The sequence below is a fragment of the Alteromonas sp. 4NS20-0143 genome, from assembly GCF_057542855.1.
Genome location: NZ_BAAJLR010000003.1, coordinates 230687 through 346029 on the forward strand (window position 1 = coordinate 230687; position 115343 = coordinate 346029).

95 protein-coding genes (1 of these 95 cut by a window edge) are annotated in these 115343 nt (G+C 43.6%); 33 read left to right on the top strand and 62 right to left on the bottom strand.

Annotation, left to right across the window (positions count from 1 at the left end; genetic code table 11):
- A protein-coding gene (locus AC27HD_RS08285; RefSeq protein ID WP_487104998.1) for a GIY-YIG nuclease family protein crosses the window boundary here: on the top strand, nt 1–358 show its 3' portion. The gene continues 77 nt to the left of window position 1, outside the view; only the last 358 of its 435 coding nucleotides appear in the window; its start codon lies off the left edge, out of view; its stop codon occupies nt 356–358.
- On the opposite strand, the gene AC27HD_RS08290 is transcribed toward AC27HD_RS08285, so the two are convergent.
- The gene (locus AC27HD_RS08290) at nt 347–1252 is read right to left on the bottom strand and encodes a DUF350 domain-containing protein (RefSeq protein WP_487105000.1); all 906 of its coding nucleotides are present in this window, start codon (nt 1250–1252) and stop codon (nt 347–349) included. The genes AC27HD_RS08285 and AC27HD_RS08290 overlap by 12 nt on opposite strands.
- Before the next feature lie 163 nt (nt 1253–1415).
- On the opposite strand from AC27HD_RS08290, the gene glnE reads away from it, so the two are divergent.
- Together glnE and AC27HD_RS08300 are read left to right on the top strand one after the other, a co-directional pair.
- The gene (gene glnE, locus AC27HD_RS08295) at nt 1416–4478 is read left to right on the top strand and encodes a bifunctional [glutamate--ammonia ligase]-adenylyl-L-tyrosine phosphorylase/[glutamate--ammonia-ligase] adenylyltransferase (protein ID WP_487105002.1); all 3063 of its coding nucleotides are present in this window, start codon (nt 1416–1418) and stop codon (nt 4476–4478) included.
- 277 nt (nt 4479–4755) lie between these two features.
- The gene (locus tag AC27HD_RS08300; protein WP_487105004.1) at nt 4756–5940 is read left to right on the top strand and encodes a GGDEF domain-containing protein; all 1185 of its coding nucleotides are present in this window, start codon (nt 4756–4758) and stop codon (nt 5938–5940) included.
- Between the two features lie 109 nt (nt 5941–6049).
- Here AC27HD_RS08300 and AC27HD_RS08305 read toward each other — a convergent pair whose 3' ends face one another.
- The 7 genes from AC27HD_RS08305 to AC27HD_RS08335 all read right to left on the bottom strand — a co-directional run bounded on the left by AC27HD_RS08305 (nt 6050) and on the right by AC27HD_RS08335 (nt 13004).
- Nucleotides 6050–6664 carry a TcpQ domain-containing protein gene (locus AC27HD_RS08305; protein ID WP_487105006.1) on the bottom strand — a complete coding sequence of 205 codons (615 nt, stop codon included), beginning with the start codon at nt 6662–6664 and terminating at the stop codon, nt 6050–6052.
- Between the two features lie 87 nt (nt 6665–6751).
- A complete protein-coding gene (gene lpxL / locus AC27HD_RS08310; protein WP_487105008.1) occupies nt 6752–7678 on the bottom strand; it encodes an LpxL/LpxP family Kdo(2)-lipid IV(A) lauroyl/palmitoleoyl acyltransferase in 927 nt (308 codons plus the stop codon).
- Between the two features lie 180 nt (nt 7679–7858).
- Nucleotides 7859–8116 carry a DUF3081 domain-containing protein gene (locus tag AC27HD_RS08315; RefSeq protein ID WP_032097183.1) on the bottom strand — a complete coding sequence of 86 codons (258 nt, stop codon included), beginning with the start codon at nt 8114–8116 and terminating at the stop codon, nt 7859–7861.
- Between the two features lie 71 nt (nt 8117–8187).
- On the bottom strand, nt 8188–8727 hold the full coding sequence (locus AC27HD_RS08320; protein ID WP_487105010.1) for an outer membrane beta-barrel protein: 540 nt from the start codon (nt 8725–8727) through the stop codon (nt 8188–8190).
- 7 nt (nt 8728–8734) lie between these two features.
- Nucleotides 8735–9919 carry a hypothetical protein gene (locus tag AC27HD_RS08325; protein ID WP_487105012.1) on the bottom strand — a complete coding sequence of 395 codons (1185 nt, stop codon included), beginning with the start codon at nt 9917–9919 and terminating at the stop codon, nt 8735–8737.
- Entirely contained in the window at nt 9916–10710 is a 795-nt protein-coding gene (locus AC27HD_RS08330; RefSeq protein WP_487105014.1) for an outer membrane lipoprotein-sorting protein, read from the bottom strand. The genes AC27HD_RS08325 and AC27HD_RS08330 overlap by 4 nt, the downstream gene beginning before the upstream one ends.
- Complete coding sequence (locus tag AC27HD_RS08335) at nt 10707–13004, bottom strand: efflux RND transporter permease subunit (RefSeq protein ID WP_487105016.1); 2298 nt, start codon at nt 13002–13004, stop codon at nt 10707–10709. The genes AC27HD_RS08330 and AC27HD_RS08335 overlap by 4 nt, the downstream gene beginning before the upstream one ends.
- A 261-nt stretch (nt 13005–13265) precedes the next feature.
- On the opposite strand from AC27HD_RS08335, the gene AC27HD_RS08340 reads away from it, so the two are divergent.
- Both AC27HD_RS08340 and AC27HD_RS08345 read left to right on the top strand, forming a co-directional pair.
- Complete coding sequence (locus AC27HD_RS08340) at nt 13266–15515, top strand: acyl-CoA dehydrogenase (protein WP_487105018.1); 2250 nt, start codon at nt 13266–13268, stop codon at nt 15513–15515.
- Between the two features lie 170 nt (nt 15516–15685).
- Entirely contained in the window at nt 15686–16396 is a 711-nt protein-coding gene (locus tag AC27HD_RS08345) for a hypothetical protein (RefSeq protein WP_487105020.1), read from the top strand.
- A gap of 89 nt (nt 16397–16485) precedes the next feature.
- Here the strand turns inward: AC27HD_RS08345 and AC27HD_RS08350 are convergent, their stop codons facing one another.
- Nucleotides 16486–18996 carry a TonB-dependent receptor domain-containing protein gene (locus AC27HD_RS08350; protein ID WP_032097187.1) on the bottom strand — a complete coding sequence of 837 codons (2511 nt, stop codon included), beginning with the start codon at nt 18994–18996 and terminating at the stop codon, nt 16486–16488.
- Between the two features lie 878 nt (nt 18997–19874).
- On the opposite strand from AC27HD_RS08350, the gene AC27HD_RS08355 reads away from it, so the two are divergent.
- Nucleotides 19875–21890 (top strand): putative bifunctional diguanylate cyclase/phosphodiesterase, encoded by a 2016-nt coding sequence (locus AC27HD_RS08355; protein ID WP_487105021.1) that lies wholly within the window; start codon nt 19875–19877, stop codon nt 21888–21890.
- Nucleotides 21891–21895: 5 nt separating this feature from the next.
- Nucleotides 21896–22477: a thymidine kinase gene (locus AC27HD_RS08360; protein WP_032097189.1), complete on the top strand. Its 582-nt coding sequence runs from the start codon at nt 21896–21898 to the stop codon at nt 22475–22477.
- A gap of 172 nt (nt 22478–22649) precedes the next feature.
- On the opposite strand, the gene AC27HD_RS08365 is transcribed toward AC27HD_RS08360, so the two are convergent.
- The 9 genes from AC27HD_RS08365 to AC27HD_RS08405 all read right to left on the bottom strand — a co-directional run bounded on the left by AC27HD_RS08365 (nt 22650) and on the right by AC27HD_RS08405 (nt 31912).
- Nucleotides 22650–23681 carry a LacI family DNA-binding transcriptional regulator gene (locus tag AC27HD_RS08365; RefSeq protein WP_487105024.1) on the bottom strand — a complete coding sequence of 344 codons (1032 nt, stop codon included), beginning with the start codon at nt 23679–23681 and terminating at the stop codon, nt 22650–22652.
- A 190-nt stretch (nt 23682–23871) separates the two neighbouring features.
- Complete coding sequence (gene upp, locus AC27HD_RS08370) at nt 23872–24501, bottom strand: uracil phosphoribosyltransferase (protein ID WP_032097191.1); 630 nt, start codon at nt 24499–24501, stop codon at nt 23872–23874.
- Nucleotides 24502–24567: 66 nt separating this feature from the next.
- Complete coding sequence (locus AC27HD_RS08375; protein WP_032097192.1) at nt 24568–24789, bottom strand: helix-turn-helix domain-containing protein; 222 nt, start codon at nt 24787–24789, stop codon at nt 24568–24570.
- Nucleotides 24790–25234: 445 nt separating this feature from the next.
- A complete protein-coding gene (locus tag AC27HD_RS08380; RefSeq protein WP_487105027.1) occupies nt 25235–25720 on the bottom strand; it encodes a WbuC family cupin fold metalloprotein in 486 nt (161 codons plus the stop codon).
- Between the two features lie 206 nt (nt 25721–25926).
- Entirely contained in the window at nt 25927–26466 is a 540-nt protein-coding gene (locus tag AC27HD_RS08385; protein WP_032097194.1) for a DUF2780 domain-containing protein, read from the bottom strand.
- Nucleotides 26467–26608: 142 nt separating this feature from the next.
- A complete protein-coding gene (locus AC27HD_RS08390; RefSeq protein WP_487105029.1) occupies nt 26609–27541 on the bottom strand; it encodes a hypothetical protein in 933 nt (310 codons plus the stop codon).
- Between the two features lie 9 nt (nt 27542–27550).
- The gene (locus AC27HD_RS08395) at nt 27551–29824 is read right to left on the bottom strand and encodes a galactose oxidase early set domain-containing protein (RefSeq protein WP_487105031.1); all 2274 of its coding nucleotides are present in this window, start codon (nt 29822–29824) and stop codon (nt 27551–27553) included.
- Between the two features lie 150 nt (nt 29825–29974).
- Complete coding sequence (gene ylqF, locus AC27HD_RS08400) at nt 29975–30976, bottom strand: ribosome biogenesis GTPase YlqF (protein WP_032097196.1); 1002 nt, start codon at nt 30974–30976, stop codon at nt 29975–29977.
- 111 nt (nt 30977–31087) lie between these two features.
- The gene (locus AC27HD_RS08405; protein WP_487105033.1) at nt 31088–31912 is read right to left on the bottom strand and encodes a TrmH family RNA methyltransferase; all 825 of its coding nucleotides are present in this window, start codon (nt 31910–31912) and stop codon (nt 31088–31090) included.
- A 379-nt stretch (nt 31913–32291) separates the two neighbouring features.
- Here AC27HD_RS08405 and AC27HD_RS08410 point away from each other — a divergent pair, with 379 nt between their 5' ends.
- The 3 genes from AC27HD_RS08410 to AC27HD_RS08420 all read left to right on the top strand — a co-directional run bounded on the left by AC27HD_RS08410 (nt 32292) and on the right by AC27HD_RS08420 (nt 33675).
- A complete protein-coding gene (locus tag AC27HD_RS08410) occupies nt 32292–32684 on the top strand; it encodes a hypothetical protein (protein WP_487105035.1) in 393 nt (130 codons plus the stop codon).
- A 67-nt stretch (nt 32685–32751) separates the two neighbouring features.
- On the top strand, nt 32752–32943 hold the full coding sequence (locus tag AC27HD_RS08415; RefSeq protein WP_487105037.1) for a hypothetical protein: 192 nt from the start codon (nt 32752–32754) through the stop codon (nt 32941–32943).
- Nucleotides 32944–33018: 75 nt separating this feature from the next.
- The gene (locus AC27HD_RS08420; RefSeq protein WP_487105039.1) at nt 33019–33675 is read left to right on the top strand and encodes a crotonase/enoyl-CoA hydratase family protein; all 657 of its coding nucleotides are present in this window, start codon (nt 33019–33021) and stop codon (nt 33673–33675) included.
- A 24-nt stretch (nt 33676–33699) separates the two neighbouring features.
- Here the strand turns inward: AC27HD_RS08420 and AC27HD_RS08425 are convergent, their stop codons facing one another.
- The 3 genes from AC27HD_RS08425 to AC27HD_RS08435 all read right to left on the bottom strand — a co-directional run bounded on the left by AC27HD_RS08425 (nt 33700) and on the right by AC27HD_RS08435 (nt 39053).
- Entirely contained in the window at nt 33700–36879 is a 3180-nt protein-coding gene (locus AC27HD_RS08425; RefSeq protein WP_487105041.1) for a ligand-binding sensor domain-containing diguanylate cyclase, read from the bottom strand.
- A gap of 328 nt (nt 36880–37207) precedes the next feature.
- Complete coding sequence (gene rlmF / locus AC27HD_RS08430) at nt 37208–38209, bottom strand: 23S rRNA (adenine(1618)-N(6))-methyltransferase RlmF (protein ID WP_487105043.1); 1002 nt, start codon at nt 38207–38209, stop codon at nt 37208–37210.
- A gap of 52 nt (nt 38210–38261) precedes the next feature.
- Nucleotides 38262–39053 carry a substrate-binding periplasmic protein gene (locus AC27HD_RS08435; RefSeq protein WP_032097202.1) on the bottom strand — a complete coding sequence of 264 codons (792 nt, stop codon included), beginning with the start codon at nt 39051–39053 and terminating at the stop codon, nt 38262–38264.
- A gap of 352 nt (nt 39054–39405) precedes the next feature.
- Here AC27HD_RS08435 and AC27HD_RS08440 point away from each other — a divergent pair, with 352 nt between their 5' ends.
- Nucleotides 39406–40746 (top strand): M24 family metallopeptidase, encoded by a 1341-nt coding sequence (locus tag AC27HD_RS08440; RefSeq protein WP_032097203.1) that lies wholly within the window; start codon nt 39406–39408, stop codon nt 40744–40746.
- Nucleotides 40747–40948: 202 nt separating this feature from the next.
- Here the strand turns inward: AC27HD_RS08440 and AC27HD_RS08445 are convergent, their stop codons facing one another.
- The 3 genes from AC27HD_RS08445 to AC27HD_RS08455 form a co-directional block, all read right to left on the bottom strand.
- Nucleotides 40949–41416 (bottom strand): DUF3718 domain-containing protein, encoded by a 468-nt coding sequence (locus AC27HD_RS08445; RefSeq protein ID WP_487105046.1) that lies wholly within the window; start codon nt 41414–41416, stop codon nt 40949–40951.
- Between the two features lie 361 nt (nt 41417–41777).
- Nucleotides 41778–42890 (bottom strand): hypothetical protein, encoded by a 1113-nt coding sequence (locus AC27HD_RS08450; protein ID WP_487105048.1) that lies wholly within the window; start codon nt 42888–42890, stop codon nt 41778–41780.
- Between the two features lie 240 nt (nt 42891–43130).
- Nucleotides 43131–43940 carry a PaaX family transcriptional regulator C-terminal domain-containing protein gene (locus AC27HD_RS08455; protein ID WP_487105050.1) on the bottom strand — a complete coding sequence of 270 codons (810 nt, stop codon included), beginning with the start codon at nt 43938–43940 and terminating at the stop codon, nt 43131–43133.
- A 510-nt stretch (nt 43941–44450) separates the two neighbouring features.
- Between AC27HD_RS08455 and AC27HD_RS08460 the strand changes: the two genes are divergently transcribed.
- A complete protein-coding gene (locus tag AC27HD_RS08460) occupies nt 44451–46112 on the top strand; it encodes an acyl-CoA dehydrogenase family protein (RefSeq protein WP_487105052.1) in 1662 nt (553 codons plus the stop codon).
- Here AC27HD_RS08460 and AC27HD_RS08465 read toward each other — a convergent pair.
- On the bottom strand, nt 46109–46864 hold the full coding sequence (locus AC27HD_RS08465; RefSeq protein WP_487105053.1) for a hypothetical protein: 756 nt from the start codon (nt 46862–46864) through the stop codon (nt 46109–46111). The two genes, AC27HD_RS08460 and AC27HD_RS08465, sit on opposite strands and share 4 nt — an antisense overlap.
- Nucleotides 46865–47197: 333 nt before the next feature.
- Here AC27HD_RS08465 and AC27HD_RS08470 point away from each other — a divergent pair, with 333 nt between their 5' ends.
- The 4 genes from AC27HD_RS08470 to AC27HD_RS08485 all read left to right on the top strand — a co-directional run bounded on the left by AC27HD_RS08470 (nt 47198) and on the right by AC27HD_RS08485 (nt 51588).
- Nucleotides 47198–47758, top strand: coding sequence for a DUF4136 domain-containing protein (locus tag AC27HD_RS08470; RefSeq protein WP_487105055.1), 561 nt, complete (start codon nt 47198–47200; stop codon nt 47756–47758).
- 88 nt (nt 47759–47846) lie between these two features.
- The gene (locus tag AC27HD_RS08475; protein ID WP_487105057.1) at nt 47847–49832 is read left to right on the top strand and encodes a class I adenylate cyclase; all 1986 of its coding nucleotides are present in this window, start codon (nt 47847–47849) and stop codon (nt 49830–49832) included.
- A gap of 195 nt (nt 49833–50027) precedes the next feature.
- Nucleotides 50028–50408, top strand: a complete 381-nt coding sequence (locus AC27HD_RS08480; RefSeq protein WP_487105059.1) for a BlaI/MecI/CopY family transcriptional regulator — start codon at nt 50028–50030, stop codon at nt 50406–50408.
- Nucleotides 50401–51588 carry a M56 family metallopeptidase gene (locus AC27HD_RS08485; RefSeq protein WP_487105061.1) on the top strand — a complete coding sequence of 396 codons (1188 nt, stop codon included), beginning with the start codon at nt 50401–50403 and terminating at the stop codon, nt 51586–51588. The genes AC27HD_RS08480 and AC27HD_RS08485 overlap by 8 nt, the downstream gene beginning before the upstream one ends.
- 100 nt (nt 51589–51688) lie before the next feature.
- Here AC27HD_RS08485 and gloA read toward each other — a convergent pair whose 3' ends face one another.
- The 3 genes from gloA to AC27HD_RS08500 form a co-directional block, all read right to left on the bottom strand.
- Nucleotides 51689–52261, bottom strand: a complete 573-nt coding sequence (gene gloA, locus AC27HD_RS08490) for a lactoylglutathione lyase (RefSeq protein ID WP_487105063.1) — start codon at nt 52259–52261, stop codon at nt 51689–51691.
- A 142-nt stretch (nt 52262–52403) separates the two neighbouring features.
- Nucleotides 52404–53081 (bottom strand): YehS family protein, encoded by a 678-nt coding sequence (locus AC27HD_RS08495; protein ID WP_052010298.1) that lies wholly within the window; start codon nt 53079–53081, stop codon nt 52404–52406.
- A gap of 395 nt (nt 53082–53476) precedes the next feature.
- Nucleotides 53477–54379: a dienelactone hydrolase family protein gene (locus AC27HD_RS08500; protein ID WP_487105064.1), complete on the bottom strand. Its 903-nt coding sequence runs from the start codon at nt 54377–54379 to the stop codon at nt 53477–53479.
- A gap of 320 nt (nt 54380–54699) precedes the next feature.
- Here AC27HD_RS08500 and AC27HD_RS08505 point away from each other — a divergent pair, with 320 nt between their 5' ends.
- Complete coding sequence (locus tag AC27HD_RS08505) at nt 54700–54969, top strand: hypothetical protein (RefSeq protein WP_487105065.1); 270 nt, start codon at nt 54700–54702, stop codon at nt 54967–54969.
- Between the two features lie 68 nt (nt 54970–55037).
- Here AC27HD_RS08505 and AC27HD_RS08510 read toward each other — a convergent pair whose 3' ends face one another.
- Nucleotides 55038–55727 (bottom strand): SDR family oxidoreductase, encoded by a 690-nt coding sequence (locus AC27HD_RS08510; protein WP_487105067.1) that lies wholly within the window; start codon nt 55725–55727, stop codon nt 55038–55040.
- Between the two features lie 386 nt (nt 55728–56113).
- On the opposite strand from AC27HD_RS08510, the gene AC27HD_RS08515 reads away from it, so the two are divergent.
- Both AC27HD_RS08515 and AC27HD_RS08520 read left to right on the top strand, forming a co-directional pair.
- Complete coding sequence (locus tag AC27HD_RS08515; RefSeq protein ID WP_032097217.1) at nt 56114–56731, top strand: LysE family translocator; 618 nt, start codon at nt 56114–56116, stop codon at nt 56729–56731.
- A 112-nt stretch (nt 56732–56843) separates the two neighbouring features.
- A complete protein-coding gene (locus AC27HD_RS08520; RefSeq protein ID WP_487105069.1) occupies nt 56844–57404 on the top strand; it encodes a PepSY domain-containing protein in 561 nt (186 codons plus the stop codon).
- A gap of 159 nt (nt 57405–57563) precedes the next feature.
- Here the strand turns inward: AC27HD_RS08520 and AC27HD_RS08525 are convergent, their stop codons facing one another.
- Nucleotides 57564–59717, bottom strand: coding sequence for a TonB-dependent receptor plug domain-containing protein (locus tag AC27HD_RS08525; RefSeq protein ID WP_487105071.1), 2154 nt, complete (start codon nt 59715–59717; stop codon nt 57564–57566).
- 108 nt (nt 59718–59825) lie between these two features.
- Nucleotides 59826–63098, bottom strand: coding sequence for a WD40/YVTN/BNR-like repeat-containing protein (locus AC27HD_RS08530; protein ID WP_487105073.1), 3273 nt, complete (start codon nt 63096–63098; stop codon nt 59826–59828).
- Nucleotides 63099–63395: 297 nt separating this feature from the next.
- Here AC27HD_RS08530 and AC27HD_RS08535 point away from each other — a divergent pair, with 297 nt between their 5' ends.
- Nucleotides 63396–63578, top strand: coding sequence for a hypothetical protein (locus AC27HD_RS08535; protein WP_487105075.1), 183 nt, complete (start codon nt 63396–63398; stop codon nt 63576–63578).
- Between the two features lie 163 nt (nt 63579–63741).
- On the top strand, nt 63742–66285 hold the full coding sequence (locus tag AC27HD_RS08540) for an EAL domain-containing protein (RefSeq protein ID WP_487105077.1): 2544 nt from the start codon (nt 63742–63744) through the stop codon (nt 66283–66285).
- A gap of 39 nt (nt 66286–66324) precedes the next feature.
- Here AC27HD_RS08540 and AC27HD_RS08545 read toward each other — a convergent pair whose 3' ends face one another.
- Nucleotides 66325–67212, bottom strand: a complete 888-nt coding sequence (locus AC27HD_RS08545) for an SDR family NAD(P)-dependent oxidoreductase (protein ID WP_032097220.1) — start codon at nt 67210–67212, stop codon at nt 66325–66327.
- 383 nt (nt 67213–67595) lie between these two features.
- Between AC27HD_RS08545 and AC27HD_RS08550 the strand changes: the two genes are divergently transcribed.
- Nucleotides 67596–68231, top strand: coding sequence for a hypothetical protein (locus AC27HD_RS08550; RefSeq protein WP_487105079.1), 636 nt, complete (start codon nt 67596–67598; stop codon nt 68229–68231).
- A gap of 116 nt (nt 68232–68347) precedes the next feature.
- Here the strand turns inward: AC27HD_RS08550 and AC27HD_RS08555 are convergent, their stop codons facing one another.
- The 7 genes from AC27HD_RS08555 to AC27HD_RS08585 all read right to left on the bottom strand — a co-directional run bounded on the left by AC27HD_RS08555 (nt 68348) and on the right by AC27HD_RS08585 (nt 78308).
- The gene (locus AC27HD_RS08555) at nt 68348–69376 is read right to left on the bottom strand and encodes a YncE family protein (RefSeq protein ID WP_487105081.1); all 1029 of its coding nucleotides are present in this window, start codon (nt 69374–69376) and stop codon (nt 68348–68350) included.
- 48 nt (nt 69377–69424) lie between these two features.
- A complete protein-coding gene (locus tag AC27HD_RS08560) occupies nt 69425–70546 on the bottom strand; it encodes a PepSY domain-containing protein (protein ID WP_487105083.1) in 1122 nt (373 codons plus the stop codon).
- A 29-nt stretch (nt 70547–70575) separates the two neighbouring features.
- Nucleotides 70576–71244, bottom strand: a complete 669-nt coding sequence (locus tag AC27HD_RS08565; protein WP_235207727.1) for a PepSY domain-containing protein — start codon at nt 71242–71244, stop codon at nt 70576–70578.
- A 64-nt stretch (nt 71245–71308) separates the two neighbouring features.
- Nucleotides 71309–74485, bottom strand: coding sequence for an efflux RND transporter permease subunit (locus tag AC27HD_RS08570; RefSeq protein ID WP_487105084.1), 3177 nt, complete (start codon nt 74483–74485; stop codon nt 71309–71311).
- Nucleotides 74478–76214, bottom strand: a complete 1737-nt coding sequence (locus AC27HD_RS08575) for an efflux RND transporter periplasmic adaptor subunit (protein WP_487105086.1) — start codon at nt 76212–76214, stop codon at nt 74478–74480. The genes AC27HD_RS08570 and AC27HD_RS08575 overlap by 8 nt, the downstream gene beginning before the upstream one ends.
- Nucleotides 76214–77620: a TolC family protein gene (locus tag AC27HD_RS08580; protein WP_487105088.1), complete on the bottom strand. Its 1407-nt coding sequence runs from the start codon at nt 77618–77620 to the stop codon at nt 76214–76216. The genes AC27HD_RS08575 and AC27HD_RS08580 overlap by 1 nt, the downstream gene beginning before the upstream one ends.
- Nucleotides 77621–77855: 235 nt before the next feature.
- A complete protein-coding gene (locus tag AC27HD_RS08585; protein ID WP_487105090.1) occupies nt 77856–78308 on the bottom strand; it encodes a hypothetical protein in 453 nt (150 codons plus the stop codon).
- A gap of 843 nt (nt 78309–79151) precedes the next feature.
- On the opposite strand from AC27HD_RS08585, the gene AC27HD_RS08590 reads away from it, so the two are divergent.
- Nucleotides 79152–79898: a glucosaminidase domain-containing protein gene (locus AC27HD_RS08590; protein WP_487105092.1), complete on the top strand. Its 747-nt coding sequence runs from the start codon at nt 79152–79154 to the stop codon at nt 79896–79898.
- A 587-nt stretch (nt 79899–80485) separates the two neighbouring features.
- Here AC27HD_RS08590 and AC27HD_RS08595 read toward each other — a convergent pair.
- The 8 genes from AC27HD_RS08595 to AC27HD_RS08630 all read right to left on the bottom strand — a co-directional run bounded on the left by AC27HD_RS08595 (nt 80486) and on the right by AC27HD_RS08630 (nt 88783).
- Complete coding sequence (locus AC27HD_RS08595) at nt 80486–81034, bottom strand: YaeQ family protein (protein ID WP_487105094.1); 549 nt, start codon at nt 81032–81034, stop codon at nt 80486–80488.
- Between the two features lie 82 nt (nt 81035–81116).
- Nucleotides 81117–82163 carry a mechanosensitive ion channel family protein gene (locus tag AC27HD_RS08600; protein ID WP_487105096.1) on the bottom strand — a complete coding sequence of 349 codons (1047 nt, stop codon included), beginning with the start codon at nt 82161–82163 and terminating at the stop codon, nt 81117–81119.
- 305 nt (nt 82164–82468) lie between these two features.
- Nucleotides 82469–84442, bottom strand: a complete 1974-nt coding sequence (locus AC27HD_RS08605; protein ID WP_487105098.1) for a RecQ family ATP-dependent DNA helicase — start codon at nt 84440–84442, stop codon at nt 82469–82471.
- A 97-nt stretch (nt 84443–84539) separates the two neighbouring features.
- Nucleotides 84540–85496: a YihY/virulence factor BrkB family protein gene (locus AC27HD_RS08610; protein WP_487105100.1), complete on the bottom strand. Its 957-nt coding sequence runs from the start codon at nt 85494–85496 to the stop codon at nt 84540–84542.
- A 191-nt stretch (nt 85497–85687) separates the two neighbouring features.
- Nucleotides 85688–86659: a S41 family peptidase gene (locus AC27HD_RS08615; RefSeq protein ID WP_152561600.1), complete on the bottom strand. Its 972-nt coding sequence runs from the start codon at nt 86657–86659 to the stop codon at nt 85688–85690.
- Between the two features lie 211 nt (nt 86660–86870).
- Entirely contained in the window at nt 86871–87872 is a 1002-nt protein-coding gene (locus AC27HD_RS08620) for a hypothetical protein (protein WP_487105102.1), read from the bottom strand.
- A gap of 219 nt (nt 87873–88091) precedes the next feature.
- Nucleotides 88092–88301, bottom strand: coding sequence for a helix-turn-helix transcriptional regulator (locus AC27HD_RS08625; RefSeq protein WP_487105104.1), 210 nt, complete (start codon nt 88299–88301; stop codon nt 88092–88094).
- 5 nt (nt 88302–88306) lie between these two features.
- On the bottom strand, nt 88307–88783 hold the full coding sequence (locus AC27HD_RS08630; protein WP_052010305.1) for a hypothetical protein: 477 nt from the start codon (nt 88781–88783) through the stop codon (nt 88307–88309).
- A gap of 281 nt (nt 88784–89064) precedes the next feature.
- Here AC27HD_RS08630 and AC27HD_RS08635 point away from each other — a divergent pair, with 281 nt between their 5' ends.
- From AC27HD_RS08635 to AC27HD_RS08650, 4 genes are all read left to right on the top strand, one after another.
- On the top strand, nt 89065–89265 hold the full coding sequence (locus AC27HD_RS08635; protein WP_032097231.1) for a hypothetical protein: 201 nt from the start codon (nt 89065–89067) through the stop codon (nt 89263–89265).
- Entirely contained in the window at nt 89262–92582 is a 3321-nt protein-coding gene (locus AC27HD_RS08640) for a tetratricopeptide repeat-containing hybrid sensor histidine kinase/response regulator (protein ID WP_487105106.1), read from the top strand. Before AC27HD_RS08635 ends, AC27HD_RS08640 begins: the two co-directional genes overlap by 4 nt.
- 111 nt (nt 92583–92693) lie before the next feature.
- Nucleotides 92694–93599: a sensor domain-containing diguanylate cyclase gene (locus AC27HD_RS08645; RefSeq protein ID WP_487105108.1), complete on the top strand. Its 906-nt coding sequence runs from the start codon at nt 92694–92696 to the stop codon at nt 93597–93599.
- A 286-nt stretch (nt 93600–93885) separates the two neighbouring features.
- Nucleotides 93886–94743, top strand: coding sequence for a PA4780 family RIO1-like protein kinase (locus tag AC27HD_RS08650; protein WP_032097545.1), 858 nt, complete (start codon nt 93886–93888; stop codon nt 94741–94743).
- Nucleotides 94744–94858: 115 nt separating this feature from the next.
- On the opposite strand, the gene AC27HD_RS08655 is transcribed toward AC27HD_RS08650, so the two are convergent.
- From AC27HD_RS08655 to AC27HD_RS08685, 7 genes are all read right to left on the bottom strand, one after another.
- The gene (locus AC27HD_RS08655; protein ID WP_487105111.1) at nt 94859–95305 is read right to left on the bottom strand and encodes a DUF3015 family protein; all 447 of its coding nucleotides are present in this window, start codon (nt 95303–95305) and stop codon (nt 94859–94861) included.
- 44 nt (nt 95306–95349) lie between these two features.
- Nucleotides 95350–97179, bottom strand: a complete 1830-nt coding sequence (locus AC27HD_RS08660) for an Lnb N-terminal periplasmic domain-containing protein (RefSeq protein WP_487105113.1) — start codon at nt 97177–97179, stop codon at nt 95350–95352.
- Between the two features lie 233 nt (nt 97180–97412).
- Nucleotides 97413–97652: a hypothetical protein gene (locus tag AC27HD_RS08665; RefSeq protein ID WP_487105115.1), complete on the bottom strand. Its 240-nt coding sequence runs from the start codon at nt 97650–97652 to the stop codon at nt 97413–97415.
- Nucleotides 97653–97863: 211 nt separating this feature from the next.
- On the bottom strand, nt 97864–98346 hold the full coding sequence (locus AC27HD_RS08670) for a GNAT family N-acetyltransferase (protein WP_487105117.1): 483 nt from the start codon (nt 98344–98346) through the stop codon (nt 97864–97866).
- Between the two features lie 25 nt (nt 98347–98371).
- The gene (locus AC27HD_RS08675) at nt 98372–98932 is read right to left on the bottom strand and encodes a manganese efflux pump MntP (RefSeq protein WP_487105119.1); all 561 of its coding nucleotides are present in this window, start codon (nt 98930–98932) and stop codon (nt 98372–98374) included.
- A 279-nt stretch (nt 98933–99211) separates the two neighbouring features.
- Nucleotides 99212–100417, bottom strand: a complete 1206-nt coding sequence (locus tag AC27HD_RS08680; protein ID WP_487105121.1) for a PQQ-dependent sugar dehydrogenase — start codon at nt 100415–100417, stop codon at nt 99212–99214.
- Nucleotides 100418–100776: 359 nt separating this feature from the next.
- A complete protein-coding gene (locus tag AC27HD_RS08685; RefSeq protein WP_487105122.1) occupies nt 100777–101166 on the bottom strand; it encodes a PilZ domain-containing protein in 390 nt (129 codons plus the stop codon).
- A gap of 213 nt (nt 101167–101379) precedes the next feature.
- On the opposite strand from AC27HD_RS08685, the gene AC27HD_RS08690 reads away from it, so the two are divergent.
- Entirely contained in the window at nt 101380–102627 is a 1248-nt protein-coding gene (locus AC27HD_RS08690; protein WP_487105548.1) for a DEAD/DEAH box helicase, read from the top strand.
- 238 nt (nt 102628–102865) lie between these two features.
- Entirely contained in the window at nt 102866–103630 is a 765-nt protein-coding gene (locus AC27HD_RS08695; protein WP_487105124.1) for a DUF6174 domain-containing protein, read from the top strand.
- A gap of 35 nt (nt 103631–103665) precedes the next feature.
- Here the strand turns inward: AC27HD_RS08695 and AC27HD_RS08700 are convergent, their stop codons facing one another.
- From AC27HD_RS08700 to AC27HD_RS08715, 4 genes are all read right to left on the bottom strand, one after another.
- On the bottom strand, nt 103666–103998 hold the full coding sequence (locus tag AC27HD_RS08700; protein WP_487105126.1) for a hypothetical protein: 333 nt from the start codon (nt 103996–103998) through the stop codon (nt 103666–103668).
- Nucleotides 103999–104062: 64 nt separating this feature from the next.
- Nucleotides 104063–105838 carry a putative bifunctional diguanylate cyclase/phosphodiesterase gene (locus AC27HD_RS08705; RefSeq protein ID WP_487105128.1) on the bottom strand — a complete coding sequence of 592 codons (1776 nt, stop codon included), beginning with the start codon at nt 105836–105838 and terminating at the stop codon, nt 104063–104065.
- Between the two features lie 69 nt (nt 105839–105907).
- The gene (locus AC27HD_RS08710; protein ID WP_487105130.1) at nt 105908–106288 is read right to left on the bottom strand and encodes a hypothetical protein; all 381 of its coding nucleotides are present in this window, start codon (nt 106286–106288) and stop codon (nt 105908–105910) included.
- Nucleotides 106289–106325: 37 nt separating this feature from the next.
- Nucleotides 106326–106799 carry a type II secretion system protein gene (locus tag AC27HD_RS08715; RefSeq protein WP_487105132.1) on the bottom strand — a complete coding sequence of 158 codons (474 nt, stop codon included), beginning with the start codon at nt 106797–106799 and terminating at the stop codon, nt 106326–106328.
- A gap of 321 nt (nt 106800–107120) precedes the next feature.
- On the opposite strand from AC27HD_RS08715, the gene AC27HD_RS08720 reads away from it, so the two are divergent.
- Both AC27HD_RS08720 and AC27HD_RS08725 read left to right on the top strand, forming a co-directional pair.
- Nucleotides 107121–107339 carry a hypervirulence associated TUDOR domain-containing protein gene (locus tag AC27HD_RS08720; protein WP_032097538.1) on the top strand — a complete coding sequence of 73 codons (219 nt, stop codon included), beginning with the start codon at nt 107121–107123 and terminating at the stop codon, nt 107337–107339.
- A gap of 364 nt (nt 107340–107703) precedes the next feature.
- Nucleotides 107704–108255, top strand: a complete 552-nt coding sequence (locus AC27HD_RS08725; RefSeq protein ID WP_487105134.1) for a type 1 glutamine amidotransferase domain-containing protein — start codon at nt 107704–107706, stop codon at nt 108253–108255.
- A gap of 194 nt (nt 108256–108449) precedes the next feature.
- Here the strand turns inward: AC27HD_RS08725 and AC27HD_RS08730 are convergent, their stop codons facing one another.
- Nucleotides 108450–112007 carry an ABC transporter permease/M1 family aminopeptidase gene (locus tag AC27HD_RS08730; protein ID WP_487105136.1) on the bottom strand — a complete coding sequence of 1186 codons (3558 nt, stop codon included), beginning with the start codon at nt 112005–112007 and terminating at the stop codon, nt 108450–108452.
- Nucleotides 112008–112018: 11 nt separating this feature from the next.
- On the bottom strand, nt 112019–112900 hold the full coding sequence (locus AC27HD_RS08735) for an ABC transporter ATP-binding protein (protein ID WP_487105138.1): 882 nt from the start codon (nt 112898–112900) through the stop codon (nt 112019–112021).
- Between the two features lie 372 nt (nt 112901–113272).
- On the opposite strand from AC27HD_RS08735, the gene AC27HD_RS08740 reads away from it, so the two are divergent.
- Together AC27HD_RS08740 and AC27HD_RS08745 are read left to right on the top strand one after the other, a co-directional pair.
- Nucleotides 113273–113437: a DUF1328 domain-containing protein gene (locus AC27HD_RS08740; protein ID WP_032097534.1), complete on the top strand. Its 165-nt coding sequence runs from the start codon at nt 113273–113275 to the stop codon at nt 113435–113437.
- Nucleotides 113438–113572: 135 nt separating this feature from the next.
- A complete protein-coding gene (locus tag AC27HD_RS08745; RefSeq protein WP_487105140.1) occupies nt 113573–113815 on the top strand; it encodes a DUF4235 domain-containing protein in 243 nt (80 codons plus the stop codon).
- A gap of 19 nt (nt 113816–113834) precedes the next feature.
- Here the strand turns inward: AC27HD_RS08745 and AC27HD_RS08750 are convergent, their stop codons facing one another.
- Nucleotides 113835–114539, bottom strand: coding sequence for a DUF2490 domain-containing protein (locus AC27HD_RS08750; RefSeq protein ID WP_487105142.1), 705 nt, complete (start codon nt 114537–114539; stop codon nt 113835–113837).
- Between the two features lie 85 nt (nt 114540–114624).
- Nucleotides 114625–115269: a phosphoribosyl-AMP cyclohydrolase gene (locus AC27HD_RS08755; RefSeq protein WP_487105144.1), complete on the bottom strand. Its 645-nt coding sequence runs from the start codon at nt 115267–115269 to the stop codon at nt 114625–114627.
- Nucleotides 115270–115343: the final 74 nt, after the last annotated feature.

Here is a 115343-nt window from a genome sequence, read left to right on the forward strand (position 1 = left end):
AAAAGATCTCTGTGAAGCGAAAAACCCTCCTGCCTGGTACTTGTATTTGATAGAGAACAGACTGGGTCAGCTCTACACAGGTATTACTACCGATCCCAAAAGGCGGATAGCTCAGCATAGGGGAGAAAAAGTGGGCGGAGCAAAAGCACTGAAAGGTAAGAGCCCTCTAACCTTTCGTGCTATTTTTCAACTATCAAATAAGTCTGAAGCTGCCGTGCTTGAGTGTAAGGTTAAAAAGTTAACACGAACGCAGAAAAACAACATTATTCAGTCAGGCAAACTCGAATTTACAAATAGGGGCGGCACACTCACACTTAATTGCATAAAGGCCGAATTTGTAGACTCACTACCCACCTAAAACCGCATTGATAATCATGGCATTACCAATACTCAACGTGAAACCCAAAGCGGCCACACCGATGTTGTGCTGCTGATCTACTTCTTGACGAAAGTTCATACCAAAAAGAATTATCTTTTTATTTGCCAGCACCAACAAATGCAATGCGATTGTTAAGCCCACACTCACCAATAACCATCCGGTCACGTTACTGACATAACCCGTAGGCTCATAAATAAGTAAGTTCTTCGCTGCAGACACTATCATTGCAGTGCCTAACAAGTTTCCGGCATGCTCTATAGCCAACGCTATTTGACCGCCCTCTAGCGCACCTTGAAAAGAGTCATTCTGATTGTCCTTGGCATATCGAAACTCAAGTATGCGGGTCATCACTAACAGCATGGTTAACACCACCGCAAAACCCGTCACAATGGCGATAACCGCATTCATGTCGCTTCCGTTCACCCACAGCATAATATTGCGAAGTACAATCGCGCTTGCAACTAAGCTGGCCGCGTCCACTAGGGCAACACTTACACTGCGCTCTGCAATCATTTCAGGGGTATCGACTTTATTGAGCACAAGTTTGTCATGAGCAAAGCGCCCAAACTTTACCAATATTATGCCTACAATACCGAAGGTTAGCATGGCAACGGCAGCATCTTTATAGCCCATACCCACATGCCGCCCAACTACCGAACTCAGCACAATACACAGCGACAACATACCCCCGGCAATGCTTATACCAAAAGCGAAATTATCTTTTACACCAAGCTCATCGGTAACGGATGTTCGTCTAAAGGCCCCTGTTAACCACTTCATCACCATTAAAAGTGCGAGTGCTATGCCCACGTCCATGGCAAGGTAAATCAATAATTCTTCGGTAAGGGGTACTAGTTTTACTAAAGCTTCCACGCTATCTTTGCTCCTTGCACTTTACCGACTAAATAAACAATCTGTATATCGACCAGCGAAACCGTCATTTTTTATCTGGCTTATTTTTCATTCACTGGCATACATTGCTACTACACATCGTAAAGTGATTATTTTTATAAGACTTGAGGTTAATGCGAGTATTATGCCAATAGAAAAGGAAAATAGCATGGCTAACGTTGAACTAGCTGAACAGTATTGGCAAAAATTAGTGTCAGTTTATGAAGACGGGAGCATGAAAAGCGGCACAGCAAAGTGCCCGAACGAAGACCATCAAGAGGGAATAGAAAACTCTAGCCAAGAGTTATTAGCGCATAATTTGGCGCACAGTTTGACTCATAACAAAGCAGATATTCTCACTGCATTTTCTCGCTCAGCGTTTTTAGCAGAGCACCTTATTCAGTATCCCCACACGTTAGAGAGGGTGCTTACTCTGCCTCCTTCCGATAATCCTTGTAGTAATTCTTCTAGTAACCCAAACGATACTGTTGATAAAGCTTCTAAAGGCAGCGCTTTAATTTATTATCGCGCCGAGGTTTCAAAACGCTTAGAAGGCGTCAAAACTGAAGATGAGCTGTTGTCAGCGTTACGGGAGTGCAGAAATACTGAGATGGCCCGCATAGCCTATGCTGACGTGCTAAATAAACAAGCTATTTTAACCTCTCTCGCTCAAGTCTCCGCCCTCGCCGATACACTAATAGTTGCCGCCTATAACTGGCTATATAAAGATGCAGCAGCGCGATACGGCACACCCGTATCAGCGCACAGCACAGGACATAAATCAGAGAAATGCCCCGCACATATGTACATTTTAGGTATGGGCAAACTAGGTGGTAGAGAGCTGAACTTTTCTTCCGACATCGACCTTATTTTTGCCTACCCTGAAAAAGGCGAAACTCAAGGGGGTCGAAAAAGTATTGAAAACCAGCAATTTTTCACCAAGCTAGCGCAAAAGCTTATTCAATCACTCAATAAAATAACAACCGATGGACAGGTGTACCGCGTAGATATGCGACTACGTCCCTTCGGCGACTCTGGGCCGTTGGTTATGCACTTTGCTGCTATGGAAGATTATTATCAAGACCAAGGCCGCCATTGGGAAAGATTTGCAATGGTAAAAGCCCGCATTATCAATGATGATAGTTCTGACGATGCACAGGCTTTGAAAGACATCCTCAAACCCTTTACCTTTCGCCGTTACCTCGACTTCACTACTCTTGATGCCTTGCGCAACATGAAAAAGTTAATAGCCACAGAGATCAGGCGTAGAAAGCTGAGCAATAATATTAAGCTGGGGGCCGGCGGCATTCGCGAAGTTGAGTTTTTCGCTCAAAGTTTTCAACTCATCCATGGTGGCAGAGAGCCAAGCCTTCAAAGTAAGTCACTACTTACTACGCTTACCGCGCTTTCAGATATGGACATTGTTGAACAAGATGTCACGCAAGAATTAAGAGACAGCTATCTGTTTCTTCGCAAAGTAGAGCATACGTTGCAACAGTGTCGCGACAGACAAACCCAAACACTGCCAGACTCCGATTGGGAGCAAGAGGCTCTCATAGCGGTTATGGGCTTTGAGACATACGAGGGTTTTTTAGACGTACTAAGTACTACTATGAAAACCATCCATGGGCATTTTAATGAGCTAGTGGAAGAATCTCATGAAACTCATTCTGATGAGGATGCACTGTTCAGTGCGTGCCAAGACGCATGGCAACTGACGTTAAAAAGCGATGAATTTATAGACGCTTTTAGCGATCATCTTTCAAGCCGTGAGGCCATGGGTATTTTCAACACGCTGATAGAGTTTAAAGATACTCAGCGCAATTACCGAATTGGACAGCGTGGAGAAGATACCCTCACAAAACTACTGCCTGAAATTCTTTATGTGCTGGTTGTTCAGCACCCGACAAACTCTGTTCAGGTTTTATCTCGATTACTAGGCGTGATTGAGGCTATAACGGGTCGCACAACCTACCTTGATTTGTTGCTCGAAAACCCTGATGTGCTGAAGCAATTGGTAAAGCTATGTGAGAGAAGTGGCTGGGTTGCACAAGAAATTAAACGCTTTCCGCTGCTATTAGACGAGCTCCTCACCCCGTTGTATTTGGGCCAGCAAAACACAGATATTGCCACCAGCAAACGGGAATACGAGCAAGACCTCAGACAGTCTATGCTTCGCATTGAGCAAGATGATGTGGAGCTGCTTATGGATGCATGGCGCCAGTTTAAGTTGTGTCAGCAGCTTCGAATTGCCGCTAGCGATATCAGTGACTCACTTCCCATCGCCAATGTAAGCGACAAATTGACTGTATTAGCTGAAGTGATACTGGAAAATATTGTCAGCGCCGCGTGGATGCAAATGAGTGAACGCTACGGCACGCCTTCCCACTTAGAAGGCACTGATAAGGGGTTTGGCGTTGTAGGTTACGGAAAGTTAGGAGGCTATGAACTAGGATATGGCTCTGATTTAGACTTAGTATTTCTGCATAATGCGCCTAGCGGTATAACTACAAACGGTAAAAAGCAAATAGAAGCTCAGCAGTTTTATATAAAACTAGCCCAGCGAATTATGCATTTGTTAAACACCAAAACGTTATTCGGACAGCTTTACGAGACTGATTTGCGCTTGCGTCCCTCTGGCAATGCTGGCCTGCTGTGCTGCCATGTAAATGGTTTTGAAAAATACCAAAATGAGGAAGCATGGACCTGGGAACATCAGGCGTTAGTAAGAGCAAGAGCCATATGCGGAGATAACAATGTACTTGAAGCATTCAAAGCCGTGCGTAAGCGCGTGCTGACGAAACAACGAGAGCCATCAAGCCTTGCTGAAGATGTGTGTAAAATGCGGATAAAAATGCGTGAGCATTTGTTGTCTAAAACCGAGCAAAAAGTAGATTTAAAACAGTGCGTAGGGGGTATTACCGATATTGAATTTATGACCCAATACTGGGTACTCGCGAATTCTCATAACATTGAATCAATGACGCAGTTTACCGATAACCTACGCATTTTAGAAAATGCTGTTGAAAATAAAGTTATCGAAGCAAACACCGCCAAAGGCCTGCAAAAAGCGTATCTAAAACTAAGAGAACAATATCATCATTTAACGCTGGCAGATTCAAAATTTGCGGATCAAACTGAAGAGCTCGACGAAATACGTGAGAATGTTAGAAAACACTGGGACATTTTATTTAATAGACACAATTAATTCGGTGCTGCGTTGCTCTCTGTCTTCTTAACGTTAAACTCTCAACATTAAGTAGAAAGCTAGATGTACAGTTAAATTGAAAGTTAAATAAAAAATTAATGTTTAAAATAAAGACTAAAAATGCGTCAGCCGCTATATTGGAATAGCATTTACGCAGTAATCTAATCAGATGGCTCTTAAATGCTAGGCGTTTAAAAAATACGGCTATCGGAAATGTAGTGGCATAAGCAAAACGCTGGAATTAGATAAAGCACCATAACTCAAATGGAATTGAAAAATGGATATGACGACACTGATTATCTGCACGCTGTTAGTAAGCTTGGTGATGACACTTACTATGGCCGCGATGTATTTTGTAAGCCGAGAAGAACGTTATCTTCTTGACTGGATGGCATCTGGAACGTTCTTTCTTCTATCTAATATTATCGCTATCCTCATTACCTTTTATCAAATCCCTATTCAACTCTCCCTAGCACTAGGCAATGCATTTTATATCGCCGGCCATGCGACGATATTTAGCGGTGTTTATCGTTGTGTTTATAAACGCTCGATTTGGCGTTTAGTGTTTGGCGCGCTTATAGCAGTCATTTTACTCCACTTCGTTCCTGGTATGACGGAATCAGTTACTACCCGAATTATCACGTTTTATCCTATAATCATTGCGTTTAACGTATCAGCACTCATCGCCCTTTTTAAACATAGGCCTGCGGATATTGGAAGAGCGTATTGGGGCTTAATGACTGTTTTGTTTTTATTTGTTGTGCAACTTACCGTTCGAGGCGGAATAACGTTATTTGGCTCTGAAGACCTCACACTCATTGGCGATCAGTTTATGCAAACCTCAGGGACCCTTGCTGTCATTACTTTCCTATTCTTATTAACCATTTGCTTCACCTTCATCATAGCGTGGAAAAAGGAACTCAAACTTCGCAGGGCATCGGTAACCGACTACTTAACAGGTTGGCTTAATCGCAAAGCGTTAGACTCAATTGCTACTCGTGAATTTGAGAGAAGCGCAAGAGAGAAAACACACCTAGGTTTTGTCGTTATTGACATAGACCACTTTAAGCGCATCAATGATAAGTTCGGCCATTGTGCTGGCGATGCTGCACTAAAAAAAGTTACTCAGCTAGCGAAAGAAGTCATTCGAGGTTACGACAATAACTTTAGATTAGGTGGGGAAGAATTTGCAGTACTCATAAGCGATACGGATGAACAAGAGATACTTGAAATTGCAGAAAGAATACGATTGAGAATACTTCAATCAAAAATAAATATTGATACGTCGCAAATAACGCTTACTGTGAGCGTGGGAATTGCTTTATCAACTCCACTCGACTCAAGCTGGCACGATACGCTCGAAAGAGCAGACCAAGCGCTTTATGAAGCAAAACGCCAAGGGAGAAATCGTATCAGCAGCGCAGCACAAATGAGCATAGAAACCCAAGCTCAGTTTACGTAGTTTAGTATGCAAATACGACAAGCGGAGTGTATTAGACACTCTAGGCAGTATTTGATATGACAGTATTTTGAAAAGCCACAACGTGTTGTTCACCCGTGGGCAAAAAAGCCTAATTCACACGCTCACATTGGTTTTTAAGTAGCTTAGTTTCTTCTGCTGTAACTACTAAAGAACGCTGGTCTGCGCATAAATACGCTTTCACCTCGCCCTCAAAACTGCTGTCTATTGCACTCGCTATACTCGCTAACGACCCCGATACAGTATTGTCTAACTGAAACTGATGCTTTATCACAAAATCTTGCTCTAAGTTCCATATTAGCTGCATTCCCTCGTCCTGAGCGTACTGTGAAATAGCCTCACGTAGCGTATTCCCTTCTTGGAACGTGCGGAATTTATGTTCACCAGTCCAATTCGACTCTACTGGACGGGTTTTGCTCGCCATTTTTTCCAGTTTGCTATCAAGGTTAGGATCCACCCCAGCGATATCTAGCACAAAATCCCCCTGCTCTTCTTTCAGAGGATCGGTAGCAGACATTCTAAACTCACGATAAAACTCACTGAGGCCTTTTGAAACTGACTTTTCTTCCTTTTGACTTTCGGGCACAGGAGCCGCCTCTTTAACCTCAAGAAAATAGATGAGTACGCCAGCGGCGACAACTAGCACTACTGCCAATATGATTTGTTTCGCCCAAAAAGATGTACTTGAGTAGCTTTGTTGCCCCATGAAACTTAATACCTAACTGTTGTTCTTTAAGTGAAAGCCGCTATATAAAACCGGCTCAACGTAATGTTCTTACCTTGGACTTTTTTATTAATAGAGCGATGGAGACGTTTTAGACGGCCTCGTCTTAAATCTCTTGTGCATCCATAAGTAACTTTCAGGCTGCTCTTTTACCGCTTTATCAATATGCTCATTGAGCAATGTTAATGCTGCATGATCTTCCATTTCACCAAGGCCGAGTAACGGTGGGAAGACTTTAATTTTATATCCACGCTTTGTATATTGCGAAGTAATTAGCATGGGGACGCTTTCAGAGCGACGAATAAACATCAAGGTTGCAGTTGTTGTAGCCGTGTCTTTAACACCACCAAATGGGACAAAAATACTTTGCTTCGGCCCATAGTCTTGATCCGGTAAGTAAAGGCAAAGCTCTTTGTCGTCCATTGCAGCCAGCAACGCTTTCGCATTGCGCTTATCAATCATGTATTTGTTCGACTGATTGCGACCATGATATTGAAGATAGTCTATGAGAGGGTTGTTGTGTTTACGGTAAAAAGCCACGCTAGGATATGAATAGCCAATACCACGACACGCAAACTCTACATTCATATTATGCAGAGCCATACCAAATACGCCCTTACCTTGGGCTTTAGCCGCTTCTATATGTTCGGCACCTTCTATTTCGAATGCTCGTTGCACCCGCCAAGTAGGCCACCACCAGCCCATGGCTGTTTCAAACAGTGCCATGCCCGTGCGGCGAATATTTTCATGGTATAAGCGGTCTACTTCATCGCTCGATAAAGCGGGGTTCCAAAGCTCGATGTTTCGCCTGGCTACTTTTGCACGCTTAGGCACGATAAGCGCTATTAGCTTACCGGCACCCGCTCCAATCGCCCGTATGACAGGCAGCGGAAGCCAAGTGATGATATACAGCAAACCTACAGCAAGCCATATCAACCAATAGCGTGGACCAAGAAAAGAAATGGTGAATTTAGGAGCTTTTATTGCCGCAGCCAAGGTCTGTTTCCAATATGTGAGAAAACATATATTGTATCAGAACGAATTATTGTGGGCTATGGGGTGCGGGATTCACAAAGCATACTAAAGCGCGCGTAGGTATACTGATAATAGTTAAGCTTGAAATAGTTTAACTAAAGGTAGTCAGAACAGCGCGCTTTAAAGCGTAGTGGACCGTGCTTAGTACGTTTTATCTATCTGCTTAAGCTTTTTCTCGAAGGAATCATAGTGATCACTGGAGTCGTAATCAAAATGGTATTGGTTATGAAAACCGAATCGCAGCTTCACATTAACGTCTTCGATATACAGCGTATACCCATCGTGATCGGTAAACGCTGTAATGCCCATCAACTTGTATTCATCGCCCTCTTTCGAGCCATGCTGGCGAATTTTGTCGAACACTTGAAGTAAAAACTTGCTGTCTAATTCGTTTTTCATTGTAAGTACCTTTCTTAACTTAATAAAATTAGTACTCTTTCACGGGATCTTTGGATTGGTCGCAAAACCAATCAATTAAAGTTGTAGCGGAATCCTAAGCTGAGCATATTGGTTGAAAAGCTATCTTCACCGCCGATGTAAGTATATTCAAAGCGTACCATCGAATTTTGTGAAACATAATAATCAAAGCCAAGCCCAATAAGACCAGCAGCGATGCCATCGTCATAACTGCAAGACGCAGATCCTGTTTCGGTACCGCAGGGAATAGTCGCTGCCACATCCACTCGGGCAACGCCCAACTTATAAAACAATTCGCCAGTGGTGCTACTTGCCTTACCTAGCACAGCTAAATAAAGTGCTTCACCTTCGGCCTCTGCACCGTCGTCAGAATAATCGAAAAGGTTTAAGTAGCCGGCTTCTGCATACCACTGTCTATGAATTTTATGACCATATGCAACACTGTAAGCTACTTCACGATCGCTGCCGCCGTCGAATTCAAAGTCCGTATACCCTACAGATACTAACCCGTAGTTTTCAGGTGCTGCTTCTGCTTTCGAGCACACTAATGCTCCCGCTACTAATGCACCTGCTATCCATAAATACTGCTTCATCTAAACCTCAAAAATAATACTCTAGTGAAAATTGAACATGATCGTCTCTTCGCAAGAAATAAAACGGATCTTCCGTGTCGTCAGAGGAGAAGAAATATCCATTTAATTTCCAACTCCAATTCGCGGTTAAGCGGCTAGATGCCTCAACAAAGCCGGAATATGTTGACGACTCATCTAAATCTTGCACAAAGCCAAATAATACCTCAGTTCCAGCGATATCATTTACGATAACCCTTAAACCTGCCATCAGGTCGTTTTGACCAATCGCAAAAAAATTACTGTCTCGTTCATCATATTGATATTCGGCTAAAACGCCTAAACCGTAGCGCGAGCCCCAAATACCTTGTTTAGTATATTCAAAACCCGTGACAACCGCTGCAAAATCTTCTGACTGCCCGCTTCGGTAAATAGACTCTAACTTTAAAAGCCACGCGCCCGATACTTTTAACACATCAATCCCGAATTGATCTATTTGCGCATAAAAAGGAAAAATAACGGGTTCGCCATCTTGATTTAGCGTAGTAAAAAGTTCAGGTTCTCTAGAGGTTCCTGAAAATGCGGACAGGCCAACCTCCCAGTCAGCGATAGACGATTGCCACCTTATTGCTATGTCGAGATTTCGTTCTTCATCATCAGATTCATAAAATGCGTCACCTATCGCAATGGGCGGCCTTAGGCGACCACTGTTTCCCTGGAATGTCCGCTCTCTAAAGTATGGTAATGCATAAATCGAAAACATACCGTAATCAGAGAAATAGTTAAAATTTACCATAGGCTGGCCAAGTTTGACCTCACCATCTACGCTTTCTACTGAATCAGTTTGATTGATAATATCTACAAGATGAAGAGACTCAGTTTGCCCCCAAAACACCTTACCAATACCAACTCGTGTTTCCCAAGAATCCGCATAATGTGCCCACTGAAATTCTCTTATATCCCCGTGGGTTCTTTCGTCATCATGCTCATCAATGCGATAGAACGGCTTAAACACCAACGTATCGGCTCCGTCGTTCCACTGCGTGTAAACCTCAGGCATCAAAAATGCCGAACTGTACGTGCGTTCCTGATTTTCATAAAGTGCATCTTGAAGAAAGTAACGTTGCTCAAATCCTGCGGATCCAGTGAGCTCTACCTCTGCATAACTATTATTGGCAAGTGCTAGCACTCCACATAAGGTGAAAGCTCTGATCATCGTGCTCTTTTCAACCTGTTTTTATCAAAATCACTTTCTGACAGTTCGGTGTCAAAGTTGATATCTTCGGTTATTAAATATGTCGATTTACGCGTTTGTACGTTTCGCATCTCACTTCGCATAGGCCGCCAAAACTTGTCTTTATATAATTTATAATCTTGAGGTGTCAGTACCTTTAACAAGGCATTCTTTTTATCATAGAACTCAATTTTCTGGACTCGATAGTGGGATTTATCTATCCACACCTTCTGTGAGGTATAGCCTGAGTAGTCATAATTGGGCGTTTGTTTCAGTACAAAACAGACCTCGCCATTGACCTCTTCTTCGCCAAGATATTCATAAGAAAATTTTTCTACTTCATAAGATGTCATATCTTCAAAAGCAAACTCACTGCCAACAAATGGGCCACTTTTATTTCTCGAAGATATTCGTTTAACTCTCTTCAATGCAGGTAAGTAAATCCACTGCTCGTCAGGTTCTAGCGCATGAGAGAAGCTCAGAAATGCGGTTCCTTTGACGTCACGCGGAGAATTAAAAACCGTGAGAGCCTTATCACCATCATCAGAAACTTCCAACGATTTAACGTTGAGTTCACGCTGCGCTTCCTGCCCCTGACTATTACGTAAAACCATAGTCACGTTTGCTTCTGTGGTACCCCAGCCAATATCCCTTTGTTTCCTTTCTTTAGCGATAGTCAGTGCTGTCGCGTTATCGGTTTCAGACGCAACAACATGTGTTGCCCCAATTAAAAGTACAGTAAACAGCGAAACGGTTTTACGTATTGATATCATGTATAACTCTCTCTTTTTGACTGCCTGTCGTCCCCAATCCAAGCTAATAAAGCGGGGAGGAAAATGAAGTCCACGATTAATGCGGCAACAATGATAATAATCGTTAAAATTCCCATGTGTGCATTTAGCATGAAACTAGATGAGGCTAACACCGCAAACCCTAAGGTTAGAACAATGGTAGTCGTCGTCAATGCCATTCCCACTGAGCTGAAAGCAAAAATAACACTTTCGTGGGCACTTTTATTCTCTTTTCGGGCGGTTTGATACTTTGATAAAAAGTGAACGGTATCATCAACAATAATCCCCATGGTCATACTGATGACTACGGACAGCGCCATATTAATTTCACCCGACACCATGCCCCAAACACCAAATCCAATGGCAGCAGGAAGCAAGTTAGTTACCAGGCTAGCTGCTCCTAATTTTATCGACCTAAGGGCAAATAATATGAGCCCAGAAATTAACGCCAGCGCTATAACACTCCCCCATACCATGTTCTTCATATTCCGCTCACCTATATGAGCAAACATCAATGGTGGACTTGCAGCCTCAATCCTGTACTTATTATCTAAAGAATTGAAAAAGGCTTTTGCGTCTTTTTCTAGTTGAGTAATTTCGTTACTGCCCAAATTTTCGATCACCGCAATAACTCTCAAGGCCGACTTATCAATATCTAATTGATTACCCAAGTCTAAGCCAAAAGGCAGAGACATTTCATAAAGTAGTAAATACTGTGATGCCAATTCAGAGTCGCCAGGAATAACGTGGAATGCTTCGTCATCCCCATTCATATTCTTATTCAAACGTTTCAACGTATCTGTGAAAGTAAGAACGTGGTTGACTTCTTCACGTTTAGTCAACCATTCAGAGAACAACGCCACATCACTTAGGAAGTCGTTCTTGGTAATGCCATACGGAGTATCGGTATACAGCACGAAGTCAATGTTAGACATACCGCCAAATATTTTCTCATTCACATCCACTGCCTGTCGAAACGTACTTCGTTCGTCAAAATATTTGACTGCTACATCATTGAGCCTGTTATTCATGGCAAATGCACTAATAAAGACAATGGTACTCATCGAAAAGATGAGGAGTACTTTGTGATTCTTAACAACAAACTCTCCCCAGCGAACAAATAATGTATTGTTAATAGAGCTGCCGCTACTTAGTGGTTTTAAAACAAGCATTGAAGGAAGCACGGTTAACGAAAATACGCAGGCGAGCATCACGCCCAACGCAGTCATATTTCCTAAATGCGCTAAAACAGGTACGGCAGAGAAGTTGAGCATAAGAAATCCAATTGCCGTTGTTATGCTTGTGATAAAAATAGGCTTTTTATTTACCTTCACGCTTTGTTCGATAGCGTTATGTGCCGAAAACCCCTTACTCAAAAAATATTTAACACCAACGATAATATGGATACAGTCAGCAACAGCAAGCGTCGTAATCATTGTGGGTGCATTAACCGTGGCGGTGCTTAAATAAATGCCAACCCAGCCAGTTAAGCCAACGGTAATGGCTATTGATGCAATAACAACGGCCATAGTGAAAACAGCCGACCAAACAGAGCGCACAATAATAGCTATAGAGACAAAAATGAGTAGAAACATAGCGGGGATCAATGTTTCAGCGTCACTCTGCGCTGCTACGGCAAATGCGTCGTTCATTATGACCATTCCCGTAAGATATATTTCATGGTCAGGATACCGCTCGAGCATTTCTGCCTTAATTGCTTTAGCCGCTGTTGCAATTTCGATAACTGCCTTTGTTTGATCCCCCTCAGGAAGCTGTATTGTCGTGTCTACGACCAATGCTTCTTTATTTTTTGAGACCAGCCTACCGAGAATCTCAGGGGTTGAGTCCACCACTTTTTCAATTTGAGCTAATTCTTCACTATTTTGCAGTTTCTCAAATAGTAAGTCCTCGACTATTAAGTCTCCATCAAGGTCATAGGTATGCTGATAATTTGATATCGACTCGACTCTTGTCGATAGAGGAAGTTGCCATGCAGCTTCGGTTATATCGTAAGCGAGGTTAAGCGTATCTTGATTGAAGACATCATTACTCTTTGGCAAAATCATAAACGCAACGTTTTCAGTCTTATTGAAAACATTTTGCATCTCTTCAAACGCCATTCTCTGCGGGTCGCTTTCCTCAAAGAACACCTTATAATCACCACGGAAATAGAGATTTTGAGCTCCAATTAACGCTACAGCCATCACCAATAAGGTGAAAACTAAAGACGCCTTAGGAAAAGCTAAATAGAAGGGCTTTTTTGACTTGTGAGACATCACAACATCCTGAGTTCTAATTCTGCAATAAGTGTATCGCTTAAACGTGAATTAACATAACCCGTGAGCAGTTTTTTGTACTTCAGCACGACTTTTTTCACATATTTCGCCCGACCACTAAAAAAACTCGTAAAACTTAACTATCTGTTTTCTTTGCACATTACAGGATTTTAACTTCTTCATCGACGATTTTTTTTGATCTTTTGTAAATTTGTTGTAGTATCTATACCAACAACTGGTCAGATGAGCGGATGAGTAAATATGAGTATTAGAACTAGCTTAAAGAAAGTGCTACCCCCAATTTCAATCACAGAACAAGAAGCCCTAGATGCGGGTGACGTGTGGATTGAATCTTCAATTTATCAGGGTAAACCTGATATGCAGGCACTTCGCGATATCCCTCAGGCAAAACTGAGTGCGGATGAGCAAACATTTTTAGATGGTCCAGTAGCAGAACTATTGGGCATGATTGACGACTTCGAGCTTGGAAATGAAAAGCATATCCCACAAGAAATTATCGATTTCTTGGGTAAAAACCGTTTCTTCTCAATGATTATCCCTAAGAAGTTTGGCGGTTTGGAGTTTAGTCCATACGCCAACTCTACGATTGTTGCCACCATTGCTGCAAAAAGCGGCGCGATTGCGGTGACAGTAATGGTACCTAACTCGTTAGGCCCGGGTGAGTTGCTGATGCACTACGGTACTACAGCACAACAAGACTACTGGTTGCCTAGATTGTCTGACGGTCGTGACATTCCATGTTTCGCCCTTACCAGCCCAGAAGCAGGTTCAGACGCGGGTGCGATACCAGACGCGGCAATTGTGACAAAAGGCGAATACAACGGTGAAGAAGTTCTTGGTCTTCGCTTAAGTTGGGACAAGCGTTATATTACACTTGCACCAATCGCAACAGTTCTTGGCCTTGCATTTAAAGTATTCGATCCAGACCAACTACTTGGCGATAAGTTTGAGCACGGAATTACCTGTGCCCTACTTCCAAAGTCACACCCTGGTGTAGAACTTGGAAACCGTCACGACCCTATGGGCGTTCGTTTTTATAACGGTACAACTCGTGGTCAAGATGTGTTCATCCCAATGGATTTCGTTATTGGTGGTCAAAAGAACATCGGTCGCGGTTGGCAGATGTTGGTGAGCTGTTTAGGTGCAGGTCGCGGTATTTCACTACCAGCGATGGGCGTTGCAACTGCTCAATCAGCGTTTAAAGGCACCGTAGAGTATTCTTTTGTACGTGAACAGTTTGGTTTACCTATCGGTCGTTTTGAAGGTATTCAAGAGAAGATGGCAGACATCGCAGGTAAAACATTCCTGCTAGAGTCTATGCGTGTGCTTACCACTGAAGGTCTAGGCCTAGGTGTTAAACCTTCTGTAGTGACTGCTATTGCTAAATACCACATGACCGAGCTAGGTCGTGATGTATTAAACTCAGCAATGGACGTGCAGGCAGGTAAGGCCATTCAACGTGGTCCTCAAAACACGTTGGCAGGCGGCTATTCAGCGCTACCTATTGCCATTACAGTTGAGGGTGCAAACATCCTTACACGTAACCTAATGATTTTCGGTCAAGGTGCAATGCGTTGTCACCCACACCTTAAAGATATGGTTGACCTAATTCACAGCAACGAAAGTTCTGCTGATGCAGAATTTAATAAAGTACTTCGCAAAACTATCGGATTTAGCGTTAAAAATGCGTTCCGCAGTTTAGGTAAAGGTTACTTACCTTTCTTACGCGAATCTGAGTCAGCGTTGCCAGAAGTACGTCAGTATGAAAAGCGCGTAAACAGCATTGCTGCGAAACTAGCGCCACTTGCTGATTTGTCACTTGCTGTACTTGGCGGCGACCTTAAGAAAGCAGAGCTATTGTCTGCTCGCTTAGGCGACGTAATGAGCTACTTATACGGAGCAATGGCGGCAATTCGCTTCTACGAGCAACGTATTGAAGATAGAAAGCTAGCACTACCGTACTTTGAGTACGCGATGCAGTGGTCTCTACAGCAGGCTGATCAGGCGATTGTTAACTTTATCAACAATTTCCCGAACACAGCGACTCGCGGCCTAATGCGTTTGTTAACTAACACTTACACAAACAGCGTTAAGGGTATTAGCGACGACCTAGTACGTGAATTGTCACTTGCTTCTATGCAAGACAACAGCGTGAAAGATCAGTTAACTCACCTAGTACGTGTTATTCCAGGTGACGGTAACGACATTAACGAGCAAGCGTTTAAAGCGAAACACGCCGTTGCTCACTTGCTTAGCAAAGTGCAAAAAGCGCTTCGCAAAGAGCCAGTGGTTCCGTTTATCTCGTTTGAGCATGCGCTTAATAAGCTTCAAGAGAAAGGCGTTGTTAACGCTGAAGAAGCAGCAAAACTGCATGACTACAATGAGAAGCGCAAGCTAGCGGTACGTGTTGATGAGTACACGTTCGACTTGGAGTTACTTCCAGCATCGCAGACATTAACTGCGGTAGACGGTGGAAAGAACGCTGCCTAAGCGCTGACTTCTACAAATAATTTGAAAGCCCCAGCATCCGCTGGGGCTTTTTTTTGGCTTTATATTTTGATAATTAACTGTTTATATAAATGGCGGTTCACACAGTTGGCTATTTACTGCGTTGTTTTCTATCCTTAGACGTATTGGATCTGCAATCGTGAGGAAAGGATATGCCCACAGTCACTTCCACAGGCTTTGTGGCTTTCGCTTTGGCTCTGTCCATCAACCTAACTGCATCAACAGCTTATGCCGACCATGACGACGGTCATTTTATTATTGGTTACATAAACCATCCCCGTGTGAACGACTTCTATAAACCGGTAATAAAACGCGCTTATGAACAAATAGGTATTGCCGTCACTTTTGAAAAAGTGGGAGGCAAAAGAGGATTAAAGCTCTTAAATGAAGGTATGACCGATGCAGACGTTATCCGATACGACGTAGTAACGAAAGATAACCCCAACGTGATTGCCATTGAACCGCAGTTATCAAGAGGGGCATCGTTTTTACTGTGCGTTAAAAGCGTTGAGTGTCATGTCGATATCATCAACGACCCTACTGCTGGTATCGCAGTCACTACTCGTTTTTTTAAGAACGTTGAGCAGCAACGGAGCAAATTTGAAGCCAATTTTTATGAGTTTGACGACTTCTATCACGTTGTCGAATTAATAAAGACTGGACGTTTTGACTACGCTATTGCCCCTAGCGACTTTTCTGAATTAAACATTTTTGATGAATACGGTTTTACCCATATTCCCCTTGTAGAGCACAAGTTAGTGCACGTTATCAATAAAAAGCATTTACACCTTAAAGATAAGCTGTCTGAAGCAATAGCGATACAGCTTAAAATACACCAAACAAGGCAACCTAACGAAATGTAGGTGAACTAAACCTCAGAATAATTAAGCCGCAGACACAAACAAAAATGCCCGCATATAGCGGGCATTTCTTTAGCTAAACAAACTTGATGTTAGTCGAACATGTACTTAAGAGATAATACGGTTGTACGACCGTTTAGAGGGCGTGCACGTACGTAGCTACCTACCGCAGCAGAACCTTCTTCAGACTCTGTGATGATAAATTCATCGGTTGCGTTGTTAACGTTAAGCGCTACTGAGAACTGGTCATTCACCCAATAAGTAGCAAACAAGTTAACCAGTGTGTAACCTTCTTGCTTAAGGTCGTTGTTGTCTTGCACATAGTATTCAGTTGAACCCTGAAGTGATGCACCAACAGACCAGGTGTCAGTGACGTACTCAGGCGTAATTGTCCAAATCCAGTCTGCTTGACGACGTGGCGTATTGCCTACAATTGCAGCGTTATTTACATCATCGCTAATTTCAGCGTCTGTCCACGTTACGTTACCTGACATAACGAAGTTTTCAGTTGCATTCCAGCGACCTTCAAATTCAAGACCCATGGCTTCATATTCACGCATGAACGTAAGACCGCTTGTAACTTCTGCTTGCGTATCTTCTGTTACTGTGTCGAACAACGTAGCGTTAAGCATTAGGTCTGATGTACCGTACTTATAACCCACTTCAAGTTGCTTAGTTGTATCGAAACCAGATGTAGTGCTAGTTAGGCTGCCGTCTTGGTTAAGTGTACCGCCAATTTGTAGTAAACGGTCAGCTATCGCACGGCCACCTTTTGAGTAACGAGCAAAGAATGTCTGACTATCGCTAAGTAGGTACGAACCACCCACTGAGTAAGAGGTGTTAGTTGCGTCGTAATCTACGATTTGCGAGGCTGCACCTGCGCGATTAAGGTTAATAACACCACCGCTGATGAACCCAGCGTTAACGGCTGATGCATCTTCGATTTGCTCAATAACGCCGTTGCCGTTGATATCAAAGTCAGTGTTACCACCACAACATGAGTTGATTAACTCACCAGATGCTTCAACTGTGTCATAACGAACTGACGCATCAATAAGAATGTTGTCAGACAGTTCGAAGCCAACGTTCATGTAAGGTGCCGTAGTTTGGTAGTTTAGGTCCCATTCCCAAGAAAGGAAGCTTGGAGACAATAAACCATCAGATACTAGCTCAACGCCATCACCATTAGTGATATTTAGCATTTGAGAGTTAGAGCCATCCAGTGTCTGGATAAACGTCTGCCAGCTAGACCAGCTAGTAGCAATCTCTTGATTTGAGTAGTAGTAACCTACCGTTAGGTCTATGCCATTATCGAACTCTTTACGAAGGCTGAAATCGTTGATCATATTGCCAAGATCGTTGATTCGAGTATCAAACTGTAAGTTAGTAAATGCTTGACCAGAGTATGCGTTACCCGCACCTGGACCATTTGCCAATGTGACTGTGGTAGTGTCACAGTTAAGCGCATTTCCGTCACCGTCAGTTGCGCCTGCACATAATGCTGAAGCGAAGTTAGATACATCGCCAGGGCCTGTAGGGAAACCATCTACGAATGGTGCAATAAATCCACCAGAGATATCCGACGTACGGAATTTGTTAAGAAGGAACAGGTTCTCAGCAACTTCTAAGTCAACTTCAATACCAAACGAGCTAACCTTAGACTCGATGCCATCTCGTACATCACGGTTTTCTGGGTTGCCAAAGCTATCGAATGTAGAAATGTTCGTATTGAACGCAGAGTTCAACGCTTGTGAGCTTGCGTCATAGTTTGGCACTGGACCGTACTCGCCGTCACCCTTTACAAGTACTGGCGAAGGTAAGTAAGTAGACACTTTATCATCAAGATTTTTGTAGTAGAAACGGATGTGACCGTTATCTAACATCTTGGTGATGTTGAACTTGATTTGACCACCTTGGTCGCCGTTATAACCGGTATCGCGCGGGCCTTCACCGCCACGGGCAAAACCAGCAATGTGGTAATACATGTCGTCACTGATTTCGCCACCGTAGCGGAAATCTAAACGAAACTCATCGTAATCAACACCAAATGAAGTACCAATAGCGCCGCCGCCAACTTCACCAGTATTACTGATCATGTTGATAACACCACCTGGCGAGTTACTTGCGAATGTTGATGCAGAACCACCACGAATCGCTTCTACGTTAGCAACAGACCAATCGTAACGGATAAAGTTATCAGCGTTACCGAAGTTTATATCGCCGTACTCTAGTACCGGAAGACCATCTTCGTGAAGCTGTAAGAACTTTGAACCACCCGTTGCTAAAGGAATACCACGGATAGTGATGTTTGCGTTACCGCCACCGCCAGAAGATTCAGCACGGATACCAGGAAGTGCACGGAACACTTCGGCCGTTGAACGAGGCGCAAGCTTGATAATGTCGTTCTCATCAAATGAACTTACTGAAACACTCGCTTCCTGCATAGTTGCGCCACCAGGCGCGGCAGTAACTACGATTTGTTCATACTTTTCTTTGTTCTTTGCTTCAGCGTCTGACGGTGCTGCTTCTTGTGCGAAGGCAGTTCCAGAAAGTGCTGCGCAAACAGCGAGTGTCAATGCGTTTAGTGTGTGTGTGTTTTTCATGTCATCTCCGGCGGTGTGTTAGAGCCTTGATATCCAAAATGCTTACTTAATATGACACAGCGATTGCACCCGCTGCTTAATCGATTAAGAATGTATACCAAGATTTTCATCTTGTAAAGATTCTGTGAAGAAAATTTTCAAAAATAAGCATAACAATTAGTCTAATAAACAATTAATTTACAGTATTCAGGGTGACTTAACAGACAAACGTTCAGTACAAACGAAAAATTTAAACGTTTAAGAAAGAATGCAAAAGCCTTGTTTAATGCGGGCTTTCGCCACGCGCTTTACTCTTACAACAGGTTAAAGCATAGTACATCGCGTCTAAAAGGCTACAAATTGACTCTGCGGTTCAGTTTCTATAAATAAATTTTAAAAATCATTTGTTGAAAGTGTTAACAAGTGATGAACGTGTTATCTGAATTCGGTCTTCTAATTGTTATAAACAAGTAATTGTAGAGAGGAAGCGGAAAACCCGTGAGAATGGGTTATATTAAGGGCGTGTTGATCTTTGCTGTACATTTTTGCAGCGGTCTGTGAGCTATTTAAACAAGGCGAATGGTTGAAGGTCTAGCAGGCTAAATCGAAACCATTCAACGCAGAGTAAATAGCTCACAGGCGCTGCCCGAAGGGGGCGTTATGGAAGCATTTTACTCTTTGGCACAGCCCTTTGACTTAGCCCACTAGGCCCACAGGACTGTTTCGCGATTAAAATGCTTCCATTTAGCCCAAAACTTGTACAGCAAAGATCAACACGCCCTAGTCACAAGCGTAGATAATTTCCACACAGCCAAATACGGCAAAAAATACAGTAAGAATTTGAATTGTAGCTATTCTTTATGGTAGCTATACGGTAGCAATGAAAAGAGGCGCCTACTTTGCATCTTTACGATGATGATATACCTAAAGAGAGCGTAGACAGGGATACAGTGAACATGCTCATGGAAAACTCTGCCGTTGGCCTAGTTATGACAGCGTTGTTGTTTTCCGGGCTTATATTCTTTTTCCAGCCCACCGACTCATCTGTTTCACAAATTAAACTTTCGCTGTTGTTAGCAATGGCCGTAACACTTTTTGCTCGATGGGTAGATTCCTTCTATTGGCGCAAAAGACTTCGAGGCACCGAATTTAAACCAACACCAGCGCTACTGCGCTTTTCTGTAGGTTTAATTGCAACAGGCACTATTTGGGCCCTTTATACTACCCTTCTCTACGACTCAATGGGAATGATTGAGCTCGCCGTTACCATGGTGGTCATTGCCAATATGGCAGCTGGAGGAAGTACGTTTCTAGCACCCAGTAAGATATTGGTGGCTTTTTACGGGACTGTATTAATACTCCCTATATCTGTATGCGCACTGTTTAATAATGATGAGTTCTTTGTTCTTGGCGTTTTCGGCATCGTGTTTTGGGCTGGCCTTTTTGCGAGTGCGTTTAGGTACAACAATTTTTTTATTAAAACGGTACAACTCAAAGCTAAGAACGTGATGCTAGTAGAGCAAATGAAGCGAGAACGTCAACAAACTGATAGGGTGAATCAGCTTTTGCGCAACACGAATCAGCGACTCGATGACGTTAACGGCAGTTTAGAAGTAAAGGTACAAAAGCGTACCGAAGATCTTTTTCGTTTATCTAATCACGACCCACTGACAAGCCTTCTCAATAGAAACGGTTTGCTAAAACACATGAATCCACTGCTTGAGAAAACAAATGCAGTGGACGGCACCTTTGCCGTTTTGTTTGTCGATTTAGATGGTTTTAAGCAAGTAAATGATAGCTTAGGTCATAAAATAGGTGACATCGTACTAACTGAAATAGCGCATCGCCTCAGCAAATATTGTGAAACCAACCACCTTGCAAGATGGGGTGGCGATGAGTTTGTTGCGCTTTTGCCTTATGTGACTGTGGATATCGCGAAAACGGTTGCCCACGCAATGCGAAGTGGTATTGCCATTCCGGTTACGGCTAATAAAAATCAGATTACTCTAGATGCCACCATTGGTATCGCAATGTTTCCCGAACATGGTCTCAATGCCATGGATTTAATTCAGCATGCAGATCTCACCATGTACGACCAAAAGCGCAGGCAAAGAGGGTCTGTAGGTGTATTTAATGAAGCGTTGCATGACGAGGTAAAGCGAGAGCAGCGCTTGTGCGAACGGTTGCGTAACGCCATAGATAACGACGAGTTATGTGTGCACTATCAACCAATTATCAATGTTAACACTAACGCACTGTCTTCGGTGGAAGCGCTGTTGCGCTGGTCCTGCGATGGAGAAAATATTACACCGGATGTATTTATTCCCCTTGCGGAGCGCTCAGGAATGATGCCAGAAATAGGCGCATGGGTGCTTAACCGTGCGTTAATCGACTTATCCCATTGGTCAGCATCCGACGCCATGTGCCTATCTGTGAATGTTTCTATTGCACAATTGTTAGACGATGAATTTATTAAAATTTTAGACAGTGCTTTGCAAACCACCCAAGTGGCGCCACAGCGTTTATCGTTAGAGGTGACAGAGAGTGTTTTTGCCAACGATGAGGAACTAGTCACACAGCGACTGCAAGGGTTGGTAACCCGTGGAGTGAAGATATCTATCGATGATTTTGGTACGGGGTACTCGTCACTATTTCGACTGCAAACCATGCCTTTCAACTTTATTAAGATAGACAGATCTTTTGTAAAGAATACATCTGAAGAGAGTGATACCATAATACGAGCAACGCTGTTAATGGCGAAAGAATTTGGCTGTGAGACCATAGCTGAAGGCATTGAAACAGAGCAGCAATTTAAACACTTAGCAATGCTGGGCACAGACTATCTGCAAGGTTTCTATTTCGCTAAACCCATGAAGCTTGAAGATTTGAAAAACTGGTATAACGAAAAAAATTAATCACCATGGCACAACTTTATTTTTATTATTCTGCGATGAATGCAGGAAAATCCACTTCTCTTCTCCAATCTGCATATAACTACCGTGAGCGCGGTATGCACTCAATTATTTATACTGCAGGCCTTGATGATCGTTACGGTATTGGAAAAGTCACTTCTCGAATCGGTTTGCAGGCTGATGCAAAACTCTATAGCAAAGACGATGATTTGTTCGCCTCAATTAAGCAAGATGAACAAGAACGTCACCTCGATTGTATTTTTATTGATGAAGCACAATTTCTCACTAAAGAGCAGGTTCGCCAATTGGTCGAAGTGGTTGATGAGCTTGATGTGCCAGTGCTGGCTTACGGTTTGCGCACAGATTTCTTGGGTGAAACCTTTGAGGGCAGTCATTATCTTCTTGCGTGGGCCGATAAACTGTTCGAGCTAAAAACCGTTTGTCATTGCGGTCGAAAAGCGAATTTTGTGGTACGACTGGATGAACAAGGCAACGCTGTTACAGGTGGAGACCAAGTTCAAATAGGTGGAAACGACACCTACGAGTCTATGTGCCGTAAGCACTTCAAAGCACTGGTGTGGAACGCTTAATCTTTTTGAGAAGCTTTTCTTAAGAAGCCTGGTAAGTTTCCCAAGGCTGGGCTTTCGATGCACTGTAGATTGCTTGAGCGTGCAGAAACCGAGAGCTAATTACAATGAGCTTAAATTAGCTACGGTTTATTATATTTAACCTGAATCATGTTTAAGCAGTGGTGCAGGTTATTTAGCTACGAATGGTTTCGCCCAGTTTTAAATCAAAGGGCAGTATTTGCTTGCGTGACTCACCAGAGAGTAACGCATTAGCGGCGGCCTCGCCCTTAGCTACGCTAGACTGACAAACCGTTGTTAAATGCGGCCTAGCTCTATCCGCTTCCTCAATGCCATCAAAACCTGTAATTTTGAGTTCGTTTGGCACATCAATGCCCATCGCTAGCGCGCTGTGCAGCAACTCTAATGCAATGATATCACTCATACATAGCACCGTATTAGGTCGCGGAGAGCTCATAAGCACTTCTTTCGCTGCTTGTCGGGCGTAGCTTCTGTCACTCTCGGGAAGGTGCCAAATCCATTCGTTGTTTATCTCAATGCCTTGCTCTTTCGCAGCTCGTACGTAACCGTCTAAACGACGATGTGAGATTGAGCTATTCACATCAATCAAGGGGCTATCGTAAATTCTGCAGGTGGTAGGTGAGTCAATTAAACGCAAACCAAGTATGGCGACAATGTCATTTTCATCGATTGCAGCTTTGGCAACTTCATACGCCGCGTTTTCGTTATCAATGTTGATTGAAGGCACATCATCAATATCAAAGTCCACAGTAATGGCTGGCTTAGACTGGGCTGCAATTTCTTGCGCTAGTTTATAATTTCGCGGTGCGCCATAGCAGATAAACCCATCCACAAAGTCCACTACATCTAAAATACTGTTTGAATCACCTGCGTAGAGAAGAAGGTGCTTGCCCTGTTGCTGTAATGTCGTCGATACGCCTTTTATAAACGTACTGGCTACCGGGTCACTCACCATATAGGCAATGCTGTCTGCAAGTACAAGTGCAACAATGTTTGACGTACCCTTGCGCAAGATTTGTGCGGCCTTGTTCGGCCCTGAATAGCCTATGCGTTCGCACTGCGCGAGTATTTCTTCTCGTTTCCCTTTTGATAATTGATCGGGACGATTGAAGGCATTTGAAATAGTAGCGGTTGATACGCCAAGTTGTTGTGCGACATCTTTAAGCGTTAACTTGATCTTTTTCATTGTAAGTCACTCACTGTGCGAATCTTAATCGATAACTGCTATGGCGTTGGTATATCACCTTATCGAGCAGGGCTTCGCACAATAATAACATTAACTTAATCGTTTAACCCAAGAAACTTAACGACTTTCTAACGAAAACTTAAATCATCGAGCTAAAACTTAAACAAAAGTAGAAAATGTCAGATGAGTACTATCGCGTACCAAATATTTTGTCTCCAGCATCGCCTAAGCCTGGCAATATATAACCATTCTCATCAAGGCGCTCATCGATAGCTGCAGTAAAAATGTCAACATCGGGGTGCTTATCTACTACGCTTTTTATTCCCTCTGGAGCTGCAACGAGAAATAATCCCATTATGTTTTTACAGCCTTTTTCTTTGAGCAAATCGATGGTAGATATCAAGGTGCCGCCAGTGGCCAGCATGGGGTCGACAATAAGTGCCGTCCGCTCATCAATATTTTTTACCACCTTATCGAAGTACGCAACCGGTTGAAGAGTTTCTTCGTCTCGATACAGTCCTACCACACTTATTTTGGCATTAGGGATAAGCTCTAATACCCCTTCTAGCATACCTAAGCCGGCGCGTAAAATTGGTACCACAGTAATTTTTTTGCCTTTGATCTGCTTTACTTCAACTTGGTCGCCAGACCAGCTTTCTATAGTCGCGCGTTCTGTAGGTAGCGTTCGCGTTGCCTCGTAAGTTAATAGGTTACCTACTTCTGACGCCAATTCGCGAAAATCTTTACTGCTAACATTAGCGTTTCGCATTAGCCCCAATTTATGAGCAATAAGGGGGTGCGTAATTTCATGAACAGCCATAACGAGTTCCTAAATAGATAATTAACATCATACTATAGTAAATGTTATCGCATGCTCTGTCGCGGTTTACGCAACATCCAGTGTTCCGCCATCGGGTAAAGTCACCTCTATGGTTAAACTTCCGCCAACGGCAGCTAAATACGCAGCCGCTCGTTGCAAAGACACATCTTGAATGCGCTTAGATTCAAGTTTACTGACCCCCGATGCAGTCACCGATAGCGCCATGGCCACCACTTCTTGTTTAACACGATGCTGTTTTCTGATGTCGCCTAATGTAAGTTCTTTCATTTTTTTACCGAAAAATTGAGGGCATTAAAAAAGCCCAGTTGGTTCACACCTTCTGGGCTTTTGCAAAACGCTCTTACCTATGCCCAGAAGCGAATACTTGCCCCTGAACAACACGCGTCAGGTGCGGTCAGTAGATAAAATTATAAAAATAAGATAGTGAAACGTTTTGCATGATAATTCTCTTATATCTTTGGGTTTGGGTTTGGCTTTAAAAAACTATTTTCTGGCTACTCACTTAGCGAGTACTTTTTTGCCACTCAACGTGTTTGTGCCGGCTCGATAAGTCTGGGTGTAATCAGCAGCTTATTTTCCTATTCGCCCAAGCGTGTTAGCGGCTTAATTAACACTTATAGTTAAACATACCATCACTGCTGGCAATAACAACTGCTTTCCTAAAAGGAAAGTGGATAACATCGTATTTGGGCAGCTGCGGTTTTTCTGGCACTTAAAATGCTGTACCAATATCAGCGCTTTTTAGCTTAGTTAAAAATGCAGGAACCTCTGCACTGCCCTCTTCGGGTGACCAAGGTGCAAACCCCTTATCTTCGGTGAGATCAAAAGGGCCTTGCTTTACTTCCATAAATACCACAGGCTCGAAACATACCGTAGCATGCCAGGTGTGCGGCGGAATCTCTAACCCTGAACATTCCCCACCTGCTTCCAATGAAACACGATTGGTCACTATGCCGTGCTCATCAAAAAATAATAGGTCTAAGGCCCCCTCAACCACCATAAAGAACTCCCACTTATGGCGTTGAATATGCTGGTGAGGCCTCACATAAGAATCGGGAAGCATAGCAATGAATAAGCGCTGCACAACATCGTCGTAAGACCGATGTACATTCAGGTTTGCCCGTTTACGCGGGCTCTTTGCAGCCTCATTTTTCAATGTGGCGAAAGCGGCGCGGTCAAATAGTTGCACATTATTCATTGCATTCCCTCGTCGTTGATAGGTCAAAAGAGATAGCTATTGAATTAGCTACTGTATTCGTTGCTCAATGCTACAGTTTGTCATTGTTATAACTTGTCTTACAAAAATAAAAAAACGAGCATTACGCTCGTTCTTTTTTAAACATACTAGAGCACGCATAGCTTTGCACGCGTTAGAATGTGCTTACCTTTGCGAGCGCTAGCTTATTATGCTTTAAACGATGATAACCCATCCATTAGCACGGTCTTGAGCTCTTGCCCTTCTTCCGTATCAAGATAAGTCTTAACGCTTTCAACGATTTTCGTAATTTGCTGGGTATCGAGACCTAGTGAGTCGAATTGCTTTTTCAATTCGTTCATATTAGAAAAAGATTCGCTGTATCCAGCCGCCTTATCCAGTAAACCACCAAGGGAGCCTTTACTGCTCATCTCACTCACATCGGGTGCCGCCGCAAGTAGGCTGTCTAAATTAGGCAGGTTCGATTTAAGCGTGTTGATTTGCTCTGCTGAGATATTTTTTTCAGCGTAGCTAAATAACGCCGCTAAACTCCCCTTCACCTGCTCAGAAGTCATACCCGTTGCATCTTCGACTGAGGCCATCATTCCTTCAATTGTTGGGCCCGTCACTTTTTCGCCTTCAGCGGCCAATCCTAAAAAGTCTTTGATTGAATCTAGCCAACCTTCTGCCTGTACCTGTGGTGCAACAACTAGCATTGATGCTAAAGCAAGCGCGTATACACGTTTCATAATTTTTCCCTGATAATTAATATTGCCGATAGGGTAAAACAAAACGCGTAAACACACTATTAGCTTTACGTATGATTTACGTTTAACTTTCTATACGTAACCTCATGGCTTCTTTTTGCACGATTGAGTGCATTTACTAATGCTACCGTTGAGCCACTTCTAACCAACCACCTTCTATATTTTTTACGACTTTATCCGAGTGACAAAAAACGGGAATGGCCCAGCTATCGCCCGTTTCATCAGACTGAATGCGGCTGTCTGGCCACGTGTATGCCGAGTGGGACGACAGTAAAACCCAGCTATTTTTCGTAACAGAAGCCTCTGTATTGTTAGTTTCCATATCATTAACCGCTGCACCATAGGGCTTTCTTCCCAATGCTTTCCAACCTGTGCTAGCGGTATTAGCTTCAACACCTTTTGGGCTAAATCGAAGCATAGGCTCATCCTGCTTGTCGAGAACCACCATATGATGGTCTCCGGTATAACTCACTCTAATTGCACTATCGACTCCAGGTATGATCATTGCGCTGAGGTTGGCAATAGGCGCAGCACTGTTATCTAACGTTACTAGCGTGCGCGTTTCTGGTGGGTTCAGCGATTTGAAATAGCCATCAATCATCTGGCGCTCGCCATCTACTGCTATGCCTATTTGCCACTCATCAACGTGTTCATCACTTTTAACAAGCCGTTGATCGTACCAGCCATAATAGTTATTTTTACTCACTTGAGTCCATTTTGCCTCTATGTTCCCATCTTTCACCCACTCGGGCAGAGGTCTTGGACCTGCAGTTTGAACTTTGAACCACATAGGATGATCCCAATTTGCAAACACTCCCTGCTGAGTGATGCGAATAAACGGGGTATTGTCCTCTGCGAGAACCTCTAGCCTCCCCTCGCCTGAGTAAGCAATAAGAATTTCGTTGCCCAGTGGTGAGCTTTGTATTTGCGTTACCACATGACTGTTTTTACTTGTTTTTAGCACTGGTTGCCATTCTCCATCCACCTGGCTGCTGCCGTGTGCAGAGATAGTCTGAGAAAAAACAATGAGCAATAAACTTATTAGACGTAGTTTCATAATTCCCCCTTATCGACATACGTTAGATAGTGAGCCGGTAACGCTAATGGTCTTTGATTCAGACGGAACCAAGTTACCTTCATCATCTCGTGCGTTGACAAACAGCATATAATCACCAGGTGGAACAACGGCTTGTTCTTTTGGCATCTGCACTACAATTCTGCCGCTTCTATGACGCACAATGGGTAATTCCACGCTTCGTTGGTCACCGTCTATGAGGTGTGTAATATTCGTGCGGCGCACTAGCACAACAGACTCGATACGTTGGTTCATGGAAGTGGTGGCAGCGTCAGTGTTTTTAAGTCCAATTCTGAACCGCTCGCCTATATGTACAGACTTACTTCTTTTCCCAATTGAGGGGCGATCGCCAAACATGTAGGGCGGCTTATAGATTTCAAAAGAAGGGTCACGTCCGTCATTAGGCGAGAAGCCTGGCAAGGTAACGCTATAAGCATAGGCGGTATTAATGGGTGCATGACCGCCAATTAACACACTTCCATCAGGCAATAACGCTGCTGAGTTATGATAAGTACGCGGGCGGTTTTGTTTTGCAACCTTTCTAAACGTTTCGGTTTCAGGGTCGAATATTTCAGCCTCTAAAATTGGCACGCCAGAACCAGGAAGTACCACCTCGTCTCTGTCTGCACCCGATACCACTAATACTTCACCGGTAGGCAGCAACACGCCGGTGCCATACCAGCGTCCTTGTGACAAACTCCCGGTCGAGCGAGAGTCATACAGCATGGTTTCTCCCTCTATAGTTACTGAGTCGATTCGCGCTAGGTTTGTGCCTAAATAGAGCCCAGGGCTTGTGGCTGCAACGCCGGTTAATACGCCACCCGCGGTTAAAAACTCTGCCTTACTGTACTTGCCATTTTCATCGGGCTTAAGTGGCATCATCATAGAAAATGTGGAGCCTCTGAAACCTGCGCCCAATATAGACTGCACGTCTGCTAGCTTGTATGGGTCGTCAATAATCGGTGCTAACGCGTCAAAAGGATTGGCAATAAACTCTTCAGTTAAGCCGCTAAGCAGCCCGCTAAGTGATTTATCTGCTTCGGTATTGGTAATGTTAAGTAGACTGGTTAAATCACTCACGCCCGCTTCGCTTAAATGCAAAGGTAGACCAGCAAACCCTAAGTCGGCCCAGGTTTGCGACTTAGGATCGTAGGCCGCTACAATATTCCAAAGCGCTTGATCGTAGCCTTGCCCGAAGGGATTAAATGCTTGCCCGCCACCGTTGTAAAAAACATGTCCATTGGGCAAAAGATGTAAGCGTGGGTATAGAGGCAATGAACGCTCAGCTAAGGCCCCATTGTCGGTCCACTCTCCACATGAGGTATCGTAGGTTTCAGTTACCGTTACGTTTCTACCCGATGTTTCAGGGCGAGTTAAATACACTGGCTTTACAAGCTTGGTAACACCGCTGGCTACAAGTACGTTACCGTTTGCCAGTGACACCGCGCTTGGATACCAGCGTCCAAAATTCATATCGCCGGTTTTGCGCCAGCTGTTGTCATCAGGATTGAAGATTCGACTATTTTTGAGCCCTTCCAGCTCAGATAAGCCAAAATTAATTGGCTGGCCTAAAAGCTCGGTATTCACTCCAGGCTCATGGTAATAATCCGTGCCGCCAACTGCCATCAGTTCGCCATTTGGCAAGCCCACTAAATCGGCACAAAAGAGCGCGCCATCATTGTTGGTTCTATCGTCGTCCGTGCCCAAATCGATATCAATAGGATTGCCGAGAAAGCCCGAAATATCGCCAATAAGGGTTTCAGAGTCGTTGCCATCAGGGTTGGCACCTGCATCAACAGGAGAAGGAGCAATCCAGCTCGCGCTACCGTTTTTCATGGTCAGCACGCGGGTTTGATCGTTTACAATTGCTGAGCCAATTTCAAGAAGCGCGTTGTATTCAACGTTTTCCGTACCCTCAAGGGCATTAAAATATAAAATTCGGCCATCATTAAGAAGTGCCAAACTTCCCGCCGCTGGTTTACATTTTAATACCCCTTCATCATTCTCTTCGCATTTACCATTGTCGGGATAGTTATTAAGAGGGTTTTTAATGTTGGTATTGTTTTGATCGGCAAACTCACCAGTCACTAGCGGCTCTTCGAATGGATTAGTAAATACCCCTTTTTGTTTACATATTTGTTCGCTTGCGCATTCGGGGGTGACAATGGGAACCTTTCCTTTATTGCGATCTGCTAGTGCAAAATGGGAGGTAATACTTAAAGAGAGTAGTGTTAATGCGGGTAGGAGTGATGGACGTGTTTTCATTTTTGGCATCCTGTTATTTTAGGTTTACATGCTGTCAAACAACGGCAAAACTCGCCCAGATTGTTAACAGCATGTAAACCAAACGACTCACGTTTCAGGTTGGATGCAAAAAAATAAAAGTTTTTAAAAACGCATTAAAAACAGCTTTGGCTATTTAGACTTTTTCATGCGGCGGCTTTGCTCTTCACGCTTCTCTTCGCGCTTCTCTTTGCGGTCTTTTTTGTCGGGTGTTAAAGAGCCCGTTTTGAATTTCTGCTTACGCTTGGCCTTTGCTTCTGCTTTTTTCTTAGCCGCTTCTTCTATTTCTATTTGTTCTGCCACAAGCATTTCAGGCGTTTCAAGGGTAATGCGACCTAATTTGCCAGACTGAAGTTCTTTTAACAGTATTTCACAAATTTTATGAAGGTTTACGCGCCCACCGGCCATGATGGCACCGCGACTTTTTGCTGCTGCTTCTAAAAACTCAATCTCGGTATCTGGCAGTTCATCAAGCTTATACCGCTCTTTTAAAACGTCAGGGTAAGCCTTTATTAAGTAATCGGCGGCAAAAAAGCCAACATCATCGTATTCCATGGCCGTATTTTTTACTGCACCAGAGGAGGCTAGACGATAGATAGAATGTGGGTTTTCAAGTTTCGGCCACAGCACCCCTGGAGTATCGAACAAAATAATACCGCTTCCTAGATTTATGCGCTGCTGACTTTTCGTGACGGCAGGCTCGTTACCTGTTTTTGCGATAATTCGATCGGCAAGAATGTTAATAAGCGTAGACTTTCCAACATTGGGTATACCGGTGATCATCGCTTTAATCACTTTAGCCTGACCATCTTTATGAGAGCATATGCTGCGGATAAGCTGCATAAGTTGCTTACTGTTTCCAGGGTTATCGCTCGATGTGGTAATGGTTTTAACGCCGCGCTCTTTTTCTAAGCTTTCTTGCCAACGGGCCGTTATCTCTGGGTCGGCTAAGTCATACTTATTCAAGATTTTAATACAGGGTTTATCGCCGCGTATCTTGGCAATTTCAGGGTTTTCACTTGAAAAAGGAATTCGTGCATCAAGCACTTCGATAAGTATGTCTACCTGGCTGAGCGACTCTTTTATTTCTTTGAGCGCTTTGTGCATATGACCGGGAAACCACTGAAGAGCCATGCGTTAATCCTATGTGTTTATTGGGGGCTGAAAAAATATAAGTAACAGTGAATACAAACAAATCGCTGCAAGCAGCTTAATCAAAAATCGCGGTTGTGCTTTGGCGTTTAGTTAACATGATAGCTCGTAAGCACAAATATTCACCGCACTCGCAAGGTTCAACGAATCAATTTTACCACTGCCCGGTATTGTAAATGCAGTAGCGTTTAGACGCTTTACATCCTCAGTAGGTACACCACGAGCTTCATTGCCAAAAAGGTAACATTCGAAGTGACCAAAGCTCTTGGATTTTACCTCTTCCCCGCGCATGTCTAAATAAGCGAACTGAGAAAATCGTGATGTTAAGCTTTCCAGTGGAACATTAAGCTCCATATCAGCGTGAAAGATTGCCCCCATACTCGACCTCACCACTTTAGAGTTAAATGGGTCCACACTGTTAGGGCTTAGCAACAACTTAAACTGACCAAACCATGCTAGCGTACGCAATATTGTACCAAGGTTGCCGGGGTCTTGTACCTCATAAAGATAAATACAGCGCTTTGAATCTGCGCTGCTTACCGACTTTTGCATCTGCTCGTCAGCGGGTGCATTCTGCCGCGGCGCTTCTTCAGATAGCGAATTAGTTACTGAATTAGTTACCGAAGGAAGCGGCACCCTAGCGATAATCCCCTGAGGTGATTTTGTATCGCTTATTTGCTGCATTTGCACAGAGGTTACTGTTTGAACCTGGATGACATCATCGCTAAGTAATGGCGCATATTCTGCATTAGCTTTGTCAAGCCAAGCTTCATACTCTGAAGTAACGTATACCGCCACCGTGTTTTTAGGCGCCGACTTCAATAACTCTAAGATCAGATGTTCACCTTCCACCAAATAATAACCGAACTGAGTTCGATACTTTTTTTGGTGTAGCTTTTTTACATCGCTTAGCTTCATTGACTCATGCTCCAGAGTTAATAATAGACACACCGTGTTAAAAGGTGCGCCGCTTGTGGGCGCAAGTTTAAGTTATGTGGGTAAAAACTCAAGGTGAGAATGAGGGCACGTTTAAATTTATCTCTCACTTCGCTTCTAAATCCGTTTTTGGTATTCACCTTCTTCATTTTCGTTAAGCCTTACACAAATGTAACCCTACAAGATGCCTCTTTTTTGTATGCTTCAAACTTATAGCCCTATCACTTATAACCAAAGCGCTTATAACTACATCGCTTATAACTACAGCGCTCATAACTACAGCGCTCATAACTACAATGCGTATAACTACAATGCTTATAGTTTCAATGTTAAATAATTCTGTAAAAAGTAAACGCCCGCAATGACTGTTAAAACACACTTCCATGCATCGACATCGGAGTCGGTAACTGCTGCCATTAACACAAAAGATGAAAATTCTGAGCGCGCAATGGCGATAGCCTCATATTTGGAATTCACCACAACCCTATTGCCAACTGTGGCTAAGACGGCAAACAAGCCCAATACATGGCCCATACATAACGATCACTGCTTTCAAAGGGTGGTGCTAGACACGATTTGCCAAACCCCGTGGTATGACGTTATTCCATCTCCGGCTTATAAAAACCTGTCTTTAGAGCAAGCGCGAGCAGCAAAAGCACTTTGCGAAAAGATTGCGAATAACCAAGTGTGCCTAACCACCTTAAATAATAAATCGAAGGCATGGAGAAACAAGCAAGCTAAGTTCGATTTTTAGGCGCTGAATTAATACCAGTCCGCCTAGATAATTATCTAGGCGGACTGGTATTGACTAAGGGGAAGCTATGCCGCAACGAACATCACCAAAAGATGCATCAAAAATCCATCGCGCAGAAGACTTGGAAGACGTCGTAGTCGACAAACGTGCTCATTGGAGAGCCAATGGTGCAAAGGCGCGACGAAGACAGCGTCGGTACAAGAAGAAAGTGGTTACGTCTTTGGTACAAGACATTTATGAAAATGAAGCATTTGATTAGCAACTCGATGCAACGTATGCTCAATGCAGGTTCTGGTAATACCAGTTTACGTAATTTGTAAAGGGCATAAAACTTATGGCTTTCGATTTTAACATTGAGAACGACATTGCAGTAATCACCTTTGATGACGGCAAAGTGAATGCGGTGGGCTTTGATTTAATAGAGAAATTTAATACTGCACTTGATGAAGCAGAAAAGAGTGCAAACGCTGTGGTATTTCATGGTGGAGAGGGAAAGTTCTGCGGCGGTTTCGACCTTTCGGTAATGAAAGGCGATGACAAAGCCGAGCAGCATAGGCTTGTTCAAGCTGGGGCAGACCTCATAGTTCGCTTGTACGGTTTTCCACTGCCAGTGATCGTTGCGGCAGAGGGCCACAGTATAGCGTTAGGCGCTATCATGCTAATGGCAGCAGACTTGCGTATAGGTAAAGACGGCGGCACAAAATATGGGCTAAACGAAACGGCTATTGGCATGGTGCTGCCCGCTTTTGGTATGGAGCTCGCCAAAGCAAGGTTGGCACTCACATCACAAACCGAAGCGTTACTTTTTTCACGTATATTTGAAGGTAAAGACGCGGTAAAAGCGGGCTTTTTAGACGCTGCTGTACCTCAAGATCAAGTGCTTCGCACTGCCCTTGGTTATGCTGAAAAGCTTAAAATGCTTCCTCGCGCTGCATTTGCCGAATCAAAAATACAGCTTAGAAAAGACACTATTGCTAAGATGAAAGGCTAGCTAGAACATTAAGCAGTGATAACGCTAAATACGCTCTATTGTTATCACTGCCTGCTTCTCTGCTTTTTCAATGCCTTCTTTTGACCAATTAAGCCAATCACTTAGCCCTTTGGTTGTGTGAACAAAAGCTGTGCCATTGCGACCGGTTTCTTTTACTCTATACAACGCCAAATCGGTTAACAGCATGGAGTGCTCCCACTGATGGAAATCGGTTTGCGAGTTTTCCCACGGAAGCCAAACCGCACCTATGGACATAGTTAACGGCAAAGGCAGGCCAAGCTTATAATGCAAGTTGGTGAGCGCATCATGAAGCCTGTCGTTAAGCGCTTTAAAGCTTTGCTTTTTGATGGTAGGAACAATGAGTAAGAATTCTTCCCCGCCCCAACGCAACAGACAATCCTCCGGTCGACTAACACTCTCTATGGCATCGGCAACGTACGTCAGCACGCTGTCGCCTTTGTCGTGGCCAAACTCATCATTGATGCGTTTAAAATTATCTAAATCTATAAGAAATAACGCGCAAATATCTTCAGATGCTTCTTTCCCTGTATGTTTGCCATCAGCGTTTCTATAACCAATTTGCCGTGCATTAATAGCGTCGAAGAGCTTGGGTAGATACTCTTTTATCGCTCTTCTATTGCTAAGTCCCGTTAACGGATCGGTATTGGCCACCTGCCTAAGCGCATCATTTTTTTGCTCTAGCTCTTTGTTCACTCTTTCGTAAGCCAGGGTGCGCTCTTCAACCATTTTTTCTAGCATGTCGTTTCTTTTCATCAGTGCTCGCGTACGCACCGAAAACAACAGCCAACCAATCAAGAGAATGACAATTACCGCGATGCCTCGCGCCCACCAGGTTTCCCACCAGTAAGGCGCAACGTTAATTGATAGTGTGGTGGGCGGTAACCACTCATCACTGCCTAGTTTCGCAGATACCTCAAAAACGAATTTCCCCGACGGTAGGTTGGTAAAATAGGCCAGCTCTCGTTGTCCTGCATACACCCAACTGCTGTCGCCCTTGGTAAGCCTATATCGATATTGTGGCACCTCTTCTGCAGCAAATATTGGCTTGGTGTACGCCACTTCTAAGTTACGTTCATTAGTAATTTCGATAACGGAAGAGGCGGAGGTGAAGCGTTCACCATTTTGATATATACCGGATATAACCACTGGTGAAATCATGGGCTGGCGCGTGGTGGTGTCAACCGACAGCACGCCTGCTAATGTGGGATAATAAAGGTGGTCGTCAAAAACTACGCCTCGGTTATTTCCCGCGCCATTACAACACCGAATGTCTTTTCTTGACGTAAACGTGCCGTCGTCTCTTAGTACGATATGCCGTCGTATTTGCTGTTTATAAAGACCCGATAAGTCCACAGAAAATATACCGCTGGCACCAGAGACCCAAAGTTGATTTGCAGCAATACTTATATTGAACAGATTTTGAAATGGCAGCCCATTTTTAATGGTGTATTGGGTCCACTTCCCTTTTTTATTTTTCTGAAACAGGCCATCGCCGTAGGTAGCAAAAAAGAGGTGACCATTAGGCGACTCAGTAATATTCGATACAAAGGCACTGCTTATGCCAGCCATACTAACTCTTTGCCATTGAGGGCTGCCATTACTATCAACATTGGTACTATTATCAACATTGGCACTGTGTAACCCTGACTCTGTGCCTACCCACAGTGAACCGTTTTTTGCGCGATGAATACTGCGAACAGACTGAGAGGCAAAATAAGTAACCTCAATAAAACTGTCGTCTTGTTGTTTAAATAGCCCGTTATTTGTCCCTAACCAAAGGGTATTCCCGTCTTTATATAGGGTATTTATTTGATAACCTTCAAAACCGCTTACCGACATGACCGCTGATGTTTCAGTATTTACACGGTATAAGCCGTTGCGTGTGCCTACCCACATTTTCCCGTTATCAATCTGTAAACTGTATGTATCGTTTCCATTCAACGCGCTTTGGGGAATAACCACCTGCCACTGCTCATCATCAATGCGCTTATATACCCCCATATTTGAAGCAGCGTACACACTATCGTCAACAAAGAATGACCATGCCCTTGCCTTTGCAAATGACTGACCCGCCGCTTGTCGAGTGATAGCCGATGGCCAAAGCAGTACAAGGCCGTTAGCCTTTGTACCAAGCAATGTAAGCTCATCACTTTGATGCAGCGTGAGCACGTCTTTCACCAAAGACGGCGTCACTACTTGATTCCAAGACATCTCAAGAATGCCCTTAACTGGGCTAACCTCATATGCCTTACCGTCCATTCCAAGTAAAAGTGGATAACCGCTGTTATTTAACGTTAATTTGTGTATTTCGTAAGAGGTAACTTGGGGAGTCTCGGTGAGAGAGCAATTGTTTGCTGAGTGCATAAATGTGCGAAGACGTTTGTCTTCAAGAATATAAACACGCTGATTTGCTGCCTGAAGCTGAGAGTATTCTCGCTCACGTGTTAGGGGATATTCACAGGTGGCGTTTGTCGCAGCATCAAAATAAACGAGTGTTTTATCGACGTTTAAAAGCCATATGCTATTACCATCTACGCTAGCAGCACTGAGCTTTGCTTGCTGCTGTAGCCGCTGTTCTGGGTGATTTTGCTGTTCTGGAAGCAGCTCGTTTTGCTCTGGGTGCTCACCTTGCTCTAAAGCACTCGAAGCAACTAACTGATTATTCTCTAGTGACCACAGTGACGTCCCGAAAAACCATAATTGCCCGTCTGAAGACTGATCAATATAGGTTATCCTGTCTTGAGATTGCTGAAATCCAACTGCCTTAAACGCGCCCTTAGCATAACTCACTACGCCGCTTGCGGTCGCTATCCATACCTTTCCTGTATTATCTACAAAGAGATACTCAATCCAATTTGAAGGAAGCGAAGGCTCATTGATGGTATTTAAAATTTCAAACTTTCTGCCATCAAACCGAGCCAATCCATTTTCAGTGCCTAACCAAAAAAAACCATCGGTATCTTGGGCAATAGCATGCACTGATATTTGGGGGAGACCATCGGTGACAATGCGCTGTCCTTTTTCCAATGCTTGTGCATTTGATACTTGCCAGCGCTCACTGCGATAATCTTCTGATGCCAACGCATTGATTGATTTTGTGCAAAGCAGAATCACTATCAGCAATAAAAAGGTAACACTATGAAGGTGTATTGAGCGTAAAAGCCCATTTAAACGAGAGAACATCTGGCCCCACTGTAGGCTAACTATCGTAAACGCTAAATAAATAAAAAAAGAGTTATGCAAAATTTACTAACTCATATTCTTTGCTAAATGAACCATGTGCTAAATAAAACGTGTGCTGAGTAAAACGTGTGCTGAATAAACCGTGTGCTAATAAACGAATAATTGTTCACCAGCCTCAGGTTGTCAATCGTAAACGCAGTAAGTGCTCTATTTAATTTTCCACTTGCCCGACGTTTTAAGTCTCATGTGTCAAATCTCATATCTCATATCTCAAACCTCGAAAAACGATGCTTCAAACCGATAGCTACTAGTAACGACTAAATAGCGGCTATGCAAAGCGCCAGGCAACAAACCGACTTTGTTTATTGCCCTGCCCCATGTTCACTACTCTTACCTGTGTGGCACGGTAATACGCTAGGCTTTTTTCGATAGGCTTTATGTGCTCAGACTTAGACACTAAACACGTAAACCAGGTGACGTTTTGCTTAAATTCAACGCTTTCCTTTATCATTCGTTGAATAAACGCTAATTCACCTCCCTCACACCACAGCTCGTTTGCCTGACCTGCAAAGTTCAAACTCGTCTTAGCATGTGATTTTTTTCCAGCCTCGGCACGGGTATTTTTGCCCGAACGCTTTGTTCTGTTCGCGGCTAAATTTCTATTTTTACGGGCACTACCGGCAAGCGCATCTTGTGCAGATTTATGAAACGGGGGGTTGCACATGGTGAACGTAAAATGGTCATCGTCACCAATTATTCCGGCGAATATGTTGTCAGTTTGCAGCTGTCTTCTTATCTCAATACGCGACTGCAGCGGGCTATTATTTCTCACTATTGCCGACGCATTATCAAAAGCGACTTCATCAATATCGCTTCCTACAAACGACCAATCATAAACTTGCGATCCAATAATGGGATAGATAGCGTTAGCGCCTACACCTATATCAAGCCCTCTCACCTTATTGCCAAGCAGCGCTTTTATGTTATTCACGTTTTTTGATGAACTTACATTTGTTTGATTGTCGCTCGCATCTCTTTTCAATGGCTCTGGCATCTTTTGAGAATCGACGAGAAGGTCGGCTATACCATGAACATAATCTGCACGTCCCGGTATAGGCGGACAAAGGTAGCCTTTTGGCAGCTGCCACTGATTAACATTGTAATAGTGCGCCAGTAACGCTGCGTTTAATGCAATAACAGCCTCAGGATTAGCAAAATCAATACTTTTTTGGCCACTTTTAGCGAGGATAATATGGGGTTTTAATGGAGAAAATGACGCGCAAAGTGCTGCCATGGGGTATCCATCGTTGTGATAACTGCGAGGATGCATTGTGTTGCTCTTCTAAATAAAGTGCTGATTTGAGGTTTATGGCGCGTTGATATTATTCTTTGACGGGCAGTTCTAAATTGTACTTTTCATACATCGATTGCAAAACGCCATTGCTTCGTAATATTTCAATTTGGTCATCAAAGTGCCGCTTCAACCGCTTTCCTTGTTCATTATAAACAAAAGACCAATACAGCTTGTATCGCCCAATTGTTCTTACTTTCACCAACGAGCCCTGGTCTGTTTGTTCTTTATCCATCAGCGGGATGATAATGCTGCGCAAATCGACGAAGTAATCTACCTTGCCCTTTTTTAGAAGCGCTAATGCTTGCTCTGCACTTTCAACCGAAACGCCTTTCGCACTTTTCGGCAATGCTGCATAAAAAACATCGTCCTCATAACCCGCTCTGTAAGCACCTACGTTAGAGGATAGATAGCCGCTGTTGATGGCTTCATCATTAAGTGAAACAACATTGATGTCTTCGTTAATGACGGGCCACTTAGACTGGTAAAAGGAAGCTGATTTGGGAAGCGAACCGGTAAGGTCTATTTCACCCGTTGCCAGATTTTTGAGTGTTCGTTGCCAGGGAAAATATTCTACACGTAAAGAATACTCAGGCTCTGAGTATATCGCAGACAAAAGCTCGTGATAAAAGCCTGTTCCGTCTCTATCGGTATAATTGGGCCAGACATCAGTTCCCCACTTTACTACTGTCGGTTCTGTTTGTGTTGGCGTTTGTTTTGCCTGTGTATACACATTTTGAGACAGCAATGCTGCCTTTGCCGCCTCTTTTGCTAATGCATAGGCCGGAATAAGTAGGAGAAAAACTAAAACTATCTGTTTCATCTGCAATCACTGTCTAAAACGTGCAATTCAATTCGCTGATGCCGTTTTATGTTAATAGTGTACGGTTAATACTGTGTGTATCCATACTGTGTTTCAATGCTATGTATCAAAGCTATGTATCAATAGTGGGGCTGTTATCACTAATAGCGCTTTTCTAGATGCACTCTTATTACAACCAGAACCCGTTAGAGTTTATCTGTGTAAGGTTAGCACTTATTTAGCCAAATAAATGTTTGTTGTATTAGCAGCCAAATCGGCGCATACCCTTTCATCTTTGACGCAAAAAATACCGCATGCCGATGTAACACAGACTATGCTAAGGTCGTAAATCGTACCACAAAAAAGGAAATTTATGAGAGCGTTATTAATAGGTGTTGTGTTCTTGTCTGCGCTATTTTCGTGCCCATTCGCGTGGTCTCAAGACATATTGTCCATGAAGGAGCGAAGTGATGTCATTGATAACATCATCGCTCAACGTTTTGACACTGTTTTACCTCACATCATGCGACGAGAAAATATCGACATGTGGGTAATTATGTCTCGAGAATACAACGAAGATCCGGTGTTAAAAACAATGCTCCCGTCAACTTGGCTGTCGGCCAGACGACATACTATGTTAGTCATCTATGACCAAGGCGAGGGACAACCCTTAGAGCGATTAGCCGTAGCACGCTATGCGGTTGCTAATAGTTTTGAAAAAGCCTGGGATAAAGAAGAGCAGCCCAATCAATTCAAAGCACTCGCCAACATTATCAAGCAGCGAAACCCTAGCAAGATAGCCATCAATACTTCAGGCGCTTTTGCCCTCGCCGACGGCATGACCTCTACCGAAAAAACCCTATTTATGTCGGCGTTACCGAAAGCCTACAGAAACCGTGTGGTATCTGGCGAGAAGCTATCGATTGGGTGGCTAGAAACACGCAGTGATATGGAAATGGAGTTCTATCCCATACTGACGCAAATCGGCCATAAACTTATTGCCACTGCATTTTCCAATACTGTGATCACACCTGGCGTTACCACCACTGATGATGTTGTGTGGTGGTTGAGAGACCGAACCAACGAGCTAGGTCTTAAAAATTGGTTTCATCCAACCGTGTCAATTCAACGGGCAGACAGCGAAGCTTTTGATCAGATAAAGGCCTTCAGCAAGCGACCAGAGCAAAATATTATTCAACCTGGCGACCTTATTCACGTTGATTTTGGCATTACCTATTTGCGCTTAAATACCGACCAACAGCAGCATGCCTACATTTTAAAACCTGGTGAAACGGATGCGCCTGAGTATCTAAAAGACGCACTTACAAAGGGCAATAGGTTGCAAGATATCTTAACCACTAATTTTCAGAAAGGTCGTTCAGGCAATGAAATTTTAAAGCGCTCTCGAAGCCAAGCCATAGAAGAGAATATAAAGCCCACTATTTATACCCACCCGCTTGGATTACACGGGCATGCAGCAGGACCAACCATTGGTATGTGGGATGCGCAAGAAGGAGTACCCATAAAAGGCGACTATCCTATGTATGAAAATACCGTATATTCGATTGAGCTTAATGCCGCTGTGATGATTGAAGATTGGGGTAAAGAAGTCAGGATTATGCTAGAGGAAGATGCGTTTTTTGACGGTAGTTCGGTGTCTTACTTAGACGGGAGACAAACAGAGTTTCATTTAATTTCTTCTGAAGCTAAGTAAGTACTAAAACGCAACGTTAGCGACTGAGCGTTAATACAACAAGGAAGTAAAACGAGTCAGTAAAACGAAGCCATACGGGCTTGGAGAAGTTAGCCATTCAGGCTTAGAGAAGTAAGTAAAGTGACGGGCCTTTTGCTCTGTAAGCAAAGGGCCCCGAAACTGATATTGCTAATAGCTTTTGTTCGTAACGCTACCCTAACGGTTATTCGTCAGCAGTGCGAACTTCTACATTTTGCGATTTATAGGTACGAACAAAATCAGCGATGTCTTTGCGATTACAAATCACGCTCTCACCTTTCAAACCATATTTAGTTAACGCTTCGTCTTTACCGATGGTGAGTGCTTCTAAACAAGCCTGTGATGCGGCATTGTCATTTTTAGCCACTAGAGCAACTTTCTTGGCATTTTCAGATACCTGATTATTTCTGTACATGAAAGCAAACGTTCTTAATGACTCTCCATTACAACGAACTGATGCACTGAATTCGTCAGAGTCAAAACCATTCGCGCGCACTAAGCGAAGCGCTGGCTGATAGCCTTCATTTGCGGCAGTTAAACACGCTTTTGTTTCGATGTTTTCATCCACAGGCTGTAAGCGAACGTCTTTAGCAAAAGACTGAGTAGCAGCAACAGAGAAAAGAAGTGAGATAGCAAATATAGACAGTTTCATATGTATTCCTATTTTTGTAACTTAATTAGATATTGCGAAAGCAATGACTACATTATGACCAGTAAAATGGATAAATAAAGCATTTAATGTAATTAAATTACACAAATAAGTATAAAAACATTCAAATTACGTTGATACTGAAAGTAATTTACATAAAAGCATCACGTTTATCGTTTTGTTTACAATTACAGAGGATGGTATTAGGGCGTGTTTTTAGACAAGAAGCTTCGAAACTGAGGCTTGTGCAATTGAGGCTTTTATAGCGAAGATTTTAGGCGCGCCTGCTCTACTGGGAACAAACGCACTTTTTTACGGATAGACTCTTTAATAAAAGGGACGCCTTCAACAGGTTATGTTGAATTTAGCTAATAAGGTCGTGCATCCAGTTCAACGATGGGAGTGGGTTTTCAGGTTGATAGAAAAGACGGTTAAGTCTGCCTAACAAATTTACAGAGTGATTAGGATCTTTATGCTTCATTCTGTGTGTGCTTTCTGTTTGCAAAAATTCCCAAGGTTGTAGATTCAAATGGTCAATCTCTTCTTGGGTAACTCCTAGAGAAGTGAGCGTTGACAAAATCCGCTCGGTCTTGCTTTCTGCAATCGGTATCAACGTATTACTGTACATGTCTACCAACGGCGCATTAACCGCTTCGAGAGTGTGTTGAATGGCGCTCCACACCATATCATGATCAAACTGCCACCCTCGTGGTGCATAATAACCCTCTACTTCCCACTCTAGCTCAGCATTGCTCACAGCAATTGAACTATCGGCCTCAGGCGAAAAAGATAAGTCAGGTTTTGCACCAATGTTGTAAGCATCTACGCTCATGGCAATACAAATGATAAGGTCGCCACAGTGTATTTTATCGGTATAAAGCGCCTCAAATGCAGCTCGCTTTACTCCCATCCAACCGTGCACTTTTGAGGGTTGCTCTACAAAATGACGAACGTCATTAGGCAAATCTTCGCCATAGCGCTCTATGAGTAATGGCAACGGGTTTTGCTCAGGTGCCTCGTCGGGCATCCACACTTCGTATTCTTGGCGATTGTCAGCTTTTCCTCGACTTTTAATACCGTAAGATAGATTCACTGGACGACAAATACTGCGATCCTCATCTACCTTGTGAAAATACTCTGAACGCATTCGCTTAATAAAAGGGGCATCTAAGTTTGCAAGGGCCGCAGTGGGATAACGATACCCAATTTCGCTGTTCTCTACCATTTTGAAAGACGGTATGTGTTTTTCTAGCTTTGCTCTAACACCGCTTAGCATTTTCACATTTGGCAACACAATGCTGCGCTCAGGCTCAATGGTCAGCCTTTGCCCATCCTCGGTGATGAACTTTGGCACTTTGTGAAATTCGTAATTCGCAAATCCGAGGGAATCTAACGCGGTATCGCGATACTGAGATAACTCAGTAAATAACGATGTGTGATTTCGAATATGTTTAAACAATGGACGAGATGTGGACATATTTACTCCTTGTAATACGACAACTTATGCAACGGCGACTCGGGAATGCAATGAATAAAACCTAACAAACAAGTAAACAATAGGCGATTGGTGCTCGGTGCTCTTTGTCTCTACTTAAGCGTTAGTTAAGCATTAGATAAGCAGAAGTCATACCATTATTTGTATATCTTAAGCGTTTCCTTTCCTAGCGCTTTCGCGCTGGTTCTTTTGCTATTTTAGCCAAGCAAAGATCAACACGCCCTAGGTATTATCTAATGATAAAAACTGATGCCAAATCTGCGCACCAATATCGTCGTAGTGTTTAACTAGTTCTGCGAACTCTCTTCGCAGCGACTCATTTATCAATGGTGAGGGCAACAGTGGGTCGAACACTAACTGATGAAGTGCATTGTCCCCAATTTCAAACGATTCTTTTGTGGCGTCTTCTAATGACAGCGTTGGCAGGCGATTTAACGATTGTTTTAGTTCAGTAACGCCCTGCTGATAGCGCTGCTCTAACTCTGCGGTATTCCACAATTTACGTGTTCGCAGATGTAGCTTTGAATCTAAATCGAATGCGCAAAACACCACTGCCTGTTGACTTAATCCTAGTACCTGCAGCTTTTCTCTAACCACACCGGCACCACCTTGAATGTTTGCAGGTCTGATGTACATATCAGGAAGCAGCTTTTTCAACCCAAGAATTTTTAATGCACGGTCATTCTGTCTAGCCTGTTTCTTATCACTTTTAGCTAGCATATGCGTGTGCACCACTATCCAATCGCCATTCCAGCTAGGTAGCAATGAAGTTTCCGCATTTCGCCAGCTATTGATCTCTCGCGCAAAATCCACGCCCTCTTTCCCAAGTTGGTAGTAGCCCCTATCGACAAGCGATAACACGCCAGCACTGTGTAAACGATTAATAGTGACTCTGATATTATTTTCAGAGATAGCAAAAAGGCGACCTACACGCACGGCACTTGACGCTGTCATTTTCACCTTTGCTCTAGAGCCTAAAAGCTTGAGCAGCAATTTTCTTGCAGCTGGCTTTTTTGTTTCCGCTTTATTCAAACTGTTTTCCCTTCACTTGCATCTTTCCTTCATATCTTTTACACATCTCTCTCAAACATGCCTCTTGCCAACATCTCATTTAAATCGCTTACCTATACCCAAACTACATCCCAAGTACGTCCACCACAGGTTTTTTCATACCGCTTTTAATACTTAACATCATGTTTTTAAGAAAAAGAATCCCACATTATTATCCTCTTTTTCTGCGTCAAAACAGTTATCTGATAAAGAGCTAGCCATCGGCTCTCCCGTTTTACTGCTGTCCATTTAAAGACTGTCCATTTAACGGTTGCCTGCTTTACGACTGCCCTTTTAACGATAGCTCACTGAACAGCTATCCACTTTGCCGCTTCCCCATTTAACGACAAATTACCGAAGGAAACCCAATAATAAACATTACGCATTTTGACTTATTTTATCGTTTTGTGTAATTTCTTTATTTAACTTCTTTGCTAATTAACTTCTTAGCTAGTTTCTTATTAAAGCGATAGCAACTGACGGGCCAGTAACATGATAGCAACAAACAAATTTCATACCCATGAGGTAGAAAATCAACCTTATGCGCTCTCTGCTTACAACCTTTGGCTCGCTGACCCGCTACTACAAAGTATGGTGAGACAGCACCACCATGCGTCTGTTCCCACACTGCTTGAACAGTTCGGCCAATACAGCGGTCACGTGCAGTTTGAACATGGTGAACTTGCCAACAAAAACAAGCCCGTTTTACACGCGTTTGACCGATATGGACGCAGAACCGACAAAGTAGAATTTCATCCAAGCTATCATGCTCTGATGGGCTCGGCCATGGAGCATCAGGTTCACTCGTATTCGTGGCAAAACAGCTCAGCAAGTGGAGCTCATGTTATTCGCGCGGCCCTGCTTTATATGCATAGCCAGACTGATGCAGGTACTACCTGCCCGCTAACAATGACCCATGCAGCCGTACCTGCTATGAAGTACTCCGAACATCTTCCAAAATATTGGCTCGATAAACTGATAAACGGTGCGTACGACCCGCGAGAACTCCCCGCACTTGAAAAGAACGGCATTACTGTGGGTATGGGCATGACGGAAAAACAAGGAGGCTCCGATGTAAGGCGCAATACTACCAAAGCTGTGCAACACGCTGACGGCAGCTACGCCATTACCGGACATAAATTCTTTTATTCTGCGCCAATGTGTGATGCCCACCTCGTATTGGCTCAGGCAGAAGGCGGACTAAGCTGCTTTCTTCTCCCTAGGATACTTGAAAGTGGAGAACTAAATCATGTACGTATTCAGCGCCTTAAAGACAAGCTGGGGGATTGGAGCAACGCATCATCCGAAGTAGAATTTCAAGAGGCGACGGCTTATTTACTTGGTGAGGAAGGTCGCGGCGTATCTGTGATCATCGATATGGTATCGCTCACCCGACTCGACTGCATGATTGGCTCTTCCGCTCTTATGAGGCAGGCTCTCGTTCAAGCAACACACCACGTTAGCCATCGAGACGCTTTTGGCAATACGCTTATCAACCAACCTCTTATGCAAAATGTGTTGGCAGATCTCACCATCGAGAGCGCGGCGGCTACAGCGCTGACTATGCGAGTGGCAAAGGCCGTAGATGAAAGCAGCACTACCCCTCATGAGGCTGCTCTTGCTCGTATTAGCACAGCGATTGGCAAATACTGGATTTGTAAACGTACCGCAACATTTGTAAATGAAGCCCAAGAATGTCTCGGTGGTATTGGCTATGTGGAAGAAAACATAATGCCGCGGTTGTACCGCCAAGCGCCCCTAAACTCAATTTGGGAGGGCAGCGGCAATGTGCAGTGTTTGGATGTGTTGCGGGCCATGGCAAAAGAACCAGCTACGCAGAAGGCGTTATTTACGGAACTACAAAGTGCAAAAGGAAAAAATACGCATTTTGATGAGTATGTCGCGCAACTTTTAACTAGTTTTAGCGATACTACATCGCTGCAAATGCGAAGCCGCTTGTTAACAGAGCAAACTGCGTTAGCGCTGCAGGCTTGTGTACTGCTGAATAACGACGATGCTGAAATACGCAATATTGCTCACAGCTTTTGCGAGAGCAGGCTGGCCGGCCATCATGGTTTGGCATTTGGTACGTTACCGGCCTCTACGCCATGCGAGGAGATTATTACTGCAGGGGCTTTATTACAAAGAAGCTAAGGTGAAAGCCAGAACCCTTGGGATGCCCTATAGTCAGGAGTATCGACAATGGATTTTAGCGCTTCGTTCACATGCTCTATAACGTTTTCTCCCCACGCATTATTGGTACAACCCACCGCACCAGGTATGGGGGTCTCCCCCAACTCTGTGGTGTAGTAATATTGCAGCTTGCTCGGGCCGCCGGTCAAGGTGAAATACTTCAGAATAGACGGATACTCGAGCGTAAAGTCGATGCGGCCGTACATCAGTTGGCTAAGTATCCTGGTGGTGGAGTCAGCGCCTGCAATAGTTTCAAAGCGCGATGTTTGCTCCAACTGTTTTACAAGTATCTGTAGCTTGTCAGGGTATTTTCTTGAAACAGGTTTAGCGAAAGTGAACGCTGTACTGTTTATTAGCTCCGCAAGCGATACCCGCCCATCTGAATCTAGATAAGGTTTTACCGTCTCGGGTAGAGCAATTATCCCCAGAGGAGGGTGTACTGTAGTGGCATTAGAAAAGCGCCATGTAAGATCATCCTTGCGCTTGATGACGCAAGGGAAACAAATGTTTTCATCTCGCTCGCTCTGCAGATTGACTCTCGCTTGGGGCATGATGGCTTTCGTATGTTTAAATTTATTCATTTGGGGGATTATTTTGTCAATAAGCACATCGCAGATACCCTGTGATTTATATTTTCCCTCTAGTACGTAAAAAGGAGGAGCCGGATTTACCGCCCAGGTTATCGTCACCTTTTCTGTCTTATCCACCTGCATTAACCCGCTACTTGGCGCATCCGCTGCACTGGCTGTGTAGCACATTATAAAAACAGTCATCGTGAGCAGTCGTTTGAACATAAGTTATTTCGTGAAATTGAAAACGGGCGGAGTATCAACGATGTTCATATTTTAAACAATTATGAATTAGTCTAATTATTCACAAGGTCATTTCCATAGATGTTGCCTGTGATATTGCCATTGATCGCGCAATAAGCGATCCTGTGGATAATAAACCGCAAGGGCTTAGGGAGTTAACCAATCATAATCAACTGATTGCAAAAGCCCTTTTCAAACGGTAAAAGAAGATCGACAAAAATAAGGGATAAGACGATGAGAGAACGATTTAGAAAGATTCAACTGCTTTTCTGTTTGATCGCGTTCGGTGGTTTATTAACGGGCTGTGCCTCTAACGCCCCGTCTATCAGCGTAGACGAAACACAAGACTTTCAAAGCATAAATAGCTTTTACGTGAAACCACCGCTAAACAGTGTAAACCCAACCCTTGAAAACAGTATTGCAGCGACCATTGCTAAGGTAATGACAGCGAAAGGATTAACTGAGGTTTCACAGGATGAAGCTGACGTTTTCATCGGTTTTTTCCCTTTTGTTGAATCTAAAGATGACGGCACACGTTTAAACATAGGCCTAGGCAGCGGCACATTTGGACGTTCGGGCGGAATATCGATAGGTAGCGTGTTTAGCATTCCTGTTGGAGAACAATTTACGGAATATCAAAACTTGCAAATAGACGTCACAAAGGAAAACACCTTTGTTTACAGTGCGTCGGGCAGTACCGAAATTAAAGCAAATGATGCGATTACCGTTCAACGGGCGCTAAACGAACTCGTAGAATCACTTCTCGATAACTACCCAAACACTAAAGATAAATAACAAGCAGATAGCAGTGAATCGCGCTATGCTTGGTATAAAATACAAGACAATAGACCTCAAGCAAAAGCAAGTGGGCAAAGACTAAGTTATGGTTGAGCAAAAATCGCTCTCTTTACAGAAAAACCTTACGATAAGGTTGCTGCGCGTATTGCGATACAACAAATCACGAACAGAGCGTGCCTTAAGTTTATTGCCCCTTGAAAACAGACCCCTGTTTCACGTATTGCCATTTTTAATCCACGTTAATCACCCCGATTTACCTGGATATGTTGAATCGCCTTCAAACGATGTATTAGTGCCATTTGGTATCAACAATTACTCATTCAGAAAAGATATTGAGATGGCGCTGACGCGCTGTTTTCCGTCACTGCAGTCCTTATTTGCTGATATTAAATCTATTTGGCCTCGCCAGCGGTGTATAGACTCGCTGGTTTTAATGGGCAGCATAGGCACAATTGCGCAAACCGATACGTCAGATTTTGATTATTGGGTGTGTGTAGACGGAAAGCAGTTTTCTCCCCAATCCCTCGATTTATTAACTCAAAAGCTAAGAGCAATTGAGCAATGGGCTGATAAAAAATGGGGTACTGAAGTACACTTTTTTCTCTCTGATATCGAGAAGGTAAAACACAATGACTTTGGCGTTGCAGACGGAGAAAGTGCCGGCTCTGCGCAAGCATTGTTTTTAAAAGCGGAATTTTATAGCACGAACATTGTTGTAGCGGGGAAAGTGCCCTTTTGGTGGCTAACACCAGAAAAGTCGACCATAAAGCAATACGACGGCATTTTGGGAAGCCTTGAAAAAGGAGGTTCTCCCGACTTAGATTGGTTTATGGATTTAGGCCATTTAGAAAAACTTGATGCCGGCGAGCTATTTGGCGCAGCCATATGGCAGTTAGGTAAGGCAATGGATTCGCCATTTAAGTCGCTGCTAAAAATGGCAAAGTTAGAAGTCTATCTGGCCAATATTGGCAGCGAGCAGCCACTGTGCAACACCCTTAAAAAGCATGTTCACTTGGGCTCTGACGCGCCAGGGAAAGTAACTGATATTGACCCCTATGCGCTTATGTTCAATGAGCTGATCACCCACTACACTGCCTATGGCCAACCAGAAGATATTCTTATTTTGCAGCAGTGTTTGTACCTAAAATGTGGATGTAGTCTCAGTCAGCCCTTGTATGAGGGAGAAACACCTAACTTTAAACGACGAATTATAGCCGCCTATGCAAAAAGTTGGGGCTGGAGCAGAAAGTCATTAGAGCACCTTGATAATATTCAACAATGGAACTTTAACGAGCGTGTTCAATTAAGTCGTCGCATACATCGCTTTTTACTGAAATGCTATAGACGCATATCCAGTCAACTTGATGGCCAAACCCAAATCATGGATGAAAAAGACATGACGGTACTCGGCCGCCGATTGAGCACGTTTTACGGTAAAAAACACAACAAGGTGGAGTTTCTTCGCAGAGCATTTGATGAGAGTTTATATTGCCCCACCGTAACCATAGCCGTGAGAACACTTAAGAATGGCGATGAGATATGGACCGCTTACGCGGGTGATAGGCTGAGCAAGTCGGGTATTATCGATGAATCGCAAAAGATTTCACAAGCATCTAATGCAGTGGCGTTACTTGTGTGGTGTGTTGCCAGTCGCATAATGGACACGAACACAAAAATTCATCTAGATTACAACTACTGCGAAATTAGCGAACTCGACCTCAATGACCTGCTAAAACACCTGTGCGCGTTGTTTCCACCAGTACGGGTATCTGCATTGCCGCGAGAGGATTTACTGGCACCAGAACGCATTATGACATGCATGGCATTAGTTAATTTCCCCACCCTTCGCCAAAAACCTACAGTAGAAGATGTGTATGTACTTTACAGCACCACGTGGGGTGAGACGTTTTTAAAACACGGTGCGGACGTGCTAGATAGTCTCTGGTACGAACTTTCAGAGGTCTCGCCGAAGCCTAAATGCTACGTTATGGTGCCTCGAGGAAATCAACAGTCACGTATTCTAGGTGAGTTTCTTGAATCTACAGACCTTACATTTTCCGTGGTTCATTGATGTAAGTCTTACTTTTCCCGTCCTAACTCGTTTTTTTAATTAGCCCACAGTAACACCAAACCTAAGCTGATTTGATCTACCCTCCTTTTACATTGATGAAAAAAAGAACTAAAAAAACTTGCAAAGAGCGATTACAGATGTAATCTTAAATGAAAGACTACAGTTGTAATCAAAAAGATAGAGGTAAGCAAGACCATGTCTAAACCCGATATTTCCAATGCAGAATTTGATGTACTCGACGTACTGTGGGAGCGCAACCCTGCAAGTGCGAGCGACGTGGTGCAAGCCCTGTCTAGCCATAAAGAGTGGCATGAGAAAACAATTAAAACCTTATTAGGCCGACTAGTAAAAAAAGGCGTTATTGGTTTTGAAAAACAGCAGCGTCAATATTTGTATTACCCACTTATCGCGCGAGAAGACTATACCGCACAAGAGACGGAGAGCTTCGTTGGCAAGCTTTTCAAGGGCAAAATCACGCCATTAGTAGCAGGGTTTGCAACCCAGAAAACATTGTCAAAAGATGATGTGAACGAGTTAAAAGCATTAATAGCACAATGGGAAGAAGACAATGACTGAATGGTTAATAGCACAACAAGGTGCTTTAAGTATTGCCCTCGTTTTAATGCTGGTAGCAGAGCGATTTACCGCAAAGATGGGCACTATGTTTACCTACAAATTGTGGGCCACAGTGCCAGCTGTATTACTCCTGAACAACCTACCTATTTACAGTGTATCGGTAACAAGTGACTCATTTTCTAGATATATAGTGAACACGACTCCCACATTCACGGTGCAGCACATAGACGTACTTCTTTATCTTTGGGTACTAGGTGCGGGCGCGTTAATCGTTACTACGCTTGTGCATTATCTATCTCTTACTGCCTCTTTAAAAAAGATAAGCACTAGCGGTGATGTGGCCTATTACTCATCTAAGGCAAAAACGCCCATGCTATTTGGTTTTGTTAACCCTAAAATAGTGCTGCCCCTGAACTTTGAGCGCATGTTTTGTGAAGCGCAACAGCAAATGATTATCGAGCATGAATCTGTCCACAAGCGTCACAGGGATCATCTGTGGAATGGTTTTACCTTTGTTTTAATGACGATTTTTTGGTTCAACCCTCTCGTTTGGATTGCGCTTAAAGCATTTCGAACTAACCAAGAACTAGCCTGTGACTACAAAGTTCTATCAAACAAAAGCGATAAGGAGACACTTGTTTATGCAAAAGCACTCGTACAGTGTGCCGATCAATCCCAGCAGACACTGAGTCTGTACCCTACCTTTGGAGAAAAAAACACCATGAAAAAACGTTTAATGTTAATGAAAGATAAGCTTCCACAGAATCGACTAGCCGCATTCGTTGCAGTGGCACTGAGCGTATTGCTAATGGCGAATACTGCTGCGGCCAATATGCCGCCACCGCCGAAAAATCTTGCTGAGGGAAATGACCATAAGGCAATCGACGCTAAGGTCAATGAAGCCTCACCGATAGCTCACGTATCACCGGCTTACCCTGAAGACGCAGCAAAGACAAATACTGAAGGGTATGTAGTATTGCAATTTGATATTACAGAAACAGGCACTACCGATAACATAACGGTAGTAAAGTCGTCACCTGAAGGCGTATTTGATAAAAGTGCCAGTAGTGCCCTTAAGCAGTGGCAATATAAGCCGCGGGTTCAAAATCGCCAAGCATTAAGGCAAACAGGGTTATTAGTGCAGCTTGACTACAAGTTGTCTTCTGACGATGCTGACTAACGAAGGGAGGATGTAGGAAGAATACTAAAAGGAGCGCGGCTCCTTTTAGTGTTTTTATAAAACAGCTTAGAAACGCTTACAAAATATCAGGTGCGTTGTTTTAACCTTTTAAATGCGGCGCGCAGGTTTTTGCTACCTTGCTGGCATCAAAAATTTCAATCCAATAGCCGTCGGGATCTTTTATAAACGCAATGCCTTTCATAGACCCGTCGTTTAACTTTTTCTGAAATGGCACGCCAAGGGATTCAAATCGCTCGCAGGCAGCCTCAGCATCTGGCACGTGAAATCCAATATGGCCAAAACCTTTTGGCTCACTGTTACCGTTGTGGTAAGACGCGTTTTCTGGGGTGTCGTCCCAATTGTGAGTAAGTTCTAACATCGCAGGGCGACCGAAAGTTTGCTCCGTGCGCATCTCTGCGTCATCGCTTATATCCGAAAAGTCATCCCCTGCCGCTAGAAAATACAAACTGAACTTCATTTCTTCAAAGTCTAGTCGCTTTATCAGCGTCATACCCATCACGCGGGTATAAAAGTCTAAGGTGCGCTTGGGATCAGCAATTCGCAACATAGTTTGATTAAAAACAAACCCTCTTGTTGCGTCGCTTTTTTCTTCGCAAAGCCCATCTGCATTATCGAAATGTCTACTGGTCGGTGTATCTATCGTTTTAGCCATAAGGGTCTTCCTCGCTTTACATTAGTTGTCCATGTTAATAGAAATACTATGTGCACTGAACACTTACCTTTCAACTGCCGCTCGCCCGCCATTTCTGCTATCTATCGATTTCCTTGCCAACTTCTACCTAACTGCAGAAGAGCTAGCCCTTACTCCGCGCAGAGTCGGTGGGCTTATTATCTACGCGATAGGTATTACTCTTCTTTTTGACTGTTTGCTTTTTGGCGCCTGAGTTCTTGAGGTTAAGGGTTTTAGGGCCTGCTTTCTGTGTTTCAGACGAGCTAGACTTAGCCGTAACACCACCTTTACTTTTTGATGCAAATGCATTTTGATTAGACGTACGCGGTTTCGTATTTTGGCGATACTTAATTACCATACCCTGCAGTAAATTTCGTACAACCTGGTCGCCGGCCGCTTTATAGTTGCGGTGATCAGGCTTTCGAAATAGCGCTGACAACTCGCCTTTGCTCAGCCTGAAATCAGCCATATACAATACGGCAATCATATCTTCGTCTTTATAGCTCATCGCAATGCGAATTTTTCGCAGTATCTCATTATTACTCAAGCGCTCTTTTGGGCCGAGCTCTTTGGGCGCTAGTCCTTCTTGCTTACCGCGATTTTTGATAATTAAACCATCTAAAAACATTGCAAGGATCTTGTCTCTACATGGCAAATAACCTTCTTCATCCTCTTTTTTCATGATGCTATGAAGATAATCTATGTCCATTTCGTAATCCATCAGCTTAAAAATACTGATAGCCGCGGTATCGTTTATAGCAAGCGCATAGCGAATGCGGCGTAGAACATCGTTGTGGAACATGATTGATAACCTTTAAGGATAGAAGTAGTTATTGTGTTTGATTACGCTAAGGCCTTTTGAGCACAGTGCTATATTCAAGCGAAGCGTCGCAGTAGAGCCGAGCTAGAGCCGAGCGTTGCGCTAATTTATTGCACGGTGCTTACGTGCTAGCAGCGCACAAGCAGAACAAAATCAGTAAAACGCGACCGTTAATTCAACGGCTGCAACAGCTCATGCAGATGTGCGTAGTTTAACTCAGTTAAGGTTTTACCGCCATCTCCATGCTTTTATACCACTCTGCAATATTATAAAGATGCTCTACATAAAAAAGCGCCTGAGAGGCGCTTTTATGAATTTGAGACGTTTTACGTTAAGAGCTCGCTGACTATTTGTAGGTTTACTCGCTCAACGACTTATCAGGCTTTAAGGTGAGTCGAGAAGAAATCAACGGTGCGTTGCCATGCAAGTTCGGCATCTTTGGGGCTGTAACGACTTGTTGAGTCGTTGTGAAAGCCATGCTGAGCTTTGTCGTACACATGAGCGGTATACTCTGCTCCGTTGGCCTTCAGCACTTTTTCATATTCCGGCCAGGTCGCATTCACTCGCTTATCATTCTCACCAAAATGCAGGAGCAGCGGCCCATTCACTTGAGCCTGCAACTCTTCTTTTGCAGGAGTACCGTAAAACGGTACGGCCGCATCAATCATATCAGGAAGGGTAGCGGCTAAGAGGTTGCTGATGTATCCGCCAAAGCAAAAACCAACCACACCAAGCTTGTCTGAGGTTTTTTCGTGGTGACTTAGCCATTTTGCGGCCGCCATAAAATCGTGTTCAATTTTTTGTCTATCGAGACTTCGCTGCATTGACCTACCGTCATCATCATTACCTGGATAACCTCCTAAGGGAAATAAAGCATCTGGCGCGAACGCAATAAACCCTTGCATGGCTAAGCGTCTTGCCACGTCTTTTATATAGGGGTTCAACCCTCTATTTTCATGCACCACAACAACCGCCGGCATAAGGCTCTCGGCACTTGCCTCAGTTGGCACTACTAAATACCCACCTCCAGTACCATGGCCTTCAGGGGACGGAAACTCTTCGTATGTTGCTTTAATAGCGGGGTCGTTAAAGGACACTTGCTCAGCTTTGGCATAGTCGGGAATAAGAGCGCTGCCAATAACACCAGCAGACAGGCCCGCAATGGACAACGAGGCCACGCGGGTTAAAAAGGTGCGCCTATCTATGTCGCCATGAGCATATTCGTCATACCAATCAAAAGCTTCTTGAGGGATCGTTACAGAAGGTTTATCTGTTTTCATTCTTTTGCCTGCCAAGTTGTAGGGTTAATCGTCTTAAATAACATTGAGCACAAAGTAATCACACCTTACAGAGATTTACGCATCAAAAACGAAAAAACGCGATTAAAAGCAAGAGTTATCAGTTTAGTGTCATAAGGCTCAACGTTCGTTGATATCCATGGTTAATGTAGTTAGAAAGAAAACAGTCTTGATGACCAGTTACTCTTTTTATGATTCATCGTTAGCATTACGAACTTTAGCTAAAGGTAGGGCTAGCGTTAAAACTAGTATTAACATTGGAACATAGCGACATTGATTGCTCTGCGAACGCGGAAAATTAATTGAGCATGGAAGTGGCGAGAGCCCTTATTGGAATGGACTATCAGGAGGATACCGTGCAAAAAAATGTAAAGTTGATTGTTGGCTACATGGCCTATATTTTTAGTATCACTGTAACAAGCAATCTCGTATTAAGTGTGTCATCTGCTTCTTTTGAACTAACGGATAAGCTTGAATTATTACTAAGAGTTTCAGTTATCTTTACAACTACACTGATTGCCACCTGCATCGCCATTAAGTTAGGACTTTTTAGGCAACGCAAGCGGCAATAGCGGCTCGCCCGTGATTACTGACACCTTTGGGCCTAATAATCAGAACCGCGGTCTGTAATAACTGAAAGTTACGACGTTGGCATTACATATACTTCTCTTACACACGCTTTGTCGCTGCTTGATAATGCGTAATTAACAGCATCTGCAATATCTTCTGGTGCCAGTTTGTCTTCTTTAGGTTCATCAAAAAATGGTGTATTTACCATACCCGGGCAAATGGTTGTGCATTTCCCTCCCCATTCACGCATTTCCTCGGCTAAGTTTAGACCGAAGCCATAAGCGAACCACTTGCTAGCGCCGTATACTGAGCCTTTAAGAGCAATGCGTCCGGCTACTGAGCCCGTGAGAATAAAATGCCCCTTGCTTTCTCTTAGAAACGGTAACCCTGCTTTCGCTGTATATAAAAGACCGTTCACGTTCGCCCCAAGCATAGTTGACCAATCGCTCACGACGCCCTTTTCAATACCTGGAGAACTCGCGCCCGTTCCCGCGTTAGCGAAAACAACGTCTATTTTATCGAAATGCGCATTTATTTTGGCAAATGCGTTCTCTACTTCGTCAAAATCACTTACATCGGCCTTTACTGAAAACGCATTCTCGCTACCCAACTCTTCCACAAGACTGTTTAGCTTATCTTCACTTCTTGCAACTAACGCAACGCGATGCCCCTCTTGCACGAGTGATTTAGCCGTTGCCTTGCCTATGCCGCTAGACGCGCCCGTGATAACAACTACTTTAGATTGTTTAGTCTTACTCATAATTAGGTTCTCCTTTTTTCTTTCTAGTCACTGAACTCTTTGGAATACTTTCTTCGAGAAAAAATGTGCTCGAGAGAAAGTGCCCGCTTACTTTTAGCTCTACTTACTGATTACTTTGCTCAACATTAAACTAGAGGCTGCAACAAGCGATCCAAAAACGCCGGTCCACAAAAAAACATAAACCACTGATTAATATACGTTTTAATATTACCACCCAAACATTGGTCTGAGCATGTTCTGCTTATTTTTCAACGGGCAAGAAGTTCTTACAGGGCCAAAAACAACAATACGCAAATATCGGTTAATCAATACGCAACTTGTTATTGATCACCATCGCCTTTTCTGGCAACTTCCACGCCTGTTTTCTTTATCTGCGGATACCTCTTATGAGCTGGGGCTTGCTGTCTCTTTTTATTCCCACATTTTTCTTTGTGTCCATAACGCCAGGCATGTGTATGACACTTGCGCTGACGCTGGGCATGAGTATTGGTGTTAAACGTGCCTTATGGATGATGATTGGTGAACTGGCGGGTGTAGGGCTAGTAGCGACTCTTTCCTCTGTTGGCGTGGCTGCACTGTTACTCAATTACCCATCCGTATTCACCGTCCTTAAATACATCGGAGGCGCGTACCTTTTTTATGTAGGCGTGCAAATGTGGTTGTCCCGAGGCAAAATGGCGTTGAAGCCCGATGGTGAAAGTCAGCGGGCCTCTCGTTTAGCCCTTATTTCGCAAGGTTTTATAACCGCCATTGCCAACCCAAAAGGTTGGGCCTTCTTTGTTGCATTACTGCCGCCTTTTATCAATCCTGAACAACCGCTGATGCATCAATTAGCTAGCTTAATCGCCATCATATTAGTGCTAGAGTTTAGTTGCTTATTAATTTATGCATCAGGTGGGCGAACCATGCGCTCTTTATTAATGCAAAGCGACAATGTGCAGTTAATGAACCGAATAGCGGGCACACTTATGATTGGTGTGGGCATTTGGCTAGCGCTTACTTAGCGCTTAAAAAGCGGTTGTTTAGCCGTTTTTTAGCGGTCAGTAGCATGACTACCGCTTTTACTCTGAAAGCCCTATGCAGTATAGTATTAGCCCGTTTCAGATGTGTATTCGAATGCCCAACAAACTACGAAAATTCAGTCGACATCTTCACTTGTGGATCTCCTTGAGTATTTTTCTTCCCGTCATCATCGTGATTGGTAGCGGCCTGCTGCTGCAGGTGAAAAAGGAGATAGACTGGATCCAGCCGCCAACCCAAAAAGTAAGCCAAACTCTTTTAGAAGAAGCAACAAACTCGTCCAGTACCATAATAAGTTCGCATCAGATTTTACAGGCAGTCCAAACCGTATCCAACGCCCAGTTAACGCGCTGGGAAGACATTGACAGACTGGATATTAGACCGAACAAAGGCATCATAAAAGTACGTGGCAATAATCATTGGGAAGTACAGCTTAACGCCTACACTGGCGCGGTGCTGCAAACAGCGTATCGACGTACCGACACCATAGAGTCTATCCACGACGGGAGTTGGTTTTTTGAGGGCGCTAAGCTTTACCTGTTTCTACCCGCCGCTTTGCTTTTGTTTGTCATTTGGTTAACTGGCATAGTAATGTTATTTACCACGCTGAAAAGTAAATATCGGAAAAAACAGGCTCGCTTGCAGCAGTCTAGTTAGTACAACCTGGTCAGTACACTTTAGTTTCAACAAGCTAGTTAAACCAGGCCCGCTGATGCAAGTCTCTTAAAGCCCCCTTAAAACAAGCACTCTAAAGCAAGTCTTTTGAAGCCCCCCTTAAAACAAGCACTCTAAAGCAAGTCTTTTGAAGCAATCACTCTAAAACAAAAACCGTAGCGCAAACTGAATGCTGCGACCTTGAGCAAAAGCCGCCCTGTCATCAGCACTCACGTAAAAAAGTTGATTAGTGAGGTTTCGAATACTCACTCTTCCATTCACTTTATTATTAAACGGTAAAGATGCCCCTATATCTAGGGTCACTACACTATCTAATGACCGCTCTCCATCAGCAACGTCTGTTTTACTAGCCCGATAAAGCACGTTTGAAAAAAAGCGTATAGTGCCCAGCTGGTATCCCACCGTGAGCCGATGATTGTGCGCGGGAATATCCGCGATAACATCCCCGCTCTCGTCCTCACCTTTTATCCAAGCACCGCTTAACTGCAAAGACAACTTGCTATTATCCGGTGCCCAATTAGCCGTATAACTCAGCCCATTAATAGTGGCGCTGTCTAAGTTCACATATTCCAACACATCTTCGCTTACTTCTGTGCGCTCGATATAGTGATGTATCTTTTGACTAAACACTTCTGTGGTTGCCGATAATCGTCTGCTTTTATATGAAAGCGCACCTTGAATGTTTACAGACTGCTCTGTGTCTAAGTTCTCATCACCCAGCACTGTGCCTCGAGGAGTTACTCCAGAGAAAAAACGTTCTGTAAGCGATGGGTTTCTGAAAGCGCTTGAAACATATAAGCTTGCAGACCAGTGAGAAGAAAGCATATAGCTAGCACCAGTGAACCCGCTAACGTTTAGCTTTTTTACGTTATATCCACTTCGATTTTGATACTGCCAGTCAAGGCGTGTACCTACCGCTACAGAAAGCTTCTGGAACGTTCTTGAGGCATCCATCACGCCCGCCAATCCAATCTCACTGGCATCAAGTGTGGTGATGTTAAAGGCGTCAGTCTCCGCAGCTTGTGCAGGGAGCTCTTGTAAAGAAAACTCTTGTATAGAAAGCTCTTGTGAAGAGAGAGCTTGAGCTAATATTGCCGCCTCGGGTGTTACTTGAGCGCCTAGCGATGTTATCGGCGTTTCACTTTCATCAATTCTTACCCCTTCACGTCCTTGTAGTTGAGCTTGCCAATTAACTCGCCACATACCTACACGCTGCCTGCCTCCAATATCACTGCCATAATCGAATGCTTTGCTTCTGCTTTCATTAATGCGTGCTTCTGGCCGTAACGTTTGTGTATCTAATTGAGACTGATGCCACCACACATTACTAGTAATGTTATCGAAAACCGCGCTGACTTTGCCTAGCCAATGGGTATTGTTGGGGTATGTTGTCACTCTATCTTGTGGATAATCACTGCTCGACTTTCCAACATTGCTATTGTGTGAAAACAGCGACCACGCCTCAGTGATATTTGATTGCTCAGGCTGATGTCGTACAAATAGCGCAGCTTGCTCAAATTGCTCAAACAACGCATTGTCATTGGCATCCTGGGTGTTATCTGCATTGCGATAAGAGACTTTCCAATCAGTGCTTCCCGCATACGCATGGCGCTTATCAGTATTGGACGTAAATGAACTGTCCGCAAAGCCTTCATACCCGTATTCTTGGGTCTCACCATTGTTCAGCATTCCGACATAAAGATTCTGCTCATGGGGTGTAGCAATCTGCATGTTAACCGCGCCGCCTATTGCACCAGAACCTAGATATGTCGATGCTGCGCCAGGCACAACTGACACCTGAGTTATCCATGAAGGGGGTATAAAGCCAGCACTTGCACCGGCTCTCCTATCGCTAAAAATAGGAACGCCGTTTAACAAAGTTTGAATTCGCCAGCGGGAAAAGCCGCGAATACTCACATTTTGAATTTGCCCTCCCTGCCCGTTTAGGCTGATTACCGGGGACTGAACTAATACATCATTAATGCTAGTGGGCTCGGCAACTGAAGACTGTGAGTAGTTATATAGGGGAAGGATACGCTCTAGCGTATCGTGGTAGTAGGGTCTCGTAGCCTTTACCACTATATTCTCTACATCTGATTCGTTAGGGCCTAATTTGCTAACCTCTGATTGTTCAAACGTTACTGAATAGGCTGGAAACGTTGTTAACATAAGCGCTGTCATAAGCGGTGTCATAAACGCTAGTCTAATAACTGATTTAAACATAAGCTGTGCACGCACCGCCACAGGTGCACTGCGGATGGTGTGTAAAGAAAAAGAGAGTCGCGAACCTGTCATAGTGCCTATGTTATTTTGTATAGAAAAATTAAGTGAAGATAAAAAGAAAACGGCAGTGAGAACACTGCCGTTTTATAGGGTATAAAACCCCGTTTATTGCATTAACAGTTATTCAGTAATAACCGGCAGACCTACTGTCCATGGGCCGCCAGCATTCACTACTGCACGCTGTAGCTCAGGTACGGTAGTTTGCTGAAGTGCACTTACGCGCTTACTCACTGCAACCAACCCTTCGCTAGCATAACGCAATTGGTCTTGATGCTGCTGAGTAGGTCCATAAGATGACCCCACGGCAGAGCGAGCGTAACGTAAACGGCTGGTTATATTCGCAGGCTTTATTCCTTTGCGGTTGCGAGACTCTAAACCATAAAGCTCTCGACTTAAGGCATTAATTTCAGTCTGCACATCGGCAAATTGTGTTTCAAGCTTGCTGATATCACCCTGAGTACGGTTTATAGCACTGCGAAGTACTTCCATCGTGTCTTTCACATTAGCCAGTACGCTTGTAGTGGTTACCGCTCGTTTTTGAGCATCACTCACTTTACCATCATAGGCAGCACGTTCCTGTACTGTCGCACCTTCTAGTGCACCTTCGTAGATAGACTCAAGCACAAAACTAACAGGTTCGGCTAGCGGCGTTATTGTAGTTCCTTCGCGCTTAAACAGCGTTGCCGTGTAGCTGCCTGGTAACGCCATTAATGCGCCACGTGAACGACTCGCACTTTCTTTATCCGTAATAGGCATTGCATTGGCATAGGTCATATCCCATGTAACTCTGTGCAAGCCTTTCTTGGTGCTTCCTTCTACTCGGTTAACCACATCACCCTCAGCGTCTTTTACTTCAAGGTATACTGCAGGCGCCGCTTCTTGATTTTCTGCTTCCACCGCTTCCCAGCTTGGATACTTCGGATATTTGTCTTTACCCTCCATAAGCTTTTTCTCAGCTTCTTGACGTTTCTCTTTCGCTGTCAGCAGGCTGTCTTTAAGGTAGTAAGTCAGCGTTGCGCCATGCTCTGGGTTTTCAGCTACATAGCGGTCGTCACCGTCTGAATCTGTATGGTTATCGTCTGGTTGATACCACTTAACCGGGCGACTAGGCGCAAACAGCAGAGCGTCTTCTTGCATCGACTTTTTCGTTAACGACCGAAGCGGTGCATAATCGTCGAGTATATAAATACCTCGACCAAAAGTACCGGCCACTAAATCGTTCTCACGACGCTGAATTTTCACATCTCGCGTTGAGATAGTAGGCATGCCACCTTCAAGCTCTACCCACTGCTCTCCACCGTCGACGGTAAAGAAAATACCGAATTCAGTACCGATAAACATCAGGTCTTTATTTTCGTGATCTTGAACAATACGCCACACTAAGTGTTTTTCAGGCAGCTCATCTGCCATGGATGTCCACTTTTTGCCTAAGTTAGTCGACTTAATAAGATACGGTTTATAGTCACCATATTTATGGTTATCTAGTGCAACATACACCGTATTCGGGTCGAAAAGGTCAGCACGAATATCATTCACATAAGCAGTTGCAGGGATGCCTCGAATATCGTCCAACTCTATCTTTTTCCACGATTTGCCGCCGTTCGTAGTAACCTGAATGATGCCATCGTCTGTGCCAACCCAAAGAATATTTTCATCAACCGGGCTTTCAGCAAAGTTTGCAATGGTGTGATACTCAGACATTGCATATAAATCCCACCCCGCCTCGACAGACCATGTTCGTCCCATCATGGGCATATGCATGCGGTTACCATTTTTAGTGAGGTCGCCCGAGAGCGCAGTCCAGCTATCACCACGGTCGTCAGAGCGCCAAACGCGCTGCGATGCAAAATAAATTCGCTTCGGATCGTGAGCAGATACATTAATAGGTGCATCCCAATTGAATCGCTCCGCAGGGTCGCCTGGCAACGGCTGCGGTTTAATATACACTCCTTCCTTCGTGGTCATGTCCACACGAGTGAGGTTACCTTGCTGCCACTGAGAATACACAATATCTGGATTACCCGGTTCAACAGCAGGTTGATGTCCGTCGCCACCTAGGGTTAAAAACCAGTCTTTATTCTTAATTCCTTCTTCGCGATTCGTTCGCGAGGGGCCGCCCTGTGTAGAGTTATCCTGCGCACCGGCATATACATTGTAAAACGGTTTAGTATCATCTGGCGCGACTTTATAAAACTGAGTTAATGGCAAGTTTGCCATAAAGCGCCAGTTATCCATTCTGTCATGAGACATATAAATACCGCCATCAGAACCCATTAAAACAAAATCAGGGTCAGTGGGGTGAAATGCCATCGCGTGATCATCAACGTGTTTGCGCTTAGTATTGATAGGCGTCCATGTTTTTCCGCCATCGTCAGACACTTTACTGTAATTGCTGGCAATGTAGACTCTATCCATTTGGTGCTGATCAGCAAAAATTTCCTGATAGTAGTGAGGGCCCGTACCGCCACCGACTTCATCAGACATCTTCTCCCAACTTGCGCCTTTATTTGCTGAGCGATAAAAACCGCCTTCGCGATTGTCTATCTCAATCGTCGCATAAAGTACGTTGGAGTCGATGGGTGAAATCGCCATTCCAATTTTACCCATGTTACCTTTCGGCAAACCGGTCTTTAATTCAGTCCAGGTTTCGCCGCCATCGTCAGAGGTGTGAATACCGGCTGCTGGGCCTGTACCCACGTAATTTGCAACGGTTCTTTGTCTTGACCATGTTGCAGCATAAAGCCTGTTGGGGTCGTTCGGATCTAGTAGAAGTGATGTTACCCCCGTCCATTCATCATCAGGGGTAAGTACCTGCTTCCAATTCTCGCCGCCATCGGTGGTTTTATACAACCCTCGTTCGCCGCCTTCAGACCATAAAGGGCCTTGCGCCGACACCCACACAACATCGGGGTTTTCTGGATGAATAATAATGTCGGACACATGCTCTGACTTTTTAAGCCCCATGTTTTTCCACGTTTTACCGCCATCAAGTGATTTGTAAACACCATCGCCAAAACTGATATGACGACCGCCGTTATTTTCACCTGTACCTACCCAAACAATGTTTGAGTTACTTGGCGCAATGGTGACATCGCCTATTGAATAAACGGCTTCATTATCAAAAATAGGCTCCCACGTGGTGCCGGAGTTCTTCGTTTTCCACACGCCGCCAGAACCTACCGCGGTGTACCAGGTTGATGGATGGTTTTGATCGATGGCGATATCAGCTATTCGCCCAGACATATAGGCCGGGCCGATACTTCTCATTTCCATCGCTTTAAAGGTAGCGGTGCTGAAAGGGGCGTTTTTATCTGTCTCTGATTTATCTGCAAATGCTGGCACGCTTGACAGTGCCATGGTTACAGCAACTGCAGCGTTAATTATTTTTTTCATTGTTATTGCCTAGTTTGTGGACTTTCCGTTAATGAAGTTACAAACAAGCGTACAAGTGTTCAATGGAACAAACGACCAACTAACGATAATAGAGGTCAGATGCATGGAACCATCTCTATTGGGAAAATGTTGGAGGGTGACTAAAAACACATACGCTGGCCAGTTTCACTGGGCATAGACTGCTGGTAATTTTGATAAACGCGCTAACTCAGAAACAGTTCAAAGTCAGTCCCTAATAAACTGAAAATATGGCACGTGAAAATACAGCACGTCAAAATACGACATAAGGAAATACCCATGACATTTAAATTCAGCTATGCAATTGGTGCAGCGGCGCTTCTCCTTATGCTTGAAGCTGTTTATGCATTCTTAACATCCCCTGAGCTAAATACCCACCACGATAGTTTACAAACCGCATTACTGTTTACCATTCTTGGGGTTTGTTACGAACTTCTTGATACAACAAAACAGACGCTTTAAAGGAATGAGATCAAGCGTAAATAAACGGCTTCGATCACATTGCGCTGTTAAATTAAGCAATTCGTTATATTTGTGCTAATTTTAAGGTATTAGACTTTTGGACCACTGTTTGCCAAAAAGTCGGTAAAAGCACAAATTAAAACAATAACCAAAAGAGCGTAGTTTGAAAAAACAGAGTAGTGAATCTATTCATCCTCTTCATAGAGAATTGCTTGAGCTAATTAAAAACGACGAAAGTTTTTTTTCGTTTGTAGAGCAATCCGCTCTCGATGGAATGTGGTTTTGGGACTTAACTCGCCCAAAGCACGAATGGATGAGTGAAAATTTTTGGAAGACATTAGGCTACGAACCCGCTGAAAAGCAGCATCTAGCGTCAGAGTGGCAAAATATCATTCATCCCGACGACCTCACTCTTGTTAAAGAAAACATACAAAAGCATTGTGACAATCCCTCTCATCCTTACGATCAAGTTGTTCGCTATACGCACAAATCTGGACAAACAATGTGGATCCGTTGCAGAGGCGTAGCGCTCAGAAACAAGGAGGGTAAAGCGATACGCATGCTTGGTTCTCATGTTGATGTTACCGACATAAAAAAACAAGCTATCGCATTGCAAAAGCGAACCCAAACTTTTGAAGAACTCGAAAATACCGCCAATATAGGTATTTGGGATTTAGATACAGAAAAAAACACTATTTGGTGGAGTCGGCAAACCAAACGCATTCACGAAGTGCCTGACGATTACGAACCTAACTTAGCGACAGGTATTAATTTTTACAAAAAGGGGGAAAGCCGCAGAATTATTACTAACGCTGTTGAGCAAGGTATAAAGCACGGTATTTCCTACGATGAAGAATTAGAATTAGTAACTGCAAAAGGCCGCACTATTTGGGTAAGAGCCATCGGCAAGCCAGAATTGGCAGGCAATAAATGCATTAGAATGTTCGGTGTATTTCAGGATATCACCAGCAGTAAGCGTTTAAAGATGCAGCTAACAAAGCAGCATGAACTATTGCGCGTCACGCTGCAATCCATTGGAGATGCGTTAATTACAAGCGATACCAACGGTAAAGTAACATGGCTAAACCCTATTGCAGAGCAACTTACAGGCTGGTCCCTTGAAGAGGCCGAAGGCATGGCGGCATCTGACATGCTCAATGTAATAAATGAGCAAACTAAGACAGAATTACCCAACCCCATTACCCAATGTTTACAGAAAAAACGCACTGTGGAACTAGAGCATTCCACCACGTTACTTTCTCGAGACGGCGCAAAATATGGAATAACTTGTTCCGTCGCCCCTATCTGCACAGAGAGTGAAGAATTGTTAGGCTCGGTGATGGTATTTCATGATGTAACGGAAGAGCGCCAAGCCGGCATGGAAATGAAGCATCGGGCTACGCACGACCCGCTTACCGGTTTTTATAATCGCAGTGAATTTGAGTCGCGACTTAATCCATGCTTAGGCGATAATCGGGGAGATTTGACGATGTACGCATTAGCGTATATTGACCTTGATAAGTTTAAGGCTGTTAACGATACATGCGGACATAACGCTGGCGACGAACTTCTTAAACAAGTTAGTAGACTGCTAAAGGAAAATATAACTAAAAACGATGTTATTGCCCGACTAGGTGGGGATGAATTTGGTCTGCTCTTAGCGGAACCGGATGAAGAGCACGCCTTGGCAAAAGCGCAGAACCTGTGTCAGGTGGTGGATGATTTTCGTTTCTATCATGACAATAGAATATTCCGCATAGGGGCAAGTATTGGTCTTGTGCCAATAACTAGACGGTGGTCGAGTGTGGCCGAGCTCATCAACGCGGCAGACAACGCCTGTTACTCTGCCAAAAAAGCGGGCAGAAATCGCGTATTTGTATGGGAAGAAGAGGAGAAGCGTAGCCACCAGCGTTTATTAGGAAGCAATTGGTCATCACGTATTAAACAAGCAATAGACAGTGAATTATTTGAGCTATTCGCGCAAAGAGTGTTCCCATTGCATTCTCCATCAAAAGATATCTTTTTAGAGGTATTGCTGAGAATGCCAGATGGAGAATCAAATTGGATATTGCCAGATTCATTCTTACCTATTGCTGAGCGCTATGCTCTCTCTCCCCATATTGATTACTATGTAATTAGCAATGTGATCTCTATGCTCGATCGCTGCCAACACCTTCACCGCATTGCCCAAATAAGTATAAACATTTCCGGCCAAACTATTGCTAATCAAGCTTTTATACAAAAGCTTTTGCCATTATTGAAAGACACGCCGCACGCTATCAGAGAAAAGCTGTTTTTCGAAATGACTGAAGCAACCATAACCCGCTCAATGTTAGATAGTGTTGCGTTCGTCACCCTTTTACGTAATGCCGGTATTAAAACTGCACTCGATGATTTTGGTACTGGCGCATCTTCCTTTGCTTATTTAAAAAAATATCAAATAGAACAGATGAAGATTGATGGCAATTTTGTTGGCAATATTCTAAATGATCCGGTAGATGAAATAGCTGTCAAAGCATTTGCCGACATTGCCAAGCTTCGCAACATTGAGGTGGTGGCAAAATCTGTTAACAGCGCGAAACAGTTGCAGCGATTGAAAGAAATTGGGGTGGATTATGCCCAAGGATATTACCTTCACAAACCACAAGCGCTGAATATTGTGCTAGACAGCGCTGCGGAAGAGATAATATCCAAAGCATCAATTTAAGACATTAAGGTCGAGTTTAAAAAGGCGCGCAAAGCAACTTTAAAAGGTTACGATATCATCGTTAATCAAATGCCCTACCACTGCACTTTCTTCGGCATCGACAAATGCCATGTCGATAGCTTTCGCTCGCCCGCTAGTCACTTTTCTATAGTTGGGGTGAGAGTAAATATAGGTTTGTTTAGAGCGTAACGCCTCAACCACTCGCTCTGCCAGCATAGATACCGGAATACCAGATTCGACGGCAGCAGCCGCGGCCTGCGCGCCAGCAATGAGCTTGTCTTTACTCATTCGCTTTTCTTTTGCCACTGCATATTTTTCTTGCCTGTTGCGATAAGACTCGTGAATTCGCGTTTTAACAAAGGCAGGACACAGCACAGATACATGAATACTGTGAGGCTGTAGTTCAGCCATCCAACTTTCGGTCATCGATACCACCGCAGCTTTCGATGCACAATATGCACCCGCATAAGGCATTCCCATCATTCCGGCCATTGACGCCACATTTAAAACCCAGCCGCCTTCACCGTGCTCTTTTATTGCAGGTACTGTTGCCTGTGCACCATAGAGCACGCCCATCACGTTAACATCCATCACCCAACGCCATGTCTCGTGCTCAGCGTCTTCAATCTTGCCAGGTGTACCGCCAACGCCGGCGTTATTAACCACCATATGTACCTTGCCAAAGGCTTCCTTTGCCTTTTCCACAATGGACTCCCACTGCGTATAGTCGGTAACATCTAACGGGCAGGTAAGAACCTTGTACCCTTTTTCTTTTAACGCGTCGCTTGCCTCAGACAACGTGGAAGAATCAATATCTCCCATAACAATGTTCATGCCCTGCTCTGCCAGCGCTTCGGCAACAGCTAGCCCTATACCACCGGCTGCGCCGGATATAATTGCGGTCTTACCGTTAAATTCGTTAGACATATTATTCACCTTTAATACTCTTCATGACTGGCCCTTTTGCTGGTCCTAGTAGCTGGACCTGTTAGCTTGTTGTGTGGCTAAGAGCAGCGACCCATTATTGTTTGATATGTAGAGTATGATGAAGGAAAGTATAGACATACTTTATTTGACTGATTTATTTAGCTTCATGAAATGAATACTAATTTGGATTACAACGTACCGAATTTTATTGTGCATTTTCTCTGCACCGATATAAAAATCAATGTGGTACGTGCTAGTAGGTTAAACAAGCGCTTTTAAACAAAAGCTTAAAGGGCAGTATAACAGTGACATATCCGCTTCACTGACTTAAGGTAAAGATTATCAGAGCGTATTAAAAAGCGCATCTTACTAACAGGTTTATTATGAAAACTACGTTGACTAAAACAAAAACTTTTTCTACTTTTTGCACTGTGTTTTTTACAGCATACATTACGGCGTTCTCCGCATTAACAAGCGCAGCGTCAGCTCCTTTGGTGTCTATCGAAACTCACGATAACTTTTTTAATGCAATAAAAGCCCACTGCGGCAAAGCATTTATTGGAAAGGTGACAAAGGATAACGTAGGCAATACATTCGGCGGCGAGCAGTTGGTTATGCATGTGCGGGAGTGCTCGGATACTCAACTGCATATTCCGTTTCACGTCGGGGATGACGCCTCTCGTACTTGGATTGTCACCAAAACAGGTGCCGGCTTAATGCTTAAACACGACCATCGTAATGAAGATGGCAGTTTTCATACCTCTACCATGTATGGCGGGCACACTGATAGCCGCGGCTATAATGAGGTTCAGTCATTCCCAGCTGATGCATACTCAAAGCAGTTATTTATCGACTCTGGCATTAATGCTTCCACTGACAACGTATGGCAGATGATGATTTACCCAAAGCGTTTTAGTTATCGCTTAGTGCGTCCTGCAAGGGAAGTTCAAGTAGACTTTGATTTAACAACCCCCGTTGAGCTACCAAAAACGCCTTGGGGATATACTCCACTTCCCTAAACAAAAACACTGGCCGAATTAGGCCAGCGCTGTTGTTATTTAGGCCATGCTCATAACATCCAAAAGCGCTTTTGGGAACCATTAGCGCTTTTGAGATCCGGGGCATTTGGCTACCACTATCGACTGATAAAAATCACCCCATCTGGATTATTTCCGGTGGGAAACTCAGCAATAATTTGCTGGGTGTGGATGTCTATCGCCACTATCTTGTTTTTTAAATTTAACGATAAAAAGGCAATATCATGCTCTGGATGCATGGTTATACCCTGCGGCCCCGCCTCTTTTTCTAGGGCTAATGTGCCAAGCTCTTTTTTATTCGTCGCGTCAAAAAAACGAATGTAGTGCTTACGAAAATCAGGCACCATCGCCACCGACTCATCATGGTTAAACAGCACTCGGTAGGGAAAGCTAAAACCGCTCCAAGTTGCAAGTACAGCCTCAGTTTCTGGGTCAACAACCACGAGTTTGCCTTCCTTATTTGCGCCATACCATAACTCTTCTGCGCTCTTGCGATAGTTAATAGCTTCGGGCATTGATAACGTTGGCATGTTTTTAAGCTGCTTTCGATTGCTCATATTCACAACCGATATCGAGTTACTGCCTATATTGGTGGCATACGCTACGCTTTCATCGTTGCTAAGAGTAACCATATGCGTGGTATCTTGGGCTGTCTCGATTTTGTTGGTGACTTTGCCCGTCACCACATTTGCTATACCAAGGTGTTTAGACTTACCAGAGGTAAAAATAATCCGTTCATTGTCGTTTAAAAATTTGGCGCCATGAGGCCCTGGCAGTGTGCGAAGTGGTATTGTCCTCGCTACCTCAAGCGCATTTAAATCGAAAACAGTTAAACTGTCGCCACCCACAAAATCAGTGCTTACTGCCCATTTTTGATCCTCAGACATAACGAGTTCATGGGGGCCTTTACCCGTGGGAAGCGTTTTAATGATGCGCTTTTCGCTAACATCAATAATACTGATACTGTCGTCAGATTTATTCACCACGGCTAAAAGACCAGACTGTAGCCGTTCACCTTGGTATTGGTCTTGATTTTGAGTTTGAATTTCAGATTGATTTTGCACCGCATTCGCCGAATTTAAAAACCCCGCAAACACAAGTAGCATAAAACTAAAACGTTTCATCATTAACCTCTTTGTTTTCATCAATGTACTGTAGTCAGCACGTGTTAGCATTCACCCGCTATTACCCGCGCTGCTACCAGCACTACTACCAACAGTAATAACGCTAATTTTAGATACCTCTGAGCACTTGTGCTGACATGCTAATCGATATCCTTTATCTAATTCCGATGACGGCAAATTCACCTTTTCAGCCGGTGTTATCGCTAAGTGATTATCAGCTAAAAACTTACATTTACCGCACGTACCAGCACCATCGCATAGTGAAGATAAGTGGATCCCTTCTCGAGAAAGCCTTCTAAAAAGGCTACTTTTGGGATCAAGTTTAACGGTTAATGTTGCTGATGAGTTTGAATGAATGTCACTGAAAGGAAGCGCGCTTGAATAAATCACAGACACTGACCGTTTTTTGCTGAAGATTGATAACGAAAAGCTACCTTTCTGATAGCGCTGAACTAACAACATTATGCCCGAGACAGAGAGCATGAGTGCCGATATTGCGAATATAATAATAAGCCCGTGATTAAAGCCCCCGCTACTATCATAATCCATAAAATGAAGGCCATAATCCATAAAATGAAGTTTGAACATTAACGCCTTTAGCCTCGCGTCATCATTCACGTGTTTGATTACTTGGCCGGTTACGCTGTCTAAATAAATTGCAGTATTGTTTTTATCATTGGCAGACACTTTCCACATTGGGTTTTGTTGTGCAGCATAGTCTGAAAACGGCGGTTGAATTAGCTCTGGCCTGCTCAATGCGCTGCCGCCGGTATACGAGCTATTGGCAATCTGTGATATTTGCGCAGGTGTTAGCGCCGTTCTATTACCACTAACCGCATCAAATAATAGTGAAGAGCGAGGTTGATAAGCATGCGGCCCCTGGCGACTAATTACATGATAATAGGGATGCTCGAGCACCCACACTAATTCTATTTTCTTAAGCGGCTCAGTTGAGTGTAAAGGGCTCTCCCCTAGGGCTAGTTCATTAACTGGAAGCATTTTGAGGAAGAAGGCATCTCGGCGAGTAGTTTCCTTAAGGGCTAAGTTTGAGGGCATTGCCGCTCGTAATTCGTTACCGCTCGCTTTTTCAGCGTCCATAAGGTTGAAGTAGAGCCCTGTCACAAGCCAAATTAAAAGCTGGATCCCCACCAATAACGAAAGCCATTTATGCACCCATGCCGCCTTTAGCTTGAAAGACGCCATCAGCGAGTATGCTCACTACGCGCTTCGCCAAAGCGTACAATGAGTAACACGCTTCCTGAAAGCACAGCAGCAACGCCTAAGGCTGCAATAATAAACAGAAACCAGTTTGCAACATTTTCTCCGTCATCGTAATCCATAATATGAAAACGCCACATCCAGTCGAATATTCGCCAGTAATCGTGACGTTTAGTGACGACTTCTCCTGTTTGCTGACTAATATAAAACGTAGGATTGGCAATGCCTTCAAACTCAACTTGCCATACAGGAAGGTAACGGGAGGACAGTTCAGCAGGCATTTCTGCTGAGCTTTGGATCAGCCTAGTATTCTCTATAGCGTCAGATTTAACGTAGTAAAACTGGGCGATTTCACGGGCGGTCTCTTCATCGATACTCGGTTTTCGTACTCCTGTACTTCCATCAACGATAAATTTACTAGAGCCAGTTGAAACAATATAAATTGGGCTACCCATCAACTGCGTGAGAGTGAAGTTAGAAGCATTAGGGTATTGTGCAAATAGCGTAGACATTGAAACCTTGACAGAAGAAAGGTTCAACGTCGTTGATTGAGGCTTTATTAATGATTCTCCGTGTATATAGTGAATATCCATACTTACCATATAAACGCCAGTGAAAGTCCACAGCAGAAACTGTAAGCCTACTGCAGCCATCAACCCTCTGTGGTACTTCCTCGCTGCAGCTTTAAACTGCAGCGACTGCCGCCACCTCATCAGACTAGTCAAGGTGGTCAGATTTGTGGCTAAGCCCGCGATTAAACACACTGACTTGGGGCTTTTTCACCAATAAATATAACGCAGGCAATACGATGAGCGTGAGTATTACGGCACTTGTCATGCCGCCAACCATAGGGGCTGCTACCCTGCTCATTATCTCAGAACCTGTTCCTTCACCATAAAGAACGGGCAGCAAGCCTAATATAATAGTTGCCACCGTCATCATTACTGGGCGCACCCGCATTCCAGCCCCTGCTAGCAAAGCGTTTCGAAATTCCACACTTGATATTGCCGTGCCTCGCTCTGTGGCTTGCATCTTAAGTTCGTCAAAAGATTGGTTTAGGTACACTAACATGATCACGCCTATTTCTACCGCGACTCCTGCCAGTGCAATAAAGCCTACACCGGCTGCCACCGAAAAGTTATAGCCCTCAAAGTACATTAACCATAACCCGCCAATCATTGCCATTGGCAGTGTGACTATAATGATGGCTACTTCGCTAAAGGCCTTAAAATTAAGATAAAGCAAAACGACAATAATGGCGATAGTTAACGGTAATACGTAGGCTAACTTTTCTTGTGCCCGCTCCATGTACTCATATTGCCCCGCCCACGTCATTGAATAGCCAACAGGAAGGTCGATATGCTTGTCTAAATATGCTTTTGCAGTAGAAACATAAGAGCCTAAATCCACATTCTCAATATCGACATAAACCCAACCATTGAGCCGTGCATTTTCGCTTTTTATTCCCGAAGGTCCGGTCTCAACGTTAATATCTGCCACGTCCCCCAGCGCAATGCGCTGTCCGTTTTCCGTCAATAGCGGTAATCGCGCCAATTGCTCAGGCGAATTTCGGTAGTCTTGCGGGTAGCGAAGGTTTACCGAGTACCGCTCCTGCCCTTCAATGGTCTGCGTGACATTAATGCCACCAACAGCCGTCGCCACCACTTGTTGAATATCATCAATATTTAGCGCGTACCGACTGGCCTTCTCGCGAGATATGTCAACGGTGATATAACGCCCACCTGCAACTCGCTCTGAGTATACTGAAACGGTGCCCGTTACTTCAGCCAGTGTTGTTTCTATTTGCTCACCAATAGTCTGAATTGTATTGAGGTCTGGCCCCGCCACTTTTATTCCAACGGGCGTTTTAATCCCCGTCGATAACATATCAATGCGCGTTGTAATCGGCATGACCCAAGCATTGGTTACACCCGGAAATTGTATTAGTTGATTTAGCTCCGCTTTTAGCGAATCAGTAGTAACGCTCTCTCGCCACTGCGTTTTTGGTTTTAACTGAATAAAGGTTTCAATCATTGTTAGCGGTGCAGGATCGGTAGCCGTGTCGGCTCGCCCCACTTTGCCAAAAACAGTGTCCACCTCGGGCAGCGTTTTAATCAGCTTATCGGTTTGCTGTAATAGTTGCCTTGCTTTACCTATAGAAATGCCTGGATAGGTAGTGGGCATATACAGTAAGTCGCCCTCATCGAGGGTAGGTATGAACTCGCTGCCTATCTTGTTGATGGGCCAAAAACCCACAGCGGTAATAATAAGCGCCAGCGCTATGGTCGACTTTGGAAACGTCATTACTTTTTTTAATACCGGTAGATACAGTGCAATAAGCAATCGGTTGAGCGGGTTTCTTTGTTGCGAAGTTACCTTTCCTCGAATGAAATACCCCATAAGCACAGGTACTAGCGTAATTGCTAAACCTGCTGCAGCGGCCATTGCATAGGTTTTGGTATAGGCCAGCGGTGCAAACATTCTGCCCTCTTGGGCTTCTAATATGAATACGGGTAAGAATGAAACGGTAATAATCAAAAGACTAAAAAACAGCGCAGGGCCTACCTCACTCGCTGCATTTGACACAACATGCCAGCGGTTATGGCTATTTAAGGTATCGCCATTTTTGTTCAGCTTTTCTATGTGCTTGTGCATATTTTCTATCATCACGATGGCGCCATCGGTCATTGCGCCAATGGCAATGGCGATGCCAGCTAACGACATAATATTGGCATTTACCCCTTGGAAGTACATAACGACGAAGGCCATCGAAATACCCAACGGCAGTGTGAAAATAGCCACTAGGGATGAGCGAATATGAAACAGAAATACCACGCAAACCAATGCAACAATAACGAGCTCTTCTAGCAATGTATCCCAGATGTTATCGACCGCTCGCCCTATTAATTTTGAGCGATCGTATACCGGAACAATCTCAACGCCTGAGGGTAAAGAGGACGTCAGCGAGGCAACTTTATCTTTTATTCTCTCTATTATTTGCTGAGCATTTTCGCCATAGCGCATAACAACAATACCACCTACCACTTCGCCTTCCCCATTGAACTCAGCAACGCCACGGCGCATTTGTGGGCCTACATTGACGTAGGCTACATCGCCTATGCGAAGTGGCGTTCCCTGCTCGTTTAATCCAAGGGGTATGCGCTCTATATCTTCAACCGATTCGATATAGCCCGTCGTTGTGACCATGTACTCAGCTTCAGCCATTTCAATAACAGACGCGCCAGTTTCTTTATTTCCCCGCTTAAGAGCGGTTTGTATGTGACTAAGGGGAATGTTGTAAGCTCGAAGCTTATTTGGCTCTACCTGCACTTGATACTGCTTTACCATTCCCCCCACAGTGGCCACTTCAGAAACGCCATCCACAGTTTGTAACTCGTACTTTAAAAACCAGTCCTGAATACTGCGAAGCTGACTTAAATCATAAGTACCTGTGGTATCGGTGAGTGCATACATATAAACCCAGCCCACACCTGTGGCATCGGGACCTAATTGAGGTTTTGCTGAGGCAGGCAACGTTTCTGAGATCTGACTCAAGTATTCTAATACCCGGCTTCGAGCCCAGTACACATCGGTATCGTCATCGAAAATAATATACACATAAGAGTCGCCAAAATAGGAATAACCTCTAACGGTTTTCGCTCCCGGTACCGAAAGCATGGCGCTTGTAAGAGGAAAGGTCACCTGATCTTGCACTACCTGTGGCGACTGCCCCGGATAGCTGGTTTTTATAATCACCTGCACATCCGACAAATCGGGTATGGCATCAACTGGCGTATTCTTAAGCGCATAAATACCCGCGCCCCCCATTATTAACGATAGCAAAACAATCAATATACGGTTTGCTATAGACCACCTTATAATCAACTCAATCATGATTCATATCCTTATGGTTCATGGCTTTATGATTCATGTTTTCATGTCTCACATCCTCATGATTCATATCTTCATGGCTCATATTTTCATGACTCATTTCCTTATGCATGGGCTTCTTTGATGAGGGGTTAGCGCTTTTACGTGTCATGGCTACCACGATAAAGTCTTCGAGAATTTCAAAGGTGAAATTAACGGTATCACCCACGTTAAATCTAGTGAGATCGATGCTCTGTGCAACGGTAAAATTCATAGTGGCGGGCGGTCTATTCCATTTCTCGATGGCCTCTCGGCTAATATTCACTATACGCGTGGATGTATTAACCGCGTTGATCACTCCTGTCACCGTTGCCGATGACACCTCTGGCTTAGGTCTGCTCGAATAAGAGTGAGCCGAATGAGAGCCAGCTAAATGAGATGAGCTGGAATGAGAGCTGGCCGAATGTGGCTTCTCACGGGCCTCCATGCGGGTGAAATCTGATGTTTTGCTAGATTCGGAGTCGAGTAAGAACTGCGCCGAAGTGACTACCCTATCGCCCTCATTCAACCCATTTAAAATTTCAATACTGTCTTGACTGACTCGACCTATATTCACGCTGACAGATTTGAATTTGCCATCGCCAAGAGCAAGCACAACTCGGTTTTGCATGCCTGTACGAATAACCGCCTCTTTAGGCACTATTAGGGTAGTCTCTGCTGTTTGAGTATGAATAGTCACATTGGCAAACATATTAGGTCTAAGCAGGTTATCCGAATTATCAAAAGCCAGCCTAATCCTCAGTGTTCGAGTTTTTTCATCAAGAGCAGGGTATACATAATTAACCTTCCCCATCCACTCCCTGCCTGGCAAATAATCAAGGGTCATGCTTACCGGTAGCCCTTTTGAAATCTGTACAACATCGCGCTCATACACTTCAGCTTCCACCCAAATCTTGTTTAATTTAGCAATACTGAACAGTGTATTTTCAGGCTTAACAAAAAAACCTTCTCGTATATTAAGTCCATCTACCACCCCTGATTGCGGTGCATAAAATGTGATGTTTTGTTGAACTTGCTGTGTGGTTTCTAGTTTTCCTATCAAATCTGGCGAAAGCTGTAACGCTTTAAGCCTGTTTTTTGCCGCATTAACCAAGGCGCTATTATTTCGTCGAAGCGCGATTACTAGCTCTTCTTGCGCATTGACTAATTGAGGTGAATACAAGGTATATAAAGGCTCACCTCTATCTACCACGTTGCCTTCTGCTTTTATGTAAAGCTTTTCTATCCACCCTTCAACGCGAGGATGTATGTGTACAATTTCATCTTCATCGTATTTAACGTATCCCACTGACACAATGTCACTGTTTATTGCCTTTCGCTCGGTAAGCGCTGTCCTTACACCTAAGTTATTAATAACGTGAGGGGCTATTACCACACTACCTTTTTCAGCAGTAGTGCTTAGTGTCGCTTCTTCGAATACGGGCACTAAGTCCATTCCCATGGGCGACTTGCCAGGCTGGTCACGGCGATAATCTGCGTCCATGGGGGCCACCCAATAAAGGGGCTTTTTTTCCGTTGTAGTTTCGCTGCCCTTCTTAGTACTTAGCTCGTGATGAGAACTTGAGTGCTCTAAAAACAGAGTTTCAAACGCAACCTGAGCAATAAAAAGTGCCAGTGCACCTAAGGCAAAACCAATTAGCAAAGGCTTAGCAATGAGTACAGAAGCCTTTGTATTTTGTGATTTATTCGCCATTATCTTACTCCCGCGTTCATTTGTGTTTCAAAGTTACTTTGGTTTGCCTTTGATTCGGCACCTGCAAAAAAGTAGTTAATTCGCGCCACCGTTTTAAGCGCTTCAACATCTATCTTAAGTGCAGAAATTTGCGCATTTAAAACAGCAATTCTCGCTCGTACCACCTCGGAGAAATCGCCATCATCATTGGTATAGGCGGTAAGAGAGGCTTCGGCTTGCTCATTGGTTTGCTGAAGTATCCCTTGCTTGTACAGAGTTTGTCGCTCTCGCAAACGCGCAAGCTGTCTTATCTCTGTTTCTAGAGCACTTAACATTTGCTTGGTTAAAAGCAACTTTTCTGTTTTCACGGCTTGTGTCTCCGCTATTGCTGCTGCAACCTCTTTATCCTGTCGATTTTTTGTAAATAAAGGTACATCAAAGGTCACACCCACCGAAAAGAAGTCTGCTCGGCTTTGTCCTGACGGCATATCATCTCGATACCCATAGCTGCCGTTAACACCCCACTGAGGCTTGTATTGCTGCTTTGCCAACTCAGTCGTTTTCTCAAATACTTTTCTCTTTTGCTCTATGGCCTTTACCGCTGGGTGTGTTATTAAAATCTGTGCCATTTTTTCTCTGGCATATGAAGATGTATCAGCAGCGTCTGGGCTGACTAATTCGATTGATGGCAGTGAGTCTGTAAGTGAGAAAGACTGAAACTGGGACTGTGACTGGAAATTAGAATTAAAGCTATAGCCCTGTGTTTCGTTATCATATGACTGGAACCATTCGCTTAATTGAGCAGTGGCAGATTCTAACAACTGCTTTTGTGACACTAATCTATCTTCTAACTGAATAATTTCTAGATCTGCACGAATGACATCTTGCTGACGCGTGCTGCCCAAAGCAGCGGCATAGCTCGCTTTTGCTACTTCCGCCATTTGCTCAAACAGCATGCGATCAGATTCAATCAGCGCAATGGTTTGCTGAGCTAAATACGCATCTAACCAGAGCTCCGTCACGCTTGTTGTTAACCTCGCTTTTCTGTCATCGCGAAGCTGCGTAAACTTAAAGGCTTCTATTTTTAACTGACTTTCTTTAATCGCTAATGAGTCGCCCCGAGGGAGTAATTGTGAAACGCCAACATTAAACTGGGTCATCGCTTCTTGGTTTAACGAGAATGAATTGGTCGGTAAATTCATCATGCCAATAGACACTTTAGGATTGGACCATGTGCGCGCTGCAACGCTTCGATAATTCGCCGCATCTTGTTTTAGTTCACTGCCAAGTAGCCAAGGGTCATTTTTAAGCGCCAGCGAAACAGCTTGTTCAAGCGTAATAACCTGGTTTGAAGGTGCACCGAGTACAGGCAAACAACCCCATAAGCAGCCTACTAACACTGCGAAAGCATTGGCTAAGCATTTCATAATATCGAGTCCTTACAAGTAAGCGTGAATGCAGTTAAAAGAAGATGAAAGGCATCCTATTCATCATCATTTATGCTGCAGGCAAACCTACCGAATTTTATAAATTTAAGCGTTGGAATGGACCTGCTTAGATGTGTTCAGACACTGAAGAATGACTGAATAATTTCTGAATATGGGCCCATGTTAAACATACGGTTGTGCGCGCTTTCATGAAAAAAAGACGCAACTATTCTGTTTAGCCAATAATAGGGGGTCTAAATAGAGAGGAAGATATTGATTTAGGTTTACCACGCTGCTCGACAACAACATGCTCGCTGAATGTTAACGCCGTGACGGAGTGTCGAATTACAGCAACTAGACTAGCGTTTGAACAAGTACTCGTCTCGCACATGCATTCATCGAAACAGCAGTTACCATCGTTCATTGCCATTTTATCATTCGTACTCATGGCCATTGAGCTTGTTTCTTTATCACTCGTGCGACCGGTGGTGTGAGCAAAGTGGTTAGCATGCTCTAAATGATGGGTATCTACATAACTGGTATTTAATCGGTTGGTATTAAATGTATCTTGTAAAGATTCTTCTTCGTGCGTGCTATGAACACGTGGACTTTTAGAAGCACTTACAGCTACAGAGGGGCCTGTGATTGTGTTTAAGCTTGAGTTTGTATTTGCGCTGGTGTTTGCCATTACACAATCTTTTATGCCATGTGCTACAGAATTAGCATGTTCAAAAGAATGCGCACGTGCAAAGGACTGCCCACAAGAGGCAATCAGCAAAAATACAACAAACATATATTTTGTATACGCTTTAAACATAATCCAACCACGGTAATATCGCGTAGCAATGTTATGTGATTATATTTTTAAAGTAAATGTGTGGGCAGGAATTTTAAAGCTAGGCTTGTACAAAGCAAGTAAATTCAATTAGATACTAAAGATGAGTAGTGAAATTAAGCCGTATTTAGCCATCCTAATCCTTTGAATTGCTCCTACTTATCACTCATGACGAAAAATAACACTTGATCACATAACTGTAATAATGTAAATTTAAATAGTGAAAATTTATCAAAGGGGGCTTATCATGCTTAAGACATTCACGAAGTTATTCAAACGCAAGCACCCATACGCAGTTGCCGCATACGTAGGCCGCAAAAACGCACAACGTATTTTAGATTGTAAGATCGAGAAAAAGTCGAAGCTTCTTGCACACGACTAGCTACTAGCATATGGCTCCGAAAGGGGCGATGAACGCCACGTTAGGCAGATTCATCGAGTGAAACATAAAATCCGATGGCTTGCACCATCGGATTTTTTTGTGCCTATAGAAATGTATCAAATACTGTTTCCAACGAAAAGTGTTAGAAACGCTCTCCCCCATGACAGAATAATTGCCTCACCTTTATTAACTTTAATTTACCCTCTTCTCAATAAGTTGCAGTGCATGTAAGAACCTGTATGGTGAGAGAGTACTCATTCAGGTAGTCCGCTAATAAAGCGCATTATTTTATTTAAAAAAAGAGGTATCACCTGATGTCAAACTCGAAATACATTATTGTTGTAGTCGTTGCCGTAGTGGCGACTATCGCTGCGTGGTTCACGTTTTTTGCCAAAGAATCTGCGCCAGACTTTACTGCTTACGCCGCAGGTCCTGATCGAAAAGCTGCTTTTTTTGAATACTTCACGCCCATTATTGTAGATATAAACAGAGAGCTAGCTGCCGATAGACAGCAAATTCAACGTGCATGTGACGCCGGTGAAACCGGGACATTAGACAAATTCCTTACTAAATTTCGCATTGACGACCCTGACCTTGAACAAGACTCCGCCTGCAATATATTGCTACGCCGGGCAGACATTGTCCCTGCGTCATTGGCAATTGCACAAGCCGCTAATGAAAGTGCGTGGGGAACGTCTCGTTTTGCCAAACAGGGGAATAACTTTTTCGGTCAGTGGTGCTTCACAAAAGGCTGTGGCATTGTTCCAAAGTCTCGAGATGCGAACAAAGCCCATGAAGTTGCCGATTTCCGCTCGCCTGCCGATTCAGTAGAAAGTTACATGCTCAATTTAAATACCCATGATGCCTACAAACCATTACGTAATATTCGTCAGTCATTACGTAAAAAAGACGAGGCTGTCACCGGAGTCGCGCTTAGCTATGGCTTGGGCAAATATTCTGAACGTGGTGATGAATACGGCAAGGAATTACGCGACATGATCAGCTTTAATAAATTGGCATCCCTTGATAAGTTGACACTGGAAGAAGTAAACGCTGATTAACCACACCAACTCACCAAAGCGTATTGTTATAGCAAATAAAAAAGGAGCCGCATTACTGTGGCTCCTCCGTGCTTTGGCTAGCAAATCAGCCAGCCAGAATGGTGACGAAAAAAGGGTTAGTTAGAACGTACCCCATTCATAGCCGATTCACCTGTTTTCAAAACACTAGACATATGATCACCTCCTTAAATATCTGCTAAACACAATACGAATGTAGCATTTGCGTTGGGCATGTAAAGAGAGATTGATTTTCATGGCAAACATTTAATCTTTTGCTTTTCTACTCTTTATACCAGCCCGCCTAGATAATTGCTCACTCAGAAGGCGCTGGCAAGCTTCCTAGCAAAGCGTGGGAATGCAGGAATGGCTGTTCCCTTTCAAATTCCCAGAATGAAGCTTGGGAACTTGCCAGACCTTCCCAAAGGGCGAGTTTAAAATGCCCGTACTCTTTGTTGTGTCACCTTGATGTAGAACCACTGCACCTGCGGGAACACGCCGCGATTACGAACATTTTAAGTCTCGCTGAGTGGGTAATTATCTAGGCGGACTGGTATTATTCTTCTAGGTAGCTACTCAACAAAGCGCAACTATAGATGCTTCTCTATTTCTATCTCCAAACTTTCAGTTCCCTGTGAGTTCGCAAAAGTGAGCCAAATTTGTCCATCTTGAATCGTTACTTGTATTTGCATAGAACGCTCAACTGCTTTTGACAGCGTTGCCGATAGCGCATCAGGAAGTGTATACACAGAAAGGTTCTTCTTAGTATTAAGCTTATTCTGTTCTTTTTTCCACCATACATCGAAGCTGTTATCAGCATAAGCGTAAATCTTCATTTGCTTACTTTGATTACAGCCTTTTTTAATGCGTTGGTCAGAGGGTTGCCCTAATTCAATCCACAGCTCAATTTCGTCACTGAAACTTTTTTGCCATAAATCTGGCACTTCATCGTCGGATAAACCTTTTGTAAACTGCAATTGCTCATGGGCATTAACAATGAAAGCGATAATACGCAGCATCATACGTTCGTCGTTTTCAGACGGGTGACGGGCGATGGTTAAGTTGTGATCGTTGTAATAGTTGCGGTCCATATCGGTTATCGAGATATCCGCTTTAAATATCGTTGCTTTAAGTGCCATGTTAATCCTGATTGGTATGCCCTAAAGGCATTTTCTCGTCAAAGGCTGAGTACGCCGGTACTGGTATTTTATTTTGCTGACTTTACTCAGTCTCTTTTGTTTGTTGCTCTAATTTTATAATGTTATCGACCTGACTAAGTGCCCCTTCCAGGTCCTTCTCAAGCGCTGTTTTGTCCGCACCCTTGGCCTCTGATATCTGCTGACGCACACTCTCAACCTTGGCTTTTGCATCTCTTAGCGACTCTTCGTGCTGCGCCGCTAGTTCGGCCTTATCAAACGCAATTGCCTCTTGGGAATCATCGTCCTCCACGCTAACATTTGTCTTACTAGGCACATTAGTCGGTACTTTGGCGATAAATTTTTGCGTTGCCTCTGTGGGTCGCTGAGCAACAAAGTTGGGCGACATAATTTCAATATCGCTATTGTGGAGCGTATCTAAAATTGCTTTATGTAAATTTGAACGTGCCGTTAATACACTTTTTACTTCTTTCAGAAGACCAGCAACGCGATAAGACACACTGAAATCTCCCAGCTCACTAACCTGCACGTACCCCTCTTCTAAACCAGCATCAAGCACTGCTTTGGTGAGCGCCTCGGTTACGCTAGTGTGATGAACATCGTAACCAATGGAGATATTCGCTGTGATCAAGGTGCCAGAAGAGCGGATAACAGACACAGGGTTATTAACCAAGTAGCTGTTAGCAATATGGATCAAATCACGCTGCTCGGTTTGTATCTCTGTATCGAGCAATCCTTTTTCCGATACTCGCCCAAAATAATCGTTACAACGAATGAAATCGCCCGTTTTAAAAGGTTTGTTGAATCGAATGACCAACCCAGACATTAGGTTTGCCACTATGGTGGTGGATGAGAAAGCGATAACACCTGACACTAACACCCCAATTAACGCCAACAGCTGATTTCTAGAGCTTTCACTTACCGGTAGTGTGAGCGCGACCGCTATCAATAATACCAAAACAATGACAAACACGACCATTTGTCGCGGCAAACGCTGCTCGCTTGTTAACTCTTGAGCACGTCTTAATAATATCCATCGCACTGCGATAATCATTACCGTCCCAAAAGATAATGTAATAACTAAAGGTAACCACAGCGCCAAAATTTCCATGTGCATCTCGCCTATTCGCTTATTTGCTTATTTGCCTAGCGTTCCTGATACCTAGGCATGTTGACCTTGGCTATATACAGTCAAGACCAACGCGCTCTGGTGTGAGATTCGTAATCGTAAATATATAGGGCTGATGATATAAGACTGATGTTATAAGAACAACGGCCTAGGGCGTATTGATTTTTGCGGTGCATTTTTACAACAAGGCTCCCCACCCTAGTAACCGTTTTATTTCTTATTATTTACCGCTTAATAGTTTACTGCTTGTTATTTACTGCTTGTTATTTAATGCTTATTTTTGAATGCTAGCCGCGAGCATTCGATTGTAAATAAGCAGTCACCACCGCTTTAACATCTGCATAGCGACAGTTTTCACAACAACCAAAGCCCTGTACCTGCCTCACTTTCATCCGAGTAAACAGCGGCATAGACATACCAGTAAGAAAACGACAGTACGTATTTTCCGTTATTTGTGTGTGTACTTTACCTTCAAGGTGCCTGTTAAGTGCCGTTATTGCGGCTGCTATTTCGTCTTCATCAGGCGCCGCTATTGAGTTTGAGTAAGTCAGCTTTGCCACGTTACCGCTGCACACGCTGCAGTGTCCGCACCGCGCTGGCGCGTCTTTATCATCAAAATAGGCGGATAAATTGGCATTTAAGCAGCTATCGAGCTCAAAGAAACGAACAAGAGCAGCAATACGCTGAATTTCTTTGCGTTCATTGTCGGCAAAATAGTGCGCTAACTTTTCGGATAAGTCACTTGCAAGTAATGCCTGCTGATTCACCTCAAACACATCGGTAATTAAACGTGACGCCAATTCAATATGGTTGTGCTCGTGCAAATATTCTAGTGCGCTAACGACTCTGCTTCGCTCGGCCCCGTAGTGCTGATAAATATCATCAAAGTTAACCACACCCCACACCTTTTTCATTGCTGTGTTGTTAAAAACTGCATTTAGAAACTCACTGCGCTCTTTAGCAAACTGACTGAGAATGTCTGCTTTTTCGGTTATAAAGCGAAATTTAAACTCTGCAAAATAGGCATAAAGTGGGCGGATAACCTTGGCCAATTCTAATTGCACTAGCAATGTTTTAAGCGGGAGCTGTCGAACATTACTTTTGGTCGATAGACTGTTTATCTGAGTTTCCCACTCATACACATTGTCGTTTACTGTTTCTGGGCCTTGAGAGGCGATATCATCAATAACCGCTTGGACGGCTTGTTGGTCGGGAGTGTCGCCATAGACAAAGTTTTCAATGGTAACCAGACCATCTAAATTAGCTAATACGGTGCAGTTAGCCGCTTTTCCGTCACGCCCCCCTCGACCAATTTCCTGGCTGTAGTTTTCAATGGATTTGGGTAAGTCGTAATGCACTACAAAGCGAATATCTGATTTATCTATTCCCATACCAAAGGCAATTGTTGCCACAACGACCTGAAGTTTGTTGTCCATGAAGTCGTGCTGTATACGTTGTCTAACATCACTGTCTAAACCGGCGTGATAAGCACTTGCTGTATAGCCATTTTGTTGTAAAAAACGGGCTACTTGCTCAGCGCTTTGTTGCAGGGTTACATAAACAATACCTGCACCTTGCTGCTGCTCTAATTCATTAAGCAAGGCGTTATTTTTTTCTGACTCTACCACCGGCAACACATTTAAATTCAAATTTGAACGATAAAACCCGGTTTGAATGATGTTTGATGGGGCAATGTCAAATCTGCGGGCCATGTCCAACTTAACCTTTTTAGTAGCCGTAGCGGTGAGCAGCAGTACTAAAGGTATTTTTAAATCTTGTTGATAGGCGGGCAGCTTTAAGTAATCTGGTCGAAAGTTATGCCCCCACTCAGAAATACAGTGGGCTTCGTCGACCACCAGCATCGACACAGGTACCGATTCTATAAACTGACGAAAACGCTCATTTTTAAACCGCTCTACTGACACCATTAATATTTTGCACTGGCCTGAGCGCACGTCATTCATAACTTGCTTGTTTTGCTGGGGCGTTAGCGTTGAATCTATACTCGCCGCTGCAATGCCTTTGCTGTGTAAGAATGCGAGCTGATCTTTCATCAGTGCTAACAAGGGTGATACCACCACGGTAAGGTGCGGTAATTGCGTAGCCACAAATTGATAGCACAACGACTTGCCTGAGCCGGTGGGAAAAATAGCGAGCGACGACTGCTGACTCAGTAAGCCTTCAACCACCTCCTGCTGTCCTGCTCGAAAGGATGGAAAACCAAATAGGCGTTGTAGTGTTGAAGAGTAGTCTGCGGTCATTGAATTGCCTGCTCCTTAAAAAACGGCTCTTACACAAGCTCGTTTAAATACTGGCAGGCATGATACCGCAATACATCAGTAATTTATGCGTTCAAACTTAAGACTTGCGTAAATCTTCAGGTGTATTATCAGCAACCACAGCGTTTCGCTCCCCCATGGGCTTATCTTCACCCACGGTGCTATCCACACTGGTTTGTAGCTCTATGCTTGAGTTTACTTCAGCACCAATAAGAATAATGTAGGCACTTAAATACAGCCACATCAGCAAAATGATAATTCCGCCCACTGACCCATAGGTTTTGTTATAGCTGGCAAATTCATTTAAATAGATAGAAAAACCATACGAGGCCGCTATCCACAATACTGTGGCGAGTAATGCGCCTGGAGTCACCCATCGCCACTGCGCAGAGCGACGGTGAGGCGCATAACGATACAGCGCAGAAAGACAAAAGTTAAACAGCACAAGCATGACAGGCCAGGTGAGCCACATGGCCTGTTTATCATCAATTGAACCACCGGTTACCCAGCTTATTGCCTCGGGCAATATAGTAATGCACGCCAGAGCTACTATAACGGTGGCAATCATACTGATAGTGCAGGCTATACGCGCTACTAAGCCGATAAAAAAGCCCCTACCCTCATTTTCATTGTAGGTAATATTGCAGGCCGTGATTAATGCATTTGCTCCTTTACTGCTGCTCCAAAGCGACAAGAACAGGGTTAAAAAGAAACCCCAGCCTAATGCAGAGCTCGACTTTTCCGTAAGCGTTTTAAGCTGCTCTTCAATGATATAGCTACTGTCGGAAGGCACCACATCTACGAGCAAAGCCATATGACGCTGTAATTCTTCCGGCGACACGATGAGGCCATACAACGATATCGTCGCGCCCAACAAGGGAAAGATAGCCAGCAAACAATAAAACGCGACGCCAGCAGAAATAAGTGGAATGTTATGCCCACCAATATTGGTAAAAATACGTTTAAGAATGCTCCACCAACTTTTAATTGTGAGCTCAAAAGCTGTGCTTGCTTCACTAAGGTGTGTATTGCTCATGTTCTCGCGTTAACTTTTTTATTGATAGGATAGATACAGCAGTGGGTATGACTAGGATTAAAATATTTTCACACAGTTTATGATTTCAGCCAGCGACCGCTTTTAATGACGGCGCTTTTAATGACAGGTGCAAAAAAACAAGCGAAAGCAAAAGCATAATGAAGATGTATGCATTTTAATTGCCTTTCGCTTCAGTTGCTTTTCGTTTCAGTGGTTAAACGTTTCTCAACTAGTTCAAGAGCGGCTGTCACTGCGTCGGTTGCCTCACAGGGAATATCCGGTATGACTCCCTCATCTTTCCAGCTTTCTTGGGTAAACGGATGTCGTAAATCGCCGTAGGTCATCACAAGATTGATGTGCTCACTAAGTGGTGTGGTGGTCGATAGATAGCTCAAACCCATTGTACGCGTACCTACAACAGTCGCCTTACTTGTCTGTTGAAGTGTATAGGCTACAAACTCCCACGAACCCGCCACAAAAGGCGATGTAACCACAAAAATAGGCACCTTCTCACCCATTTTAAAATCGGTATTACTCGCCACTAGCTGAGAAGCATTATTGTGAGCTAGGGTAAGCGTTGCGAGGGGTTTACCTGTAGGTACAAAGTAACTTAGGAATTGCTTAGCAACATGCAGGTCGACGTAGCCAGCACTTCTTAAATCGATAATGAGGGCAGTGGCGCTAGATAAGTAAGCCACAGCATTGTCTATATCGCTTTTTGCGTGCTCATTAAAAAGGTCGCCATCAATTCCCAAGTAGCCAATATTCGATTCGAGCAATTGGGTTTCAATGGTACTGGGGAAAACTCTATCTGGTGCGTTGGCCAAATTTTCTGACCCAGACCGCCATGTAATCTCAAAATTAGCATCATGGCTTGAAGAATATAACAAAGATTCGAGCTTTCGTTTAAACCGATGAAATTGATAATGACCGTCAAAGTCACCTTGGTTGAGGGAGGTGGTGATCTGCTCAGTTATCTTTTCCCGATGCTTCTCATGTAGGTAGTCTTTATCTACACTCACTACAAGATTATTCAGCGCCTTGACGACTTCTTGTTGTGATAGCAGTTCATCTTCAGCAGTCACACAAAATGATGCAAACATCGACGTAAAAAGAAACGCGAAGTATATCAACAAAGTAGGAAAATGGCGTAAGGTTATCAAGAGCTTTCCAGGTAATGTATTCAATGTATATGTTTGTCTTCGCCCTACTTTTTCAATAGGCAAATAAAAAAGTCACTACCTGAGCCTTGATAGTGACTTTCTCGATACGGTATTAAATCTACTGTTTAAGATCAGCTTGTAAAGTAGCCGTACCCCTTAGGTTGTTTAGCTAAACCTTGTGCTAAATCCTTATTGGGCCTTTGCTAAGCCCTTATTGAGCCTTTAATACGGGCAGCTTAAGCTGTATTGGCTGAGGCAGTGAACTTACAATCCCTTTTCGGCAGCTATGCCAAAATGCAGATAACAACAGTAGCGTTGAGCCAATAAATAGCCCGGTAATGGCAAAGCTATAGGTGACGAAACCCACGTTTTCCAGTAATGTCGAAAACGTATAAATAACATAAACTAGCGCCGACACCATTATTGCTCTGCGGTCGACTGCAATGGCAATAACCGCTAACAATACGTATAAACCAAGCACCACAGCGGAAATCATTAGCCCGCTATTGCCGTCTAACACACCGAGGCTATTAAAAATAGGATGTACAATCATAGGCGCTGAAATAAGGTGTAGCCAAAAAGCAGTATCCGAAGCACGAGTTTGTCTTAGTGTATCTTTGCTATCCCATACCATTGCCAAACCGAAAACAAGCAAACCAAACACTAAAACAATATGGTTAATGTAGCCTATCAACACAGGGGCCACATAAAATAAACATGCTACAGCAAAAGCACATAACGTAGCGGTACCCGCGGCTACGGTAATGGGTACATGAAAACGTGACCAATGCATTAAAGCGCCAACGGTGGTAATAAGACCTGCGGCAATAAAGGCGTACTCTTTTACCTCAGGCCTAAACAGTATTGGCGTTGCAAACAAGCCCCCGAGAAAGGCGAGTAAAAGTGCAATAGCGGGCAATGCCATACGACGTTTATTGACAAAGTATTCAGCTAACCCCCATGAACCTGCAGCCACAGTAATGCCAGCTAGTGGTGGGGAAATAATAAAGCCAAGCCATGCTAAAGAGCCAAGTAAAAGCGCACTGGCTATAACAACAAAGATGTCGTTAAAGCCATTGATAAGGCGAAAGTTCTCTTCATCAACCAAATGACTGTGACGCAGTGTATTGATAGATTCTCTGAACCTATTTACATCGCCCTGACTAAAAATGTTTTGCTGCACCGCATGTGCTAGGTCTTCATCTGTGTACATGGTCTTTCCTTATTATTGCTTTTAGCTAGATATGTAAAAATAGTAGTCAGAAGAATGAGAGCAAAAAGAGCGCCAAATAAAAATAACCAATATAATCATAAAGTTAAGAATTTTCGCTCTGTGAAGTAGCAATTTACGCTAACTCTTTTAAGTAATATGACGAAAATGTAGCGTGATATTTAATGTTAAAAAAGCAAGCGGGCTTATCACCCAGGTGCCCTAATCATCAGGAAAATAGGCAAACACTTCTTCTACAGATTTATCGAAGAGTTTGGCAATTTTGAACGCTACCTCTAGCGAGGGGTTATACTTGTTTTTTTCAATAGCCATAATAGTTTGCCGCGTAACACCAACGGCCTCAGCAAGTGTTTGTTGCGTCATCTCGTTAGCAAAAAAGCGACATTCTCTAATTTTATTCGTAATAGCCATAAAGGTTATACCGCGTCTTTTCTATAAAGTATGATTTGATGTGTAAATCTCACTATTTCCGAAAGAATAAACATAAGCAACAGCACATGCACTTCAAACAATGGGATGGGAAAGTAGGATTTTATCGACGATTCAACACCAAGTGCATGTGGTAGCAATAATTGACCTAATGTCATGACTACTCCAATACTTAATACCCAGTAGCCACTGTTGTTAGCAGTTAACGCGATAAATCGGTCTCGCTCATCACCTTCTATGTCAGCTTTAGAACCTGCAACAGCAATAAGTGACTGGAAAATAATTTCTACAATAATGATATATAAAATAGCCTGACTCAAATTTCCCATGGCTATATCAATAGCTTGCTGCTCTGACACGCTAGCTAAATCAATGTTGATTACATTTAGTGTGTACGAGCCAAAAATCACTAGTGTGGCAATGAGCGATAGCCAGGTACTTTTTTCTTTTAGTGTCATGTTCATAAGTAGCTCCATTAAGTTTGTTACCGCGACGTAATTTAAGACATTGTACGCTTGAGGGTGCGCTTTCAATGAACCAAGAGTAATTAATTTATTACTCAATGTATAGTATTTTTAACATTGAGATTGAAATAAATTACTTTTCGACATTTTTATGAATAAGATCGAATGCAGTAGAAGTGGAAATAGTAAAGGTGAATGTGCCAATTTTAATAAAAAAGAACCATTCGACGTACACCGTTTATTTAAAATAAACATTAACGGCTCATTGAAGGAGAGTATGTGTGCGATCGTCAGCCGTAGTAAATGCAAAAAATCTGACTTATAGTAACGGAAGTGTATTCTGTAGCCACCGACAAAAGGGAATGATGATCACCGATAGTAAGGAATTCTCAAGCTTTGTCGAAGCGTGCATAGATGAAGTGAAGAAGCGATTTGGCGATACTAGTAAAGCCAATCGCGTAGTGAGTTATTTATTGACGTGAAAGTGGCAGTACAGCAGTTTATTTTTGTGGTCGTTGTTTTCATTGGTTTGTCGGTGAAAACAGTTATGGCTATGCAAAATATGCCGCTTCGAAGTACGCTTGTTCAAAATAACACGTTAGAAAGTGGCCTTGGCCAGATACAACCCACACCCGCGCTATTAAACTCTCTTAAAGAGCGCATCAAACAAAACGAGCCATCTGTAGAAACCACGGTAAAAGGGCTTTCTCAGTACTTCACTGAACACCCCAATAATTACCACCACGCCCGACTTCTTAACTTAAAAGCCTATCGCGATATTTTAAAACAAGATTATGTATCAGCTTATCAACAGCTTTTAGATGCTCGCGAATATGCCAAGGTTGGTAATAACGAATTAGCCCTTGCCGAGTCATTTCGGTTGGAAGGATTTATTTTAGATTTCTCTGGCGAGCATGGGCGAGCACTAGATGCCTTGAATCATTCCCTTAAGCTATATAGCCAGTTAGATAGCGACGAAGTGCTGTCGGTATACAGTGCAATGGGTAATGTGTATGCCTCGCTCAAAGATTTTGAAAAGTTACTGTCGTTTAGCCATCAATATCTTTCCTGGGCGCAACGATTAGGGAATAGAGAAAGTGAAGGTATTGCTTATTATTTTCAAGGCTATGCACACAAAGAGTTAGGCAATTATCAGGATGCGAAAGTTAGCCTACTGCTAGCGGATGACATTCTGATTGAAATCAATTACCCCTTTATCGGCATTGTATATAGCTCTATGGCAGAGCTATACATAGCGCAAGGCAATATGAGTGAAGCATTACGAAGCCTCAACAAAGCCGCAGAAGCAGATCGCAAGGTTGGGTTTCGATACACCGAGGGGCCTCGTCTGCTGCAGCTGGTTGAAATTTATTTACAGCGGGGTGAAGTCGAGCTGGCTATCAGCGAGCTTGAGGCAGGACTTAAAAAAGAAGAGGTGCAGAGCGACAAGGCGCTGCTGCTTAGGTTTTTAGAGCAACTCATTTCACTATTTGAATCAACACACGATTATCAGTCGGCCCTGCAATATTCAAAACAGTTTCAAGAAACCTATAAGCAAAGTTTTAACGAACAACAGTCTAGATTACTCGCATTAAATCGCGTGCGTTTAGCAATAGCAGAAAAAGAAGACACGATACAACTGCTTGAGAAAGACAATCAGTTAAAAGAGCAGCGCAATATTATTCAACAAAAAACCAATACTTTTCAGCTTTACTTTATTGCCGGCGTTATCTTGTCTTTAGCGTTAGTAATAAGCTTGTTGCTTAGAACTCGGCAGCAGCGCAGTTCCCTAAACAAGCTGGCGAAAGAACTGCAAAAGGCAACCGACGCAAAATCTGATTTTCTTGCGCGTATGAGTCATGAAGTCCGAACTCCACTCAATGCAATTATCGGACTTACCAAACTTTCCCAGCGAGCGGCCGAAAGTAAGGACCAACAAACCAACCTATTGCAAATCGAAGGTGCATCAAAAACATTATTGAGCGTAGTGAACGATATTCTCGACTTTTCAAAAATTGAAGCGGGAAAAATGGATATTGAATCGACGCCTTTCAATGTTGACGCTTTGGTTAATCAGGCAATTCGTTATCACCTGCCCCGCGCCAACGAAAAACACATTGAGCTAATCCAGCACATAGCCAGAGATGTTCCTCATAATTTAATTGGGGATCCGCTACGCATACAGCAAATTTTAAATAACTTTTTAAGCAATGCGCTTAAATTTACCGACGATGGACTGGTCTCTGTTAGCGTGGGGTGTGAACTTGTCGCCGACGGCGTAGTGCTTGAATTTGAAGTAAAAGATACCGGTATTGGCTTAAATAACGAGGAAAAAAACAGGCTGTTTCAGCCTTTCAACCAAGGCAATGAATCCACATCTCGGCGCTATGGGGGAACCGGATTAGGTTTAGCCATATGTCAGCAGCTGGCTTCGTTGATGGGCGGAAAAACATGGGTTGAGAGCAAGTTAGGCAAAGGCGCTAGCTTTTACTTTACGGTAAACGTAAAACGTAATTTAGCAGTGAAGATAGTGTCTCCCTCTAAGCAGCTGTCTGCCCTAAAAGTGTTGGTTGTAGATGATGTAAGCTTATCACGGCACGCAATATCAGAAGCGTTATTGATGGCCAATATTGAAGCCGACCTTGCCACGGGCGGTCAAGAAGCTATAGCTAAATTACGCAACGCCACGGCCAACAATGCACCTTACGACTTGCTCATTTTAGATTGGAAAATGCCCGATATTGATGGCCTTGAAGTTGTCGCGATCATGAACCAAGAGTTTGCTGCTAAGCCTCCTAAAGTCATTATGCTATCTGCGTTTGAGTCGGCGCAAATGCGTGAGCAGGCAACACGCCTCGGTATAAAGACTTTTATCAAAAAGCCCTTCGGAGCCAGTGAACTCATCAATAATATTCAGGAGCTGTGTCTAGATTACCGCGCAAGTGCAGAAATAATAGAGACAGATGTGTCTGGATTTCTGGACCTTGCCGGTAAGACTATTCTGCTAGCAGAAGATAATGCGCTTAATCAAAAAGTGGCCTTAGGTTTACTTAAAGATACTCACGCCAACATTCAAGTGGCCAATAATGGCATAGAGGCTGTCGATATACTTCGTCGCAATAGCGCTTTTGATTTAGTGCTTATGGATATTCAAATGCCTGAAATGGATGGCTTAGAGGCAACCAAAGTCATTCGCGGTGAACTACAGCTTACAATGCCTATTATCGCTATGACAGCTCATGCTATGCAGCAAGAAATCGACAAAAGTATCGCGGCGGGAATGAACGCTCACCTCAACAAACCTGTCGAGCCGGACAAACTATTTAGTGTACTGGCAACCTTAATTCGCGAACATAAAGCCACGGCAGCCAGTATTGAAGCGAAAGAGTTGTACGAAACTCTTGCCGACGCTAAGCCTCTCAAAGCACTTACTCGTATCGACAAAACACGAGCGATGCAGTCTTTGCTTAACGATGAATCTTTATATACAACTTTGCTTACCGACTTTACAGCACTGCAAGCAGAGCTTGATGCGCTTTCTGTGGCTATTGCTGATAAAGATTACCTTTCAATTTCTCGAATAGTGCATATTTACAGTACTGCTCTTAAGTACATTGGTGCTTATGAACTTGCTGAATTAACACGCGCTGTCGAACTCACCATTCAAAATCAAGAAGAACGAGCCGAAGACTTTGAAACAGACTTTGACAGACAGCTTGAAACCATGAGTCGTGCGCTTGCTGAAATACATGAAATAGTTAAAGCAAACCTCAATGCTAGCGGCATCTCTGCGCACTAGGGAATATAGCAACTTAGAACCGTATTGCTGATCAAGCTTTAAACATTGGTGATTTTAGCAACATGTAACTATGCTTTCGTTATGGGAATTGCAAAAGGACTTTCTTTTTAAATGCACAGAAATATATCTTTAATTGAATTAGAACACCTGCTGGAGTTTGCGCCCTGTGTTCTATACAAATACGTGCTATTCCCTAACGGTGATGGGAGCCTTTTGTATGTAAGTCCAGGCAGCAATGACTTATTAGGCCTACACGCTAAAGACATGATGAACGATATCGATAATTTTTGGAATATAGTTTACCCAAGCGACTTAGAACGACTGCAAGCAGAAGATAATAGTGCGAACCAACTGGGCGATTTTTTTGTTTCAGACGTTCGCATAAACAATCCAGCAAAAGGTACTATTTGGATAAGATTGTCCTCCAAGCCAAGTGATGAATTTTATGAAGGACATCAAGTTTGGACAGGCTATATGGTTGATATTTCCGATACCAAACGCCTTGAAGCTGAGTTAGAAGAGCGCGCTCGACGAGATGCTATGACACAGCTGTGGAACAAAAGCGAGATAGTTAGCGCATTAGGCGAAGAGCTATCTCGTTTTGAACGAGATAACCTACCGTTCTCAATAATGATCATGGATTTAGACCACTTCAAAGCCATTAACGATAACCATGGCCATCTTGTTGGTGACGATGTGCTACTTAAATTCACCGAAATTGCCTCTTCAGAACTTAGAGAAGTCGATATTTTAGGTAGGTTCGGAGGTGAAGAGTTTTTAGCTATTATTCATAATGCGTCGCAAGAGGAGACAATGGTCATTGCCGAGAGGATAAGGCAATCCGTTGAAAAAACCTCTTTCACTGAAGGCACGACCTCGTTTTCAATTACGGTAAGCATTGGTATTACAGAAGTCAAAAAAACACATAAGCAAACACCTGAAGAGGTGATAAAGCGGGCAGATGACGCGCTTTATCAAGCAAAACAAAACGGGCGGAACACAATTAGATTCAAATAACGGTGTCGTTGACCCGCCCCATATTATCCAGCCAGCTTTTTCTCGCCAAGTATCCGCTTAAAAATTAAACTTCCTTTAATGTAAAAAACATGTGGCTATCTCGTTTTTTTATCCATGCGCCAAATTCGTGCCTCTAATTCGTGCCCCTCATTAACGATACGTATAAGTAATGGTCAACAATAATGCTCTTGATTTTCAAGACTGATATACTATGCCTGAATTTACTTAAATAAAGAGCAATGCTTTAAAACATGACTAAACACCTTCCCCATTTAGTAGGCACGCTGTGAAAATACCTAAACGCCTACAACCCCTTGTCGATGATGGTTTAATTGATGCAGTAATAAGCCGCTTAATGAGCGGCAAAGAAGCCGATGTGTTTATTGTTCGCTGTGGCGACCATATTCGCTGTGCAAAGGTTTACAAAGACGCGGTAAAACGCAGTTTCAAAAAAGCAGCTCAATACCAAGAAGGCAGAAAGGTACGGGGTGGTCGTCAAGCACGGGCTATGGGTAAGCGCTCAAGCTATGGCCGTCAGTTAGAGGAAGAGATTTGGCAGACTGCAGAAGTTGACGCCCTATCACGCCTTAATGAAGCCGGCGTGCGGGTACCTGATACCTATTGCTGCGTTGATGGTGTGCTGCTTATGGAGCTTGTGTCAGATGAGAGCGGCGATGTAGCTCCTCAGTTAGGCCATGTCTCAATGAGTGAAGATGAGGCGCTCAAGCAGCACAAAGAGATGATGCACAACATAATGCTCATGCTTTGCGCCGGCATAATTCACGGCGATCTCTCAGAATTTAACGTTCTTGTCGACGGTAAAGGCCCCGTAATCATCGACTTGCCACAAGCCGTTAATGCATCGGCCAATAACAGCGCTGAAGCCATGTTTGCCCGTGACGTAAACAACATGCGTCGCTATTACGGTGAATTTGCTCCTCAGCTATTACATACGAATTATGCCAAAGAAATGTGGGCTTTGTTTGAAGAAGGTAATTTAACGCCTAATTCCACGCTGACTGGCGAATTTGAAGATGATGACGAAGATGCGGATGTGGGCGCCATTCTTGAAGAAATTCAAGCGGCTGAAGACGAAGAAAAAGAACGCTTAGCGCGTATCAACTTTTCGGATGATGCTGAGTAAACACTCTAAAAAGCCTCAACTATTTACAGGCGACATCAGCTAAAAACATAAGCTAAATTGGGGCAGCGGCACCTTTACCTAATTTTATAGGTACACAAGCCACTGCCCAGCAATATTAGATGTTTGCTACAACAGCGTTGTAGAAAGCTTCTGGGTTAGCTGCTTCGTTTGTTGCAACTGATACTGCCATTTCAGCACGTACAGCAGTAACCACTTCTGCACGGTCCGCTTCGTTTACTTCTAGAATATCAAGCATTGCCGTTAAGTGTGCGCCAGAACCTTGGCTAGTTTCTTCAATGACGTTGTTGAAGTTGTTTTGAATGAAAATAGCTGCAGTCGCCATTTTGCCTTCACATGAATCAACAGATGAAATTTTTGAAGAAACCGCAGTAGTTCCTAAATCCCAAATGATGTTTGAAATAGCCGCTGCTGTGCCATTGTCGTCAAAAATCATGGCACCTATACCACAGTGTTTCCACGCATTGATGTTGTCATCAGCTGCTACATTTCCAGCAAAAGCAGTAGTCGTTAAAAGCGCTGCAAGAGTTAATTTTTTAAACATTTTTTTTATTCCTCTGATTTTCAAATTTATTTTTTATTTAATTTTCAATAATAATGCGAAATAAGCACGCCAAAGTCAGTACCTTGCTTGTTATCAATATTAAGTCTCACATCCCAGCGCTGATTAATTACATATCGTGCTGACACTGAGAGATAGTGCAGATCCTTCGATGGTTGATTTACAAACCATTGTTGGCCCACTGCCAATGACATTGCTATTTCAGGCGTGACATGTGCCACGCCCCCTACTTCTGAACCTACAGCAATAAAGCCGCCGTTCAGATTAGAGCTGGTAATGGAAGTGCTGAGTGCCGCATACCCCACAAGGTTGTGGCGAAATACCCAAGACTTCCCTATAAAACTGTCTATGTAACCCGCGCCACAATCTACACAATTATTTGCTTGGTCGCGGTAACCAAAGGCTAACTTCCAAGCCCAATTGCTATCTAGTGGTAACCCAGATTCAGATGCATTGAGGTTAATAATACGTACCGGTGTAAACTCCTTAATCGAGACTCCCTCTCCCTCAAGATACCGAAGACGTAAATTAAACGTGGTAAGTTCAGAATAAGGAATTCGCCCCGGATTAAGCGTAAGTAAATCATAATAATTCGCGCGAAAATTTAGTTCACTGGCCATTCCACCCGCTGACGAATTGTAAAGCGCTAAGCCGATACGGGTAGTGTCCTGAGCCTCATGGGGAGGACGTCTTTTCACTATATCCCAATTTGGCTTAACAGGTGCCATAGAAAATCGCTTTATCATGGCCTGCCGCTTTTGCGCTTTTTGCGTATCGGTAAGGTCGTCTTCTTTTTGCTCAATAAATGCAAAGTAATCGTAGAGGGTATCTATTACTCGTATCGCAGACGCATCCGTTAGCGATGCAAGCTGTTGATGCGTCTCTTGAGGTGCGCTTTCCAATACAGTTAGGAGTACTTGCTGTTCTCGAGGGTTTAGTTGTTGCCAGCGATCATACAGAGTCTGTTGACGTGAACCGTGGTAAATAACGTCACTAAACATGACTCGTTCGCTCTGATGGCGCTGCATCATCACCACTAAATCAAACGGCATCACCCATATCTTGTTGGGAGCAATAAGCGGTTTATCGAACACTAAACCAAGCAACTTTGCCAGTTGATAGGCACAGTTTTGCTCAAAAAAGTAATAGGTCATAGTGGCATTTTCCAGCTCCCACAAATGAGCTAGCAAAAATTGAATATCGTATTGGGTTAAATTGAGCTTGTACTCCCACATGTCGCGCAGCTCTGTTTCGCTATACGTTAAATGATGGTGGTGATACTTCTGATTTGAGAACTTGCCTTGGTAGCCGCCCAATATACCTTTGGTGATATACACCAGCTTATTTTCGTCAGGGGGAACCTTGGCGCCATAAGAAAACGTGTTATCTAAGAGTCCCTCTTCTGAGCCGCTATTAAACTTTAAGAAAACGTGACCAAACATAGACGCAGGGTTACCTAAATAACCCGAAGCAAATATAAGGCTTGCGCTTTGGGTTGAAAATGCATCTAAGTATTCTTGATACCGGGGGCATTTAACGTCAGGGAAGCTCAACTCTGGCAGATGCTTGTTAATAAAGAGCTTACGCGCAGGAAACTGGCATTGGCTGGTTGGCTTGTTAGTAAAAGCGCTTATCGTTGCTTTGAGCTCTGCATGGGGATTCTTGAAGCCATTTTCTGCTAAGTAAAAATTTTCATCGCTAGTATTTAACGACACTGCTGTTTGCTCAGCATGCAGCAACTGTTTCCACACGCTTTGCGATGCGGCGCTATCTACATCATGAGTTACACCTGTGGCAGAAGCGAGAGGCACAGTTGATAGCAAGAAAATACAACAGCGAATGAAAAAGGAGTACAACAGAGATTCCTACAATAAATCCATTTAAGTTCACAATGTCAGGGCTGACAGTTAACGCTCTGAATCCAGAGAAGAAATAAATATGCCTGCAGCCATGCGCATATACAAGCTGTAATTTAAAAAATGATGAGGAATGAGAGGTTGAGGCTAGAGTTATTCCGTAAAAAGCCAGCTTACTAATCACGACTGGCTTTTTACGAACTACTAATAAAACGTTACACACGCATTATCAATTATTTAGCTTCCGGGATGGCTTTCAATGTATCAACAATGTCACTGTTGCCACTTAGTTTCGCAAGGTCTATTAGGTAGTCCTTTTCCAGTGATTTAAGAGATTTACCGTCTAGCCTCGCTTTAACTTCATCAATGTCGCCATTGGCAATTGACGTTTTTATTGCTGCAAAGTCGCCTATTGATTGGTCGTTTTGATTACTATCATCATTTGGATTACTGTCTGAAGTATTAGAAGTCATATATTGTCCTTAACATGTTTATTGATTTAAGATGTTTATCCACCCTATTTATTTGAATACGGCTGTTGAGGTTGGCCTTTTGAACTCAGTCTTATAGCTAAGTCTTACAGCTAAGCCTTAAAACTAGGCCGTTAAATAAATTTTTGAAACCGAGTTGTAAACTCAAGTTTTAGACAGAGTAGAAATACATTACGGCGTTTGCCGTGCTGATTTAAAGCCACTTATACATTACCAATGCATCGACAAAGCCTTTCGCTGGATGATTGAACGCATTAGGTAGTTTCCCAACAGTGTCATACCCTAACTTGTGCCATAAGCGAATGGCTCCCTCGTTAGTTGAAGCAACAAAGTTAAATTGCATTGCCTTATACCCTAACTCTTTTGCCATGGTCTGAGAATGCTCACACATGGCCGTTGCTACTCCCTTCCCGCTTGCTGATGCCGCAACCATATAACCACAGTTGCAAACATGGTCTCCCGGGCCAGCGTGATTAGTTTTAAGATAATACGTACCTATCACTTCACCGTCATCCAATGCTATGTAAGTTTTGCGGGGAGTCTTGACCCAGATATTGAGTGCTTCTTCCTTTGAGGTGTCTGTGCGAAACGCATAGGTTTCGCCCGCTTTTGCTACCTCATGAAAAATAGGCCATATAAGATCAAAATCTTGAATAGAGGCTTCTTTTATTTCCATTTACACATGCTCTCTTTTAAAAAACTTAAACTGTGTGGCTAACAAATATCCATACGCCTACCAGTATAAGTATGAATCCACCGAATGCCTCAGCACGCTTACCTATTAACGAACCAAGTGCGCTTCCTAAAAGAATGCCAATAGTTACCATGGTAAATGTCGCCATGCCAATCATCATTGCAGCAATTGCGATATTAACCTCAACCAGTGCGAGGCCCACACCAACGGCCATAGCATCTATACTGGTGCCACACGCAGTAATTAATAAGAGGGCGAAAGACTGCTTTTGTGGCGCATTATATTCATCTTCAATCGGAGCAAAACTTTCCCGGATCATGTAAGCACCTAACGCAACTAATATAACAAGTGCAATCCAATGATCCCAAGCCTCCACATAACCTGAAGCAGCGCGCCCAATAAACCACCCAATTATTGGTGTGGCTGCTTCTACCAAACCAAATGTAAGACCTATTTTGAGGGCATAGCCTAAGCGTGGCTTTTTGATCTTCACACCTTTGCCTATTGCGGCAGCAAAAGCATCAGTAGACATAGCGAAGGCAAGTAGAATTAGGGCGAAGAAGTTCACTTTTTGTAGGTCCGGTTGGGCAAAATGGCGTCCATTATACATCCACAAGACTAATTACAAAGTTGAAAATACCGTTGCTCCTGACAAACAATGGCATCTACTCTAAGTAAGTGTTGTCTGTTGTGTAGATATACATCTTCCCAATAAAAAATGGAAAATAACAATGCCCTACCTGATGAACGATAGCGCTACCGAGAAACAATAGCCTATACATTTTGACGACTTGCAGGAGGGACTGCGTGCTTCCCTTGAAAAACACACAGCCAGTCAAGTTTGCGTCTAATTAGCTTTTTGAAGCTTTATAAGGCGTCCGCCCTCTTTGTCTTCAAGTACGTATATGTTGCCCATACCATCTTGCTCAACTTCGCGTACTCTTTTGCCCCATTCGTAACGCTCAGCTTCTTCAACATTCCACTTCCCTTTATCATCCTGATTAAAGCTAACCCGAACCAACGCTTGTGAAGACAGACCGCCGATAAAACCATCGCCTTGCCAATCTTTGTGTAAATCCCCTTTATAAATAATAAAGCCTGCAGGGCTTATCGCTGGCACCCAAGCTTTTTCTGGCGATTTAAAAATAGGAATATCTTCATGGTTTGGTATTTTTACACCAGAATAATGATCGCCTTGGGACACCGTTGGATAACCGTAGTTACGTGCCTTTTCGATAATATTTAACTCATCGCCGTGGCGAGGCCCCATTTCGTGCGACCATAAATTACCTTGCGCATCAAAATCGATACCCAATGGATTGCGATGACCTAACGACCATATTTGCTCTGTCACTGCACCATTGCCATAAAAAGGATTGTCTTCTGGCACACTCCCATCTGCATTCAGGCGTACAATTTTACCTAAGTTCATCGCCATATTCTGCGCAGGTGTAAATTTTTGTCTTTCACCAGAACTGATAAATAAATAACCATCAGGCGAAAACGCCATGCGATGGGAATAGTGTCCGTTTCCAGTTACCTTAGGGGACTGACGCCAAATTAGCTCTCTGTTCGATAGACTCGCGCCTTTATCAGTAATAGTGAGCGTAGCGCGCTCGATAACGGCTCCACTAAAGGCGTCATCGTTAGCATCTCGCTCTACATAAGAAACATAGATAGTATTATTCGACGCAAAATCTGGGTGCACTATCACATCGCCTAGGCCGCCTTGCCCACGGGGTGTAACCTTAGGCACATTGTCGACTTTAGCGCGCTTTTGCTGGTTTTCATCAAGCAACCACATTGCGCCTGTCTTTTCTGTCACCAAGCTGTGGCCATCGGGTAAAAATACCATGGCCCAAGGGTTATCAAATGATGTTATTGCGCTGCCCATTAGCACAGTACCTTCGCTGCCGGACATTTCCACCTGCGTTGGTGAGTTAGACTGAGCTAAGGCTCCGTATGAGGTGGCAACTAGCGTAACAATTAACGCTATTTTCCGTGGCAGAGTTTGAATATTGATTGAGCGCGTTTTAACAGATTGTCTTTGCATATTTCTCGTTTGCATAATAGCTGTCTCATCCTGATGTTGAATCTTAATTAAAGCTCGTGAATTCACAGCACCAACTTCATATGCTATGTCTGCGTTTATCGCTACGAGCCTGTTAAACTTCTTACGCTTGCCACCTCACGCGGTCCATCAAAGACTGGTTACCGAAGACCGAATACAAACTAGGCACAAAAGACGAGACACAAAAGCTCATTACAAAAGGCTAGTGAAAAGGACATATGGCACGCAAATGATAATTATTAGTGATGCTTACGGATTTCAATGCGGTTAGGCTCAACTAAAGTCTATTTCGACTGAGCACATTCGGTAAGCCTGCTTATCTAGTTGTCTAAACCTTAGGTTTAATGTGGTGCCTCTACATGTTTAATACATTCAAACATGAAGGCATCGACCTCGTTTTCTTTGTGGTAGTCGGAGTAATGCAAGCCAACTTCAGACTCTGTGTTGATATGACGAATTGCCCCTTTTATGGTGCAGCACATACCAGAACTAGGCAGCGTTAAAACAATCTTCACATTGCTACTTTTTGCGTTGCAGGCAGGAAGAAGCTCGGGCATTGCAGCATCTAACTTTATTCGAATGCCTGAGTAGCTCATATCAACCATGCTTCCCTTTAAGCAAATGCTGCTGTCATCTGCTGGGTTACTTATCATGATATTCGCATGCACACCTTTGAGACTAAACCGCGGATACTTCCGTTTATCAGAAGCAGTTTGTTCATCAATCGTCATAATTTTTGCCTCATTTTTCTTAAGCTTAGCACCACGTAACTAAAACACCACGTTTAACGGGCCCCTTCGAATAAGCAGAAGAAATAAGTTGGCAAATAATCACGCATCATTGCGCGACAACACGTATCATATCGCCAACTTTTAAAAGCTGTGAATGTCTTCTTTATGTCATCATCTGTGTCATCTTCTGCGTCTTCTTCGATATCGTCTCCAATGTCATTTGGCGAATTAGGTCTGTGTACCGAATTGGTAAATACTGTTACTGAAAAGGGCTACGCAAGTGCCTCTCCTATTCAGCAACAAGCTATTCCAGCAGTACTCAATGGTCGAGACGTAATTGCGATAGCACAAACGGGTACTGGCAAAACTGCAAGCTTTTCACTGCCAATTTTGCAGTTACTGGCAAATACTTCACCTGCGAAACCACATTGTGTAAAAGCACTCATTGTTGCACCAACGCGAGAACTCGCAGCGCAGGTTGCTAAAAACGTTGAAAGCTATAGCGACGATATGAATATTCGCTCGACAGCCGTTTTTGGAGGTGTTCGCATTGAGCCTCAAAAATTTGAGCTTGCGCAAGGAGTAGACATTTTAATTGCCACTCCTGGCCGCTTAGTCGACTTATACAAACAAGGCGATATTAATTTTGAGCATATCGAAATGTTGGTGCTTGATGAGGCCGATCGAATGTTGGACTTGGGCTTTGTTGAGCATATTCACTTTATACAAAGTCTCTTGCCAAAGCAGCGTCAAACGCTGCTATTTTCAGCCACTTTCTCTAAAGAAATAAAAGCACTAGCTGCCACCATGCTCAACAACCCAATGACAATTGAGCTGGCAACGGCTCACGATCATATTGAAAATATCACGCAAATATTGCATCCGGTAGACAAAGAGCGAAAGCACGAGCTCGTCATTCATCTTCTCAAAAGTAATGACTGGTCTCAGGTATTGGTTTTTACCCGCACTAAACGCGGTGCAGATGAATTGAGAAACGAATTAGAAGCAATGGGTATTGCAGCAGAATCTATACATGCCAATAGAACGCAACACGCGCGCACGCAAGCGCTAGATGGCTTTAGAGATGGCAGCCTAAAAGTTTTAATAGGTACCGACCTTGCTGCAAGAGGTATCGATATTCAGCAACTGCCGTGCGTTATCAATGTTGATTTACCCTATGTGCCTGAAGACTACATTCACAGAATAGGCCGTACGGGCAGAGCATCATCAAAGGGCTTAGCTATTTCACTGTATAGCGACGACGAGACGAAGCAGCTAAGGTCAATTGAACGCCTTACGGGTAGGCAATTTAAAAAGACGTTTATTTCTGAATTTACACCAAAGCCGAAACCGCCAGCGGTTAAAAAAGATAAAATAGAAGAAAATTTATACGGCAATTTCGAAGCTTTTGATAAGCCCGCTGGCAAAAGAAAATCGAAGGGGCGTAAAAAGCGTCGATAAATGTTAGCAAGCCTTTTTTGGGCAGCAGGAGTCACAGGCGGCAGGAGTTATTGGTAAAAGGCCGCGAGTGCAATATGCGCAAAAATGCCACATTCTATTGATTGGACGCGTGATATTTGCAATGCTGTTGATTAGTTATTATTCAACATTATTATTTTAAAACTAACTCAAAGCATCTCAGCACTAAATAAAAACTCATTCAAAGCAATCTCAGAGCCATCTCAAACTAAGGACAGTTATGAATAATTTAACTCGCTATATCGCTACTTTCACGACTACTTGCACTGCTATGCTTTTACTCGTTGGCTGCAACAGCGATTCAGATAATACGTTGGAAGACCTCAATGCAAACCGCGCAAAATGGGAAAGCGCGAACATCGACAATTACCAATTCGATTACAGCATTTCGTGTTTTTGTTTAGAAGATGCTACCCGCCCTCGCTTGGTGGTTGTAAATGCAAACCAGGTAGAATCGCAAACCATCATAGAAAATAGTGTCGCCCTGCCGCAAGATACCTTTAGTTCTCAAACCATAGCGGGCTTGTTCAACCGTATTGCATTAGAAGAGAGCCGTGCTGAATCGCTAAAGGTTGAATATCATCCCGAGCTTGGGTATCCAACGCGAATTCAAGTAGATGGTAATTCCCAAACTGCCGATGACGAATACACCATTGAAGTCAGTAATGTGATTGCAGCAGGCGACATTACCTGCACTACCAGTGTGGAAAATGGCTTGGTAGTGTCGGTTACCGACCAATCTACAAGCACACCCATTGCTTGTGATACAGCGGTTACGGTAAGCGAAGAAGACTTTTCAGAAGCAGCCACTGGTACATGTGACGGGGAGGAATCAATCGCTATGCTAGCTGAACGCCCTGGCTTTTATTCAATTACCGTTGAAAAAGCAGGCTATCAGACGTTTCAAGTAGACGACTTTGGTATTGGCAAAGACTTATGCCATGTTTTACCAAGAGAGCTTGAGGTGGAATTAGTACCAGAGTAATTAAGCGAGATGGAAAAGTAGCTATATCTACTTTCTTACCGCTCAAAAAACACATCAATGAGGTCGGCTAGAGACTCCTCTAGCCCTTCTTCAAACACATCAATATCTATATCGAAGCTGTTCATGTATTTATCTGCATTCTCACGAGACACAATGCTATTTTTGAACTGAAACTCTAACTCTGGCAGCGATTTGTCGTAGCGGGGTTTAATTGCCCAGCGCAAACAATGGCCGTGATGATTTTTAAGCCTCTGCTTGGCAAAGACACAAAATTCTTCCACGTAATCTGGGCCTTGCGGCCCAAGGCAGCCAGGCTCTACGCGAAATGTCACCAGCAGCTTTTTGTATATTGGGAGCTTTGTTTCCATTGTCTCTTTTAATGGCTTAAAAATTTGAGTATGAGCACATTGCTCTAATATTACCAGTGTAGCGTTAACTCAATAACTTAGAAAAGTCGCTTTTCGTGAGTGGCTTTGCCAAGTGATAGCCTTGGAACTTATCTACATTCATTTCAATTAAGGCGTTAAAATGCGCCTCGGTTTCAATGCCCTCAGCCGTCACCTGTAAGCTTAGGCTTTTCGCCATTGAGTGTATGGCATGACAGAGGTTTTTGGCCTCGTGATCATCCACAATATCTTTAACGAAACTGCGGTCAATTTTCAAAATGTCAAAGTTTACACTACGCAAATAGCTCAAGCTGGAATAGGCGATGCCAAAATCGTCAATGGCCGTTTTCACCCCTAGCTCAGACAACATCCGCATATTTTCTCGAACCAGTGTTAAATCATCGGCAAATACACGCTCGGTTAACTCAAGTACCAAGTTATCGCCTTTCAAGCCATGCTTGTCTAAGCAGCGGCGAGTGACATCAACCAAAGCGCAGTCGGCAAGTTGTCGATAGGAAATATTCACCGACATACTAAGCGCAGAATGCCCCTTCTCCTGCCACTCTCGCAATACCTGACAAGCAGCATCTATAACCCAATCGCCAATTTGCAAAATTTGGCCACCATCTTCGGCTATTGGAATGAAGTCATCTGGCGAAATAAAGCCCAGCTCGCTGTGTTTCCAACGCAACAAGGCTTCGGCGCCACAAAGCACTTTGTTTTTATCGAATATAGGTTGGAAAACCAACGACAATTCATTTTTATCCAATGCAAAATTCAAGTCGGTGTTAAGACGAAGCTTGCGCTGCAAATCAATGTCGTAATCTAGGTTGTAAAAAGCGAATGCGCCTTTCTCGTTAATTTTAGTACGGTACATAGCAGCATCTGCTTTGCGAAGTAAGTCGTTAGCATTTTCACTATCAACTGGGTATTGCGCTATGCCCACGCTTGAGCCAATGTTGTGCTGTCTGTTTTGGTAATAAATGGGCTGTAATATCACCTTTTGCACACGCTGAACCAAGCGCACAATTTCATCTTTAGAGGTGTCGATTTCACTTAGCAATATAAATTCATCACCACCGAAGCGACCGATAAAGTCACCTTCTCGTACACAGCGCTTTAAACGACGAGCAACTTCAACTAATACCGCATCGCCGGCTTCATGACCATGCATATCGTTAACGTCTTTAAACTTATCAAGGTCGATAAAAATAACAGCAAAAGACACGTTAGCGTGAAGTTTGAGCAAGGAAGCAAGATGCTCTTGAAGCATCAGGCGATTTGGCATTTTGGTGAGATGATCATAATGAGCTAGGTGAGACAACTCAGATTCATGCTTTTTACGATCGCTAATGTCTTCGATGGTGATCAAGCTGTGTCGATGTTCATTTTCATCTAAAACGCTAAGCGCAGAGTATTCAATCCAAACAATTCGGCCATCCTTGGTTTGTACCTGTATTTCTCGTGTCGGTTTGTCTACCGTATCTGCACCAAAAAGTCGGTCGGCGTGTAAACACAGCGTACTCACTGGTTGATGAATTAGCGTATTTTCAGCAAAGCCAAAAGTAGTATGAGCGGTGTAATTAGCGCGCTGTATAGTGCCTGTTTCATCTACCAACAACACACTTTGCGCTTTTGAATTAAACACCCCAGAAAACAAGTCACTTTCAAACGAGGCCAGTTTAAGGGCTTTACGCAAAAACAGCATTTTTTCGTTTAGCGTAAAGTAATAGGTGAGCATAATAAGGCTGAAAATTGTTAAACACATCAGGCGAGTAGCCAGTGTGTAGCCCATGTCACCCTCGTAGGGAAGTGTGTCCATTTGCTCGGGCCACACATAATAGTAAACGGTGCCAAGCACACTGATAAACCAAAAGAATATTTGCCCGCGCTACCCCATTGTTCCACCAGCAAGGATAGGAAAAATAAAGATCCACGCATAATGGACAGTATCAATACCCCCTGCAAAGGTGACGTTTGCCATGTGTATTGCAAACATACAAAACAGCATGATCGCTGCCGCTAGCGGTACATTATTGGTTTTCTTAAGCGCGACAACGTTCATCAAAATAACAAGCACACCAATGGCCTGAGTGATAACCACCCAATCTTCCATAAAGCTGTACAGGTCTTTAAACGTAAGCCCCAAAACGATGATGTAGATAAAGCTAGTGAAATTAACGATAGAAAACACGCCCGATGATCGAGCGCTTATAAAGAAGGCGCTAAAAGCCGATCTCGGTTGTTCAATAGTCATTTTTTCTGTTGTCATATTTTTCTATCGATACACTTCGTTTCTAAGTTTCGGCCTAATTGCAATTGGTAACCGTGATTGTGGGCTTTTCACCTTGATTGGGATGACGATAAGTAAGTTTGCACACATCGCTTGCTGCAATCTCAGCGTTAGTTAAGTCTGCAGTTTGACGCTCTAACGTAAAGGTGACTTCAGGTGCAGAGCCACTTAATTTCCAATCGTCTTCTGAAAAATCGGCCACTTCTTTTAAGTTTGTTTGCGTTGCATAAGGATAGCCGTAACGCACACGAATGCCAGAAGTGAGGGTAGTATCGGCACTTCCCTGCGCCCCTTCAATCAGCGCTTTTGCGTAAACAATTTCCGACGCGCCTAACAATGCTGCGTTAAGCCCTTCAAGTGCCCCCGCTTGTGCATCTTTTTGCACGTTTAAAAATTTAGGTGTAGCGGTAACGGCCAGTATTCCTAAAACGACTATTACAATAATTAACTCAATTAGCGTAAAGCCTTTACTGTTGTGATATTTATTCAAAATCGGACAGAACTGCGTTATCTGTAATTGCTGCAAGTGTATAGTATAAATGAAAAATTCTGAAATAGACCTTAGGACACAGTGTTAAAGCACATCTTAAGATAGTTAGCTGCACCTTTTATGAACCTTTAATTCCTCCCTCCCGTTACAACTATGTTATCCATTTAACGACGCTTTATTTTACCCAGCCTTATCTTCTCTGGCTTTATTTGACAGAGCTTTATTGAAAAGAGCCTTGTTTAACAGAGCTTAGCTCCACAGGTTTTGCGAAGTATGGTTGAACCGTTTAATGAAGTCGCCACCACTACAAGGATTTTTGAAATGAAACATTATGCTATTAACACCGAGGTTGAATGGGAATGGGGTAACGGCAGTGCTTCGGGCAATATTCGGGAGAAGTTTACAAGCGAGGTTGAACGCACTATCAAAGGCTCATCGGTTAAACGAGATGCAAGTGAAACCGACCCTGCGTATATGATTGAACAGGACGATGGAAGCAAAGTATTAAAATCTCACAGCGAACTGAAGAAGACATCTTAAGGTAGACTTAGCTTTCAATAACAAAGCCATCGATCGGCTTCTAGTGAATTACATCGCTGTATCTTTGTAATTATACAGCAAGATACAGTTCATCTTTCACCTAGCAGGGCTTCATTTGTCTTTGCATTGTTCATGTAAATTATACGAACACCTTGCAAATCAAACAGCCCCGCAGTGCTTTTTTCCGCTCAAAAAAATTAACGCCCTCTTAAAAAACAGATACTTATGCGATTTTCACGGCTGGTTTACTTATTGCAGGTTACCTGTTGAATGTTTTTAAAGACTGTAAGTGGGATTAACAATATTTGTTGATGCCGCATCGGCACAAAAACAACTTTATTGAATTAAAAAGGAGTGTTTAATTATGAGTAACAATCAAAACCTAAAGGGTAAAAAAATTGCTATTTTAGCGACCAATGGATTTGAGCAAAGTGAATTAGTTCAACCAAAGAATGAACTCATTAAACAAGGTGCTCATGTAGACATTTTGTCTATTGATAATCAAACCACCATTACAGCGTGGGATGAAGATAACTGGGGCGATAAGGTTAATGTAGATGCTCAAGTATCTTCTGTAACTTCTAGTGACTACGACGCGCTTATTTTACCTGGCGGCCAAATAAACCCAGACATTTTACGCACAAATGACGCCGCGGTCTCTTTCATCAAAAGCGCTTATTCAGAACAAAATATTAAAGCGATTGGTGCCATTTGTCACGGCCCATGGTTGCTTGTAGAAGCGGGTATCGTTAAAGATAAACAGCTTACAAGTTTCCCTAGTATCAAAACTGATTTAATTAATGCCGGGGCAAACTGGAAAGATGAAGAAGTGATACAAGATGGGAAGTTGGTTACCAGTAGAAATCCAAACGATATTCCTGCCTTTGTAGAGGCGATAGCGAAACTCGTTGCATAACGTGCAACTCTCAATTATTAACGGAAATTGATTATTCATAGCTTGAAGTTACTGCTAGTGCCTTTTCTCAGTGCGGTTGGGCAACTTTAATAAATGTAAATGCAGGCTTCGCTAGCTATAAAATAAAAAACGGAGCAGAGTAAGTTTCAAGTTATGAAACATACTCTGCTCCGCTTCACGTTTATTGATAAAAATTACAGCTTAATTACGTTATCTCCGCTGTCTCTATCAATCATTTTCACAAAGGGGTCAACTCCCACGTAGGCGGGCTTTTCATCCACCGTCACGGTTATTGTATTTTCCCCGCTAATTAATTTGTGTTTCTGGTTATAAAGCACCTGAGTGTTTTCAGACACGTCTTCAGGGTCGCCAGTGAACAGTGCAATATCAATGTATTCATCAACACTACCTTCTGTTTCGCGTCCATCGCCATTAGCCTCAAACTTGCCCGCCGATACTGTCATGGTTGCGACAAACTTCCCGTCGCTAGTTTCTTCAACCTCAGCTGACAGCATTTTTAAGTCGTATAGGGTAATGCGCTCAAACAAGTCTGCGATAAACTGCTGTTCCTCGTTTGTCGCCTCAGCATTAAGGGCAGACTGCAAATCTAAGGTAGTTGGATACGGGTCGTTTTTAAACTTATATGCCTCTAGAAAGTTTTTCAGTGCAGTATTGACACGCTTCTCCCCTAACCTATCTAGAATTGCCATCATGACTACCGAGCCTTTACGGTAATGAATATACTGCTGATCTTCGCTGCGCATAAACGGCATTTCTTCAATCAACTCGCTACCGCGGTCTCGAAGATAGCGATCCAGTTCATACTTGAGGAAGCGACGCATCTTCTCTTCGCCAAAGCGTTCACGCAATACCATAATGGCACTGTACTGAGACAAACTTTCAATAATGATTGATTGGCCCTGAACATTGGCAGCACCTACCTGATGTCCCCACCACTGGTGAGCTACTTCGTGGGCGGTAACATAGTACACATAGTCTATGTCTTCAGGATCGCGCAGGTCTGCAATAAACCCAATTTCCTCAGAATAAGGCACCGTATTGGCAAAACTCTGCGCAAACGACCGATACCCTGGAAACTCAATTATTCGCATCTGTTTGTGCTGATAAGGGCCAAAGGCGTTGGTGAAATAATCGAGAGAATCTTTCACGCTTTGCACCATAACATCCACATTCCAATGGTGTTCAGGGTGATAGTACACCTCAATATTCACACCTTTATGCTCGTCTCGCGAAACGTCGTGGCGCGCAGAAAGGTAGGAGAAGAAATTGACTATTGGCGCATCCATTTTGTAATGAAAATAGTTACGTCCGTTCTCCTGCCACTCTTTTTGCAGGTAACCCGGCGCAATAGCAATTTGGTCGCCGCTGGTGGACACCGTAGTTTCAAAGTCGATAAAGGTGACTCCCTTACCAAACCCACTTTCAGCATAACGTGAGGTATCTTCCAGTTTATAGGCCCGAGGGCGCTCTGGCAGATCCCGCTTACGTCGCTCGTGTCGGTCTGAAATTACATAACGCCCGTTAAACCCAAAAGATGGAAACAACGAGAAATTATCGATAAATGTGCCATTTTCAGCTACCTGCAAGTCGAAACCGCCATCTTTGAACCCCTTATGCTCACGCAGCGCTGACAGGGTTCCTTTTCTGGTTTCACCCGGCATTAGTGGTTTGTCGAAGGTTAGCCACGCCGCAGACAGGTTGTCGAAGCGTTCGGTAATTTGCGCGCCAGGTATCACCACATCCCATGTAGTCGTAAACCGTGGAATCGACAGCAAGGTGCGGGCAATTGGCTCATCAAACGGGTTGCTGATCGTCATATCTGCCGACACTTCTACACGGCGGGCCTCTGGGTAAATATCAACGTTCGCATTTACCTGGGTTACGACCGGCATTAAGTCGTCTTCATACTGGCCAAACTGACTTTTGTATTCAGCTTGAAGCTCAAAGGTCTCCTCTTGGGTAAGGTAAGTGTTGACTACCTTGGTGTTGTAGTGAATGTAGCCACCCGTAAGTACGAACACGAGAATGCTTACTGCTAACACTGCCTTTCCAGACGCCCCCAACTGATAACCTAGCAGCTTAAAACGGTGTTTAAGTGATACTTCTGGCCCGCGCTGCCACAATGCATAACCAATGGTGAATAGAGCTAACGAAAGTGCACTCCAATAAAGCATGTACCAAGCGAAAGGCGCTAAGAACCAGCCCCAGCCGTTCAGGTCGGAATACAGCACTCTTGGCGCGTCGCTAAAGCTGTACATGTTGTGCTCTAAACCTAGCTCAGCAAATACTAAGCTAACAATGAAGTACGCCACAAACAGCAGCATACCCACAAATTTATTCGGGCTTAGCACCTGAATAAAGAATGCCAGAACCGCCAATAGCGCCCACGGAACCCATGATACAAAATAGATGCCAATTAAATACGTACCAAAATCAAAGTCGAAATACCCTTGGGTAGCCTGATAGGTAACGGTAAAAACAATACCAATGGCAAATAGCACAGCGGTTACCGCCCACATTGCAAGCAGCTTAGATACCCAAAAAATCAGGTTGAAAGCGGGTGTTGAATCGACGATATCGCCCATACCAGAGCCGCGCTCACGCCATACAATCTCGCCACTGTAATAGGTGATAACAATTAGCATCATCAACCCAAAACTTTCGCGAATAAACTCAACCATTTTATAGGTAAGCGGCCAATCTGGCGTACCGTACACACCGCCAATAGGCACAAAGTACAGGGCAGACAGATTGAACAGCGTAAAAATCATCAGCACAAGAAGGGCTGGGCTAAACATAACTTGACGCATTTCAAAGCCAATGCGAGTTAGTAACTTACCAAACTGCCCACCCGCCTTCGCTTTAATAGTAAGGTTAAGGGTTTTGGGTGGAGCCACAGTCGAGGCTTTACTTGGCTTTTCTTTACGGCTTTTTTGCTGCCAGCGCATTTGATAAATACTGCCAACAGTGGCCAGTATAAATGCGCCAATGCCAAGCCATATCAAACGGTTTTGCAGTAACACACCTTCTAATGACACAACGGTGGTGTTTTTATCAAACACTGTCCAATATCGGGTTATCTCGGCGTAGGTACGAAGACCAAAGGGGTCTAACAATGCGCCAATGGTGCGGTACTCCGGCTCTGATGTTACTACGCCGCTAATTAGGTAGAAAATGAATATACCCATTGCGACCAAGTATGCGGCCATTATTGAGCGAAGGCGCTGGGCAACGGCATAAAAAATCATACCGAGTGCTAGCATGCTGGGCACTGAGAAGTAGAAAAAGGTAGTTAGATAGAAACTTAGATTAGTGGGCCCTATTCGCTCTTGATCTATCCAAGGCATTAACGAGCCTAATAAAATAGCAATAGGCACCATGGCAAACACGCAAATACTGACCAAGTAGGCACCTAAAAAGCGGCCCAAATGGTACGACAGCGGCGTAATTGGCCGAGTGTATATTAGCTCGCCCATATTGCTGGAGTGGTTTCGTGTAGCAGTACCCGACACAAAGTTAACCAACAAAAACAGCGCAAAAATACCCATAATGAGCGCGGTTTGAGTAATAGCAAACGAGCCGTTATACAGCACGTTTCCACCGCCACCAATACGAATATTATCGGTAGTGGTTGCCAAAAAAGGCAACAAGAAAAACGCCAACATGGTGACGTAAAAAGAAGGTTGGCGAAGGTAATATCGCCATTCAAACGTAAGGCTATTTAAAAACATGGTTATTCCCCTTACGCAGCAGTTGCAGCGCGGCTATTGTGCAAGGTAGAGAAATACACGTCTTCTAAATTAGCTGGCGCTTGTTCGAACCCTTCTGGCGGCGTGTCGGCCATTACATGAATAACGTGCTTACCGGCAATTAAACGGGCAGAAATGATATTCAGGCTCTGCTCAAGTTCGCGGTACTCATCTTGACTCACCTGCTTGCGCCAAATGCGTCCCGCCAGTTCTGTGGTGAGACTAATAGGGTTACCTTCTAATAAAATTTCTCCCTGCCCTAGCACGGCCATTTTCGGGCAAAGTTCTGATACATCATCAACAATGTGTGTAGAGAGTATAATAACCTTCTCTTCACCTAAGCTTACTAACAAGTTGTGAAAGCGATTGCGCTCTTCAGGGTCGAGGCCAGCGGTAGGCTCATCCACAATAATAAGATCGGGGTCGCCCAATAATGCCTGCGCAATACCAAAGCGCTGACGCATACCTCCAGAATAACCACTTACTGCTTTGTCTCTGTGCTGCCACAAATTGGTGTGAACCAACAAGCTTTCCACCGCGTCTTTACGCTCGGCTTTGCTGCTAATTCCCTTTAACACGGCTAGATGGTCTAGCAGCTTCTCTGCACTAATGCGCGGGTACACCCCAAAGTCTTGCGGTAAGTAGCCAAGGCATTGTCGCAACCCGTTAGGATCGGCAAGCACATCAATACCATTAAATTGGATAGAACCTGTATCAGGTGTTTGAAGGGTAGCGATTGTTCGCATTAAAGAGGATTTGCCGGCACCATTAGGGCCAAGTAACCCAAACATTCCCTTGGGAATTGATAGGTTGATGCCGTTAAGGGCTTTAACTCCATTGGGGTAAGTTTTGGTGAGACCGCTAATGTTGAGCATGATCATTCCTTTGTAGTAATTGTTAGTGAAGCGTTCTTTTTATTTGTTGTTCAAATTCTAAACTACGCCTAAATAATGCACCTGTTAACGCGAAACTTGTAACAAAGTGAGAAAAGAATGAATTTGGCCATGCAACATTGGTAAAATTGCAAATTAAAAATAAGAAATATTTACAGCTTTATTGGGAAAAATACTCACCATCGACCTGTGCTAGTTGTGCAATAGCATAAAAAGATGGACTTCCTTTTTATTACACCATCGCTCTACAGGCCTCACTGCGGCTACATTTCATACAATAATTTAAGCAACTTTTTAAAGTAGGCCTATGCTTTGCACCTTCAATTGTGAACTCACAAAATGAAGGGATACATTATGTTACGTTGGGCATTAATATTTTTAGTTGTTGCAATAGTTGCTGCCGTTTTAGGATTTGGTGGAATTGCAGGTTCTGCGGCCGGTATCGCCAAAATTATATTTGGTGTTTTCTTAATCTTACTGGTTGTATCACTCGTGATGAACATGGTGAGAGGCAAGTAGACAACCGCAAGCCGAGCGATGGGTTTAATTACCCATCGCAGCTTGCGATAGCTGTTTCTCACAAACTTTCTACATCTCATTTCTCACCAGTAAGTTTCACTACAAAGTTTTCACTACCAATTTAAGGAGAATATTATGAGTGACAAATTAATTACGACCGTAGGCATTGGCCTTGCCGCTGCATCAGCAGGCATGCTTGCCAGAAAAACACTTCAAAAATCGTGGGAAAAAGTGACAAACGAACCTGCCCCTAAAGACAAAGGAAGTGAAAATACCGATCTTCGAGAAGCCGTAACTTGGGCAGTGGTATCAGGCATTGGTGCAGGCGCCGCAAGAATGGCGGTTCAATACGCGTTGGATAAACGCAACTCCAAGTAGTTCTGCTTTTTGTTCATACTCAAAACCACGATCCGAAAAACGTAAGAGAAAGATTGTGGTTAATTTGAGCCTCTGCTGAAGAAGCACCGGGCGAATGAATGTAGTTATTCATATATCCCATTTCAACGCGCCATGTGTCGTTAAGTTGATAAGCGGGGCCCGCATAGAATCGATTTTGATCAAACCCACTTGCTTGCCCCCACTGAGTATCATTTAGCGTAACGAATAGCTCATCCCACACAACAAAAGACCACTTGTCGCCTAGCGGCTTTTCCCAACGAACAAATTGTCTAATTCTATGGCCTACGTCGTCACCTTGGTCGTTGCGATAGCGCTGCTCAAGACGGGTTCGTGCAGACACGTTGCCGCCTAAAAATGGTCGAAGCGAGTAGGTTGCTTGCTGCCAAAGACGGTCTTCTTCTACAGTACCGGCTTCTGAATCTATCGTGATTCTAGCGACACCTAACCACAACGTGAGGTCGTCAGACATACGATAACCAATGCTGGGGCGAAATATCGACACACCCAGTTGAGAAGCATCGTCTTTAAATCGCAGGTGCCCATCAAACCAAAATTGCAGGTCGCCCGCTTTATCAGCGTTACCGGCAAGGGCAACAGCATTCCAAGATTGAAAATCGTTTGTTGTTGCATGCGATTCAGCGGTGCACATCAGCAGTAATGATAAAGCGGTAATAGTGGTTATTATATTTTTTATCGTGCGCATAGAAACCTCGGTGTGATGAGCTTTATAGTGCTTAAATGAGAGGTAGCGCGATATGAAGTATTTCATATCGCGCTAATAGCGAGGTTTAATTTGATGATGGGTTATAAGGAAGTGACGACTGATGAGCGACAATACGCAAATCACCTTCGCTGTCTTTCACGTACGCAAATGTATATTCCACTTTGGTTTCGCCACCTGTGGTGTCAGTGAAATAATAATTACCCATTGCAACAGCCATACGGCAGCTATTATTGATAATTCCCACGTTGTCGAACTTCACTTTGGTATACGGCTTTATCGCAAAACCCTTATCTTCTTCGTAGGCATCGTTTCCACCTACGAAGTACGACAGTGCAGCATCAAAACTCGATCTAAACTGATCGTTGGCCGCTAGCGTGGGCTTAAATAAAACGCTGCTTAAATCATAGCCGTACATTTCCTGAATAAAATCAGCAGCTTCGTTAGAGTAATCACCTTTGTTAGAAAATACGCTGCCAATTCTAACAATGCCATCACCCCACATTTTCTGAGCATTCACTACCTCTCGTTCAGTAATACATTGGTTTGAATACAAAAGCACATCATCTGCGCTTTGAGACTTCATTGCAGCCGCGCTTTTGGTTGTGCCGTTACTCATTTGGGGTTTTGCCACAGCAGCGCAGCCAGTCGCGATAATCACTGAAGCAGTTAAAAGAGTAGCTTTCATTATTGATTGAGGACGTATTTTCATGAGTAAACTCCCACCTAAATAGCATTGAATAATACAAGGCAAGTCGCTTTGTATTTGATGCTATTAAGCATATA

What these genes read in the sequence shown, in the direction of transcription:
- glnE (WP_487105002.1), top strand. Translation starts at nt 1,416, where the DNA reads ATGCCAATAGAAAAGGAAAATAGCATGGCTAACGTTGAACTAGCTGAA.
- AC27HD_RS08300 (WP_487105004.1), top strand. Translation starts at nt 4,756, where the DNA reads ATGGATATGACGACACTGATTATCTGCACGCTGTTAGTAAGCTTGGTG.
- AC27HD_RS08305 (WP_487105006.1), bottom strand. Translation starts at nt 6,664, where the DNA reads ATGGGGCAACAAAGCTACTCAAGTACATCTTTTTGGGCGAAACAAATC.
- AC27HD_RS08315 (WP_032097183.1), bottom strand. Translation starts at nt 8,116, where the DNA reads ATGAAAAACGAATTAGACAGCAAGTTTTTACTTCAAGTGTTCGACAAA.
- AC27HD_RS08320 (WP_487105010.1), bottom strand. Translation starts at nt 8,727, where the DNA reads ATGAAGCAGTATTTATGGATAGCAGGTGCATTAGTAGCGGGAGCATTA.
- AC27HD_RS08325 (WP_487105012.1), bottom strand. Translation starts at nt 9,919, where the DNA reads ATGATCAGAGCTTTCACCTTATGTGGAGTGCTAGCACTTGCCAATAAT.
- AC27HD_RS08330 (WP_487105014.1), bottom strand. Translation starts at nt 10,710, where the DNA reads ATGATATCAATACGTAAAACCGTTTCGCTGTTTACTGTACTTTTAATT.
- AC27HD_RS08335 (WP_487105016.1), bottom strand. Translation starts at nt 13,004, where the DNA reads ATGTCTCACAAGTCAAAAAAGCCCTTCTATTTAGCTTTTCCTAAGGCG.
- AC27HD_RS08340 (WP_487105018.1), top strand. Translation starts at nt 13,266, where the DNA reads ATGAGTATTAGAACTAGCTTAAAGAAAGTGCTACCCCCAATTTCAATC.
- AC27HD_RS08345 (WP_487105020.1), top strand. Translation starts at nt 15,686, where the DNA reads ATGCCCACAGTCACTTCCACAGGCTTTGTGGCTTTCGCTTTGGCTCTG.
- AC27HD_RS08350 (WP_032097187.1), bottom strand. Translation starts at nt 18,996, where the DNA reads ATGAAAAACACACACACACTAAACGCATTGACACTCGCTGTTTGCGCA.
- AC27HD_RS08360 (WP_032097189.1), top strand. Translation starts at nt 21,896, where the DNA reads ATGGCACAACTTTATTTTTATTATTCTGCGATGAATGCAGGAAAATCC.
- AC27HD_RS08365 (WP_487105024.1), bottom strand. Translation starts at nt 23,681, where the DNA reads ATGAAAAAGATCAAGTTAACGCTTAAAGATGTCGCACAACAACTTGGC.
- upp (WP_032097191.1), bottom strand. Translation starts at nt 24,501, where the DNA reads ATGGCTGTTCATGAAATTACGCACCCCCTTATTGCTCATAAATTGGGG.
- AC27HD_RS08375 (WP_032097192.1), bottom strand. Translation starts at nt 24,789, where the DNA reads ATGAAAGAACTTACATTAGGCGACATCAGAAAACAGCATCGTGTTAAA.
- AC27HD_RS08380 (WP_487105027.1), bottom strand. Translation starts at nt 25,720, where the DNA reads ATGAATAATGTGCAACTATTTGACCGCGCCGCTTTCGCCACATTGAAA.
- AC27HD_RS08385 (WP_032097194.1), bottom strand. Translation starts at nt 26,466, where the DNA reads ATGAAACGTGTATACGCGCTTGCTTTAGCATCAATGCTAGTTGTTGCA.
- AC27HD_RS08390 (WP_487105029.1), bottom strand. Translation starts at nt 27,541, where the DNA reads ATGAAACTACGTCTAATAAGTTTATTGCTCATTGTTTTTTCTCAGACT.
- AC27HD_RS08395 (WP_487105031.1), bottom strand. Translation starts at nt 29,824, where the DNA reads ATGAAAACACGTCCATCACTCCTACCCGCATTAACACTACTCTCTTTA.
- ylqF (WP_032097196.1), bottom strand. Translation starts at nt 30,976, where the DNA reads ATGGCTCTTCAGTGGTTTCCCGGTCATATGCACAAAGCGCTCAAAGAA.
- AC27HD_RS08405 (WP_487105033.1), bottom strand. Translation starts at nt 31,912, where the DNA reads ATGAAGCTAAGCGATGTAAAAAAGCTACACCAAAAAAAGTATCGAACT.
- AC27HD_RS08410 (WP_487105035.1), top strand. Translation starts at nt 32,292, where the DNA reads ATGACTGTTAAAACACACTTCCATGCATCGACATCGGAGTCGGTAACT.
- AC27HD_RS08415 (WP_487105037.1), top strand. Translation starts at nt 32,752, where the DNA reads ATGCCGCAACGAACATCACCAAAAGATGCATCAAAAATCCATCGCGCA.
- AC27HD_RS08420 (WP_487105039.1), top strand. Translation starts at nt 33,019, where the DNA reads ATGGCTTTCGATTTTAACATTGAGAACGACATTGCAGTAATCACCTTT.
- AC27HD_RS08425 (WP_487105041.1), bottom strand. Translation starts at nt 36,879, where the DNA reads ATGTTCTCTCGTTTAAATGGGCTTTTACGCTCAATACACCTTCATAGT.
- rlmF (WP_487105043.1), bottom strand. Translation starts at nt 38,209, where the DNA reads ATGCATCCTCGCAGTTATCACAACGATGGATACCCCATGGCAGCACTT.
- AC27HD_RS08435 (WP_032097202.1), bottom strand. Translation starts at nt 39,053, where the DNA reads ATGAAACAGATAGTTTTAGTTTTTCTCCTACTTATTCCGGCCTATGCA.
- AC27HD_RS08440 (WP_032097203.1), top strand. Translation starts at nt 39,406, where the DNA reads ATGAGAGCGTTATTAATAGGTGTTGTGTTCTTGTCTGCGCTATTTTCG.
- AC27HD_RS08445 (WP_487105046.1), bottom strand. Translation starts at nt 41,416, where the DNA reads ATGAAACTGTCTATATTTGCTATCTCACTTCTTTTCTCTGTTGCTGCT.
- AC27HD_RS08450 (WP_487105048.1), bottom strand. Translation starts at nt 42,890, where the DNA reads ATGTCCACATCTCGTCCATTGTTTAAACATATTCGAAATCACACATCG.
- AC27HD_RS08460 (WP_487105052.1), top strand. Translation starts at nt 44,451, where the DNA reads ATGATAGCAACAAACAAATTTCATACCCATGAGGTAGAAAATCAACCT.
- AC27HD_RS08465 (WP_487105053.1), bottom strand. Translation starts at nt 46,864, where the DNA reads ATGCAGGTGGATAAGACAGAAAAGGTGACGATAACCTGGGCGGTAAAT.
- AC27HD_RS08470 (WP_487105055.1), top strand. Translation starts at nt 47,198, where the DNA reads ATGAGAGAACGATTTAGAAAGATTCAACTGCTTTTCTGTTTGATCGCG.
- AC27HD_RS08475 (WP_487105057.1), top strand. Translation starts at nt 47,847, where the DNA reads ATGGTTGAGCAAAAATCGCTCTCTTTACAGAAAAACCTTACGATAAGG.
- AC27HD_RS08480 (WP_487105059.1), top strand. Translation starts at nt 50,028, where the DNA reads ATGTCTAAACCCGATATTTCCAATGCAGAATTTGATGTACTCGACGTA.
- AC27HD_RS08485 (WP_487105061.1), top strand. Translation starts at nt 50,401, where the DNA reads ATGACTGAATGGTTAATAGCACAACAAGGTGCTTTAAGTATTGCCCTC.
- gloA (WP_487105063.1), bottom strand. Translation starts at nt 52,261, where the DNA reads ATGGCTAAAACGATAGATACACCGACCAGTAGACATTTCGATAATGCA.
- AC27HD_RS08495 (WP_052010298.1), bottom strand. Translation starts at nt 53,081, where the DNA reads ATGTTCCACAACGATGTTCTACGCCGCATTCGCTATGCGCTTGCTATA.
- AC27HD_RS08500 (WP_487105064.1), bottom strand. Translation starts at nt 54,379, where the DNA reads ATGAAAACAGATAAACCTTCTGTAACGATCCCTCAAGAAGCTTTTGAT.
- AC27HD_RS08510 (WP_487105067.1), bottom strand. Translation starts at nt 55,727, where the DNA reads ATGAGTAAGACTAAACAATCTAAAGTAGTTGTTATCACGGGCGCGTCT.
- AC27HD_RS08515 (WP_032097217.1), top strand. Translation starts at nt 56,114, where the DNA reads ATGAGCTGGGGCTTGCTGTCTCTTTTTATTCCCACATTTTTCTTTGTG.
- AC27HD_RS08520 (WP_487105069.1), top strand. Translation starts at nt 56,844, where the DNA reads ATGCCCAACAAACTACGAAAATTCAGTCGACATCTTCACTTGTGGATC.
- AC27HD_RS08525 (WP_487105071.1), bottom strand. Translation starts at nt 59,717, where the DNA reads ATGACAGGTTCGCGACTCTCTTTTTCTTTACACACCATCCGCAGTGCA.
- AC27HD_RS08530 (WP_487105073.1), bottom strand. Translation starts at nt 63,098, where the DNA reads ATGAAAAAAATAATTAACGCTGCAGTTGCTGTAACCATGGCACTGTCA.
- AC27HD_RS08535 (WP_487105075.1), top strand. Translation starts at nt 63,396, where the DNA reads ATGACATTTAAATTCAGCTATGCAATTGGTGCAGCGGCGCTTCTCCTT.
- AC27HD_RS08545 (WP_032097220.1), bottom strand. Translation starts at nt 67,212, where the DNA reads ATGTCTAACGAATTTAACGGTAAGACCGCAATTATATCCGGCGCAGCC.
- AC27HD_RS08550 (WP_487105079.1), top strand. Translation starts at nt 67,596, where the DNA reads ATGAAAACTACGTTGACTAAAACAAAAACTTTTTCTACTTTTTGCACT.
- AC27HD_RS08555 (WP_487105081.1), bottom strand. Translation starts at nt 69,376, where the DNA reads ATGATGAAACGTTTTAGTTTTATGCTACTTGTGTTTGCGGGGTTTTTA.
- AC27HD_RS08565 (WP_235207727.1), bottom strand. Translation starts at nt 71,244, where the DNA reads ATGGCTGCAGTAGGCTTACAGTTTCTGCTGTGGACTTTCACTGGCGTT.
- AC27HD_RS08570 (WP_487105084.1), bottom strand. Translation starts at nt 74,485, where the DNA reads ATGATTGAGTTGATTATAAGGTGGTCTATAGCAAACCGTATATTGATT.
- AC27HD_RS08575 (WP_487105086.1), bottom strand. Translation starts at nt 76,214, where the DNA reads ATGGCGAATAAATCACAAAATACAAAGGCTTCTGTACTCATTGCTAAG.
- AC27HD_RS08580 (WP_487105088.1), bottom strand. Translation starts at nt 77,620, where the DNA reads ATGAAATGCTTAGCCAATGCTTTCGCAGTGTTAGTAGGCTGCTTATGG.
- AC27HD_RS08585 (WP_487105090.1), bottom strand. Translation starts at nt 78,308, where the DNA reads ATGGCAAACACCAGCGCAAATACAAACTCAAGCTTAAACACAATCACA.
- AC27HD_RS08590 (WP_487105092.1), top strand. Translation starts at nt 79,152, where the DNA reads ATGTCAAACTCGAAATACATTATTGTTGTAGTCGTTGCCGTAGTGGCG.
- AC27HD_RS08595 (WP_487105094.1), bottom strand. Translation starts at nt 81,034, where the DNA reads ATGGCACTTAAAGCAACGATATTTAAAGCGGATATCTCGATAACCGAT.
- AC27HD_RS08600 (WP_487105096.1), bottom strand. Translation starts at nt 82,163, where the DNA reads ATGGAAATTTTGGCGCTGTGGTTACCTTTAGTTATTACATTATCTTTT.
- AC27HD_RS08605 (WP_487105098.1), bottom strand. Translation starts at nt 84,442, where the DNA reads ATGACCGCAGACTACTCTTCAACACTACAACGCCTATTTGGTTTTCCA.
- AC27HD_RS08610 (WP_487105100.1), bottom strand. Translation starts at nt 85,496, where the DNA reads ATGAGCAATACACACCTTAGTGAAGCAAGCACAGCTTTTGAGCTCACA.
- AC27HD_RS08620 (WP_487105102.1), bottom strand. Translation starts at nt 87,872, where the DNA reads ATGTACACAGATGAAGACCTAGCACATGCGGTGCAGCAAAACATTTTT.
- AC27HD_RS08625 (WP_487105104.1), bottom strand. Translation starts at nt 88,301, where the DNA reads ATGGCTATTACGAATAAAATTAGAGAATGTCGCTTTTTTGCTAACGAG.
- AC27HD_RS08630 (WP_052010305.1), bottom strand. Translation starts at nt 88,783, where the DNA reads ATGAACATGACACTAAAAGAAAAAAGTACCTGGCTATCGCTCATTGCC.
- AC27HD_RS08645 (WP_487105108.1), top strand. Translation starts at nt 92,694, where the DNA reads ATGCACAGAAATATATCTTTAATTGAATTAGAACACCTGCTGGAGTTT.
- AC27HD_RS08655 (WP_487105111.1), bottom strand. Translation starts at nt 95,305, where the DNA reads ATGTTTAAAAAATTAACTCTTGCAGCGCTTTTAACGACTACTGCTTTT.
- AC27HD_RS08665 (WP_487105115.1), bottom strand. Translation starts at nt 97,652, where the DNA reads ATGACTTCTAATACTTCAGACAGTAATCCAAATGATGATAGTAATCAA.
- AC27HD_RS08670 (WP_487105117.1), bottom strand. Translation starts at nt 98,346, where the DNA reads ATGGAAATAAAAGAAGCCTCTATTCAAGATTTTGATCTTATATGGCCT.
- AC27HD_RS08680 (WP_487105121.1), bottom strand. Translation starts at nt 100,417, where the DNA reads ATGCAAAGACAATCTGTTAAAACGCGCTCAATCAATATTCAAACTCTG.
- AC27HD_RS08685 (WP_487105122.1), bottom strand. Translation starts at nt 101,166, where the DNA reads ATGACGATTGATGAACAAACTGCTTCTGATAAACGGAAGTATCCGCGG.
- AC27HD_RS08690 (WP_487105548.1), top strand. Translation starts at nt 101,380, where the DNA reads ATGTCATTTGGCGAATTAGGTCTGTGTACCGAATTGGTAAATACTGTT.
- AC27HD_RS08695 (WP_487105124.1), top strand. Translation starts at nt 102,866, where the DNA reads ATGAATAATTTAACTCGCTATATCGCTACTTTCACGACTACTTGCACT.
- AC27HD_RS08700 (WP_487105126.1), bottom strand. Translation starts at nt 103,998, where the DNA reads ATGGAAACAAAGCTCCCAATATACAAAAAGCTGCTGGTGACATTTCGC.
- AC27HD_RS08705 (WP_487105128.1), bottom strand. Translation starts at nt 105,838, where the DNA reads ATGGACACACTTCCCTACGAGGGTGACATGGGCTACACACTGGCTACT.
- AC27HD_RS08710 (WP_487105130.1), bottom strand. Translation starts at nt 106,288, where the DNA reads ATGACAACAGAAAAAATGACTATTGAACAACCGAGATCGGCTTTTAGC.
- AC27HD_RS08720 (WP_032097538.1), top strand. Translation starts at nt 107,121, where the DNA reads ATGAAACATTATGCTATTAACACCGAGGTTGAATGGGAATGGGGTAAC.
- AC27HD_RS08725 (WP_487105134.1), top strand. Translation starts at nt 107,704, where the DNA reads ATGAGTAACAATCAAAACCTAAAGGGTAAAAAAATTGCTATTTTAGCG.
- AC27HD_RS08730 (WP_487105136.1), bottom strand. Translation starts at nt 112,007, where the DNA reads ATGTTTTTAAATAGCCTTACGTTTGAATGGCGATATTACCTTCGCCAA.
- AC27HD_RS08735 (WP_487105138.1), bottom strand. Translation starts at nt 112,900, where the DNA reads ATGCTCAACATTAGCGGTCTCACCAAAACTTACCCCAATGGAGTTAAA.
- AC27HD_RS08740 (WP_032097534.1), top strand. Translation starts at nt 113,273, where the DNA reads ATGTTACGTTGGGCATTAATATTTTTAGTTGTTGCAATAGTTGCTGCC.
- AC27HD_RS08745 (WP_487105140.1), top strand. Translation starts at nt 113,573, where the DNA reads ATGAGTGACAAATTAATTACGACCGTAGGCATTGGCCTTGCCGCTGCA.
- AC27HD_RS08750 (WP_487105142.1), bottom strand. Translation starts at nt 114,539, where the DNA reads ATGCGCACGATAAAAAATATAATAACCACTATTACCGCTTTATCATTA.
- AC27HD_RS08755 (WP_487105144.1), bottom strand. Translation starts at nt 115,269, where the DNA reads ATGAAAATACGTCCTCAATCAATAATGAAAGCTACTCTTTTAACTGCT.